Annotated in this window: 92 protein-coding genes (1 of these 92 only partly in view); 59 read left to right on the forward strand and 33 right to left on the reverse strand. The window is 41.3% G+C overall.

The features are described from left to right. Together LXL81_RS25300 and LXL81_RS25305 are read left to right on the forward strand one after the other, a co-directional pair. On the forward strand, positions 1-55 hold the 3' end of the coding sequence (locus LXL81_RS25300; protein WP_234650178.1) for a hypothetical protein. The gene continues 527 nt to the left of window position 1, outside the view; 55 of the gene's 582 nt are visible here — the last part of the coding sequence; the start codon falls outside the window, past its left edge; its stop codon occupies positions 53-55. Between the two features lie 3 nt (positions 56-58). After that, on the forward strand, positions 59-2,185 hold the full coding sequence (locus LXL81_RS25305) for a cation:proton antiporter (protein ID WP_234650180.1): 2,127 nt from the start codon (positions 59-61) through the stop codon (positions 2,183-2,185). A gap of 1 nt (position 2,186) precedes the next feature. Here the strand turns inward: LXL81_RS25305 and LXL81_RS25310 are convergent, their stop codons facing one another. Both LXL81_RS25310 and LXL81_RS25315 read right to left on the reverse strand, forming a co-directional pair. Then, positions 2,187-3,053 carry a response regulator gene (locus LXL81_RS25310; RefSeq protein ID WP_234650182.1) on the reverse strand — a complete coding sequence of 289 codons (867 nt, stop codon included), beginning with the start codon at positions 3,051-3,053 and terminating at the stop codon, positions 2,187-2,189. Positions 3,054-3,194: 141 nt separating this feature from the next. Continuing rightward, positions 3,195-3,644 carry a response regulator gene (locus LXL81_RS25315; RefSeq protein ID WP_234650183.1) on the reverse strand — a complete coding sequence of 150 codons (450 nt, stop codon included), beginning with the start codon at positions 3,642-3,644 and terminating at the stop codon, positions 3,195-3,197. 166 nt (positions 3,645-3,810) lie between these two features. On the opposite strand from LXL81_RS25315, the gene LXL81_RS25320 reads away from it, so the two are divergent. Next, positions 3,811-4,269, forward strand: a complete 459-nt coding sequence (locus tag LXL81_RS25320; RefSeq protein WP_234650186.1) for a hypothetical protein — start codon at positions 3,811-3,813, stop codon at positions 4,267-4,269. 110 nt (positions 4,270-4,379) lie between these two features. Here the strand turns inward: LXL81_RS25320 and LXL81_RS25325 are convergent, their stop codons facing one another. Then, a complete protein-coding gene (locus LXL81_RS25325) occupies positions 4,380-4,721 on the reverse strand; it encodes a nuclear transport factor 2 family protein (RefSeq protein ID WP_234650189.1) in 342 nt (113 codons plus the stop codon). Between the two features lie 124 nt (positions 4,722-4,845). Then, complete coding sequence (locus tag LXL81_RS25330) at positions 4,846-5,448, reverse strand: FMN-dependent NADH-azoreductase (RefSeq protein ID WP_234650191.1); 603 nt, start codon at positions 5,446-5,448, stop codon at positions 4,846-4,848. Between the two features lie 223 nt (positions 5,449-5,671). On the opposite strand from LXL81_RS25330, the gene LXL81_RS25335 reads away from it, so the two are divergent. Together LXL81_RS25335 and LXL81_RS25340 are read left to right on the forward strand one after the other, a co-directional pair. After that, complete coding sequence (locus LXL81_RS25335) at positions 5,672-6,046, forward strand: helix-turn-helix domain-containing protein (RefSeq protein ID WP_234650193.1); 375 nt, start codon at positions 5,672-5,674, stop codon at positions 6,044-6,046. A 210-nt stretch (positions 6,047-6,256) separates the two neighbouring features. After that, positions 6,257-6,622 (forward strand): hypothetical protein, encoded by a 366-nt coding sequence (locus LXL81_RS25340; protein WP_234650195.1) that lies wholly within the window; start codon positions 6,257-6,259, stop codon positions 6,620-6,622. A 188-nt stretch (positions 6,623-6,810) separates the two neighbouring features. Here LXL81_RS25340 and LXL81_RS25345 read toward each other — a convergent pair whose 3' ends face one another. The 8 genes from LXL81_RS25345 to LXL81_RS25380 all read right to left on the reverse strand — a co-directional run bounded on the left by LXL81_RS25345 (position 6,811) and on the right by LXL81_RS25380 (position 14,531). Further along, positions 6,811-7,725 carry an AEC family transporter gene (locus tag LXL81_RS25345; protein WP_234650197.1) on the reverse strand — a complete coding sequence of 305 codons (915 nt, stop codon included), beginning with the start codon at positions 7,723-7,725 and terminating at the stop codon, positions 6,811-6,813. Then, the gene (locus tag LXL81_RS25350; RefSeq protein ID WP_234650199.1) at positions 7,709-9,229 is read right to left on the reverse strand and encodes an FAD/NAD(P)-binding protein; all 1,521 of its coding nucleotides are present in this window, start codon (positions 9,227-9,229) and stop codon (positions 7,709-7,711) included. The genes LXL81_RS25345 and LXL81_RS25350 overlap by 17 nt, the downstream gene beginning before the upstream one ends. A 212-nt stretch (positions 9,230-9,441) precedes the next feature. Beyond that, positions 9,442-10,758, reverse strand: coding sequence for a HAMP domain-containing sensor histidine kinase (locus LXL81_RS25355; RefSeq protein ID WP_234650201.1), 1,317 nt, complete (start codon positions 10,756-10,758; stop codon positions 9,442-9,444). Next, positions 10,755-11,438, reverse strand: coding sequence for a response regulator transcription factor (locus LXL81_RS25360; protein WP_234650203.1), 684 nt, complete (start codon positions 11,436-11,438; stop codon positions 10,755-10,757). Before LXL81_RS25360 ends, LXL81_RS25355 begins: the two co-directional genes overlap by 4 nt. Before the next feature lie 34 nt (positions 11,439-11,472). Beyond that, positions 11,473-12,168: a hypothetical protein gene (locus tag LXL81_RS25365; RefSeq protein ID WP_234650206.1), complete on the reverse strand. Its 696-nt coding sequence runs from the start codon at positions 12,166-12,168 to the stop codon at positions 11,473-11,475. Next, positions 12,165-13,373 (reverse strand): MFS transporter, encoded by a 1,209-nt coding sequence (locus LXL81_RS25370; protein WP_234650208.1) that lies wholly within the window; start codon positions 13,371-13,373, stop codon positions 12,165-12,167. The genes LXL81_RS25365 and LXL81_RS25370 overlap by 4 nt, the downstream gene beginning before the upstream one ends. Further along, positions 13,370-13,744, reverse strand: a complete 375-nt coding sequence (locus LXL81_RS25375) for a DMT family protein (RefSeq protein WP_234650210.1) — start codon at positions 13,742-13,744, stop codon at positions 13,370-13,372. Before LXL81_RS25375 ends, LXL81_RS25370 begins: the two co-directional genes overlap by 4 nt. Before the next feature lie 64 nt (positions 13,745-13,808). Further along, complete coding sequence (locus LXL81_RS25380) at positions 13,809-14,531, reverse strand: hypothetical protein (protein WP_234650212.1); 723 nt, start codon at positions 14,529-14,531, stop codon at positions 13,809-13,811. A gap of 208 nt (positions 14,532-14,739) precedes the next feature. Between LXL81_RS25380 and LXL81_RS25385 the strand changes: the two genes are divergently transcribed. From LXL81_RS25385 to LXL81_RS25410, 6 genes are all read left to right on the forward strand, one after another. After that, positions 14,740-18,993, forward strand: a complete 4,254-nt coding sequence (locus LXL81_RS25385; protein ID WP_234650213.1) for a two-component regulator propeller domain-containing protein — start codon at positions 14,740-14,742, stop codon at positions 18,991-18,993. A 283-nt stretch (positions 18,994-19,276) separates the two neighbouring features. Further along, a complete protein-coding gene (locus LXL81_RS25390) occupies positions 19,277-22,420 on the forward strand; it encodes a TonB-dependent receptor (RefSeq protein WP_234650215.1) in 3,144 nt (1,047 codons plus the stop codon). 11 nt (positions 22,421-22,431) lie between these two features. Further along, the gene (locus LXL81_RS25395) at positions 22,432-24,114 is read left to right on the forward strand and encodes a RagB/SusD family nutrient uptake outer membrane protein (RefSeq protein WP_234650217.1); all 1,683 of its coding nucleotides are present in this window, start codon (positions 22,432-22,434) and stop codon (positions 24,112-24,114) included. Positions 24,115-24,180: 66 nt separating this feature from the next. Continuing rightward, positions 24,181-25,746, forward strand: coding sequence for a glycoside hydrolase (locus LXL81_RS25400; protein WP_234650220.1), 1,566 nt, complete (start codon positions 24,181-24,183; stop codon positions 25,744-25,746). A 120-nt stretch (positions 25,747-25,866) separates the two neighbouring features. Continuing rightward, on the forward strand, positions 25,867-26,949 hold the full coding sequence (locus tag LXL81_RS25405; RefSeq protein ID WP_234650221.1) for a 3-oxoacyl-ACP synthase III family protein: 1,083 nt from the start codon (positions 25,867-25,869) through the stop codon (positions 26,947-26,949). A gap of 276 nt (positions 26,950-27,225) precedes the next feature. Next, entirely contained in the window at positions 27,226-28,548 is a 1,323-nt protein-coding gene (locus LXL81_RS25410) for a sugar porter family MFS transporter (RefSeq protein ID WP_234650223.1), read from the forward strand. A 330-nt stretch (positions 28,549-28,878) separates the two neighbouring features. Here the strand turns inward: LXL81_RS25410 and LXL81_RS25415 are convergent, their stop codons facing one another. The 3 genes from LXL81_RS25415 to LXL81_RS25425 all read right to left on the reverse strand — a co-directional run bounded on the left by LXL81_RS25415 (position 28,879) and on the right by LXL81_RS25425 (position 30,583). Continuing rightward, positions 28,879-29,361: a DUF4385 domain-containing protein gene (locus LXL81_RS25415; RefSeq protein ID WP_234650225.1), complete on the reverse strand. Its 483-nt coding sequence runs from the start codon at positions 29,359-29,361 to the stop codon at positions 28,879-28,881. Between the two features lie 128 nt (positions 29,362-29,489). Beyond that, the gene (locus LXL81_RS25420) at positions 29,490-29,942 is read right to left on the reverse strand and encodes a PA2169 family four-helix-bundle protein (RefSeq protein ID WP_234650227.1); all 453 of its coding nucleotides are present in this window, start codon (positions 29,940-29,942) and stop codon (positions 29,490-29,492) included. Between the two features lie 179 nt (positions 29,943-30,121). Continuing rightward, the gene (locus LXL81_RS25425; RefSeq protein WP_234650230.1) at positions 30,122-30,583 is read right to left on the reverse strand and encodes an EamA family transporter; all 462 of its coding nucleotides are present in this window, start codon (positions 30,581-30,583) and stop codon (positions 30,122-30,124) included. Positions 30,584-30,767: 184 nt separating this feature from the next. Between LXL81_RS25425 and LXL81_RS25430 the strand changes: the two genes are divergently transcribed. Then, entirely contained in the window at positions 30,768-31,151 is a 384-nt protein-coding gene (locus LXL81_RS25430; protein ID WP_234650233.1) for a YtxH domain-containing protein, read from the forward strand. Between the two features lie 146 nt (positions 31,152-31,297). On the opposite strand, the gene LXL81_RS25435 is transcribed toward LXL81_RS25430, so the two are convergent. Next, on the reverse strand, positions 31,298-31,486 hold the full coding sequence (locus LXL81_RS25435; protein WP_234650234.1) for a hypothetical protein: 189 nt from the start codon (positions 31,484-31,486) through the stop codon (positions 31,298-31,300). 238 nt (positions 31,487-31,724) lie between these two features. Between LXL81_RS25435 and LXL81_RS25440 the strand changes: the two genes are divergently transcribed. The 5 genes from LXL81_RS25440 (at position 31,725) to LXL81_RS25460 (ending at position 40,825) form a co-directional block, all read left to right on the forward strand. Beyond that, the gene (locus tag LXL81_RS25440; protein ID WP_234650236.1) at positions 31,725-35,591 is read left to right on the forward strand and encodes a choice-of-anchor Q domain-containing protein; all 3,867 of its coding nucleotides are present in this window, start codon (positions 31,725-31,727) and stop codon (positions 35,589-35,591) included. 425 nt (positions 35,592-36,016) lie between these two features. Then, on the forward strand, positions 36,017-36,655 hold the full coding sequence (locus tag LXL81_RS25445; RefSeq protein WP_234650237.1) for a (2Fe-2S)-binding protein: 639 nt from the start codon (positions 36,017-36,019) through the stop codon (positions 36,653-36,655). Continuing rightward, entirely contained in the window at positions 36,652-37,635 is a 984-nt protein-coding gene (locus tag LXL81_RS25450; RefSeq protein WP_234650240.1) for a xanthine dehydrogenase family protein subunit M, read from the forward strand. The genes LXL81_RS25445 and LXL81_RS25450 overlap by 4 nt, the downstream gene beginning before the upstream one ends. 30 nt (positions 37,636-37,665) lie before the next feature. Continuing rightward, positions 37,666-39,909, forward strand: coding sequence for a xanthine dehydrogenase family protein molybdopterin-binding subunit (locus LXL81_RS25455; RefSeq protein ID WP_234650242.1), 2,244 nt, complete (start codon positions 37,666-37,668; stop codon positions 39,907-39,909). A 37-nt stretch (positions 39,910-39,946) separates the two neighbouring features. Further along, positions 39,947-40,825, forward strand: a complete 879-nt coding sequence (locus LXL81_RS25460) for an AraC family transcriptional regulator (RefSeq protein ID WP_234650244.1) — start codon at positions 39,947-39,949, stop codon at positions 40,823-40,825. 78 nt (positions 40,826-40,903) lie between these two features. On the opposite strand, the gene LXL81_RS29200 is transcribed toward LXL81_RS25460, so the two are convergent. The 4 genes from LXL81_RS29200 to LXL81_RS25480 all read right to left on the reverse strand — a co-directional run bounded on the left by LXL81_RS29200 (position 40,904) and on the right by LXL81_RS25480 (position 45,990). Continuing rightward, on the reverse strand, positions 40,904-42,454 hold the full coding sequence (locus tag LXL81_RS29200; protein ID WP_234650246.1) for a M43 family zinc metalloprotease: 1,551 nt from the start codon (positions 42,452-42,454) through the stop codon (positions 40,904-40,906). A gap of 6 nt (positions 42,455-42,460) precedes the next feature. Continuing rightward, entirely contained in the window at positions 42,461-43,117 is a 657-nt protein-coding gene (locus LXL81_RS25470) for an outer membrane beta-barrel protein (RefSeq protein WP_234650247.1), read from the reverse strand. Between the two features lie 304 nt (positions 43,118-43,421). Next, positions 43,422-44,465 (reverse strand): NAD(P)-dependent alcohol dehydrogenase, encoded by a 1,044-nt coding sequence (locus LXL81_RS25475; RefSeq protein ID WP_234650249.1) that lies wholly within the window; start codon positions 44,463-44,465, stop codon positions 43,422-43,424. A gap of 235 nt (positions 44,466-44,700) precedes the next feature. After that, a complete protein-coding gene (locus LXL81_RS25480) occupies positions 44,701-45,990 on the reverse strand; it encodes an esterase-like activity of phytase family protein (protein ID WP_234650250.1) in 1,290 nt (429 codons plus the stop codon). A 185-nt stretch (positions 45,991-46,175) separates the two neighbouring features. On the opposite strand from LXL81_RS25480, the gene LXL81_RS25485 reads away from it, so the two are divergent. Further along, positions 46,176-47,654 carry a hypothetical protein gene (locus LXL81_RS25485; protein ID WP_234650252.1) on the forward strand — a complete coding sequence of 493 codons (1,479 nt, stop codon included), beginning with the start codon at positions 46,176-46,178 and terminating at the stop codon, positions 47,652-47,654. A gap of 90 nt (positions 47,655-47,744) precedes the next feature. Further along, entirely contained in the window at positions 47,745-49,565 is a 1,821-nt protein-coding gene (locus tag LXL81_RS25490) for a cytochrome-c peroxidase (protein ID WP_234650253.1), read from the forward strand. A gap of 85 nt (positions 49,566-49,650) precedes the next feature. On the opposite strand, the gene LXL81_RS25495 is transcribed toward LXL81_RS25490, so the two are convergent. Then, positions 49,651-50,550 carry a metallophosphoesterase gene (locus LXL81_RS25495; RefSeq protein WP_234650255.1) on the reverse strand — a complete coding sequence of 300 codons (900 nt, stop codon included), beginning with the start codon at positions 50,548-50,550 and terminating at the stop codon, positions 49,651-49,653. Positions 50,551-50,822: 272 nt separating this feature from the next. Here LXL81_RS25495 and LXL81_RS25500 point away from each other — a divergent pair, with 272 nt between their 5' ends. The 9 genes from LXL81_RS25500 to LXL81_RS25540 all read left to right on the forward strand — a co-directional run bounded on the left by LXL81_RS25500 (position 50,823) and on the right by LXL81_RS25540 (position 60,186). Further along, positions 50,823-52,715 carry a hypothetical protein gene (locus LXL81_RS25500; protein ID WP_234650257.1) on the forward strand — a complete coding sequence of 631 codons (1,893 nt, stop codon included), beginning with the start codon at positions 50,823-50,825 and terminating at the stop codon, positions 52,713-52,715. 138 nt (positions 52,716-52,853) lie between these two features. Further along, positions 52,854-53,486: an ATP-binding cassette domain-containing protein gene (locus tag LXL81_RS25505; RefSeq protein WP_234650258.1), complete on the forward strand. Its 633-nt coding sequence runs from the start codon at positions 52,854-52,856 to the stop codon at positions 53,484-53,486. An 11-nt stretch (positions 53,487-53,497) separates the two neighbouring features. Next, positions 53,498-54,613 carry a hypothetical protein gene (locus LXL81_RS25510; RefSeq protein WP_234650260.1) on the forward strand — a complete coding sequence of 372 codons (1,116 nt, stop codon included), beginning with the start codon at positions 53,498-53,500 and terminating at the stop codon, positions 54,611-54,613. A 149-nt stretch (positions 54,614-54,762) separates the two neighbouring features. After that, positions 54,763-55,566: an SDR family oxidoreductase gene (locus tag LXL81_RS25515; protein ID WP_234650262.1), complete on the forward strand. Its 804-nt coding sequence runs from the start codon at positions 54,763-54,765 to the stop codon at positions 55,564-55,566. A gap of 21 nt (positions 55,567-55,587) precedes the next feature. Then, entirely contained in the window at positions 55,588-56,499 is a 912-nt protein-coding gene (locus LXL81_RS25520) for an AraC family transcriptional regulator (protein WP_234650265.1), read from the forward strand. Positions 56,500-56,653: 154 nt separating this feature from the next. After that, positions 56,654-57,001 carry a hypothetical protein gene (locus LXL81_RS25525; RefSeq protein WP_234650268.1) on the forward strand — a complete coding sequence of 116 codons (348 nt, stop codon included), beginning with the start codon at positions 56,654-56,656 and terminating at the stop codon, positions 56,999-57,001. A 297-nt stretch (positions 57,002-57,298) separates the two neighbouring features. Next, a complete protein-coding gene (locus LXL81_RS25530) occupies positions 57,299-58,123 on the forward strand; it encodes an MbnP family protein (protein WP_234650270.1) in 825 nt (274 codons plus the stop codon). Positions 58,124-58,169: 46 nt separating this feature from the next. Then, complete coding sequence (locus LXL81_RS25535; RefSeq protein ID WP_409013976.1) at positions 58,170-59,267, forward strand: cytochrome-c peroxidase; 1,098 nt, start codon at positions 58,170-58,172, stop codon at positions 59,265-59,267. Between the two features lie 10 nt (positions 59,268-59,277). Next, entirely contained in the window at positions 59,278-60,186 is a 909-nt protein-coding gene (locus LXL81_RS25540) for a hypothetical protein (RefSeq protein WP_234650273.1), read from the forward strand. Between the two features lie 125 nt (positions 60,187-60,311). On the opposite strand, the gene LXL81_RS25545 is transcribed toward LXL81_RS25540, so the two are convergent. After that, entirely contained in the window at positions 60,312-60,488 is a 177-nt protein-coding gene (locus LXL81_RS25545) for a hypothetical protein (protein WP_234650275.1), read from the reverse strand. On the opposite strand from LXL81_RS25545, the gene LXL81_RS25550 reads away from it, so the two are divergent. The 9 genes from LXL81_RS25550 (at position 60,487) to LXL81_RS25590 (ending at position 72,033) form a co-directional block, all read left to right on the forward strand. Further along, a complete protein-coding gene (locus LXL81_RS25550; RefSeq protein ID WP_234650277.1) occupies positions 60,487-62,352 on the forward strand; it encodes an LTA synthase family protein in 1,866 nt (621 codons plus the stop codon). The two genes, LXL81_RS25545 and LXL81_RS25550, sit on opposite strands and share 2 nt — an antisense overlap. A gap of 193 nt (positions 62,353-62,545) precedes the next feature. Beyond that, complete coding sequence (locus LXL81_RS25555; protein WP_234650279.1) at positions 62,546-62,968, forward strand: hypothetical protein; 423 nt, start codon at positions 62,546-62,548, stop codon at positions 62,966-62,968. A 478-nt stretch (positions 62,969-63,446) separates the two neighbouring features. Continuing rightward, positions 63,447-65,114 (forward strand): tetratricopeptide repeat protein, encoded by a 1,668-nt coding sequence (locus tag LXL81_RS25560; protein ID WP_234650282.1) that lies wholly within the window; start codon positions 63,447-63,449, stop codon positions 65,112-65,114. 242 nt (positions 65,115-65,356) lie between these two features. Beyond that, entirely contained in the window at positions 65,357-68,122 is a 2,766-nt protein-coding gene (locus LXL81_RS25565; RefSeq protein WP_310589612.1) for a TonB-dependent receptor domain-containing protein, read from the forward strand. Between the two features lie 38 nt (positions 68,123-68,160). Beyond that, complete coding sequence (locus LXL81_RS25570; protein ID WP_234650283.1) at positions 68,161-69,423, forward strand: right-handed parallel beta-helix repeat-containing protein; 1,263 nt, start codon at positions 68,161-68,163, stop codon at positions 69,421-69,423. Between the two features lie 131 nt (positions 69,424-69,554). Continuing rightward, a complete protein-coding gene (locus LXL81_RS25575) occupies positions 69,555-70,583 on the forward strand; it encodes a phytase (protein ID WP_234650524.1) in 1,029 nt (342 codons plus the stop codon). Positions 70,584-70,775: 192 nt separating this feature from the next. After that, entirely contained in the window at positions 70,776-71,186 is a 411-nt protein-coding gene (locus tag LXL81_RS25580; RefSeq protein ID WP_234650285.1) for a hypothetical protein, read from the forward strand. Positions 71,187-71,539: 353 nt separating this feature from the next. Continuing rightward, positions 71,540-71,758: a DUF2683 family protein gene (locus LXL81_RS25585; RefSeq protein WP_234650287.1), complete on the forward strand. Its 219-nt coding sequence runs from the start codon at positions 71,540-71,542 to the stop codon at positions 71,756-71,758. Beyond that, entirely contained in the window at positions 71,755-72,033 is a 279-nt protein-coding gene (locus tag LXL81_RS25590) for a Txe/YoeB family addiction module toxin (protein ID WP_234650289.1), read from the forward strand. Before LXL81_RS25585 ends, LXL81_RS25590 begins: the two co-directional genes overlap by 4 nt. 14 nt (positions 72,034-72,047) lie before the next feature. Here LXL81_RS25590 and LXL81_RS25595 read toward each other — a convergent pair whose 3' ends face one another. Then, complete coding sequence (locus tag LXL81_RS25595) at positions 72,048-73,799, reverse strand: ABC transporter ATP-binding protein (protein ID WP_234650292.1); 1,752 nt, start codon at positions 73,797-73,799, stop codon at positions 72,048-72,050. A 133-nt stretch (positions 73,800-73,932) separates the two neighbouring features. Between LXL81_RS25595 and LXL81_RS25600 the strand changes: the two genes are divergently transcribed. Then, positions 73,933-74,454 (forward strand): peptide-methionine (S)-S-oxide reductase, encoded by a 522-nt coding sequence (locus LXL81_RS25600; protein WP_255713924.1) that lies wholly within the window; start codon positions 73,933-73,935, stop codon positions 74,452-74,454. Between the two features lie 27 nt (positions 74,455-74,481). On the opposite strand, the gene LXL81_RS25605 is transcribed toward LXL81_RS25600, so the two are convergent. The 3 genes from LXL81_RS25605 to LXL81_RS25615 all read right to left on the reverse strand — a co-directional run bounded on the left by LXL81_RS25605 (position 74,482) and on the right by LXL81_RS25615 (position 77,518). Beyond that, positions 74,482-75,813 (reverse strand): ferric reductase-like transmembrane domain-containing protein, encoded by a 1,332-nt coding sequence (locus tag LXL81_RS25605; RefSeq protein WP_234650296.1) that lies wholly within the window; start codon positions 75,811-75,813, stop codon positions 74,482-74,484. A 22-nt stretch (positions 75,814-75,835) separates the two neighbouring features. Then, on the reverse strand, positions 75,836-76,813 hold the full coding sequence (locus LXL81_RS25610) for a zinc-binding dehydrogenase (RefSeq protein ID WP_234650297.1): 978 nt from the start codon (positions 76,811-76,813) through the stop codon (positions 75,836-75,838). A 90-nt stretch (positions 76,814-76,903) separates the two neighbouring features. After that, positions 76,904-77,518: a Crp/Fnr family transcriptional regulator gene (locus LXL81_RS25615; protein WP_234650299.1), complete on the reverse strand. Its 615-nt coding sequence runs from the start codon at positions 77,516-77,518 to the stop codon at positions 76,904-76,906. A 152-nt stretch (positions 77,519-77,670) separates the two neighbouring features. Here LXL81_RS25615 and LXL81_RS25620 point away from each other — a divergent pair, with 152 nt between their 5' ends. The 5 genes from LXL81_RS25620 to LXL81_RS25640 all read left to right on the forward strand — a co-directional run bounded on the left by LXL81_RS25620 (position 77,671) and on the right by LXL81_RS25640 (position 83,159). Next, positions 77,671-78,726: an alpha/beta fold hydrolase gene (locus LXL81_RS25620; protein WP_234650301.1), complete on the forward strand. Its 1,056-nt coding sequence runs from the start codon at positions 77,671-77,673 to the stop codon at positions 78,724-78,726. A gap of 99 nt (positions 78,727-78,825) precedes the next feature. Next, positions 78,826-79,698 carry a TIM barrel protein gene (locus LXL81_RS25625; protein WP_234650526.1) on the forward strand — a complete coding sequence of 291 codons (873 nt, stop codon included), beginning with the start codon at positions 78,826-78,828 and terminating at the stop codon, positions 79,696-79,698. Positions 79,699-80,250: 552 nt separating this feature from the next. Beyond that, entirely contained in the window at positions 80,251-81,018 is a 768-nt protein-coding gene (locus LXL81_RS25630; RefSeq protein ID WP_234650303.1) for a hypothetical protein, read from the forward strand. Positions 81,019-81,138: 120 nt separating this feature from the next. Beyond that, positions 81,139-81,780 (forward strand): hypothetical protein, encoded by a 642-nt coding sequence (locus tag LXL81_RS25635; protein ID WP_234650305.1) that lies wholly within the window; start codon positions 81,139-81,141, stop codon positions 81,778-81,780. After that, positions 81,777-83,159 (forward strand): glycosyltransferase, encoded by a 1,383-nt coding sequence (locus LXL81_RS25640; RefSeq protein WP_234650307.1) that lies wholly within the window; start codon positions 81,777-81,779, stop codon positions 83,157-83,159. The genes LXL81_RS25635 and LXL81_RS25640 overlap by 4 nt, the downstream gene beginning before the upstream one ends. 58 nt (positions 83,160-83,217) lie before the next feature. On the opposite strand, the gene LXL81_RS25645 is transcribed toward LXL81_RS25640, so the two are convergent. Together LXL81_RS25645 and LXL81_RS25650 are read right to left on the reverse strand one after the other, a co-directional pair. Beyond that, a complete protein-coding gene (locus tag LXL81_RS25645; RefSeq protein ID WP_234650309.1) occupies positions 83,218-83,640 on the reverse strand; it encodes a hypothetical protein in 423 nt (140 codons plus the stop codon). Between the two features lie 126 nt (positions 83,641-83,766). Beyond that, on the reverse strand, positions 83,767-85,641 hold the full coding sequence (locus tag LXL81_RS25650) for a tetratricopeptide repeat-containing sensor histidine kinase (RefSeq protein ID WP_234650311.1): 1,875 nt from the start codon (positions 85,639-85,641) through the stop codon (positions 83,767-83,769). A 434-nt stretch (positions 85,642-86,075) separates the two neighbouring features. Between LXL81_RS25650 and LXL81_RS25655 the strand changes: the two genes are divergently transcribed. The 3 genes from LXL81_RS25655 (at position 86,076) to LXL81_RS25665 (ending at position 88,735) form a co-directional block, all read left to right on the forward strand. After that, positions 86,076-86,483: a response regulator transcription factor gene (locus LXL81_RS25655; RefSeq protein ID WP_234650313.1), complete on the forward strand. Its 408-nt coding sequence runs from the start codon at positions 86,076-86,078 to the stop codon at positions 86,481-86,483. Positions 86,484-86,829: 346 nt separating this feature from the next. Beyond that, positions 86,830-87,291 (forward strand): IS200/IS605 family transposase, encoded by a 462-nt coding sequence (tnpA, locus tag LXL81_RS25660; RefSeq protein WP_234650315.1) that lies wholly within the window; start codon positions 86,830-86,832, stop codon positions 87,289-87,291. Positions 87,292-88,216: 925 nt separating this feature from the next. Then, complete coding sequence (locus LXL81_RS25665; RefSeq protein ID WP_234650317.1) at positions 88,217-88,735, forward strand: hypothetical protein; 519 nt, start codon at positions 88,217-88,219, stop codon at positions 88,733-88,735. A 10-nt stretch (positions 88,736-88,745) separates the two neighbouring features. Here the strand turns inward: LXL81_RS25665 and LXL81_RS25670 are convergent, their stop codons facing one another. Beyond that, positions 88,746-89,846 carry a DNA alkylation repair protein gene (locus tag LXL81_RS25670; RefSeq protein ID WP_234650319.1) on the reverse strand — a complete coding sequence of 367 codons (1,101 nt, stop codon included), beginning with the start codon at positions 89,844-89,846 and terminating at the stop codon, positions 88,746-88,748. Between the two features lie 203 nt (positions 89,847-90,049). Here LXL81_RS25670 and LXL81_RS25675 point away from each other — a divergent pair, with 203 nt between their 5' ends. The 9 genes from LXL81_RS25675 (at position 90,050) to LXL81_RS25715 (ending at position 103,682) form a co-directional block, all read left to right on the forward strand. Next, complete coding sequence (locus LXL81_RS25675) at positions 90,050-91,072, forward strand: alkaline phosphatase D family protein (protein ID WP_234650320.1); 1,023 nt, start codon at positions 90,050-90,052, stop codon at positions 91,070-91,072. Between the two features lie 289 nt (positions 91,073-91,361). Then, positions 91,362-92,621: a hypothetical protein gene (locus LXL81_RS25680; protein ID WP_234650322.1), complete on the forward strand. Its 1,260-nt coding sequence runs from the start codon at positions 91,362-91,364 to the stop codon at positions 92,619-92,621. A gap of 5 nt (positions 92,622-92,626) precedes the next feature. After that, a complete protein-coding gene (locus LXL81_RS25685) occupies positions 92,627-92,998 on the forward strand; it encodes a hypothetical protein (RefSeq protein WP_234650324.1) in 372 nt (123 codons plus the stop codon). A gap of 21 nt (positions 92,999-93,019) precedes the next feature. Continuing rightward, positions 93,020-94,516 (forward strand): hypothetical protein, encoded by a 1,497-nt coding sequence (locus LXL81_RS25690; RefSeq protein ID WP_234650326.1) that lies wholly within the window; start codon positions 93,020-93,022, stop codon positions 94,514-94,516. A gap of 10 nt (positions 94,517-94,526) precedes the next feature. Continuing rightward, positions 94,527-98,102: a hypothetical protein gene (locus LXL81_RS25695; RefSeq protein WP_234650327.1), complete on the forward strand. Its 3,576-nt coding sequence runs from the start codon at positions 94,527-94,529 to the stop codon at positions 98,100-98,102. After that, on the forward strand, positions 98,102-99,313 hold the full coding sequence (locus LXL81_RS25700) for a hypothetical protein (protein ID WP_234650330.1): 1,212 nt from the start codon (positions 98,102-98,104) through the stop codon (positions 99,311-99,313). The genes LXL81_RS25695 and LXL81_RS25700 overlap by 1 nt, the downstream gene beginning before the upstream one ends. Before the next feature lie 18 nt (positions 99,314-99,331). After that, positions 99,332-101,041 carry a hypothetical protein gene (locus LXL81_RS25705; protein WP_234650332.1) on the forward strand — a complete coding sequence of 570 codons (1,710 nt, stop codon included), beginning with the start codon at positions 99,332-99,334 and terminating at the stop codon, positions 101,039-101,041. Continuing rightward, positions 101,038-101,688 (forward strand): hypothetical protein, encoded by a 651-nt coding sequence (locus tag LXL81_RS25710; RefSeq protein ID WP_234650334.1) that lies wholly within the window; start codon positions 101,038-101,040, stop codon positions 101,686-101,688. The genes LXL81_RS25705 and LXL81_RS25710 overlap by 4 nt, the downstream gene beginning before the upstream one ends. Further along, positions 101,679-103,682 carry a hypothetical protein gene (locus LXL81_RS25715; protein ID WP_234650336.1) on the forward strand — a complete coding sequence of 668 codons (2,004 nt, stop codon included), beginning with the start codon at positions 101,679-101,681 and terminating at the stop codon, positions 103,680-103,682. The genes LXL81_RS25710 and LXL81_RS25715 overlap by 10 nt, the downstream gene beginning before the upstream one ends. A 47-nt stretch (positions 103,683-103,729) precedes the next feature. Here LXL81_RS25715 and LXL81_RS25720 read toward each other — a convergent pair whose 3' ends face one another. The 3 genes from LXL81_RS25720 to LXL81_RS25730 all read right to left on the reverse strand — a co-directional run bounded on the left by LXL81_RS25720 (position 103,730) and on the right by LXL81_RS25730 (position 107,980). After that, a complete protein-coding gene (locus LXL81_RS25720) occupies positions 103,730-104,569 on the reverse strand; it encodes a cyanophycinase (RefSeq protein WP_234650338.1) in 840 nt (279 codons plus the stop codon). 79 nt (positions 104,570-104,648) lie between these two features. Beyond that, positions 104,649-105,365, reverse strand: a complete 717-nt coding sequence (locus LXL81_RS25725; protein ID WP_234650340.1) for an outer membrane lipoprotein-sorting protein — start codon at positions 105,363-105,365, stop codon at positions 104,649-104,651. A 56-nt stretch (positions 105,366-105,421) separates the two neighbouring features. Then, the gene (locus LXL81_RS25730; protein WP_409013977.1) at positions 105,422-107,980 is read right to left on the reverse strand and encodes a TonB-dependent receptor domain-containing protein; all 2,559 of its coding nucleotides are present in this window, start codon (positions 107,978-107,980) and stop codon (positions 105,422-105,424) included. A gap of 323 nt (positions 107,981-108,303) precedes the next feature. Here LXL81_RS25730 and LXL81_RS25735 point away from each other — a divergent pair, with 323 nt between their 5' ends. The 4 genes from LXL81_RS25735 to LXL81_RS25750 are packed head-to-tail and all read left to right on the forward strand — an operon-like array spanning position 108,304 to position 114,202. Further along, entirely contained in the window at positions 108,304-109,509 is a 1,206-nt protein-coding gene (locus LXL81_RS25735; protein ID WP_234650344.1) for a cystathionine gamma-synthase family protein, read from the forward strand. Beyond that, positions 109,506-110,567 (forward strand): class A beta-lactamase, encoded by a 1,062-nt coding sequence (gene bla / locus LXL81_RS25740; protein ID WP_234650346.1) that lies wholly within the window; start codon positions 109,506-109,508, stop codon positions 110,565-110,567. The genes LXL81_RS25735 and bla overlap by 4 nt, the downstream gene beginning before the upstream one ends. 1 nt (position 110,568) lies before the next feature. Continuing rightward, positions 110,569-112,068, forward strand: coding sequence for a serine hydrolase (locus LXL81_RS25745; RefSeq protein WP_234650348.1), 1,500 nt, complete (start codon positions 110,569-110,571; stop codon positions 112,066-112,068). A 37-nt stretch (positions 112,069-112,105) separates the two neighbouring features. Continuing rightward, complete coding sequence (locus LXL81_RS25750) at positions 112,106-114,202, forward strand: prolyl oligopeptidase family serine peptidase (protein ID WP_234650350.1); 2,097 nt, start codon at positions 112,106-112,108, stop codon at positions 114,200-114,202. A gap of 121 nt (positions 114,203-114,323) precedes the next feature. Here LXL81_RS25750 and LXL81_RS25755 read toward each other — a convergent pair whose 3' ends face one another. Next, positions 114,324-115,172, reverse strand: coding sequence for a polysaccharide deacetylase family protein (locus LXL81_RS25755; protein ID WP_234650352.1), 849 nt, complete (start codon positions 115,170-115,172; stop codon positions 114,324-114,326). Positions 115,173-115,343: the final 171 nt, after the last annotated feature.

Raw genomic sequence — 115,343 nt, forward strand, 5'->3', positions numbered from 1 at the left:
CAAGGCCTGTACTGCAAAATTTTCTGTTGAACTTACCCGCGCTACCAAACGCTGATTTATGCTGCCACTTAATATTCATATCAGCACTTTACCGATTGAAGATCCGGTATTAAAGTTTCTGCTCGAACTTATCATTATTTTGAGCGCGCCTCTTTTACTCAATAAAATTAAAGTCCCTCATTTGCTTGGACTACTGATTGCCGGTGCGGTAGTAGGCCCGAACGGGCTGAATCTTCTGGCAAGAGATAGCAGCGTAGTTGTTACCGGTACAACCGGGCTGCTTTATATCATGTTTCTGGCAGGACTGGAAATTGATATGGGCGATTTTAAAAGAAATAAGTGGAAGAGCATAACCTTTACGGCTTATACATTTGCAGCACCTTTCATCCTGGGATTTATAGGAGGTTATTACATCCTGCACTTTTCGTTGCTAACCTCTGTGCTTTTTGCAAGTCTTTTTTCGTCTCATACGCTGATTGCCTATCCGATGATCAGCAAACTGGGAATATCCAAAAATCTTTCGGTAAACATCACCGTTGGCGGCACTATGCTCACCGATGTACTTTCCCTTCTTGTACTGGCAGTGGTCGTTGGTATGACGCAGGGAGAAGTCAATAGTGCTTTCTGGATACGCCTGACTTTATCTGTGCTTGCATTTGGAGCAACTGTTCTTTTTGTTTTTCCCTTGATCGGCCGTTGGTTTTTCAAAAAAGTAGATGACAAGATCTCGCAGTATATTTTTGTTTTGGTGATGATTTACATGGCATCTGTACTGGCAGAACTTGCCGGTATTGAAGCGATTATTGGCGCTTTTTTTGCAGGACTGGCTCTGAACAAGCTGATTCCGCACGCCTCTTCGATGATGAACCGTGTTGAATTTATTGGTAATGCCATTTTCATTCCATTCTTTTTGATCAGCGTTGGGATGCTTATAGACTTTAAAGTTTTTTTCAAAAGCCTTGAAACTTTGGGTGTGGCGGCGGTTATGCTGGTAGCTTCCATTGGAGGTAAATACTTGGGGGCCATTGCGACGCAGAAAACTTTCCGGCTGACCAAAGACGAAGGAAGTCTTATTTTCGGGTTAAGTTCGGCCTCTGCGGCTGCTACGCTTGCTTCGGTGATGGTCGGATACAACATCATTGTTTCAGAAACTGCCGAAGGTGAAGCGGTAAGGCTGCTGAGCGAACATGTTTTAAATGGCAGTATCCTGCTCATTTTGATATCCTGCACCATTTCTTCTTTTGTATCCATGGCAAGCGGACAGCGGATTGCAGAAAGTGAGCAGGAAGATACGGCCTCAGGGATAAACCGGGAACAGGAGAACCTATTGATTGCAGTTAATTATGAAGAAACGGTAGAAAAACTTGTCAATCTGGGGCTTTTGATCAAAGCGGCACACAACAACAACCGGCTGTTTGCACTAAATGTGATCAACAGCGAAAAAAATGAATCATCTGTAAGGAATGCAAAAAAGACACTACATATCGCTGTGGACACGGCTGCGGCAGCAGATGTGAACATTCAACCGCTAACACGCTATGATAACGATGTGGCGACCGGTATCGGTAATGTCATTAAAGAACAGGAGATTACTGATCTGTTAATTGCCTTGCAGCCTGACCAGGGCCTGACACCTTCTTTTGTTCATAACTTATACAATGGATACCTTCAGAATGATCAGGTTAATACGATCATCTATCATGCGGCTCAGCCTATTGCAACTGTAAAGCGATATATCATTTTAATACCGGCAAATGCAGAAAAGGAGGCAGGGTTTTTCAGTGCGCTTCTCAGGGTATGGAATATTGCACGGAATTCAGGTGCTCAGATGAGTTTTTATGCCGATGAAACCATTATTGATATCCTGCAAAAGGTTGTTAAAAAATCAAGTATTGAATTATCGCTTCATCCGGTCGTATCATGGCAGGATGCTGAACTGGCTGCCAAAAATATGCCGAAGAATGAGGGCCTGATTATATTGATGGCCAGGCGGGGGATGATTTCCTACTCTGCTGAAATGGGCACAACTCCCGGTTTTTTAAACCAGTATGTTACACAAAACAACTTTATTCTGATCTTCCCTTACTGTCTGACTATCGAATCAGATCAGGAGAAAAGATCAGTCAGCAATCATGATGATTTTGTTGAAATAGGGCAGCTGATCAGCAGAATTTTTTCCCGTTAGACTATTCAACATAGGTATCCCAGATGAATTCATTCAGGCTTTTAAAATAAGATAACGAATCGTTCAGATCTCTGGGTTTGGTTATATAAGCGTTGGCCTGACGCTGGTAACAGGCCTTGATATCATCCTGATGTGCGGAGTTACTGAAAATAATGATGGGAACCGTAGACAGGTTATTATCTCTTAAAAATTTTCTGATTTTTGCGAGCAGTTCCAGTCCTTGCTCTCTGTTTGGGATACACATATCCATCAGGATGAGTTGTGGTTGCCTTGCCATCTGGTGCCATTCGTTTTCAAGAAATCTTAGTGTGCTCTCACTATCCTTCATTCTTGTGATGGCGGCATAGGGCATACTTTGACGTAATGCAGCGCGCATAAGCTCCCAATGCTCGGGATGATCTTCAATGACAAGAATTGACTTTGTCCTGGCTTTTTTTAATGGCAATTCGATCAGAGAGGAAGGGTAATTATTTAAGAAACACACATTGACCGACTCGGCCATATGCGTGTAGTCAATAATTGAGACTGGCTTTTTCAGGTAGGCATTAACACCGATTTTGTATGCATTTTTTACATGCCTTGGATCAGTTGAAGTAGAAAACATGATGACTGGTATGTACTCGTTATCCGGATCAGACCTGATCCTGGCAAGCGTTTCCATACCATTCATGCGAGGCATATTGATATCAAGCATGATCAGGAAAGGCTCTGAGCTATTGGCCCTGAGTTTTAATAAATCAATTAAATCCTGGCCGTCAAGTACTTCAATAATTTCTACCTTATCAATCACATTTTCTAGTGCTTCCCGAGCCAGCATCCGGTCATCATCGTCATCATCTACAATGTAGATCGTCTTCCCGCTATTCATACCCGTCGAAGTAAAATGTGTCCATGGCCCGGAGAATTCCGGGTTTATATGCAGCAAAGATGCAATAAGACCTAATGTAAGGTAAGTCTTTTTTCTTGCAATAAAGTTAAAAGTATTCCTATTGATCCTATCGCTTGCTTCTTAATCCTGTTTTACCTGACCCGAACTTTGAAAATTGTTTGGTGCAGCGCATTTTGTCCAATATTCCATAATCACTTTTATGGTATCCAGCATATCTTCAAATGATGTTTGTTTCACAAAAAAACCTTGTGCGGAAGTACTGTAAGCATCAATAACGATCTGCTGGTTTAAGGCTGTCGAGAAGAAAAGATAGGGGATACATTTTAGTTTTAATTCTGCATCAGTGTGCAATTTATTTCTGAGCTCCATCCCGTTAAGTTTGGGAAGATTAATGTCAGAAAGTATTATAAAAGGTGATGAACTCTCCTCGTGAAGGTAATCCAGGGCTGCCACGCCATCAGGGAAATATTTTCTTTTATTTGGGTAGTTAAGTACAGTGAAAACCTCTTCTAAAAGAAATTGATCATCCTCATCATCTTCAATGATTATTATTTCTCCGTTTTTATTCATCGGTTTGTAACGTTCGGTTTCAAATTTTTTATAAAATAATCAAGCCACAACGGGGTTTGATTATGTCTCTGACCGATTAATTTATTAAACGTAATTTTTACTCCTGTAAAATCCGGTAGTTTCGATAGGACGCAGCGTTTTATTTATTTGATTAAAACCGAAGTTTATGACTTTCAATCGTGTTCAATTTGGATGGTTTGGTGTTTCGCTCATGCTTCTATTGGGGATTTTACTTCTTTTTGCTGACTACATGTTATATAAAGATGCTGCCTCAGATGACCAGATAGCGCGCAGTAGTCCTGTGGTTTGCATGAAAATTATTGACAGAATCAAAGGGATGGGAACACTTAAAAACCCTGATAAAATTGATGCGGTGTACAAGGGTAAAATCTACAAACTTTCAATCGGCAGAAAGTCTTTCCGAAGTCTTGCAGGAGTGGACAGCGTTGCTGTCTCATTTGATAAGGCAACTGACAGGGCTGTTATGCCAGCATCCGGGCGCGTCCGTCATCTGGCATTTATGTTTGTGATGATTGCAGGGGTAGGAATCATGGTGATCTGGGGAAGTATAACAGAATACATCAGGCTAATAAAATCCTCGCGCAAAAGCCATTCATATAACTGAGACCACTGATTTAGAACGTAATCTCGTGAAAAGCCAGAAATCATTTTCCGGAAAAAATCCGGAAAATGATTCTGACTGAATTTGTCTGCATTAAAATTGCTAAAATATATTTATTCAATTTCCATTGCTGTCACTTTCCCTTCCTTAATGGTGTAGGTATGAACGACATGGCTGTCGCTGAGCAGCTGACCATTTAGATCCTTTATAACCTGATGAATATCTACCGCAATCCGCCCGTCAGGTTTTATTTGAAAGGAGACTGGCATCACCTTCGGATCAATCTCACTCCACTGGCGCAGCCAATATGCCCTGACATCATCAAGCCCCTGCATATAACCTCCTTCCCATCCGTTGGGCCATTTTACATTGGTATGAAAAAGTGCAAGTACCGCATCAATATTTCTGTCATTAAAATCCTGATAGAGGCCGGTAAGGTTTTTTTCAAAGTCCATATTTACAAATCGTTAAGAATAATGAATAGATCGAACAAAACTAAACATGATCTATGTCGTTGCACGTCAGCATGTCTTGAGAATATGTAGGAACATCTTGAGAACCGCTCAACGGATGGAAATATTAATCGATGCTGATACTGTCAATTGCTTTTTTCATTGCATGTTCTTTTATCCCTGTTAGTTTTACACCCTCAGCCCGGAAGACCGAAAGATCTGTCATACCCAGCGAGCCAAGGAAATTTTTTAGATAAGGGGCAACAAAATCATTAGCCTTTCCGGGACCCTCTGAAAAAATACCTCCTGAGGACATCGCCACATAAACTTTTTTTCCTGTCACTTTCCCGACCGGGCCGTTTTCTCCATACCCAAACGTAATCCCCGCCCTTGTAATATGATCGATCCAGGCCTTTAAAGATGATGGAATCGTAAAATTGTAGAGCGGGGCGCCCACAACGATAATATCCGATTCCAATAGTTGTCTGACAAGTTCATCTGAGATACGTATGGCTTCTTTTTGCTCGGTGGTCAGCTGGTCAGCTGGGATAAAAAATGTCGGGAGCACACCAGGGCTAAGATGCGGAATTTCATTATCTGCCAGATTCAGTTCTTCAACGGTACTGCCAGGATATTTATCCTGGATTTTTTCAATAATGGCATGACCGAGTTTGATGCTGTAAGATTGGTTTCCTTGCAGACTTGAAATTAAATGAAGGATGCGTTTCATAAAAAAGTTAAATTTTAATTGGATATAATTTTAAGATTTCCGGGGTAACACACCATGTATTTACCGCGCTCTATTGAGCCTTGAAAACGATACTTTTTTGCTTCGGTTGTGCTTTTCTGCACCTAGATAATCATAGACAAATGTATGATTACCAGGTGATCAAAGGTTAGTACTTTCCCAAAGGAAAGCGGTTACTTTTGGGTAAGTGCTTATCTTTGCAGCCATGAAAAATGAAGTAAATGACACTTTCCCGGGCATCGCAGAATGCGCGGGATCTTTGAAAAATGTAATTGATGCGCTTTACGTGCTTAACGGAAAATGGAAGCTTCCTTTGATCCTGAGTCTGGTGCAGTCCTCAAAGCGATTTAACGAGATCCAGAATGAGGTCGTAGGTATATCTTCCAAGATACTGGCGAAGGAATTAAAACATTTGGAACTGAATGATTTTATTACGCGCACGGTATACCCGACTACCCCTGTTACTATTATTTATCAGGCAACTGATTACAGCCGGACTTTACAAAATGTAATGAGAGAATTAAGTGCCTGGGGTGGGCAGCACCGTGAAAAGGTTAAGCAAAGTATGCGGGTGCACTAAACCGATTACCGGCTATATTAATAAATGTTAAATTATATTTTATCTTTATTTAACTTAATTGCAAAATGATTTTAGTATTATTGAAAATCGTTGGTTGACCAGGTTTTTTATTGCTCTTTGGACAATCTAAATTAAGCTCGAACAACAGCCGGACCGCATTACTTTAAATCATTTAACTTTTTGATTTTTATAACAATTAATTTTTAAAAGATGAAAACAAAGTTCCTATCAATGATTATTGTTGCCGTTTGCATCTTTTCTGTTGCGGCGCAACGGATAACTGCCAACGACATTTTGGGTACCTGGGCATATAAGATTTCGGACGTTCCACCGGAATATGAAACAGGCTTTTTTGTCTTTGAAGAAAAAGATGGTAAAACAGTAGGATATACTGGTCAGTCGGAAAAGCAACAAATGAAAAACCTGGTTATTGATCAGGGAAAAGTGACATTTTCAACGGATTTTGACGGCGGTTCAATTAAATATACATTGAATCAAAAAGGTGATTCGCTGACTGGCGCGGTTTCAACACAGTATGGTGACTTTGCAGTGAATGCAGTAAAGGAAAAGAAATAGGGATTGGTTGTCAAAACCGGAAAATACGGTTAAAAATCTTTTTGTAGTTCTATAAAAAAAACCGTTGCGGAATTATTCCTGCAACGGTTTTTTTTGACACTAATAGCTTTACATGAAGTGGACTGAGGGAACTCTGACCGCAAAAACATAAATCATTCCGGTCATATAGTCTTGATTTAATTAATCGTTTACATAATTATCAACGCCCCGGCTGAGACTAATAAAAGCGATACCAATGCTGAAATGACAACGATAAGCGCAGGTTTCTGCTGCTCTGCATCAAGAAAAGATGCAAAGACAGTTACATTGGTGGCAACGGGAAAAAGTGAAACCAGAAAAAGCATTTTGTAATCGTCATCTTCCAGGCTATTAAACAATGTATATTCAGCAAATATTAAAATCCCGATAATTATCATGGCGGCAAATGTTCTAACACCGATCAGTTTGAGGTAATAGGGCAGTTTAATTTCTTTCAAATCTACATCAGCCAATTGAAAGCCCACGATGAGCATACCCGCGCAGGACACAGCCAGACTGATAAATTTTAATACACCTTCAATGGCTTCGGGCGTCTGCATACCTGCTGATTTTGCAATCAGTCCTGCTACAAAAACGTAGAGGAAAGGTATTTTCATCACCTGTTTAAATGCTTCTTTGGTATCAAATTTGGTTTTGGCTACCTGAAAATAACCGATCGTATCGCCATAAAGTGCTGAGCCCAGATATATACAGATCAGCGTACTGACTTTATCTTCCCCAAACAGTGCCGTTACAGTAGGAATACCAAAAAAAGCGATATTGAAAAATGAAAAAGATGCACTGAGCAGCAAAGGATCAAAGTCAGGAGCGAGGCGTTTTTGCGTAAGTTTTGCAACCGGAACCATACTCAATGCCAGAATCAATGTAAAAACAGGTAATACATAAAGTTTCTCCGCTTCGGCATCCAGCATATTGAAAAAAACCAGAATAGGCAGCAGAAATTTAATCAGCGGTGTGCTGATGTATTCTGGTTTGATATTAAACTTTCTTTTCAAAAAATATCCCGCAGGAATCAGTGCCAGAATTGGCAGTAGTTCAGCGTATAACTTAAAGAGTATTTTCACTAAGAATATTATTGATAAGGTGGTGGCTTAAATTGCCAATCGTTTTTACGTTGAACCAAACCGCATTGACATCAAGAAGCAATCCGTTGGCCAGGTGACCAAGCGCATAAAAATTTGGTACAGATTTTCCTTGCTGAATAAGCTGCATGGTTTCTGTATTAATTTTAACTCCACCGGTCTTTTCAGGTTCGATCAGCCCCGTTTTGGCCAAATGCTGCACCAGTTCGGATTTCATGTCCTTAACAGCTGATGCCGGTCCGGTTGCATTGATTAGATATTCAACCTTGTCAGATTTATCCTGATAGGAGAGTACAAATGTCTTATCTTCCTGATCATAAGCTACATCGTCAAGTTCTGAAACGACATGCAGCTGACCACTGTTAAATAATTTTTCAATACGCAGCGCATTTACCATTGGCATACAATGGCGGTTGACTGCCCAGTAATTTCCAAGCCATTTTTTAAATTTCAGCCTTGCGGCCTCATCCAGCATATTCCACATCGGAGAGCTGTCATATCTTAACGCGTAGGGGATGTTGATCAGCGCATCGCCGCCCGCCTGTGAAATGGCAATGTCTTCTTTCAAACGTTCATGCGGGGTCTTATCCAGGCGGGCTGCGTTTTTCCAGTCAATTTTTTCCCCGGTAAAGTGCTCCGCTTCTTTGATAAATAGCCGAAAGACTTCGCTAACCATTGGACTGCGTAATTTAGTGCGCTGGATTTTATGAAGGTTGCTTATGGTCAGATACTGACGTTCATAAGCCTCTGGTTTTTCCACCTGCACTTTGGGAAGTAATCCATCCAGCGAATAAAAAGTGATCTTTCCTTTATGGCCATTGTCTGCAAGGGTCATCAGCGCATCAATAGCACTGAGACTCGAACCAAGTATGGCAACAGGTTCTTCTCGCGGTACATTTTCGAGTATTTTGGAAGATGGCCAGGGTGAATCAAAGTAATTTTTATGTTCAAGAAGCTCGCCATACAGGTTGGAAACAGGTGTTCCCAAAGCCAGAACGAGGTAGTCACTGCTTATTTCATTTCCATCCGAAAGCTGTACTTTATAAGAATTATTCAACTGGGTCACGCCAACGGCACTCGCCTTGACAAGATTCAGTTGCATTCCTTCTTTTTGAGCCAGCTCAAAATAATAATCGAACTGCTCCTGAAGGTAATCGCCGTAAAGCCTACGGGTAGTAAAGGCCTCACCCTGTCCCTGGTTATCCACCACCTCAGGCGCCACACGCTTGTTATGTTCTTTCAGCCAGTCACTAAAATGTTCCGGTTCAGCATGATGAATACCCATGAGCTGAGCTTGTGTATTAAGTATATGGCCGGGTTGCCTGGTGCCAAAAGCAAGCCCTTTGCCAACCTGCTGATTTTCTTCAATAATGTGGATAGAAACGTCCTGATGGATGCCTGCAATGCGTAGCTGAAGAAATAATTCAATAAATAGGGAGATCCCGCAGGCGCCTCCACCGATGATGGTAATGTTTGTTGACTTCACGTTTTTGGAGATGAGTGTTTATTTTAGTGTAGATTATTTTAAATAATCATGCTAACACAGCCAGACTTCCGTGCTATATGCCTTGGATTTTGGCTGGACACCAAACCATTTTAAACGTGAATATTTCTGGCCCAAAAAACTTTTTGGACCTTCCGTTTTAAGGTTTACCTATTAAAGCTGACGGGATGAAATATTTTAATTGGCCATTATCTTTAAAAACTGAGCTCTGCCCTGAAATCAGGTTTGTCATAGGAAAAAGAAAACTTTGCGCCAATCATTTCAGCGAGCCTGCTGACAATCCATAGACCCAGCCCAAATCCGTCACCATAAGAATCCTGTTTGCTGAATTCGTTGGAGAGCAAGATAATATCGTCTATTTCAAATATGGACGGATTTTGAATTTGAAGTGATACAAAACCCAAAGCTTCTTTTATCTCAATACGTATGACAGATTCCGGGCGGCCATGTTTTAACGCATTTTCAAGTAAATTTAAAAGAATGGTTTTGAGATGTGACCTATCTGTGCAGATATCGAATTCTCCATTCTCAGGCGTCAGTACGATTTTAAAAGTCTGCTGTTTTAACTGCGCTTTTGCAGCCAGTCGTTCTAAAATTTCTATTGCAACTTCGGGCAGGTTAACAACCGTTTTATTGAAAACCAACACGCCTGATCTAAGCTGGCTCATTAATAAAAAATCGTTCACAACTTTATTAAGCCGCTGAACTTCTGTGATCTGATTTTCAATAACGGGTTTTACTTCGGATGGTAAGCGGTCGTTTTGAAGTATTTGTAATTCTGTCAGCATCACACTCAATGGTGTTCTGAGCTCATGTGAAGCTGAGGCGAAAAAGGCGTTCTGCTCCTGTGCCTGCTTTTGGATCCGGGTCAGCATCTTATTGAGCGAACCGGTTAATTTATGTAGTTCATCTTTTACAGAAGGCTCTTCAAGCAATATGATCTGATTTTGTAAACTGATATCGTCGGCCTTTTTTACTATGTTTTCGATGGGGCGCAAAAGAAATCCGGAAAGGAAATAGCCAATAAAAAAAGCGGGCAAAAACGAAAGTGGAAAATATAGGAACAATATGATTTTAAGCCTGTTAATATCCCGTATTAATTCTGTGGCAGGAAGCACGTAAAGTATCCTGATAATACCACCTGTTTCCGGTTTTGTTGTTAATTCTTTCCAGCGCCAAAGCAAAAGACTAGCGGCATTTTCTGATTTTTGAACCGAAACGGGCAGATTATTAAAAAGGGTATCCTGTTTGTTATTGGCCTGATAAATCAACCGGAAATATTCTCCCTGGGCCGGAAGCGGAATGGTAAGAGGATTAATATCGGTTTCCCGAAGAATGGCGTTTCCCTGTGTCTGAAGCCGGGCGTCGAAGCTTTTTTCAAACTGGCTTTTAACATTTGAATATAGTGTAATACCGGTGACCAGTAAAAAGCAAAGAAATACAAACCCAAAAATAAGCCCGAACCTGAATCTGAGACTTGAATAAAATGGGTAGGCTACATGCGTTTTCATAACGATGATTTCGTTCCGGTGAGTTTGTAGCCCACACCGATAACGGTTTCGATAAGCGAATTTTCAAAACCTTTGTCAACTTTTCTGCGCAGCTGGTACATGTATACCTCAACAATATTGCTTTCAGGATCAAAATCCATATTCCAGACATTTTCCAGAATCTGGTTTTTGCTGACCACCCGGTTTGTATTTCGCACCAGATATTCCAGCAGCGCAAATTCTTTTGCGGTCAAAAGAATTTGTTTTTCTCCACGCATTACCTGGCGCGTCATCAGGTCAACGACCAGGTCATTAACGCTGATCCTGGTACTTTCCACAGCATAAATTTTGCGTTGTAAAATACGTATTCTGGCCAAAAGTTCTTCCCACTCAAAAGGCTTTTTGATGTAGTCCACCGCACCCAGATCCAGCCCTTCCACAATCTGGGACGTGCCGCTCAGTGCGCTGACGATGATGACCGGACTTGAAATTTTGAAAGCTCTCAGGTTTTTTAAAATATCAATACCAGTCATGCCTGGAAGCATTAAATCAAGAAGTATCAGATCAAAAATTTCCGATGCGGCTTTGTTGAGTGCCTCGGTGCCGTTATTGGAAAGCTGAACCTGATAGCCGGCCTGTAAAAGGCCTTGCTGCATAAACCCGGCCAGTTTCGGTTCATCTTCAACGACTAGTATTTTCATGAATGCTGGTTTTTATGTAATTGACAAATTCAGACTAACGTATCTTGTAGGTAACACTGTCAATCTGAATAGAACTGGGTTTTACAATTTTCTGTCGTGATAATGATAGAAATCCTTCGGTCGAATCCCGCATCTGGCCCTTCACAATGATTATTTTTGCCTGGCTTATTAAAGGTAATAACGTGCGCGCCATATGCGGAGGCAGCGAAACGAGTTTTCCTTCTAGTACGAAGCTATTTTCCCGGCCATCTTCTATACTAAAATCTTTGGATGGCTTTCCTTTTATTTCAACTTCAAGCCCTTTTCTGGGCAAAGGCGCAGGAATCTGGCTTAAATCCAATAAGATTTTGGAATCTTTACTTTGTAAATATTTTAGTTCATATCGATCTTGCTTATCGTGGCCGGGAAGCTCTTTCTGGCTTACTGTTGCCTCAATTGTATGATTGATTCCGGCAGCTGCCGTTACCTGTCTTGCCGTGTGAGGAGGAAAATGCAGCCAGACTTTTTTATCATCTTTTGATAGTAATATTTTATCAATATCGCCATCGTGGTTACTTCCATATTTTAATATAACTCCGCTGATGATGAGCTGCTTTTCAGGCGAAATATGATGCTGCGGATGTTTTTTTTCTGATAATACCGTTTTTTTTGATTTGTACACAAGCCATCCTGCCGCCAATAAAATCAGCAGCAGGATAATTCCTTTTGATTTTGATATAAACTGTTTCACTCCGATTCAGGATCGTATGTTTCTTTCATGAAAAGCAGGCAGATCACGAAGGCTAATGCTGCAACAGCGCTAAGAAACAAAAAAGCATACCTGAAAGAAAACATATTGGCAATATATCCTCCGGTTACATTACTCAGTGAAGCGCCAAGTCCTATCGCAGTGATTAATATGCCATTTGCAAGATTAAAATGTCCTGATCCTTTTGTCAGATCGGCGATAATTAGAATGCTTACCACTCCGAAAATGCCTGCCGAAAGACCATCAAGTATCTGTACCGAGGTGATAAAATACGGATTTGGACTTAGTGTATAAAGCATTCCGCGCACAGGCAGGGCTGCAAAGCAGATGAGCATAAGCCATTTTCTTCCGTTTGTCGATTTTCGGCTTGACCACGCTGCGGTAGGAACCATCACCAGCTGTGCAATGACAATACAAGCAGACATATAAACCGAGGCATCTACTTTATTTGCAGAAACAATGTATTGCCCGGCAAGTGGCAGCATGGCTGCATTGGCAAAATGATACAATACACAGCAGGTGGTGAAAACCAGGAAAAGCGGATTTGATATGATGGCCGAAAGTGAGCCCGAATCCTGTGCTTCGTCCTTTGATGAACTGCCTCTGGAAAGTCTGTAATCAATTTGCTCATTATTAATGAAACGAAGAAAAAACACACTGGCAAAAGAAAGTAGAAGCGTGAAAATGAATATCCCCCTAAGCCCCAGATAATAACCGATCAGTCCTGAAATCACGGCTGAGCTCACATTGCCGCTATGGTTAAACATCTCATTGCGGCCCGTTCGCTGTTCCAGTTTTTTATAACCTACAAGTCCTAGTGTCATTGCGGCAATCGATGGCGCAATAAATGTGGCAGCGATACCAACAATAACCTGACTGACTACAACAACAGTGAAGCCGGGTTTTATCAGAATCAGAAGCGTTCCGAAACCTATCAGCAGACTGGCAATGGCGACAATTATCTTTTTATTCTTAAAACGGTCAACGAAAGCACCTGCCGGAGTCTGTACGATAACACCTGCAAAGGTTGCAATCGAGGTTACAATACCGATATCTTTCAAATTCCAATGCTGGGATGACAGCAGATAAATACCCAGAAAAGGGCCGATACCGTCGCGCACATCGGCGAGTGTGAAATTGATAAAATCAAGTCCACGAAGCGACCTGGATTTAGCACTTTGTGTCATGCTTTAAAAATAAAATAGACAGCACCGACCAACAGCACAAACCCGATCAGATGATTGGTTGTGAACTGTGTATTTTTAAAAACCGTTACTGAAAATATCATAAAAATAATCAAAGTGATCACCTCCTGAATAATTTTGAGCTGCACCAGCGAAAATGGTCCTCCCATTTCAGATGAGCCGATACGGTTGGCCGGAACCTGGAAACAATATTCAAAAAATGCCAGTCCCCAACTCAGAAGAATGATCATCCAAAGCGGTGTGGAAGCATGGTTTCCAGCCTTGCTGAAAAATTTGAGATGGCCATACCAGGCCATAGTCATGAAGGCATTTGAAAGAATCAATAGCCCGATCGTTGAAAGATATTTGCTCATAATGTTCGTGTTTTGAAAAAATAAGGCAACAATTATGCCGCCTTATTTTTAGCTGATTTGTGGATTATCGCACCAGATATTGCTGTCCATTGATCGTGATTGTGGAGCAGCGGATCACCTTATAATCTTCCAGCGCAACTTCTCCCTGCTGCTTTGTTTTCTGGCTTCCGGAATAGGCAATGGCTGTTCCTTTCGTAACCGAATTTTCAATTTGCGAAGTTACATGCGGTGGCAGCCGGAGCACTGTTTTGTTGTCGACAAAAAGTCCGTTTACTCTTCCTTCCCGGTCTTTTTGTAAGGCTGTTACTTTCCCGTTTCCTGTAATTACGGTTTCCTGAACTGGTGCAGGCAATGCAGCCGGAGGTGTATCCGTTAATGTTTTGCCTCCGGCAGTCAAATTTACCATTCTGATTTCTTTGGGGCCTAAAGGCGGGTTTTCCAAAACACCTGAAACGGTTACCTGTGAACCTGGTTTTGTTAAGGCAGAAATCTGCGTTCCCATGTGCGCCGGGAATTTAACCAGCAAACTATCAGTTCCGTTAAGTATGTAAAAACCATCAAAGGTAAAATCGTTGTTTCCCTGCAATTTGACAACCTTACCCTGAAAAGTCGTCACGGCACGGAGTCCGGTTTCACCCGGTACAGGTGCGCCATGGACCGGACGTGGCCCTGGACCCGCTGGCCCTGCCAACACTGGTCCGGCAGATGGGCCGGCAATTTGTGCAAATACGTTTGTGCTGCAAGTCAGGCCTGAGATGAACAATGCAGCTAATGCTAATTTTTTCATGATTTTTTTTGTTGAAATGATTCTTGTTTTATTTTCGAATCAAAAGTAGGAATGGGTGATAAGGCTGATATGAGCATCAGATTAATTTTTATTCATATGAAAAGCATAATTCATTTTGAACAATTCCTGACCGGCGCCCAATATGATTTTTTAAATAAAAAACCAAAATATTGCAAGAGGTTGAGGCTTGAACTTAACTTTTGTTTTGATGAAATTTTTAACTTTGAACATGGATTATAAAGAAAGAGGGAAGGATATGAATGGAAGGATTGTTAATCTTTATGTAAGAAGTATTATTTGGCTGGCTGTTTCCTGCATATTTTCAACTGCTTCTTTGGCGGCTGAAAGTGGGCGTGTATTGAGGTATTCAATGAAAGAGGGTTTGTCTTTTGGGATAGTCAACAGCATTGTGCAGGATGATAAGGGCCTTATGTGGTTTGGAACCGGCGACGGGCTCAACCGGTTCGACGGTTCATCATTTAAAGTATTCAGAAACAACCCGGACAACAAGCAAAGCTTGTCGGGTAACTACATTAAATCCGTTTTTAAGGATAAGGAAGGCACAATCTGGACTACATCCAGAAACGGGCTAAACGAGTTTGTTTCGGATAAGGGGATATTCAGACGGTATGTGCCAAAGCCCCGCCAAAATGAAGGAGGAAGTGATGTCAGCGATATTTCTCAGGCAAGCGGCGGTAATCTGTGGGTCTCGCTGAATGGAATGGGTTTTTCTCTATTCGAAAAAAAGACCAGGCGTTTCACTTATTTTAACCAGAAAACGCTGCCGGAACTTGGTACCAATTCTATATTAAATGCTTTTGAAGATTCGCATGGTCTGCTGTGGCTGGGAACCCGGGAGTCGGGGATTGAGGTCTTTAAAATCGCTGAGAAAAATAAACTCGTCAAAGCCAGACTGAATCTTCAGAATATTCCTCAGACGCGGATTCACAGCATTTATGAAGACCACCTGGGCAACATCTGGATTGCTTCCTCAAAGGGTCTTATACTCTTCAAACGCGATCAGTCCAGATTCTATGTTCTGCATTTGCCTGCCAATGTCAAGAGTGATATTTATTTATCACTGCTTGAAAATAACCACGGGCAGCTGCTGATCGGTGTTCAGGAAGCCGGGCTTTATAGTCTGGATCTGGCTCAGTTAAATAACGTTGAGCCGGAAAAATTTTCCTTTGAAAGCGTTAATGATTCGCATAATGAAGGTATTACAAGAAGATCGGTTCAGTCCATTTATATGGATAAAGACAAAAATATTTGGTTTGGGACCTATGGCGAAGGTGTATACCTGATCAGCAGCATCCCGGAAAAATTCAGAAATTTTGAAAAGAAATTGCAGGATTCGCGCGCGGAAAGCTACCTGCGTTACTATGGAATGTGCGTTGATTCCAAGGGGAACATGTGGCTGGGAACCGATGGGGACGGAATTTACAAAACCAGTAGTGCGGGTGAGGTTATCAAACATTATTCAGCTGGCTCCGGCGCTGGAAGTCTTAGTGATGGTGCCGTAATTGCAGCCTTCGCGGGCCGCGATGGGTATCTTTGGTTTGGGACCTATTCAAAAGGCCTCTTTTTATACAATCCTGCCACAGATTCTTTCAGACAATATGCCAATGTTGCCGGAGATCCTTCAAGTCTTTCAAAAAATGATGTCAGGGTGATTTTTGAAGACAAAAAGGGCAGGGTTTGGGTAGGGACGAATGGGGGAGGCCTCGGCCTTTTGAACAGAGCTACCGGGAAATTTACTCATTTTAAAACCACAAACAGTACGATCAATTCCAATGATGTGCGTGCTATTGCAGAGGATCAAAAAGGGAATCTGTGGATTGGTACCTATGGAGGCGGACTTAATTATCTGGATGTAAATACGATGATTTTTAAATCCTTTTTCAGCGATCCTGCCAGGAGCCCTTATCTGTCGAACCATATTGTTTTATCACTGTATTTTGACAAAAACGAAAGACTCTGGGTGGGATCGGATGGGAACGGCCTTTTGATTTTAAACACAAAAACCAAAAAAACTAAACACTACACAGAAAAAAACGGCCTGGCCAATGGTGTCATTTACGCAATTCTGGCTGAAAGTGATGATAAAGTCTGGTTTAGTACAAACAAGGGCATTTCACGTATTGATCTGAGTACCAACAGAATTGCTCATTATGATCAGAGTTATGGCTTGCAGGGTGGACAGTTCAATCCCAATGCTGCGCTTTATAACAAAGCCGAAAAATCTATGGTTTTTGGCGGAACCGAAGGGTGGAATCTTTTCTATCCTGAGGCCGTGAAACCATCCTCCTACAAGCCACAAGTGATGATAACAGGTTTGCAATTGTTTGGTCAGCAGGTAGAAGTAGGAGAGAGAAAAGACGGAAAGGTCATTTTGAGCCAGGGGATTGGAAACCAAAAGGAGATTGTATTGCAACCAAACCAGTCTGTTTTTTCGATACAGTATACCGCGCTGAATTATGCCTATCCGGACCGAAACAACTTCGCATATATGCTTGAAGGGCTTGATAAGGATTGGAACTACGTACAGAATGACCGCTCGGCAACCTATCGTTATCTGCCTGCCGGCGACTACATTTTCAGGGTGAAATCTACCAATCAGGATGGTGTTTGGTTTGATAATGCTGCAACGCTCAAAGTAAGCATATTACCTCCCTGGTATCGGACCTGGTGGGCTTATTTGTTATACGTAGTCATTTTTGTAACTATAATCTATTATTACCAACAGTACCGCATCCGGCAGACTGAACTAAGATATGAAGTTCAGATGGCACATTTTGAAACAAGAAAGGAAAAGGAATTAAATGAAAAGAAACTGGCCTTTTTTACCCATATCTCCCATGAATTCAGAACACCGCTTACGCTGATAATCAATCCGGTAAAAGAATTGTTAACAAAGGCCGATCAAAGAAATACTGATAATCAAAGCCTGAATATTGTTTACCGCAATGCCAAACGCTTGCTGAGTCTGGTGGATCAGCTGCTGCTTTTCAGGAAAGCTGATCTGAAAGCCGACAAACTAAAACCAGCGCAGCACAATATTGTAAAACTGGCGTTGGAAGTCTTTCATTGTTTTACCCATCAGGCCGAACAAAAAAATATAACCTATCAGTTCGAAAGTGAAAACCAGGATCTGGAAATTACAGCAGACCGTGAAAAAATCGAAATTGCTCTTTTCAATCTGGTATCTAACGCGATCAAGTACACACCAAAAAACGGCGTAGTAAATCTGCAAATTTCTGATCTTGGTGACAAAGTTCAGATTCTGGTGCGTGATTCCGGGTCAGGAATTGCAAGCGAGGCAGGCGATAGCATCTACACAGTCTTCAACCAGTTTCAGGACAGCAGATTTCCATCCAAAGGCGGTTTTGGTATCGGGCTTTATCTGACCAAAACATTTGTAGAAAGTCATTTTGGTGAAATATCCTACGAGTCGGTCTTGGGAAAGGGAACTTCATTTAAAGTATTACTTTGGAAAAAACATCCTGAACTGATCGCCGAAAATGTAGTAAACCAAATCACGGAGGGCGATTCTGTTCTGCTGGGCGAATTGTCAGAAGACGATATCCTGCTAGCTTCGTCTTCTATTTCCAAACATCAGATGGTGGTTGATGAGCTGAGTTCCGATATTAAATCCATGCTTATTGTGGAAGATGATGAAGATATCAGACAATATATCGGGCAGGCGTTTGCCAGTAAGTTCAAACTTCTTCAGGCAGATAATGCAGAAGAGGGGCTTGTGCTGGTTCGCAAACATTTGCCGGATATGATCATCAGCGATGTGATGATGAGCGGTATGAGCGGGATTGAAATGTGCAGCCAGATCAAAGCTGATATGACATTGAGCCACATCCCGGTCATTTTGTTGACAGCGAGTACCTCTCAGGAAACAAGATTGAAAGGTATTGAAGGTGGAGCAGACGATTATATCAGCAAGCCTTTTGACAAGGCCATGCTCATGGCGCGTGTGGATGCAATCCTGAAAAGCCGGAATGATCTGCAAAAGTACTTTTACAATGAAATCACCCTTCAGGCCAATGATTTTAAGATATCCGCTGAATACAAAGAATTTTTAAAAGAATGTATCCGGGTGGTCGAAAGCCATCTGACTGATACGGGTTTTTCTATAAAAGTCCTGGCTGCCGAAATAGGTATGAGCCAGTCAACCCTGTATAACCGGATCAAGTCAATTTCGGGGCAGTCGACCAACAGTTTTATTCGATTTATCAGGCTTAGAAGAGCGGCACAAATACTGATTACAACGGACATTACAATTTCAGAAGTTGCCTATCAGGTTGGGATTAACGATATCAAATATTTCCGGGAGCAATTTCACAAATTGTTTGGTATGAAACCTTCTGAATATGTGAAGAAATTTAGAAATCCGTTCCATGAAAACTTCCAGGTAAACAGAGGGGTTTTTCAAAATAAATTGGATAATTGATCGATTAAATTAAAAATATCAAGTTCTAAATGGCCGATTTTCTCCGAATCGGCCTTTTTTTGTTTAAATACCCCCTTCTTAATGTGAGAATGACCCCCGCCTGTAAAATACAAATAATCATACTTTTGATTGATCAGTTTATAAAATCAGCAGGGGTTATGTTATGATGTTATTATTCCAAGATGAGCCTGTTTTAAGGTTTTCAAAAGTTTTGAGATTATCTAAGTTTCATTTCTTAACCAGGTCTGGCAGCCAATTATCCTAATTATTCAATTATTTATCTATGAAGAAATCTTTTCAAAAAAGCGTAGTGTTTTCTGGTTTTCCGTTGCGGAACACAGGTAAAATACTAAGGCAGTTTCAGCTCTGTGCGCTGCTGCTTATGATGTCACTTTACAGTTTTGCCCAGACCAGCTTTGTTGTCAAAGGGGTGGTAACTTCTGAAAACGGCGAAGCGCTGCCTGGCGCGAGTGTGATTCTAAAAGGTACTTCCACAGGGACAACGACCGACATAGACGGGAAATTTACGCTGAATATCACAGATGGAAACAGTACGCTCGTATTTACTTACATCGGTTATATCAACCAGGAAATTGCCGTTGCAAACCGAAGCCAGATTGATGTAAAGTTGTTGAACAATGATAAAACGCTGGACGAAATTGTGGTTGTAGGGTATGGTACCCAGAAGAAAGCCACACTGACAGGCTCAGTTTCCGAGGTGAAAGGTGCGGATATTGTTAAAAGTCCGCAGCCCAATCTTTCCAATTCCCTTGCAGGCCGTTTTTCCGGATTTGTAGCCAATAACCGTGGTGGAGAGCCGGGGTATGATGGTTCGAGTTACACCATACGTGGTTTTGCCTCTACCGGAAATAATGACGTTCTGATCGTTGTGGATGGTATTCCCGGCCAGGTTGGGGGTTTGGATCGTCTTGATCCTAATGATATTGAAAGCGTTTCGATCCTGAAAGACGCTTCGGCCGCAGTGTATGGTAGCCGGGCTGCCAACGGGGTTATTCTGGTAACAACCAAAAGAGGGACCACCGGAAAGCCTCAGATATCTTACAGCTTTAATCAGGGTTTTTCTTCTCCTACCAGATTGCCGAAACTGGCTGATGCGCCAACTTATGCGACAATTTTGAATGAAATTGATTACTATAATAACCCTTCGGGCGGTATGAACCAGTTTTATACACAGGAGGAAATTGAGAAATTCAGAAACGGGTCAGATCCTTTGAAATATCCGAATACGAACTGGCAAAAAGAAACTTTGAAAAGTTTTGCGCTCCAAAATAAGCACAACCTGGCTATCAACGGAGGTACGGATAATGTTAAATATTACGTTTCGCTTGGGACTATTTACCAGGACGGTCTTTACAAAAACGGAGCTACAAAATACAAACAATACAATTTCAGGTCGAATGTTGATGCCAATATTACCAAAGATTTTCAGGTAACTCTATCGCTTTCAGGTCGTCAGGAAAACCGCGAATTTCCGGTTTCATCCGCAGGAAATACCTTCCGTTCTATCTACCGGGCATATCCGACAGTGATTGCACGTTATCCAAACGGATTTTACTCGACTGGTGTGGAAAACAGCAACCCGGTTGTTTTGGGAACAGACATGGGCGGTACGACAAGCAATCCGACTTCGGTGTTTAACGGGATTGTGCGCGCCAGTTATAACCTGCCATTTGTGAAAGGACTTTCTGTTGATGGATTTTATTCGGTTGACAAGTCGTTTAATTTTTCTAAAACTTTCAGCGTTCCTTACACGCTCTATAATTATGATCAGGCAACAGATGCTTACACTTCTGTGGTAACAGGCGGGTCTGCGGGCGCGGCTTCATTGTCGCAATCACAGCTGAATATCACCAATATTACCCAAAACATCAGAGCGAGTTTTGTTCGCCAGTTTGGTAAACATAATGTAAATGCCTTTGTAGCTTACGAACAAAACAAACGTAATGAGATTTCTTTTGGCGCTTCAAGGATTAATTTCCCGACTGTTTCAACGCCGGAACTTTCTCAGGGAGGTGCTGCGGCCACAGACAAAAATAATTCAGGAAGCAGCTTTAATTTCACGCGTAAAAGTGTAATTGGACGGATTGCTTATAATTTCAGTGAAAAATATCTTGCAGAAGTGCAGGCTCGGATGGATGGTTCTTCTGTTTTTCCAAAAGGAAATCAGTATGGTTTCTTCCCTTCTGTTTCAGCCGGTTACCGGATTTCAGAGGAAGACTGGTTTAAAAACAGCGTTTCATTTATCAACGACCTGAAATTAAGAGCATCCTACGGTTCTTTGGGAAATGACAATGTTGGGCAGTTTCAATACTATAACAACTACTCCTTTAACAATCAGTACGTAACCGGTGCCAATGTGATCACGCCGGGTATCGACCTGACTAAACTGGCTAACCCTGATATCACCTGGGAAGTTGCCAAAAAGATGGATCTTGGTATCAACGCGGTTTTCCTGAAACATTTCAATCTGGAATTTATCTATTTCCAACAAAAACGTTCGGATATTTTGGCTTCCAGAAATGCCTCGATTCCTAATACTTCGGGTATCGTAAATCCTTTTAAAACTGATTCTAATACGCCATTGGTACCAGACCAGAACATTGGAAAAGTGAACAGTTCTGGTGTTGAGGCTACCCTGGGTTATAACCATTCAGGAACATTCCGGTACAGCATTTCGGGAAATGTGACTTATGCAAAGAGTAAAATTGTTTTTATTGATGAAGCTCCCGGTGCATTGGAATATCAACGCCAGACCGGTGGGCCGCTTTATACCAATTTACTTTATAACGCAACCGGCATTTTCCGTACACAGGCAGAACTGGATGCAACACCGCATCTTCAGGGCGCTCAGCTTGGTGATTTGATTCTGGAAGATTACAACAAAGACGGTAAGATCACCGCAGATGATCAAACCAGAACACCTTATGGAAACGTTCCTCTTTTGACTTACGGAGTCGTTTTTAACGGAGGTTACAAAGCTTTTGATGCGTCCATCGTGTTTGCAGGACAGGGCATGGTGAGCCAGTATGTGCTTCCAGAGTCGGGTCAGGTTGGTAATTTTTACAGCAGCTGGGCAGATAACCGTTGGAGTCCAACCAATCAGGACGGTTCTTTTCCAAGAGTCGACACACGATCGTCTTCCTCCATTAACGGTGGACTTTACAACAATACTTTCTGGCTTCAGAATGCATCTTTCATTCGTTTGAAAAATATCGAAGTGGGTTATACATTACCAAAACCAGTGTTGTCAAAAATCAGAATTTCTTCACTAAGAGTCTATGCCAGTGCCTTTAACCTTTTCACCATCACAGGTGTGAAGGATTATGATCCGGAAGGCAATAGTAATAGCGGTCAGTTTTATCCTCAGCAAAGGATACTGAATCTTGGTTTAAATATTAAGTTTTAATTGAAATCATCATGAAGAAATTAAAAAATATCTCAATTGCCATCCTGTGCGCAGCTTTTGTCTGGATGGTCTCAGCTTGTCAGGAAAATTTCCTGGATGTAGTGCCGACAGACCGCGTTTCGGACGCGTCTATCTTATCAGATTCTGTTCTTTTTGAAGCTTATGTGATCAACAGATATCTTGGTACAAGACTTACGGACAAAGAAGCAGAAGGAACCCTGCCAGGTTTTGGACGAGGTTTTGAATATGCCATGTGGTCATCTTTGACAGATGAATCCATTTATAACAATGATGACAATACCTGGCTTATTCAACGCGGACAGATTGCTCCGGAAAATACAGGTATTGCAGGTGCATTCTGGGGGAGAAGTTACCGGAGTATCCGCGAGATCAACTACGCGCTGGCAAATGTTGACAAGGTCCCGATGAGCCAGGGCAAGAAAAACAGACTGAAAGGAGAACTTCAATTTTTAAGAGCTTTCCGTTATCACGACCTGATCCGTAATTATGGAAAAGTAGTATTGCTGGGAGATAAGGTTTATGAGCTCAGTGATGACCTGACGAGCCAGGACCTTTTTACCCGCTCTGATATCAAAGCAGGTATAGACTATGCCACGTCGCAACTTGACCAGGCTGCTGCTCTTTTACCGCTGGACAATGATAATAATGCATGGAAACTGGGCAGGGCTACAAAAGGTGCTGCGCTGGCTTTGAAGGCAAGATTGTTATTGTATGGTGCGAGTCCTCTTTATAATGCTGCTACCTGGCAGCAGGCAGCTACTGCGGCAAAAGCGGTGATGGATCTTAACAAATACAGTTTATATACTGGCGGTTACGGTAAAATATTCACCACAACAGACCATTCTGAGATTATCTTTGGTCGTCTTTATGCGGTGGGCGCACGTCATGTGTGTCTGGAAATTGCCAACGGGCCAAACAGTTATAACGCCTGGGGAGGAAATGTTCCTGTGCAAAATCTGGTGAATGATTACGAAATGATGGACGGGTCGCGGATTACAGACGCCGGGACAAGTTTTGACCCGCAGGATCCTTACAAAGGAAGGGATCCAAGGTTTTATGAAACTATCCTTTACAATGGTGCAACCTACCGAGGAAGTACGATTCAAACCTTCACGCCGGGCGGAAAGGATAGTAAAGACGGTCCGTCTAACTGGAACACTTCAAAGACAGGATATTACCTGAAAAAATTTATGAACGACAACCTGCCGATTGATAATCCATGGGATGTTGCCGGTACGCAAACCTGGATCTATTTCCGTTATGCTGAAATCTTGCTGAATTATGCAGAGGCGCAAAATGAGGCTTCCGGACCTGACGCATCAGTTTACGCGGCAATTAATTCGATCAGACAGCGGCCGGGTGTAATGATGCCTGTAATTCCTGCGGGATTATCCCAGGCGCAGATGCGCGAAAGGATCAGAAATGAACGCAGGATCGAGCTTGCTTTTGAAGAACACCGTTATTATGATGTCCGCAGATGGAAAACTGCTCCTGTAACTGAAAATGTACCAGCCTATGGAATTGAAATCGGAAAAAGCGGAAATGCTTTTACCTACACCCGAAAAGAGGCTTTAACAGGTCGCACATTTGCTGATAAGCAATACTGGCTGCCCATCCCACGCGGAGAAATTCAGGCTTCCAATAACAAACTCGAACAAAATCCAGGTTACTAATACACCAGCCATCTTTTCAAAATCAGAAAAGGTGGCTGTTTTTTTTCATCCCTGATTAAAATTCTTATGTCATTATTTTTTCAATTTCCCCCTAAACTTTTTCTATCTGCTTTCCTGATATCCATAACATCATGCTCCGGTAATGATTTGGAAGAGAAAAATGTTCCGGCAAAAGCAGTTCCGGTAACAGTTACGATCAATCCTGATAAAACCTATCAAACCATCGATCACTTCGGAGCATCTGATGCGTGGTCGTGCCAGTTTGTAGGCAACTGGCCTGATTCTAAAAAGAATGCGATTGCAGATTTATTATTCAGCCGTGACACACTTGGCAGCGGGCAGCCCAAAGGAATCGGATTGTCGCTTTGGAGATTTAACATTGGGGCTGGTACTGCCGGGCAGGGCGAGGCAAGCGGTATAAGAGATGAATGGCGCAGGGCAGAATCATTTCTGAATGCTGACGGAACCTACGACTGGAACAAACAGGCAGGGCAGATATGGTTTTTGAAAGCAGCCAAAGAACGTGGTGTAAATGAATTTCTGGCGTTTCCAAACAGTCCGCCTGTTCAATTTACCACCAACAAAAAAGGATATGCAAGCAATGGAAAACCAAACCTGACTGCTGAAAATTTTGGAAAATTTGCTGATTTCCTGGCTGAAGTGGTTCAGGGTGTCCGCGAGAAAACAGGAATTTCTTTTGATCATATCAGTCCTGTAAACGAGCCTCAGTGGGACTGGAGTGATGCGGGGCAGGAGGGAACTCCGTTTTATAACAACGAGATTGCAGGAATAACGCGTGCGCTAAGTGCATCTTTGATCAAAAAAAATCTATCAACTAAAATTGATGTGGCCGAAGCGGGACAGATTGATTATTTGTATTCTGATTTCAACAAACAAGGTCGGGGCAGTCAGATCGACGCATTTTTTAATCAGAAGTCTGCTGATTATATTGGTAATCTCCCCAATGTAACACAGGTAATTTCCGGCCACAGTTACTTCACAACGTCTCCTTACAAAAGTGCAGTTTCAAAGCGTCAGGAAATTGCCAGGGCCTTACAGAAAACGCCTGGCATAAAATACTGGATGTCTGAATATTGTATCCTTGGCGATAATGATGGCGAGATCAAGGGTGAAGGAAAAGATCCGGGGATTGATCCCGCGCTCTACATTGCCAAAGTGATACACAACGATCTGGTTAATGCCAATGCGTCTGGCTGGCACTGGTGGACTGCTATATCTGCGTATGATTACAAGGATGGTCTTATTTATATTGATAAAAATAAAACGGATGGTGATTACAAAGCTTCCAAAATGTTATGGGCATTGGGTCATTTCAGCCGTTTTATTCTGCCGGGTGCAAAGCGGCTGGAAGTTACTGTTTCATCGGGAGGTGAGGGTTTACTGATTTCTTCATACAAAAACACTGACAACAAACTGGTGACGGTGATAGTCAATCCGCAGTCAAAACCAGCTGAATTTGCATTGGATTTGAAGGGGAATAAACTTTCAGGTTTGAGGTTGTATAAAACTTCTTCCAACGCAGATCTGCAAGCCATAGGCACCATACCTTCCACAGGGATTGTGACCATGGAGGAAAAAAGTATTTTAACTATTGTTGGTGAGATGAAGTGAAATGATGAAAAACTGGATAAATAATTCTTTCTGACGAAAATATTTTATTAACCTTGCCATTGAAATCAAGGAGAATAAAAAATATTTACCCGAAACAAAAGTATTATTAAACAAAAACCAATGGAACAAGGAGTGTATTCCGTGATTGCAGGCAGTGGGAGCTACATTCCAACACGCAGGATTTTAAATGAAGATTTTCTTTCCAACGTGTTTTATGAGCGATGTGGCGAAAGGATCGCGAAAAAAAATGAAGATATCATTCGGCAGTTTAAAAATATTACCGGCATTGAGCAGCGCCGTTATGTTACCGACGAACTGATTTCATCGGATATAGCTTTTCTGGCTGCCAAAAATGCTTTCGAAACTTCCGGGATTGATCCTGAAACGATCGATTATATCATTGTGGCGCACAATTTTGGTGATATACCTGCTGATAACCGCCGCAGTGAAATGGTTCCTTCGCTTGCTTCGAAGGTTAAAAACCATCTGCAAATACAAAATCCATATACCGTTGGCTTTGATCTGATTTTTGGTTGTGCAGGTTGGTTGCAAGGTATGATTCAGGCTGATACTTACATCCGATCAGGTCTGGCCCGGCGTGTGCTGGTGATTGGTACAGAAACACTGTCTCGCGTCTGCGATCCGCACGACAGGGACGGTATGATTTATGCTGATGGCGCAGGAGCAGTCATTATGGAAGGTATTAAAAGTGAGCAGCCGGTTGGTATTATCGCGCATACTGCCAAATCTTTTACGGACGACCTGGCTTATGTGCTGCAAATGGGTGCTTCATTTAATCCGGAATATAGCGGGAATGAAACATTCCTGAAGATGAATGGCAGAAAACTTTACGAAGCTGCCTTGAAAACAGTTCCGGTCATTATCAAAGAATGTATTGATAAATCAGGCCTTTCTGCCAGCGATATTTCACAGGTACTGATCCATCAGGCCAACGAAAAGATGGATGAGGCAATACTGTCGCGTTTGTTTGCCCTTTATGGTCTGGAAGCTTCTCCAAAGGATATCATGCCCATGACCATTTCCTGGCTGGGTAACAGTTCAGTGGCAACGCTGCCAACGCTTTATGATCTGATCTCCAAAGGGAATTTTGAAAATCAGGCATTTGAAAAAGGTAGTCATGTTGTTTTCGTATCGCTTGGAGCGGGTATCAATATGAATGTGGTAGTTTACAAAATACCTTGACTGTTTTAACAGACTAACAGGCTTACCGCTACAATTAATCTAATTTTAACAAACAGGAGCAGAAACACAGAGATGCAGCTGATCACGTATCAAATGCATCTCTGTGTTTGGTATCGTCAGAGACGTTTCCGATTATTATCCAGTCAATCAATCTGAAATTTGTTGAATTGATTATAAAAAAGCTCTTCTGGATCAAAATTTAACTTTTTTGTGATATTATTTAGTTATTTGTAGTCTTATAATTGAGTAGTTTTAACAAAAAAATCAGAACTACGAATGAAAAACAGCAAAGTATTGGTTTGGTCAATCGTTGTGGCACTTGGAGGTTTTCTCTTTGGTTTTGACACAGCAGTGATTTCAGGAGCAGAAAAAGCCATCCAGATTTTATGGCAACTCACAGCCGTTGAGCATGGCTTCACCGTATCCATCGCGTTAATCGGAACAGTTATTGGCGCCATGCTTGGCGGTATTCCAGCAGACAGGCTGGGGCGGAAAAAAACTTTATTCTGGATCGCTGTATTATATCTTGTCTCATCTCTGGGTTCAGCTTTGTCCAATGACTGGTATTTATTTCTGTTGTTCAGATTTATGGGTGGTCTGGGCGTAGGAGCTTCTTCTGTGGCTGCACCTTTGTACATTTCCGAAATCTCACCTGCCAAATCGCGTGGGAAAATGGTGGGCCTGTTCCAGTTTAATGTGGTTTTCGGAATACTGATCGCTTACTTTTCAAATTATTTCATGCAGGATCTTGGAGAAAATGCCTGGCGTTGGATGCTTGGTATACAAGCCATTCCTTCCTTGATTTTCCTTTTGGCAATACTGTATGTTCCGGAAAGTCCGCGCTGGCTGGTTATGAAAAAAGGTAACCTTGACCAAGCGCGCCAAATTCTGGAACTGATCGATCCCGGAACAAGTGAAGAAACGCTTTCCGATATTTTGAAAAGTACAGCAGAGACACAAAGTCAGCCCAAAGCGCGGTTATTTTCAGCTAAATATAAATCACCTGTAGGACTGGCTGTGATGTTTGCTATTTTCAACCAGGTATCGGGTATTAACGCAATTATTTATTACAGTCCCCGTATTTTTGAAATGACAGGACTTGGAACGAAGTCTGCCTTTCTTTCCTCGGCAGGTATTGGTTTTGTCAACTTTGCATTTACGCTGTTGGCTATCAATTTTATTGACCGCTTCGGAAGAAGGACCCTGATGCTGATCGGTTCTGTGGGGCTGATTATTACTCTGAGTCTTGTAGCAAGAGCATTTTTTATTCAGGATTTTTCAGGCGTACCTGTTTTCCTTTTTGTATACATCGCCTTCTTCGCTTTTTCACAAGGTGCTGTGATCTGGGTATTTATATCAGAGATCTTCCCAAATGAAGTACGTGCAAACGGCCAGGCACTTGGTAGTTTTACCCACTGGTTCATGGCTGCAGTGGTCGCCTTCTCGTTTCCGATTATTTCTGAATTTTTAGGGGGTGGTATCACCTTTTCTTTTTTTGCGGTGATGATGGTTTTGCAGCTGATTTTCGTCTGGCGTGTAATGCCCGAAACAAAAGGTACTTCATTGGAGGGACTGGAAAAAACCATGGTTTTACACTAATTCCATTCTACAAAAATTGCAATAGCAATTGTAATTTTGGAGAAATGTTATAGGATATGTTTCCATCAGGCAAACAGCCCGGTGGAACACCCATGATTGTGGTGACTCATTTAAAAAATTTTGGCCTGACCCCGACTTTTATCAGCAGGTATGCTCATACGATCTTTGCGAAGGGCTTACAGACTATCTTAAACAAAAGGGATCATAGACCAAATTTGTCTATATCTGACACACGCATCTGATTGGTATTGTTAAAGTTAATCTGACAAATAAAAGGAAATAGCTTGCAACATTGCAGAGTCTGTTGCCTGGGCTTTGAAAAATGGCATATTAACCCAAAGACGATTTCCACTCAGTTTTCAGTTTTGCATATTTAGCATTACCCTCAGCTTCTTTCCATTTTGAAAAAAAGACGGCTGCCGCCTGTGCTTTTTCCTGTTCGCCCGTTCCCTTTTCTAAAAGCTGATAGTCGTGTTCTTTATCATATTTTTTGCCTCCTTTGTAATTGGCATACCGGCGGGCGCGTGTAAATCCCATTTGTAAATATTTACGCGCCATATCGGCTCCAACGAAATCATTCTTTTCCAGGTATGTCAGAAAAATGCGGTAAATTTTTTCACTGCTTTCCTCCGCAATTATTTTAGTTTTAAACCTCCAATATTGACCAATTTCTGATTTGTAAGGCTCACATATCAATACACCCTGCTCACCTTTTCCAACCCGGTATTGTTCAGGATGTTTTTTATAGTCGACATCGGGCTTCCAGGCATATGCCGGTTTATCAAAATTCAGGTAGGACGGGCTGTCGCTCATTGCAGTTTACAAAATCATTGATAATAAATTAGTTGTCATACCGGGCATCAATTTTCACTCAGCCACATTTTTAGGAAATAAAAAAAGCCACCTCTTTCGAGGTAGCTTTGATTCATATCCTTCCTTAATTATGCTTTTGCAGCATCTCTAAGAGCCTTAATATGATCATGCGCTGCATTGATTCCTTGCGCCTGACTGCTTATGATTTGCTGAGCGTCATAACCAAGTTCTTCGCTTAGTGCATCCTGGTAAGCTTTTTTGATTGCGTCCTCTCCGCGTTCAGCTTCTGATAAAATACTGGCACGGTCGTCACCACCAAAGATTGATTTTACGTCAATCCATGCACGGTGTAAAGTGCCGCTTACACTCGTTTCAGTTTCAAGATGTGGAGCGGATCCCACAATAGCAGACAATTCCTGCGTGTTTTTGCGGCTTTGCTGAGCATAAGATTCAAAAAGATCTTTCAAATCAATATTCTCATCCTTAATATCTGCAATTGCCTTTTCAAAACCGGCAGTACGGTCATTATTAATTTCAATCAAATCACTAATTACACTTGTTGCTTTTTCAGTCGCTGACATAATTTTTCATTTAGTTGATGTAATTATACCGATCTCTAATATCGTGCCAATGTGCGTCATCAATCAAATGAGTGCGGTAAATGGTGCATTGGGCCATGGGTATTTTTACTTTTTGTAGAGAAAAATCATAAGTGTGATGTGGTTGGGTATTATTGAAATCTATGATGATTTTCTCGCAGTTATTTGGCAGGATCAGACAATGCGATCAGAACTGCTCCGCCAATTATTAAGACTACGCCAACAATCAATTGCCAGGTAATTTTTTCTTTTAAGAATAATACAGAAAGTAGTACCGCTATAACCAGAGAGGATCTTTCGACAGTTGTGACATAGGAAGCTTTCCCCATAGATAATGCCTTAAATGAGAACAGGGTTGAAAGTGTGGTTGCCACACCGGCAAGCCCCAAAAGTACCCATGCCTTGCTATCGATTTCTTTAATTCCGGAAACTGTTCCCTGAAAGGTAACTACGCTCCATGTGATAGCAACAATGATTATAGATTGAAGGGCAAATGCCAGACTTGAATCCACATTTTTTAAACCTGCTTTTGTTAATACCGTCACCAGCGCCGCAGTTATTGCTGCCAGAATTGCCCAAATCAGCCACATATTGTTCTTTTCAAAATTAAATCGTTTCTTCATTAAGATCAATTTGACGCGGGTCTAAATAACCATACCATATAAAGATTGACAGTTACACAACCTTCCGCCTACTTTGATACATGCTTTGTCAAATCGTGACAGAAATTGCAAGCTGTTTATATCAATAAAATATGTGTGGCACGTTTTTATATGTCAATACATTAAATCACAAAACTTAAAAACTATGAGAACTGATCACCAGGATTACGAAAGAGAAGATTCAGACAATGCCGGCTTTGCAACAGGTCTTTTTATTGGTGCCGCAATAGGTGCTGTACTTGCGCTTTTATATGCTCCAAAATCAGGTGAAGAAATCCGTCAGGATTTGAAAGATTTGGCTGATGAACAGAAGGATAATTTAAAAAACCAGTGGGACCGCACCAAAGAAAAAGCTGTTGAGGTTGTCAATACTGCAAAAGAAAAAGTGGATTCAGTAGCTCAGCGCGCAAGTAATTCGGTTGATGTATATGCTGATAAAGCTGTAAACAAGGTAATCCAGGTAGCGGATGAAGCTAAATCAACGGTGGATAAATTTCGCAATGACACTGATAGTGCCAATCAGTATTAATTAGAAAATAAAATAACGATAGCTATCAATTTTTAATTAGCTATTGACAAAATAAAGGAAATGGTCAGTATGGTTATAATCAACCACGCTGACCATTTTCTTTGTAATGGTGTTTTCAATTTCTTTATAGATAAATATCCAATTCCTCAATTCAGCAGCTGGTAATACAGCAACATCAACAGTGTTGGTAACGACTTTTGTCCTTCCGCACAGGTTTTAATTGAAAGGGCATGAGCCCAGAAATGATGCAATCCTGAATAAAACCATAGACAAAGTGTAGACAATTCATCAACCAAAGGGAATTTGGTTGTGAAATCATTTTTAAAACCTAACATTCGTAGCCTGATAACGAACAATAAGTTTCTGCCCGGATTACTTAGTGGTCACATAAATAAAAATTTAAGTTTTCAAAGTTTGAGATAATCCTTGTCTCGGCCCTTCCTCACACTGATCTTAACCGTTTAATAAATAATCATCAATAATTCCGGAATCTTCGAGGTAAATGGAATTTGGTATATCCTTTGTCCATCTAACCAATCAATTTGTGTCCTTATTTTACACTCAACGATCTTTATGAAAAGAAAAATTTCTACTCACCATTATTTACTTCTTTTATTAGCGCTGCTTTCCATCCAGCAGGTGCAGGCGCAGCAAAAGGGAGAATCAGTCGTTACTACCAAAAAGCAAGAACTCGAAAATCGTTACAGGCTCGCTAAAACAAGCTTTGATAAAATTATTGAAAAAGCTTCAAAAATAGTGGTAGATAGTAAAAGTTTGAAGTTATCAAAAACCAGATTTGCAAATTCCAAATTGACCAGATCTTCCGCAATAGCCAGACACCAGAATGAAAATGGTAGTAAAACATTACATGACAGTCTGGCCAAAAACTGGTTGAAAAGAACCGTTATTGCTTCAAAAAAAAGAAACCGGGTAGCTCGGCCACATATGTCTGCGGCAAGGAAAACTGCGATCACCGACGTTCCCGGGACCTTGTTTGTAGATTATCAGGCGTCAGGATTGAATGATGGTACCAGCTGGGAAAATGCATTTGTTGAGCTGGCAGATGCTCTGTTTTATGCAAAATATAACCCGGGTGTTTTAGAGATCTGGGTCGCCAACGGTGTTTATCACCCGCTTTTTGATCATAATTATCAGGACGAGGGAGACGATTACAGTCCCCACGACAATGTCTTCATGATGCTGCCGGGTATTAAAATATATGGCGGTTTCACAGGTATTGAGGAATCTGTCACACAGCGTAATCTCAGAATATCTTCCGGTTCCGTATTTACAGGTAATGGCGGAGGCGATTTTGCGACCATTCTCAGCGGAGATATACTTGATGATGATTACACTACCGGAACACTGGATAATACCTATCATGTAGTTTTCTCCGCTGGCGACGTAAATGGTGCCAGCCTGGACGGCTTTGTAATCGCGGGGGGGATTGCAAATGGCGCAGAGTCGGTCATCGTGAATGGTGAAACGATTGCGAGGAATGTTGGCGCCGGCATTGCGGTTTTTAATTCCTCACCATCACTGAGTAATCTTCTAATAGCTGACAATTCATCGGCTTTTGGCAGTGCTGTCTATGGTTTTCAGTCTAACTTTGTTATGACTAATGCGCTGATTATTTACAACTATGCGTCAAAAGAGGGGCCGGTTTATATTGACAATTCCTCACCAATAATTACAAATGCCACCATTGCATCGAATACTGCTGCTGAAAACGGTGGTGGTATCACTTTCAAAGGAGCCAACACAGCAGCAACAGTCAGGAATACAATTGTTTATGCAAACGATGCGCCGGTTAATCCAGATATATTTTTCTCTGACGCTGACGCTGAGGCGTCCTTTGCATACAGCATCATTAAAGGAAGTAAAACGGGCGGTGTCTGGAACCCTGGTTTTGGGACAAACGTGGCTGGAAATCTGGATACGGACCCACAATTTGTAAATTTATCATATGGCTATTTTGCCTTGAAGCCAAACAGCCCAGCCATTAATAATGGTAATAATGAATATTTTCAAACGGGAGAGTCGCCGGATCTGTCAGCTTTGACAACAGATCAGAGAGGGACAGCACGCATCATCAAAGAAACGGTTGATATTGGAGCGCTGGAAAGTCTGTATGGAATCCTCACTACAAATCTTGTCCCCAATAATGCAGGAATATTATTTGTCAGACAAGGAGGTTCCGGTTCTATGACGGGTGAAAGCTGGGATAATGCCGCGGCGGAAGTTGCTGATGCACTTTTGGCTGCCAACTTAAGGCCTGAAATACTTGAAATATGGGTGGCAGGCGGCAAGTATCTGCCGCTTTACAGACCTGATAATTTAAGCAATGAGGATCCGAAAAGCCAGTATAACGCATTTTTACTGGTTGATGGGGTGAGTTTATATGGCGGTTTTGCAGGGACGGAGACATCCCGCGATCAGCGTGATTTAAGCATTTCCACGAATGCAAGTGTTTTAAGTGGAGACTTCGACGGAGACGACGATTTTAACTTCTCCGACATCAAGACCAACGGCCCTGGTGAAGAATCCGAAAACGCATATCGGGTGGTCAATATCATAGGGCTTCGCGAATATGGCGCAGCACTTGACGGATTTACCATTGAAGGTGCGCATAATCTGTACGGTGATATTAATGAAACGATACTTGTAAATGAAGCAGAAGTGCCCTCTACATTTGGGGCAGGCGTTTTTGTATTAGAGGCTGATCCTTTGATTGAAAATGTAATTATCCGAAACAATATGGGGCTTTTGGGAGGCGGATTGACCGCGGTTAATTCCGGCACAATTATCTCAAATTCGATTATATATCATAATCTGGATGTAGTAGCTGGAAGTGGAATAGTGCACTATTTATCGACTCTTCCGATGGTTATGTTCAATACAACAGTAGCGCAAAACCTGTCTCTGACGAACGGACCTGCGGTAGGTATTGCAGGGGCGAAAATTGCAATTGCCAACAGCATTATTTTCCATAACATATTGTCTGACGATTCACCAAATGGTGGTGGAATTCCTCCGGAATCCAATTTTACGGCATTGGGTGCTGTTGGTTCAATTGGGAATAGCATCATCGGAGGCAGTGGGGGTAGTATTAACTGGAAACTTGAGGTGGCCAATACGGAAACATATCTGGAAGACCTGGGTGGAAATCTGGATAAAGACCCGCTATTCCAAAACATGGACAACAGTGACTTTTCTCTTAATCAGTGCAGCCCCGCAATTGATGCCGGTAAGGAATTTTATTATCAGGAAGGTAGCCTTCCCCAGAAAGATATAGCCGGAGAAACAAGGATATTTAATGGGAAACTGGATATGGGTGCCTTGGAATTTCAGGGAATACGGCCAGCAAGCGCAACTGAACTGGCAGGAAACGGAGAGTCAGGTTCCTTTGTTTTCGAGGATATGGAGCCGCATACATTTTCTGTGAATGGCGAGGTGTGCGGATCGGACCTTTTAACGCTGATTCCGGAGGTTTTGAGTGGCACGGTAACTGCCAAAGTATGGGTGGATTCTCAGGTGAATTCCTATGGCGGTGCTTTTTATCTGCAAAGGCACTATGATATCTCTCCGGCTGACAATGCTGAAAGCGCTCTGGGGCGTGCAATTCTATATTTTACGCAGGATGAATTTGATGCATTAAATGCAAAACTGACCGCTTCTGCCTATTTACCAACTGGAAACCCAAATGGAGAGCAGGCCAGAATAGGCAATCTTCGGATATACCAGTTCCACGGACCAAGTGCAGGTGACACCGGCAGCCCGTCATCTTATGGAGATTCAAGGACAGTCATTGATCCGGATGACGATGATATCGTTTGGAATAGTGGTAAGAATCGCTGGGAAGTGGCTTTTAATGTAGATGGTTTTAGTGGTTTTTTTGGTGGAACTTTAAGCCAGAATCCGCTGCCTGTCCGTTTAGTCAGTTTTGAAGGCAAGCGCACCAGTGAGCAAGAAACAAAGCTTTATTGGAAAGTTGTCGAACAGGAGGATATTAAAACTTATCAGGTAGAATACAGTGCAAGTGGTAAGAATTTTATCAAAATAGGTCAGGTAAAAGCCAATTTACTGGCAAGTACTGATTACAGCTTCACAGACTCGCTCGTGCATGCCGGAAACCAGGCTTATTACCGTTTGAAAATTATAGAACTGGATGGAAAAATATCATATAGCAGAATAGTATCGGTGAAGTTATCGGCAGCAGAGGCAATGATCGCCTATCCGGTTCCTGCCAAAAATGATCTTTGGATAGATTGGAAAAAAACGGCTGACAGCAAGGTGCAATTTGTTGATTTAAATGGAAGTGTTTTGAAAACTGTAACCAAAACCTCAGCCTCTCAAAAAGTAGATATATCAACCCTTCCGTCAGGTGTATTCTTATTAAAAACGAATGGCAGCGAAATCATTAAAATAGTAAAAGAATAATTTATAATGTGGGGCAGATTCTCAGCGGTTTGCCCCGCATTTATTTTCTTATCTTCAAAATTTCTGCTGTCAGAATTCTCCCAAACATAACGGTTCGCTAATTCGCGCGACTAATTTAAAGTTTGATTATCATAAGTTTTGGTTTGATATTCTTTAACAAAAGCAAATACTTCCAGACTAACTTGCGGTGCAATAGGCAACTTCCGGATCGCCGGCGAAGGATGCATTGAAAATGGTATCCGCCACGATTCTTCACCCTAAGATATTATTTTTCAATGAGCTATTATGATTGGGCGGGTTTAGGCTGGTCCGATCTTTTTAGTTTTCCTTCTATCCCCAATGGTTGCATTTGCGGGTAAACATGGAATTTCCGGGTTGTACGTGTCTGGATTTTTTTTATTAAGAATTAAACTTGTGAAATCACTATGGCCAATAAATTTTCCACAGATAAACCCGAAAACGAATATGGCAGTGAGTCAAGGCGGGATTTTCTAAAAACAACATCAATCCTGACTGCCATTGCGGTTGCTCCATTGACCGTTGCCAAAGCGGCTGAATATAATCTGGGAGAAAAAATCGTTGAGGCATTTGAAACTACACCAGTCAGCCTGACTGTAAATGGGGTAAAAAAACAGCTTGCCGTAGAGCCGCGATCGACACTTCTGGATGTACTGCGCGAACAACTGGATTTAACAGGGACGAAGAAAGGCTGCGATTATGGTCAGTGCGGAGCATGTACGGTACATGTAAACGGGCAACGGGTTTTATCGTGTCTGAGCCTCGCTGTCATGCAGGAGGGGAAAGAGGTTACCACCATTGAGGGACTTGCAAAAGGAGATGAACTGCATCCGATGCAAAAGGCATTTATCAAACACGACGGTTTCCAGTGCGGTTACTGCACACCGGGCCAGATCATGTCAGGCATTGCCTGTATCAACGAAGGACATGCAGAAACGAAAGAGGATATTAAAGAATTTATGAGCGGCAACATCTGCCGCTGCGGGGCATATCCCAATATTGTAAAAGCGATTCAGGAAGTTAAAATGGGAGGGCAGAAATCATGATACAGTTTCAATTTGAACGCACTGCAACAACAAAGGCTACGTTAACTGCGCTGGCCAACAATAGCAATGCCAAAATCATAGCCGGTGGTACAAACCTGGTTGATCTGATGAAACGCAACGTGATGGCTCCCACCAGATTAATTGACATCAATACGGTTCCTCTTAAAAATATCGAATATAAAAATGGTATGACCAGAATTGGGGCGCTGGCTTTAAACAGTCAGGTAGCAGACGATAAACTCATACTTGAAAAACATCCTTTGTTATCAAAAGCACTTAATGCAGGAGCATCCGCACAGATCAGAAATATGGCAACGGTGGGTGGTAATATGATGCAACGCACACGGTGTTCCTATTTTTATGATACCGCATTACCCTGTAATAAACGCCAGCCAAACAGTGGATGCGGCGCGCTGGAAGGTGCAAACAGAATGCATGCTATTTTTGGTGCCAGTAACCAGTGCATCGCAGTTCACCCAAGTGATATGTGTGTAGCCCTCGTTGCCCTGGATGCATCGGTAATTGTGGCTGGGCCAAAAGGAGAAAGACGAATTCCATTTGGTGAATTTCACCGCTTGCCGGGAGAGCATCCGGAAAAGGATAATACGCTGCAAAATAATGAGCTGATTATCGCAGTAGAAATACCTGACAATTCTTTTAACAAAAATACCCATTACTTCAAGGTTCGCGACCGTGCTTCGTATGCTTTTGCACTGGTTTCAGTAGCAGCTGCGCTGCAAATGGAGGGCAATGTTATCAAAGAGGCCCGGCTTGCCATGGGTGGCGTGGCGCATAAGCCATGGCGGTTGACGGAAGCTGAAAAATCGCTTGCCGGCAAATCTGCCACAGAAGAAACATTCAGACAGGCTGCGGAAATTGCCATGCAGGGGGCAAAAGCATACAAACACAATGCTTTCAAACTAAAAATGGGTCCAAATGTGATTGTCGAAGCGTTAAAAAACGCAGCTGGTTTGGTATAGGCGTATTCCTGATTCCTTGAAAAAAATATTATGAACGAAGCATTTTTTGATAAAAAAGAATATTTGCCACTCGACCGTGTCGACGGCCGTCTGAAAGTAACCGGCGCAGCAAAATATTCTGCTGAATATGTCCTTCCTGACATGACTTATGGTGTGTTGGTTGGAAGCCGGATTGCAAAGGGAACTATTAAAAGTATTGATTCCAAAGCAGCGGAGCGGGCTCCAGGCGTTTTGGCAGTCATATCGCATACCAACAGAATTAAAGTCCCGGGTTACGAACCTTCTGCTGATGCTTCAACCGGAGCACCTTCGGCTAACCAGTCGCTTCGTGTTTTTTATGACAACAAAGTGTATTCTAATGACCAACCGGTTGTGATCGTTGTGGCAACGAGTCTTGAAAAAGCGCATTATGGAGCATCGCTGGTCGAAATTCAATACGATCAGGAGAAGCACAAAACAGATTTTGAGGCCAATACGGATGGTGCTGTTTTACCGGTAGCAGCGAAAAAGAATCCCAAATCCCCGACAGCGGACTATGACCGCGGACAAACCGATGCATTTCAATCGGCACCTTATAAGATTGAAGCGGAATATGTCCTGCCAACTGAAATGCATAACCCCATGGAATTGCAAGCCATAACTGCGCATTGGGAAGCAGACGACAGGCTTACGATTTATGACAAGGTGCAGGGAACAAAATCGACCCAAAAGACATTTGCGAAAGAATGGAATATACCTGAGCAAAATGTGAAGGTAATTGCCACTTTCGTTGGAGGGGCTTTTGGAAATGGCCTTCATAGCTGGCCGCATGAATCTGCCGCAATCATTGCTGCCAAACAGGTTAAAAGACCGGTGAAGCTGATGCTGACCCGCGAGCAAATGTTTACGATGGTTGGCTACCGTCCGCGTACCTGGCAAAAAGTGCAGATGGGTGCTACAAAAGATGGCAAGCTGGTGGCTATAAATCATCATTCCATCGGGCAAACGTCAAGTTATGAAGAGTTTACAGAATCAACTTTGCAGCAAACAAGGATGATGTACGCTTCGCCAAACGTGAGCACCCGGTATCGTTTGCTCCCGCTTAATGTGGCCACGCCCATCTGGATGCGTGGACCGGGAGAAGCAACCGGTGCTTTCGCGTTGGAATCTGCCATGGATGAAATGGCGCACGCGATCGAAATGGACCCGATCGATTTCCGGCTTATGAATTATACTGAGACCGATCCTGATAAAAATATTCCCTGGTCAACAAAGTTTCTGAGGGAATGTTATGAAGAAGGAAAAGAGAGAATCGGTTGGAAAAACAGAAAATTAAAACCGGGTTCTGTACGTGACGGAGAGTGGCTGGTTGGATATGGAATGGGAACCGGAACTTTCGGTGCAAACCGTAGTTCTGCGACCGTACATGCAGAGCTTGATATAAATGGAAATCTGGTGATGCACTGCGCGATCACTGATATTGGTCCGGGAACTGCAACAGCTATGGTGCAGGTTGCATCAAATACTACCGGCATTGCTCCGGAAAAAATAACTTTCCATTTGGGTAGTTCAGAATTTCCAAATGCCGGTTTACAGGGCGGGTCGTCAACTGTAAACAGTGTCGGGCCTGCTGTGCAGGCTGCTTGTAATGCCCTGAAAGAACAATTGATCACCTTGTCAGCTTCAAAAAACGGTTCTGATTTCAGTGCTGCCAAACCTGACGACGTAATGTTTGAAAAGGGTGAGATCCGGCTTTCGGGGAAGTCGTCGGGTACACTTAGCGATTTTTTCAAACAAAATAAAATACAAAAAATCGAGACCACACAGGAATCAAAACCAAGCGAAAATGGTAAAAAGTACTCCATGAATGCTTTCTCCATGCACTTTGCTATGGTTCACGTGCATCCTTATACGGGACAGGTGCGGGTCAAAAAAATCGTTTGCTGCGCAGATGCCGGGACGATCGTCAGTCCTAAAACAGCGGAGAGTCAAATGATTGGCGGAGCCACAGGTGGCATTGGTATGGCATTAACAGAAGATGCTGTGATGGATCACCGTTTCGGCCGTTATGTCACCAAAGATTTTGGTGATTACCATGTCCCGGTTCATGCAGATGTTCCCGATATCGAAGTTTATTTTGTGAACAAACCTGATTTGCTGGCTGATCCGGTAGGAAGCAAGGGTTTAGGTGAAATTGCTATTATCGGTGTTGCACCTGCCATTGCCAATGCTGTTTTTAACGCAACAGGAAAGCGGGTCCGTACATTGCCCATTACGCCGGACAAGCTAATTTAAGCAATTCTCATAGATTTGAATTTCTTAACTTTGTGAGATGGATAAAGAAAATACTGTGACTTCATTAGATTTTAATGCTGAATTGAAATTGAAAGGGTTTAATGTCTTTCAAATAGAGGGTGATAGTAATATCACCCGTTTTTATAGCCGGAAGGATTTCTTTAAAATCTGTCTGACAACAGGTAAAAGTATCATACACTACGCCGACCGTAGTTTTGAAACTGACGGGACTGTTTTGTTTTTTGGTAATCCGCATATTCCATATTCCTGGGAGACACTTTCTGCAAGTTATGTTGGCTATACCTGCCTTTTTTCAGAATCATTTTTAAAAGCTTCGGAGCGTTCAGAAAGTTTGCAGCAGTCTCCTTTGTTTAAAATCGGAGGTACGCCAATTTTAGAAATAACCGAAAAACAGCGTGAATTTCTAAACACTATTTTTCTGAAAATGGTTGAGGAGCAAGGCTCTGAGTATACGTATAAGGACGATCTGATCCGAAATTATATCAACTTAATCATTCATGAGTCACTAAAACTGCAACCCTCTGAAAACTTTGACCATAACAAAAATGCGGCATTAAGAATTACTTCCGTTTTTCTTGAACTTCTTGAAAGGCAATTTCCTATCGAAAGTGCAGATTTTCCACTTCAACTGAAGACTGCTCAGGATTATGCAAAAAGCATGAATGTTCATGTAAATTATTTAAACCGTGTCGTGAAAGGAGTTACGGGCAAACCCACAACAGCGCATATTTCTGAACGTATTTTTAATGAAGCAAAAGCACTTTTGCAACATACCGACTGGAATATCGCTGACATCGCCTATGCGCTTGGCTTTGAATATGTAACCTATTTTAACAGTTATTTTAAAAGAATAGCCGGTACAAATCCCAAAGCGGTCAGAGAATCAAAGGTTTGAAATATGTAATTACTGATTCAAATATCAGAGATACGCAAAAGTTTTTAGCTGCAATATCAATTAATCATACTTCTTTGCTTACGGCATCGAACAAATGACTGGTTTTATATACCGAAGGTTTGCAGGCCGTTTGACAAGTGTACTGATAACACTTTTTTTACCAGACGGATCATTATTGCGAGGCGTTGGCAGCCATAAACTGTAATTAATGGTATGCCTCACTCTTTTTAACTGGTCGGTTGTGAATGAATTATTATGGGAATAATAATAATCCATGATATTGGTGCAGGTGTAATGAACACCGGCGCAAGAAGTTCTCTGATATCTTTTATCAGGATCCAGATTATCAATATATAGATTACGGTTATAATATGGGGTATCTGCACAGTAATCAGGATCCGCTGTGTTACATCCGTTATAGTCGTAATTATTCCCGTTGAATACGTGGTACAAGCCCAGTACATGGCCGGCTTCATGCGCCAGAACTTCCTCGGTTCTTCCTCCCTCATGGTTGATCGACACATGATTTCCATTTAGAAAAATTCCGTATGGAAAAAATGGCGAAGTGCCCTCTTCAACTGTCAGTAACCCATCCATCGGCACGGTCACACTCGGATAATATGCCCAGGAAGAATTTGAATATTCACCGGTTATGTTTGGATAGACCCAAATGTTCAAATACCGTGTCGGATCCCAAAAAGAAGTAAATGCGTCATTAAATGCATCATTGGAAGTAAAAGAATTCTTTGCACTTACAGCCTGGTGAAGTCCCGGCGAACTAAGTTTTTTACCGTCAAGACCAATTTCAGCAGGATAAAACTCAATAAAAATATCTTCTGCGTTTGGATCTTTTTCTGCCTGGTTTATATTAAACTGATTCCGGTATGCCCGGCTCATATCTTCTGTCAGTTTACGGATCCGGTCTGCGGTGAGCACTCTTGCATTGATTTCATGAAAAATAACCGGCAAACGTACTACCGGATACGTAGGCTTGGGAAGTGCATTAATGGTGAGTTCATTACTTTGGAGCCCCAATCCTTTTACCCGGAATTTATACACACCTGAAATTTTTGTTGCAAATTTTCCGGAGCGCTGCTCTTTATCGTTCACGTAAAATTTATACGGAAAATCAGGGTTAACAACCTTTCCACCTTTCAAAACATTAACTTTGAAATTCAATGAATCCTTACCGTTGGCATAAAATAAACCGGGCGCATTTATAGTACTTAAAGAAAGTGTAAGTGATGATGGTTCCCAAACCCTGACAATCAAAGTATCGCTCACCCTTCCAGCCAGCTTTCCAACAATTGCATATTTGCCCTCTTTTTCGGGCAGGAATGACTCTCCGGAAAGTTCAACGCCGTTACTGTAAAAACTTATTACTTCCTCCGGAACATCGATCACACTTCCTCTCTGATCAAAAGCCGTGGCGTCCAGAGGGATTTCCGGATTGTCAGTACCCAGAAAAAAATCAATTTGTTTGGGCTTTTGAATGGTTAACCGTTGCAGTTTATCAAAACGGTAGTGTTCATCTGTTTCCAGAGGAACCACTTTTTCACAGCCGGATATAAAACAGGATGATAAAATCGTGCACAGGAGCAGCGCAGAATAGATAATTTTATTTTTCACGCCAGTTTAGATAAAAAAGGACACGATAAGAGAACGGTTTTTTATGTCAGATGAAGTGGATACGGAATGTAAACCTGCCTCATAACGAATCTCAAAAAGCGGCCTTTTTCGAATATTAATACCGGCAGAAACGGAATATCCATAATCATTCTCCACATTGAGATTATTCGCCGTCATCGGATCATTCTCCCAATTTTCCTGACCGGTTTTCGACCTGGATTTAATTCCTATACGGCGGGCGAAATATCCACCCAGGGCTATATACGGGTTAATCTTTTTATCTCCGGTTTTGATTACAAGCGGCAGCGCACTTAGCTGGACATAGTGTAATCTGTTTGTGCTTTGTATGGCTATGCGATCATTCTGAAATGTTTCTTTTGCGCCTTTGCTCAGGTAAGACAATTCTACCCTGGCATTGTAGTTTGCTTTTGAAAAAAAATCCATTGCAGCTCCTGCATGAAAGGCGGGCATGGATTTCTTTCCCGGAGAGGGAATCAGTAAACTGCTGCTATGGCTGAAAGAGCTTGCCAAACCGCCAAATCTGAAACCGATATAGTTTATAAAATGCTTTTTTTGATCCGTCGCAAGGCTATGGGGCTGACTATGTTGTGCGGTAAGTATTAGCGGGAAAATTAGAAAGAGGTAGGTAAAAAGTATTTTCATAGATGAAGGTGTTGGCTCCAATTGACAATCATACTTCCAAAAGTAACCCATTTATACTTAATTGTTGCATAAAAAGTAGTCGTATACGTTATTTTTTTTACTTCATTTTTAATTGGTTATGTCAAATCATAATTCGTCGCAGCTTCTTTAACCAGACGCGATCAGTAAAAGATAAATCTTGTGATCTGATTTTCTGAGAACCACATAAAAAAGCCATTAAAATTACCTTATACATGGATAATTTTAATGGCGTTTTCTATTGATGCTTTATATTGAAATCAATACAAAGTCATCGCTATAAACTTTAGAGCGTTGCAATATCGATTACAAATCTGTAACGGACATCACCTTTCTCCATACGCTCGTAGGCAGTTTGTATATCTTTGATATCAATCATTTCTATATCTGAAACGATATTGTTCTCTGCGCAGAAATCCAGCATTTCCTGAGTTTCAGCAATACCGCCGATGCCAGATCCACCAATACTTTTTCTGCCGCCAAGCAAACTGAAAGCTGCAATTTGAGCTGGTTCCGGTGGAACACCCACACAGATCAGCGTACCATCAGTTCTTAACAGGGAAAGATACATGTTGAAGTCGTGCGGAGCAGAAACCGTATCCAATATAAAGTCGTAGGTCCCTATGGCAGCTTTCACCTGAGCTTCATCCGTAGTCACAACAAAATGATGTGCACCTAATTTTTTTGCATCTTCTTCTTTTTTTGGAGAGGTACTTAGTACTGTTACCTCAGCTCCAAAAGCTACACCGAATTTTACAGCCATATGGCCAAGTCCGCCAAGACCAAGTACTGCCAGCTTATGTCCTTTGCCAACTTTCCAATGCCTTAAAGGAGAATACGTGGTTATCCCTGCACATAACAATGGTGCAACGGCAGCCAGATTAAGTTTTTCTGAAATATGTAAAACAAATTCCTCGCGAACCACGATGGTATTGGAGTAGCCACCATAAGTAGGCGTTTTGCCATCACGCTCATAACCATTGTATGTCTGGGTGTTGCCTTCCAGGCAATATTGTTCAAGATCTTTTTTACAGTTTTCACATTCCTGACAAGAATCAACCATACAACCTGTACCAGCCAGATCACCCACTTTGAATTTTTTCACATGGTCGCCCACTTTCACAACGCGGCCAACAATTTCATGACCAGGTACCATAGGGAAAATTCCAGGGAACCAGTCGTTTCTTATCTGGTGTAGATCAGAGTGGCAAACCCCGCAAAATAGTATATCAAATTGTACATCGTGTGGGCCAACTTCTCTGCGTTCAAAGTCCCAAGGTGTCAAATCTGCGGCGACGCTCTGCGCAGCATATGCTTTTGCTTCTATCATTTTATAGTTTTGTTGAATTGAAAAAATAAAGGTAGAAACTTCTTCAGTCAACGGATTGCAAGAATCAAACAATTACTTTCAGGTATCAAACATTTAATGATATGTTCTGTACTTCGTTCCGCTTTACTCAGCTGGCTTTACAATCTGCATATTAAATATGACATTGTCATAATTGAAAAACCCGTTGCCAAACTTGATTTGACAACGGGTTTTTATAAGAAATAAATTAAAAATCTTACCAGAGCGGTTGTTTCAATTTAATAAAATAGATTCTGTTTTTATCCAGTTTACCTGTTGCCGGTAGTATTTTTGAAGTGTAAGTACCAGTTCCGGTAACCCCGAAATCATCATCATTTGAAACCGCTATGGTAGTGGAATTAATAACAGCCAAACCTTCCGCCTTATCATGTGGATATAGTGAAGCAATGTCTGTCATAAGATCCGCCACCAATGTTTTTGTAACCGGGGTAATGCCGTTTGAAGCAAGTGCAGCAGCAGTTTTAAGCTGCTCAACCGTAGAACCGCCATAAAGTTTCCCTGTTGCGGAGTTCATCGGATCAGAAATATCAGTAGCGCCCGTAAGGCTGATTTTATAAATTTTCTTGATAACCGTTGATCTGTTAGCATCGGTTGCATATTCACCGTCGCGTTCCAGAACTAAAAATTCTGTGTTATTGACTGCTACAATTTCACTGTTAGCCTGAAGGTTGGCACGGTCGATTAAATAAACATATTCCTTGCTTGTTCCCGCAACAATGTCATAAGCCAGAATACGGGTAACCAGTGAACCTGAAACTGCCGCAGAAGATGGATTATACAAAGGGAATTGCATGATACCAACCAGTGTTTTTCCATCAGGTGTGATTGTCAAACCTTCCATACCGCGGTTAGGTCTTCTGCTTGCAAACACCAGCGGGATTTTGCGTCCGCCTTTACCGCTTCCAAATGGATTTATTCTTTCAATCGTTTTTCCATCTGCATCAAAATGTACCAGGTGAGGGCCATATTCATCACTGATCCAGAAGGTACCATCTTTGGCCATAGCCATCCCTTCTGAATCCAGACCGTCTGCGCTGTTCGCAAGTGTGTTACCCGCCAAATCCAATGCAAGTTCGCCACTAAATCCCTGACCAACCGGGTTTGGAAGACCGTTTATTTTGACTCCGTTTTCGTTTTTCAGTTCAATGATTTTTTCAAGCGTAAGCTGGTGACCTGATAACCTGAATTTTCCAATTTGGGGAGTGAAACCTGGTGAAGCAAACACTTTTGAATTGGCAACGGTGCCATCAATATTAGGTCCGCGGTCGGTTAGAAGAAAGAAGATATTGTGATCGTTCGGATCCTGAACAAGTGCCGAGCCAAAACCTCCGTTGTAAACATCAATGCCATTGGCATTTGTAAGGACAACAGGATTGCTGGCTTCCGCCATTTCAGGATAAGTGACAGTTTCAATGTCATGATCGGTACATCCCAGGCACAGAATAACCGTTGAAAGTGTGAAGAGTGCAGGTAAATTCAGTTTCATATTTTGCCGGTTAATTTTTTACAAAAATAAAGCAGTCTACTTTATCCTTATGTTAAGAAATGGGCTTGAAAATGAACAAGATGTGAATTTTGACAGTGTTGTAATCTTAACAAACTGATAATACAGATTTAATTTCCAGGCGGCCCGGATACGTTTACTTTGTGCGTAATTATAAACTACTCACCATGCTTACGAAAAAACTTTTACTCCCATCCACAGCCCTTTTCAGCCTTTTAGTTCTGGCAGGTTGTGAAGACCACCGTATGGCCGACAGTCCGGACATCGTCGTACAAAACCGTTCGGTAACACCGGTTCTTGCCAAATTCCTTCCCGGCGCAACTAACGGGCGCATTGGTGCTAACGCGCTTTCCATGTATTCTTTGCTAAGCAGTGATGATGTATTGGAACAATCGCCAAATTACGTTTTTGGAGGCTCGGCAGATGGTGCCGGTATTTTCCAGAATCCGGATGGAAATTACACGGTTTTGGTTAATAATGAAGACAATTTCGCGGTATCACGCATCACACTTGACAAAACATTTAAACCTGTAAAAGGAGAGTATGTATTAAATTCAGACGGAGGAACCTGGCGTTTGTGTTCAGCAACTCTGGCAACGCCTCTGGAACATGGATTTGGTCCTGTGTTTTTGACTTGCGGAGAAAGCGGACAGGAATCGCGTACACATGCACTTAAAGTGGATGCGAATGTGAACCAGTCAAGCATATCAAGAGAAGTTGCAGGTCTTGGTCGCTGGAGTGCAGAAAATGCGCTTCCTTTGCCAAAAACAGCCTATCCGGGAAAAACTATTATCATGATTGGTGATGATGATTCTGATATCAACGGAGGACAGCTGGCTATGTATCTTTCCAACACGGTTGGAGATCTTGAAAATGGCACGCTTCATATGCTGAAACGCTCAGACAACAATCAGAAAGAAATGGATATGAAACCAGGTAACGTTTATGATGTTGAATTCACTAAAATTGATAATCATAAAACGCTTACCGGTGCGCAGATCAATGCCAAAGTAAATGAGTTGAAAGGCATTAAATTTGGAAGAGTAGAAGACGTTGATTACCGTAAAGGATCAGCAGCCAACGGACGTGAAGTGATTTTCGCTGTAACCGGCCAGGATAATTCAGGAGTAAATGCTGATTATTCACGTTCGAAATACGGTCGTATCTACCGTTTGGTACTGGACGAAAAAGATCCTTCAAAAGGAAAACTGGAAGTTTTACTTGATGGTGATGACCGCTCAGGTATCGCTAAAACGTTCCAGGATCCTGATAACGTTTGCGTGACTACGAACTACGTTTACATCATGGAAGATCCAAACGGATACGGTGATGAAAAACATGACGGATATGTGTATCAGTACAACCTGAACACAAGACAACTTACTCCGATCATTGAAATTGATCACCGTCGTACGGCATCTGACGCTGCGAAATACAATGTAGGCGGTACATCTAAATTTGGTTCATGGGAATCAAGTGGTATGATTGATGTTTCTGACGTAACTGGTCGCCCGAACACATTTATGCTTGGTATCCAGGCACATACATGGAGAGGTGACAAATACAAAGGCGTTGACGGAGGTTCAATTCGCAAGAATGAAGATCAGGCAAGTCAGTTAATTCTGATTGAAGGTTTGCCACGTTAATTTCTATTGCAGATAAAAAGACGCCTGACTGTATATAACCGGTCAGGCGTCTTACGTATTTCCAATCTCACATTTCTTTCAAACCGATCTATGTTTTTTAAGTCTTTGCTGTCTGCTAGCAGCGGAAAGTGCTGGTCGTTTATTATCCCGGTTTTGGCTATCTGGCTTGTTTCATGTCAGTCTGGTTCGGAAAATGGCTCAGATCTTTCCGGTTCAAAATTGGTCAAGCAGTCTTTTATGCAGGACATAAACAGCCTCGATACTGCGGTAAGTCAATTACAGCGTGATCTGAAATCTAAACGGCCCGATGCTGTTATTCAAAAGGCTTTTCGCAGCGCAAGACTGGCTTACAAAAAAGTTGAATTTATCTCTGCCTATTACAGCCCGGAAACCACCAAAGCGCTGAACGGGCCTAACATTCCGGAGGTCGATGATGATCTGAGAGTAAACCCGCCACAGGGATTTCAGGTTTTGGAAGAACTTGTTTTCCCGGTTGTGGATTCGTCAGCTTTTTCGGAAGGACTACAAATTGCGACAGTACTTCGCTCCCAGGTAAACCGTCTGCGCAAGATTTCAGAGAGTAATGAATTAACCGACAGCCATGTTTTTGATGCCATGCGACTGGAAATTTTTCGTATCCAGACGCAGGGAATTACGGGATTTGACTCGCCGGTAGCTTTTCATTCGTTGCCGGAAGCTGCCAGTGCGCTTGAAAGTATGCGTGATCAGTTACAGATTTATGCGCTTGATAAGAAAAATAAAAATCTGGCAGATCAACTGGAAAGTGCCTTCGAAAAAGCAATTGTCAATTTAAAAAGTGGTCAAAATTTTGATGATTTTGACAGGCTGGAATTTATTAAAAACAATGCAAACGAATTGAGTTCGCTTTTGCTGGATGCGCAAAAAACGCTGAAAATTCCGGTATTCACAGAAAGCCGGTTTTTGTCAGCTTCTGCCAGGACACTGTCTGATTCGGGTGTTTTTAACAGTGATTATTTTGTCAATCTGGATGAACAGCATAGTACGCCGGGAAAAGTTGCGCTGGGGAAAATGCTTTTTTTTAATCCTGTACTTTCTGCCGGTGCGGGTCGCAGCTGCGCGAGTTGTCATCAGCCAGATAAAGCTTTTAGTGATGGTGAGACCAAAAGTTTTGCAGTTGGTTTTGACGGGAAGCGCATCAGCCGTAACGCGCCGACACTTTTAAATGCTGCTTTTCAGGCCGTGCAATTCGCTGATTCCAGGGTTACTTTTTTGGAAGATCAGGCTACGGACGTGATACAAAACAAGCAGGAAATGCATGGCTCACTTCCGCTCGCTATAAAAGCACTAAAAAAGGATCCGGAATATGCCGGGTTATTCGCTGCAAATTATAAAGACGGAGTCAGTGAAGAATCGCTGAAAAATGCAATTGCAAGTTATATCCGCTCACTCAGGATGCCTGAAACCAGGCTGGATACTTATCTTCAGGGAGAAACCAAGTCATTGACGCTTGAAGAAAAAGCAGGTTTCAATGTTTTTATGGGAAAAGGAAAATGCGCGACCTGTCATTTTTACCCCTTGTTCAACGGTACAGTTCCTCCTTCCTATCAGGAAACGGAAAGTGAAGTTTTGGGCGTTCCCTTAACAGTACAGGGTAAAGAGGTTGATACCGATGTCGGTAAATTTGTACTGACAAAACGCGAGCCACATCTGTATGCATTCAAAACACCAACGGTCAGACAGGTTTCCAAAACTGCTCCTTATATGCACAACGGGGTTTATAAAACGCTGGAACAGGTTGTAGACTTTTACGATCAGGGAGGTGGAAACGGGCTTGGTTTTAATCTTCCAAACCAGACTTTGCCATTTGATAAGCTTAATTTGAAACCCGCTGAAAAAAAGGCACTGGTTGCTTTTATGAATGTTTTGTGATCTGCTTCACATAAGAAGTGCGAGCACTAATTCTGGCTATTTCGTTATGAGTGAAAAATAATAATCTTCACTCATAACACCCTTTCTAATAATTATAATACTTTTCATCAAAACTTCCGTCGGCATAAAGATCGATCAGACCATAACCGGGAGCTGTCTGCCGGTTATTTCCATTCCACCATGCTCCGCTCACCGCTCCGTTACAAATATAATTGACGCTGTTATATTCAACTTTATCCCGTAAATGGATATGCCCGCTCAAACTCAGTTTCACGTTTGGGTGCTTATAAAACAGATTGATAATTCTGGATGTATCCGTGTGCATATCACCACCCAGCATTTCCCATTTGTTGATCACCTTATCGTCAATCATCAGCGTGGCTGTCAGGATCGGGATGTGAGATAGAATCAACACCGGTGTTTGAGCGTCCGTATTTTTCAATTCGTTTTCCAGCCAGGCAAATTGCTCTTCGCCAAGTTTTCCAATATACCAGGTATCATCAATATCCAGATGTACACTGTCAAGGACAATGAATTTCCAGCCTTTTTGCATGAAACTGTAATAGGGCCGGGATAGGCTGAGCTGGTCCATGGCGTAATGTTTGCCATAAAAAGTCTGGCTTTTGCTGTTTTCGTTCCACCATATATCGTGGTTGCCGAGGCAGTATTTTACAGGGATATCACACTCTGTTTTCATAATGCCATGGACAAGTTTCCATTGTGCGTTGATGGTGTCAATATTCTCCTTGTTCATATCAAAAACAATATCGCCGCCATTTAAAATCAAATCAACTTTTGGCGTTTGTTTCTGAACGTGATGCAGACATTTTACAAATTTATCCGGTGCTCCGAATTCATTTTTCAGGTGAACATCAGTCAGATGCGCTATTCTTAAAACAGGCTTTTTTTCTTTAACAGTTTCAGTAACCAGTCCGGGTGTCAAAAACAAATCACCAATATTTCTGAGCGCAGATCTTCTTTTCATGCTGACTTTTTTTTACAAAGTTAGAGCGTGATACTGATCTTTGAACTTCTCTATATTATCAATTTATTAAAATCCTGAATTTTTTGACAGTGGTTCTATCGGACTGACTGATTACCGTTTACTAAAACAAATGCTCCAAATGGCACGTAAGTTTTTTGCTTCTTAATTTTTTTATAATTTGTTATTGTTATCTGTAAATCAATGCTTTGAGCTTGATTTTTTCAGAATTTCATGAACAATATCAATTGTATAAAACAAGAAAAATGGCACATATGAGATTTCTTTATTGGCTAATATTCATTACAGTTGTCATCAATTTCCGCTGTTTTGCGCAGCGTAACGCTGATCAGGATATACAGGATAGTGTAATCGGCTGGTGGAATAATAACCGGTTCGACCATCTGAAACCTCAGACTGATGCCATTGGAAAAAGCAAGGAAGTGATCGTGAATGATATGGTCAGGTGGATGAAGGCAAGTTACACACCGGTGGGTGGTCTGGGGACTTCTTCCAGGTATATTGGCAGCAGAGGCTATGGTGTAAACTTTCTGGTCTGGAACGTAAGTCACGACAAGCTGTGGACAGAACCTAACGGGAACTTTAAGCCCATACCAGAAGAAAATACAAAATTTGCTATGGCGGCCAATCAATTGTTCGGCGCTTTTCCAATCAGTTTTATCAATACAGCCAATCAATTTTATTTTACTATACAGCCAGAAGGATATGCTGATAATGACCAGTTAATGGCTTGGCGAAAAGGTGCAGATCCGCGCATTCATCCTAATGCTTATAAATATATCACCTGGGTAAATGACTGGTGTACAGTCTATCTGGCACCGGATAACAAACTTCCCTGGATACCGGTAAGTAAAGGAGAATTGCTGCAAAAAGCCGAAGAAGGTTTGCTGAAAGTGCTGGCAGATAAAAGGAAACAAGTGGCCTCTCAATGGCCGGATAACAAAAAGAATCAGGATGAAGCGCTGGATTATTTTGAAAAGGGAGATCTGGCCAAATACAGAAACAAGATATCGGAATTAAAAAAACGGCATGCTAATACATTGAATGAACCAGCGCTCTTAAGTAGCATGCAAACGACGATGTATAGCTTTGAAACGGATCCGGATATTTTTAGAATCGATGATTTTGCAAAAAATCTGAATCAGGCTTTTCCGGTTTATAAACTGGATTCGGCAGCATTGGCCAGAATCAGAGATATCAAACCTTTGTGGGTAGCCGTTGCCTTTCCATATGAAAATAAGGAAAGGGGCAATCAGAAGTATGAGTTGTTCACTGCTATGTCAGAAAACATCAACTACGACTATATCTACAATTATTTTTATGAACCAGAAAAAATAAAAGGCCAGTCTTATATACCGTCTAACGCTGCTGGTTTAAAAGCTAGGCTGGATTCTTACAGAAGTAAATCTTCCGGGACGCAAAAGTTAATCACGAAAAAACAAACAAATTTGCCAGCGAACATTGCGTTGTTCGACGACTTTTCACAGGACAAAGTAGGGGAGAAACCGGCAGGCTGGTATTTTAATTCGGTTGGGAAGAAACATGTAATCGCAAAAATTGAAGGAGAAAGCGGGAATTGGTTAAAATTGGGATATAGTAATGAATTGACTTCCATAACGCTTCAGACTTTTCCTGAAAATTTCAGTCTGGAATATGACCTGGTCACTTCAGGGTTTGATGGCCGGTGGGGCGCAAACCTTACTGTCGAATTGAAAGGAAGTAAAAAAGGCAGCGATGGCGTCACTTACAGTTCAAATTTAACAACCAGTATTACAGCCGGAAACCAAAGCGCCCTGGATTCGAAACACGATTATAGAGGAGAGTTAAAAATTGATCTTTTAAACTCGCCTTCCAAAATGGATTATAATGATAAAGGTGGTTATTTCGCTGACTCCCAGCCAGTATTTACCAGTACAAAACGCAAAGTTCATGTTCAGTTGCTAAAAAAAGATACTCTGATTGCCTTGTTCCTCAATGGAAAGGAAGTGACTAATTCAATGCAGTTTAAAACCAGATATGGCAAACCTTGTGGCGATTGCAGCATTCCGGCTGGAATGGTTTATAATAGTTTTGTTATCAGAAATTTTACGCAGGAACCGGATGCTGTGGCTTGTTATATTGGAAATGTTGTGGTTTCAAAGATTTAGCATGACAGCAGGATTTAAGATAATTATCAATCCAAATTCATTTCTAGGGTAGAAAATGAAATCATTATAAAAAATGACATATAATTGTTTCTTTTATATACATTTGAGGAGAAAAGCTAATTACCTGCCACACCTCAGATGCTGAAAATTACCAATTTCAAAAAATCATATAATAAAGATATCGTTCTTCAAATTGACAACCTGACCATCGAATCAGGCATTAACTGGGTACGGGGCGCAAATGGATCCGGAAAAAGTACCTTTCTTAAATCTGCGGCTGGCATCATCGGTTTTGATGGAGATCTTTTGCTAGGTTCAGCCGTCAGTATAAAAGAACAACCTGTTTCTTACCGGAAGCTGGTCAACTTCGCAGAAGCTGAGCCGGTTTTTCCGGAATTTTTAACCGGCACGGATCTGATCCGCCTGTTTATGAAAGCGAAATCTGCACCTGTCAAACAAGCTGATTATTTTATTGAAACAATGAAAATGGAATCCTATGTGGGGGATCCGGTCGGAAGTTTTTCGAGCGGTATGCACAAAAAACTTTCCCTTTTACTGGCATTTATCGGCAATCCTCAACTTATACTACTGGATGAGCCTCTGATCACCATGGATAGTGAGTCGCTTGAAACTTTGTATGTCTGGATTACAGACTATCACCTGAAACTGGGGACAGACTTTTTGCTCTCGTCACATCAGGCTTTTGATAAATCCTTATTGCCCGGAATAAAAGCGTTAATGGTTGCTGATCACACTTTAAAATACGTATGATCTTTTCTGCCATGACCAGAATTCTGATAAGAACTTTTGCAGCAGGGTTTTATAAGGTGCATGCAGGTCTGCTGCTGACTTTATTTGTAACACTGTTCATCAATTTCTTTTTCACCAATGTTCTAAACCAGACACATCTTAATCAGGAGCAAATTCTTTTAAATAACCTGAAACTTGTCCTTACGTCGGTCAGTAATCCGGTTGCGATGGGCGTGCTTTTTTTGATCTGGCTGGGTTATACTTTAAAAAGTTGTCAATATGTGGCCGCGCAACTTTTGCTGATTCAATATCAGTTTTTGTTTTACAGCACTAACGCCATGTCTTTGCGCAAACAGTTTCAGACCTGGTTTGTTGTTCAGACTGTTATTTCAATTCCCATATTGTTGCTGGGCATTTTTGCAGTCGGCGTGGGATTTTCTTTTGACTACTATTTTATTCCTTTAATCATTCCCTTTTATCTTCTGATCCTTATTTCGGGCAGCGCAATATTCTATACAAAGTTATTGAACAACCTGAGCGAAAAAACGGCGACATCATCTATTCCTGAATTGATAAAAAACTTGCCAAAGCCACTTTACAGCCTGTTTTTTTACCAGATTGTATACAGATTCAAACTTACTTATGGAATCACAAAAGTGATTTCGACAATCCTGATTATTGGCATGTATGCTTTATTTCGTGACCATCCGGATGACATCCGAATTGCCGGTATCAGTATTCTGGCTGTCATCGCTGCTCATAGTGTTTTGATTTACGAGTCAAATGAATTTGAGCGTTCCTACCTGAGCTTTTCGCGTAATTTTCCTTTAACAAGAACAGTGTTGTATTTTCAATTTGCAGCATTATATGGACTGATGATATTGCCGGAAATCATTTTGATATTTTGTATCAATCTCCCCTCCATAGCTGCGATGGTTTCGGTCCTCGGTTTAGGTACTGCACTGTTATTCAGAACAATATTATACTGGCAAAACCAAAAAATGGGAGTGTATTTGAAAACCGTTTTCGGTTTGTTTATTTTATCTGCGCTTGCAGTAATGTTCGGTGGCTTATTATGGCTGATTGTTATTTACATGGTAGTTTCCGTCGTACTATTTAACCGTAATTATTACAAGTTGACGGAATGATTTTATTTATTTTATCAGCATGATTTTGAAAAATTAGATTAAAGCTTAACAAGTAATACCTCCGGTTTGGACACAATTAAGTCCGATCTGGAAACATCGGTCAATCATTCTTACCCGAATTTTGCATTATAAAATTTTAAAAAATGAAAATGCAAAAGACAATATTTATTACAGGCGCATCAACAGGTCTGGGAAAAGCGACGGCCAGGTTATTTCAATCAAAAGGCTGGAATGTTATCGCCACCATGCGAAATCCCGAAAATGAAACCGAATTGAGCCAGTTAGAAAACGTGACACTGCTGCCGTTGGATGTAACTGATCCGGAGCAAATAAATACCACAGCGGCCAAAGCAATTTCCCTACATAACATCGATGTGGTATTCAATAACGCCGGTTATGGATTAATGGGTGCCTTGGAAGCATTCAGTGACGATCAGATTCTGAAACAAATTAATACCAATCTTTTGGGCGTCATAAGGGTAACGCACGCCTTTATACCACATTTCAGGGAAAAGAAAGGCGGTTTATTTATCAGCACCACATCCATGGGCGGACTTTTGGGATTTCCTTTACATTCCATTTACCACGCCACAAAATTTGGCATAGAAGGCTGGTCAGAAAGTATGTCATTTGAATTAGGTGTGCATAATATTGGTATCAAAACGATCGCCCCGGGTGCCATTGCAACGGATTTTTTATACCGATCGCTTGACAGGAATTTGCATCCTGCCTATCAGGATCTGGAAGATAAGTTATTCGCCCTCACAGATGCCATGATGAATGCTGCTGTTACGGCTGAAAAAATTGCCGGAATCGTATTCGAAGCAGCAACAGATGGTAAAGACCAGATTCGTTATATTGCAGGTGATGATGCAAATGCGATGTATGCAAGAAGATTGGAAATAGGCAGCGAAGAATCCAGAAAAGAGATCCGGAAACAGATTCTGGGATAAGTTGAAAAACACATAGACTGAATGAAAACCATCAACTCCATAGCTGAATTTTATCGTCTGGTATCTTTGCCAGAACCTTTGCACCCGCTTGTCAGTATTGCGCGTGTTGGGGATATGCGTTTTTCAAACAGTACGGTCTGGGAGCATTTCTCTTTAAATTTCTATTGTGTGTCTTTAAAAAGAGATGTTTCCGGAAAAGTAAAATATGGTCATCAATACTACGATTATGACAAGGGTTTGATGACTTTTATAGCACCCAGACAGGTTCAGGCGATGGATACTCCTCATGAGGAAACACTGGGTCCGGAATCCGGGAATGGACTTGCACTGTTAATCCATCCTGATTTTTTATACAAACATCCGCTTGCGGCAACGATTAAGAATTATCAGTTTTTTTCCTATGCTGTGCATGAAGCGCTGCATCTTTCTGAAAAGGAAGAAAAAAACATCGTTGAGATTTTCGAAAAAATTGAAGCGGAGTATCAGCATATCGACCGGCACACGCAGGATATCATTCTTTCCCAGATTGATCTGTTGTTAAATTACAGCAATCGTTTTTATGAAAGACAATTCATCACCCGTAAAGCTGTAAACCATGATGTGCTGACCAGAATGGAAATACTTTTAAATGAATATTTTGACAAACAAAAAAGCCTGGAAAACGGGCTTCCCACCGTGGAATCCATAGCGGAGCAGCTCCATCTGTCGCCTCATTATCTGAGTGATCTGCTTCGCTCTCTGACCGGGCAAAGTGCCCAGCAGCACATTCAGGAAAAGTTGATCGAAAAGGCAAAGGAATATCTTTCCATAACAAATCTTTCTGTCGCCGAAATTGCCTATCAGCTTGGATTTGAATACCCGCAGTCGTTCAACAAACTGTTTAAAAAGAAAACCAATATTTCTCCGCTGGAATTCCGCCAAATGTTTAATTGATGATTATCTTTTGCTGATTCCTACTGCAAACACGATTAATTTCAGAAAAAACATACTCTGTATTGATTCATGATGTAGCTTTGCGATTGTATTACGGTGATGATTATCGGTGGAAAAATTCAGACAATGGATAGCGCTTGGTTTACTGGGCCTCATGCTTATAAAAGTGTGGGTGATTCCTTTGTTGTATCTGGATTTCCATGTTCGCCGTGATTACATTGTAGCCAATCTTTGCGTAAACCGTAACAGGCCACAGCTGCACTGCGACGGAAAATGTTATCTCGCAAAAAAACTTGCTGCGTTGGAAGAACAGGAAAAAAAGCAGGCTGAAAGAGACTACATGTCCAAGCTGCTTTTTCAACCTATGGAGCTTAAAAGTTATTCCCTGGAAATGCCGTCATGCAAGCTTCGCGAGTCAAATCTTGTGTCTTACAATTTCCTTGGGCAAGTAAAAGTTTTGAATCACTTCCCGGATATTTTTCATCCGCCCGCAATAATCTAAATTCATTTTAAGGAATTATCGTCTTTGCTAACCAGGATTTTTAATTCTGCGATGCAGGAAATCAGGTTCATGTCTTTTGTTGAAAAAGATTGCAAAACCGTTGATTTTGAACATTCCTGTAAATGAAAAACCCCATCCAGAACATTTTACTTCTGTCACACAAGTTCGGGCTTTCCCGGAAATTGTAGGACTGCCTATTTCTGCTCATACAGAAATAATAATATTTTTTTTATCTCTTTAACTGCCACAAACAATTTGTTTGCAGTGAGAATACATGAAGATTTCCCCATTAAATTTATGAAACTGAAATACATATCAACATACCTTTTGTCTTCTTTTTTAGTTGCTTCCATTGCTTTGGTTTCCTGCTCAAATGATGATGACGTAGTGATCGATCCGACAACAAAAGGAGATCTTCGGATTGAGTTCGACAATGTCGTAGGCGACCGTGACCTGGCATTGAATACAGGCAATTACCAAAACGCAGCGGGTGAGGCATTTACGGTGACAACGTTGAACTATTACGTTTCCAATATCAAACTTTTGCAGGCTGACGGCAGCAGTTATACCGTACCGAAAGATTCAAGCTACTTTTTAATACGGGAATCCAATGTAGAATCCCAGACAGTTACACTGAAAAACGTACCGGCTGGTGAATATACCGGCGTGCAATTTATTATTGGTGTCGACAGTCTGAAAAGCGTATCGGATATCTCGCAACGTACCGGAATTCTGGATATTGGAAGTGGTCCAACCAATGATGAGGCCATGTATTGGGACTGGAATCCGGGTTACATTTTCTTAAAGCTGGAAGGTATTTCGCCCGTTGCCACTTCGGCAAACAGCAAGTTCTACTATCATATAGGCGGATTTGGCGGACGTACTGCAAAAACGATCAATAATCTGAGAACAGTAAAGGTTGATTTTGCTGGAAAAAAGGCTTCGGTGACCAAAGATCTTAGTCCCGAAGTCCATCTTTTGGCTGACGTTTTAAAAATATTCAGCGGCTCAACACAGCTGAGCATTAAAGCAAATACAGGCGTAATGTTTACGGACTATTCGCAAAACATTGCCAATAATTATGTCAACATGTTCACTTTGGATCACATTCATGCGGATTAATCTTAAATACGGATTTCTACCGAGGCGAAGTGTATATGCGCTTCTGATGGTTCTGTTTGGATTGATTGTTATCGGCTGTAAATCAGAAAATGACACGCCGGATCCCGAAACAGATACTCCAAAACCTGTCAGCTGGGTGAAGCCTTCTCATTTTCCTGAGCCCGTTTATGATATGTCAAAAAATCCGTTGACCGCAGAAGGAGTGGAGCTTGGGCGCTTTTTATTTTATGACGGGATCTTGTCGCGGACCAATGATATTGGCTGTGGTACCTGTCACCAGCAGTCTGCCGCTTTCACACATCACGGCCACGACCTGAGCCATGGTGTTGATGATCAGTTGGGAACCCGGAATGCGCCTTCGGTACAGAATCTGGCTTGGAGCACCTCTTTCTTTTGGGATGGAGGTGTTCATGATCTGGATTTTTTGCCGCCATCGCCGATACAAAATAAGGTGGAAATGGGAGAGACAGTCAGCAATGTCATGGTCAAATTAAGAAATACGCCGGTCAAAGGAGCGGCATTTCCGGTTAATTATCCGAAAATGTTCAAGGCCGCTTTCGGCTCGGAAGAAATCAATACCGAGCGGATGATGAAAGCCTTATCACAGTTCATGCTTTCGATGGTTTCTGCGACTTCGCGTTACGATTATTATGTCCTGGGTGATGCAACTGCAATCACTGCGCAGGAAAAAGAAGGGCTGGTGCTCTTCAAACAAAAATGCGGCAGCTGCCATGCAAGCGAGCTTTTTACCGATTTTAGCTTTCGGAACAATGGTATTGCCCCAAATAAAATCGACGATCAGGGCCGGTACGCCATAACACTCGATGAGGCCGACCGGCTGAAATTCAAAGTGCCAAGCCTGCGAAATGTCGGACTCACGTCTCCCTATATGCACGATGGTCGTTACAAGGCATTATCAGAGGTTTTGGATCATTATGCCAATGATCAGAACAGCAGCAAAACAGATAGTATTTATGTATCGCCAACTCTGGATACTCTCTTGATTCCGGCCGGTCAAAAACGCGGCATTCGATTAACGGCGCAGGAAAAACTTTCGATCATCGCTTTTCTGAAAACTTTAAATGATCAACAGTTTATTACGGATAAAAGATTTTCTGACCCCGGAGTTGGTACTGTATTATAAAAACAGAATTATGAAAACCAGACATATTGCCCTTTATTTTCTTTTATTATGGTCGCCGGCAACCTTCGCCTGTGATGCCTGCGGCTGCTCAAACAGTGGCGCGTATTTTGGGCTGATGCCGCAGTCGAATAAGTCTTTGCTTGGTATACGTTATAACCGCATGAATTTTGTAACGCATCCGGATAGTCATGTGCTCAGGACCGAGGAAACGTTTAATGTTACGGAGGTTTACGCACGTTTTTTTCCGATCAAAAGAGTGCAGGTTATGGCATTTCTTCCATACCGTTTTGCTCAGCAGGTTACCACATCGGATACCAAAAAACAAAATGGCCTCAGCGACGCGACGGTTTTGGTCAATTACAATGTAATCAATACGTTGATGGACAAAGAAAAAGCTTCAAGTTTCAATCATACGCTGATGGTTGGAGGTGGAATTAAACTTCCGACGGGAAAATTCCGCTACGATGAAAACAACGTCACAGATGTCGCCAATGCCAATTTTCAGTCGGGAACCGGTACCACAGATTTTATATTGAATGCTTTTTACACCATCAATAAGGATCAGTGGGGACTGGCCATGAACATTTCGCGCAAATTTAATACCACAAATTCTGACCATTACCGCTTTGGCAATCAGCTTTACGGAACTGCGGATCTGTACCGTTCCTTTAAAGTAGGATCTTATTCGCTGACTCCCAACGTAGGTGTATATGCTGAAAAATCAGAGCTTGGTGTCCGGGATGGGAAAAAAGTGTTGGAAACCGGCGGAACATTACTCAGCGGAACAGTAGGGTTGACGCTTTTTGCAAACCGCTGGACTGTCGGTGTTAGTGGACAAAAACCTTTAAGCCAGAATCTTTCAACCGGTTTTGTGCAGGCGCGTTCGCGTGCACTTATTCAGGTTGGTTTCTTATTTTAATTGCGTTAATGGGAATATTTTTTCCTGGGTTTTCCTGATTGCTTAAAAAGGGAAAAACCAGGAAAAATATCAGTTTGGTGATTGTAGTAGAGCTGATGGATATCGGAGATGCAATTGATATCAGATTAATGTGAGATCGAATTCAGAAAAAATTCAGAATTGGCCGGTAAGTTTGGCGGAATCACCCAAACCAGAAAAACGTTTACTGTGCTCAGTTCAAATATATCAGCATCTCCTATTACTACTTCCGCAAGCAAATCTAAATCAGCGATTAATAATTCATTCGCGCTGGCGTTAATCATGATTTCACTCGTTGTTACCCTTTCGCTGGTAACAAGAATTGCGCTGCTTATTAAATCCGAATCCGCTGTTGATCTTACTGTTTTTAATTTGCTTGGTATTTTTGGTATTGGCCTGTTTTATGATCTGATCAATGCGCTGTATTTCGTTTTACCTCTGATGCTCTACATCTGGCTCATGCCGGCAAGATTCATGAAAAAACGCTGGCAGCGGTTCGTACTTTTTGGAATTTTTGCGTTTTTCGTTTTTGGTCTTCTTTTCAATATCGTATCAGAATGGTTTTTTTGGGACGAATTCAGTTCCCGGTTTAATTTTATTGCGGTTGACTATCTGGTATATACCAATGAGGTAATTGGAAATATCCGCCAGTCTTACCCGGTTGAAATCATTGTTATAGTGCTGCTACTGTCTACTGCTGCAATCGTTTTTCTTCTCAAACCGGCAGTTGAAAAAGCAGGCAGCCAGGCAATTGCTTTCAAATTCAGGTCACTATGGATGCTGGGTTATCTGGCGATTTTACTGGTTCTTTATTTTTTTGTTGATAATAAAACCAGACAGTTTTCAGATAATACATATGTCAATGAACTGGCTGGAAACGGGCTTTATGAGCTTTTTGCAGCTTACAGGAATAACGAGCTCGACTATGCCCAGTTTTATAAAAAGATCCCTGATAAACAGGCTTTTAAAATGATCCGCCAGCAGATAAAAACACCGGAAAGTCATTTTATCAACAATGATCCTTTCAGTATTGAAAGAAAAATTGTAAATCCGGGTGCTGAGAAAAGAATGAATGTCGTGTTGATCAGTGTCGAAAGTTTAAGCGCAGATTTTCTGGGTGTTTTTGGAAATAAGCAAAACATCACACCCAATCTGGATTCGCTGGCCAGTCACAGTCTTCTTTTTACCAAATTATATGCAACAGGAACGCGTACTGTCCGCGGCCTGGAAGCACTGTCGGTCGGGACGCCGCCAACGCCCGGTCAATCCATTGTCAGAAGGCCGAAAAACGAGGGGTTATTTTCTATGGGACGGGTTTTTAAGGAAAAAGGCTATCAGAACAAATTCATTTATGGTGGTTATGGCTACTTTGACAACATGGGTTATTTTTTTGAAAATAATGATTATCAGGTTGTTGACAGAAATAAGATTGCTAAAAAGGACATCGATTACGAAAACATCTGGGGCGTGGCTGACGAAAATCTTTTCACACTCGCTACCAAAGAAATTGAAAAAACGATCAACTCTGGTAAACCAGTTTTTGCCCATATCATGACCACCTCCAACCACCGGCCGTTCACTTATCCAAACGGAAGGATTGATATTCCATCGCACACAAGCAGGGAAGGTGCTGTAAAATATACGGATTATACGATTGGTAAATTTATTAAAGAAGCCAGGACCAAACCCTGGTTTAGAAATACATTGTTTGTCATTGTGGCCGACCATTGCGCCTCCAGTGCTGGCAAGGCAGATCTGCCCGTAAACAAATATTTGATCCCGCTTTTGATTTATTCGCCCGGAAACATTAAACCAGCCAAAATGGACAGGCTTATGAGCCAGATTGATCTGGGTCCGACTATTCTTGGTTTATTAAACTTTTCTTACACCAGTAAATTCTTCGGTTACGATATTTTCAAGCTGGAAGAAGGGAGAGAAAGAGCATTTATCAGTACTTATCAAAGTCTGGGTTTCATCCGGCGCGACAGCCTTGTCATTTTAAAACCGCAGCGTAGTGTTACTACTTTTTTACCGGATTTTAAAGATGGTACAGCAAAACCGTCTCAATCCAATGAAGCACTTACCAACGAAGCGGTTTCCTGGTATCAGACCGCCAGTTATCAGTTTAAAAACAAACTTATGAAGTGATTGAAATTGTTACTATAAATCAATGCCAGCTAAAAAATAGTAATAGTAAAAATTCTATCATCCTGGTCGTGTTTTAAACAAGCCGTTTACACATATTATCATTCTGTTAACTCCTTCATACTGATTTATACATGTTTAACTTTGCAGCGGGATTGAATTAATTCTTATCTCGTTTTAAAGTTTTACTGGTTTGATGATGAAGTGGATTAATAAAAGAGAGTGGTTTTACGTTGCGGTTACCTTGCTTCTGCTTATTGGCGGAGTAATTTATGTCGCGCTGCAACCTACATATGACGAGCATTACATCAATAAACTGGACAGTCCGAAAAGTTTCAGGCTCTTATCAGAAAAAGAAAAAAAGGATTCTATTTTGATCCGTGTTGATGGCTTATCAACGGCAAATTATGGCCTGAGACTAGATCTCTATGTTCAGGATCACGGCACTAAAAACAGCAAACGGTTTTATTCAGAGCTGATAAAAATTCCGGCCGGGGAAATTCACGCCGCTTTCAAAAGAAAAATTACAAAAGATTCTTCCGCTGCCCAAGTAACATATATACCAGGGCAAACTGAAAATGCAGCAGGGCAAATTGTTTTGAAAACCGGATTTTTTTAAGCAAAAAAATAGCGGCCAAAATATTGGCCGCCTGTAATCTGCAACAGGAACCGGGCGCTGTTAGCTGGTATGTTCCTGTGGTCGTGGACCAATCTGTACAGGTAAACCTGTTATTTGCACGGCGTTCATTCTTCTAATTCATGGAAAACGGCAGTTCCCTAAGATCTGCGGGCTGGTTGCCCAGCGTCCCATCGAGATGGTTCCAATAAAAGAATGAAAGAGACTACACCCGAAAGTTAGTATTATTTTGATTAGATTGAAACTGCTGAATCATTTTTTAACTTTAATATCGAGCTGTTTATTTTAAACAAATTAGGAACTTAACAATTAATTAAATAACATATAAAAGGTCATAAGTATTCTGAATTTGGGTTCAATGCTGATTTTAGCGCTGAGATGACTATTTGCGGTACGAAGCTTTTTAGGAAAACTAAGATCTGGTGGTAACTTGCATAGCGATTCACTCAGGGCTGTTACGATGATTACTTTGGAAATTAAAAATAAACCCGGATACTATCTTATCAATTTTTTTCTATTCTTCCTTGTATCTGCAAATACTTGCTGTGCGCAGACGCCCGAGTTTTATACGCCATTGGATTACAATGAATTAAAGACAAATACCAGTTTTTCCAGACCGGATTCAGTGCTTTTGGTCCTGAAGGAAAATTACAATAAAGCCGTAACCAGCAACAAGGAGCTTGCAGCCGCTGGCTATTTAAAGCAAATCGGCGAACTGCTATATGTTTCCGGACACTATCCGCAGGCATTGGATTATTTGCTCCGGGCAGATAAAATTTACAGAAATTATCCTGATAAGAAAGAGTTGGCGGAAAACCTGGTGCTTTTGGGTGAGCTTTATTACCGGAGCAGACAACCAGCTCAGGCGAGAAAAGAATTTAATGAGGCGCTCAGCCATTATCAACAACTCAAACTCACTTCCGGTATGGCACTTGTCTATGGCCATATCGGGTATTTATATGAAAAAAAGCAACTTTATGACAGTGCTTTCTATTTTCAAAACAAAGCGTTACTAGCCTACAAAACAATAAAAGAGGAGCAGGGAATTGCAAAGATCTATGAAAACATTGGGAGCATATATGAGGATAAGGAAAAATATGATTCTGCTTATGTCTATTTTAACAGAGCTTACCTGTTAAATACTCGTAGCGGAAATCAAACCGCTCAAATTGAGATCCTTAACAATCTGGGCGATGTGTTGCGGAAGACCGGGAAGTATCGTCAGGGCCTTGGGCTGAGTTTGCAGGCACTGAATCTGGCCTTGAAAAAAGGTGAGTATTACCAGCTTTCAAGTGCGAGTAATGATGTGGCCAAAGCCTATAATTTCTTAAATAAAAATGACAGTGCTTTTTATTATCTCTCACAAAGTCGTCAGTATCTGAACGATATCTATTCGCAGGAAAGCAACAAGCAGCTTGCTCTGCTTCAGACATTATATGAAATTGAGAAAAAGGATAATGAAATAGAAAGTCTCGTGCACGCACGTCAGACGGATCTGCTTGTCAATATATCTGCCGGGGTCGTAATTGTTTTAGTCCTTTTGCTGACAGGTTTGATCATCAGCAGACAGCGGCTTAAAATTAAAAACGAACAAAAACTGCACGCGCAAAATAGTCAGGTTTTTCAGGCTCAGGCGCAGCTCATGGAGGCAGAACTTGAAAATAAAAGGCTTTTGGAAGAAAACCTTACCCAGCAGCTGGAAATAAAAACCAAGGAACTTACCAGCTATACCTTACACGTGATCCGCAAAAATAAGCTGCTTGAAGATTTGCAATCGCAGCTGGAAGCGATGGTCAAAGAAGAAAAAAGAGATCAGAAAAAACAGATCAAACAGCTCTCGGTTCAAATCAGTGAGGGGCTCAGCGACGATCAGCATTGGGAGGAGTTCAGAGGAATTTTTGAACAGGTCCACCAGTCCTTTTTTGACAGACTTCAACAGCAATCCGATGCACTCACTTCAAATGATTTGCGGCTGATCGCGCTCATTAAAATGAACATGACCCCTTCGGATATTTCTACATTACTTGGGGTTTCTCAGGACAGTCTCCGGGTTATGCGACACCGCTTAAGAAAAAAACTGAACCTTGCGCCAGGCGATAACCTTTCTGCCTTTATTCAGACAATCTAGTCTCTTAACATTTGGGTAATAGTATGTTAACAGAAGCTTAATGGCTTTTTTGATATAGTTAATATGCTATAAATCAGCAATTTACATGATAAAATCGGTTATTGTTTCTTTCTTGTAACGCTTTAAATTCCGCTGTTTCCTTTTTGTAACGCGCCTTATTTGCATCGCTGCAATTTGTTTACCCACCTTCGTATCGTCATCGGAGGAAACAAATAAATGCTCCGGTTCTTTAACGCTTGCGAATGGAAAACATGGTTTACAGATTTTACTTTTTGATAGCAATTTTGCTGTTTTCAATTTCCGCATCTGCCGGATCTTTAAAAGGGAAGCTACTAGAAGCAGCTACCGGCCAGCCCGCACTTGGCGTAGTGGTAATGATCGAAGGAACAAACTTTCAAGATGTATCAGGACTAGATGGAAGTTTCGCGATTGAAAATATTACAGAGGGAAATTACAAGCTGGTTGTAAGACATATTTCTTATCAGACCTTAATAAAAGACATTACCATAACCCAGACTCAGAAGCTGCAACTGGATATATTTCTGGAATCTGCCAGTGATAAGATGCTTAATGAAGTCGCCGTGATCGGAAAAAGAGATAACACGACCGATCAGGCGGCCAGATCTATGGAACGCAGTGCGAGCCAGGTTATGAATATTGTCTCAGCCAAAACAATACAGATTTCGCCGGATCTTACGGTGGCAAATGTAATCCAGAGAATGTCCGGAGTTTCTATTGAAAGAAACAGCAATGGCGACGGGCAGTATGCGATATTACGTGGGATGGACAAGCGGTATAACTACACGCTCGTAAACGGTGTGAAAATTCCAAGTCCGGATAACAAATACCGGTATGCTCCTTTGGATATTTTTCCTTCGGATTTGCTGGACCGGCTTGAAGTATACAAAGCCCTGACACCATCGATGGAAGCAGATGCTATCGGTGGTGCCGTGAACCTGGTGATGAAAGATGCACCCGACCGGTTTATGTTGTCGGCCAATGTTTCCAGCGGGTATAGTGAGCTTTTCATGCAGCGTGATTTTAAAAGTTACGATTATAAAAATATTCAGTCCAAATCGCCTTATGAAAAAAACGGAAACCAGTATAACGCGACACCTTCTGATTTTTCCAAAGCACCTTTGCAATACAGCTCAAAGGCACCATCGCCAAATCTGCTGGGAAGTCTTGCTATCGGGAACCGTTATTTTGACCGGAAATTAGGTGTTCTTCTTGCAGGAAGTTATCAGAATACTTACCGTGGAAGCAATAGTTTATTTTTTGATTCTGAAACGGTTGATACGCTGAGAGGAGAAACGCTTACCAAACGAAATGAAAGACAATATTCTGAACAGCAGACCCGCTACGGTCTTCATTCCAAACTGGATTTCAGGATCAATGACCGGAACAAAATCCAGTTCTACAACGCCTTGATGAGCCTGACGAATGTCCAGGTCAGAGATGTGAAATCAACCCAGCTGACGATCGGTGGTTATGATCCGGTTCTTGGTAATGCAACGCTGGGTTATTCCCCACGCTCACGCCTGACCCGTCAGAAGATTTTCAACAGCACTTTACAGGGAAAACATCAGCTGACTGAACATTGGGGTCTGGACTGGTCCGCAGTATATTCAAAGGCGACCAATGAAGTTCCTGATAATGTAACGATTCCACTTTTGGGAATCCGGGAAAATTTTGTTGACAAGCCTACTACGGTAGAGGATGCAAGCAGAAGATGGGAGCATAATTCGGATCGTGATCTGGCCGGATATCTGAATGTCAGCTACAAACAGACCGTGGGATCAACTGATCTGGAATGGATGGCCGGAGGACTTTTCAGGGATAAAAAACGTTCGAATTTTTATAATAATTATCAGTTAAGGCCGGCCAATCTTTTTGCGGAATATGGGGTTGATTTCAACAATTATTCAGAGATAAATTTTACCATCCAGAATCCAAGAGGCTCCGTTGCTACTGCCCTTAATTATGACGCAACCGAAAAAATCAAAGCCGGATACTTTCAGTTAAAAGCAGAGTCTGCCATGCTTGAAGTTTTGGGTGGAGTTCGTGTAGAAGCAACTGATCAGGGATATTCCATGCTGTTTCCGATAGGTGAGGACAGGCCAACGGGCAGCCAGGTTTATACTGATATTTTGCCAAGCCTTCATTTGAAATACAAAACTGGTGGTAATGTCAATATGCGCGCTTCCTATTTCCGCTCGCTCAACAGACCTGGTTTCTTTGAAATTGTGCCATATCGTATTGTAAACGAAGAATATCAGGAGCGTGGAAATGCTGATTTGCAAAGAGCAATCGCTGATAACATTGATCTTCGTTATGAGCTTTTTTCCAAACCTTCCGAGCAGTTTATGGTCGGTCTTTTCTACAAACATATCAAAAACCCGATTGAGTATACTTTGCAAAAAGACGTGATCCGTGGCCAGGATATATATTACTCTCCGGGAAATTTTGGAAACGCCAATAACTACGGACTAGAACTGGATTTTATCAAGTACATCAAAATGTTTGGTGTCAAAGCAAATTATACCTACACCCATTCGCAAATCACCACGCCAAAATCCAAACGAATCCGTAATGAAAGTGGTGATCTTGAAACAATCAGCGTTGAGCAATCCAGACCGCTTTACGGGCAATCAGCGCATGTAGCAAATCTTTCTCTCTTGTTCAAAAACGCGAAAAAAGGGATTGATGCGCAATTGGCAGGAGGTTTCACCGGAGAGCGGATCAATACAGTTTCACAATTTCTGGATAATGATCTTTGGCAAAAAGGCTTTGTCCAGCTGGATGCATCTTTTGAAAAAACACTTAAAAACGGGCTGGGGATTTTCGTAAAAGCCAATAACCTTCTCAACACGCCCATGGAAGTTTTTATGAAAAATTTCAGTGCTGCAAACAAAGATGTTGCTGATCAAAACAGCCAGAAAACAACCCTGATGCGCCGCGATTATTACCAGCGGTCTTACCTGATCGGAATACGTTACAAATTCTAAAACTTTTTATAAAAATTAATTATCAATCTCGAATTCAAATGAAAAATCTATTTATTTCTTGCGCACTGGCTATGTTGGCCCTGGCATCTTGTAGTGACGACAGTGAGGATACTGCACCGGTAATTGATGTACCGGTAGTGCAGGAATCCGTTGCAGGTGAAGTTTCGGGTGTCTGGACCAAAGGCGGCACTTACAAAATCACCGGCCATATTCAAATTCCGAAAGGAAAATCGCTGACCATTCAGGAAGGTGTAACTGTGCTTTTCAGTGATTCTGTTGTGAAGCCTGAGGTTTTGGTTTTGGGGAATTTGTATAGTCTTGGTACTGCCGAAGCACCTGTAAAATTCACTGTGCCTGACAGCTGGAAAACAGCAAAAAATCTTTACGGAAATCTTTGGGGCGGTCTGGTTGCAGGTCGTGAATCAGCAGAATTTGTATTAAGTAACACAATCCTTGAATACGGTGGCGCGGTTACAACAGAAGAATCTCCATCTGTGAAAGCTGGTTTATACAAAGCATTGGCGGGTGAGCACGTTCCTGTGTTATACTATCCGAATGTGAGCGGAAAATTAGTCGTTACGGGAAGTACGATCCGTAATTTTAATGAAGATGGTTTTTACATCGAAGGTGGCCAGGTAATTATTGCAAATAATTATTTCTATACTACCGGCGTTTCGGGTGGTGATGCTATCAACATTAAATCAGGAGTTCAGGCTGATGTCGCGTTCAATGTTGTGTATAGTCCTAATACCAATGCACTTAAACTTTCCAGCACGGGTGACCGTACTCCGCAGGCTTACGTTGTAGGTTATAATAACACGATCATCAATGCAGGTTGGAGAAGACCAACAACAAAAGGCGGATCGATCTGGCTTGAAAAGGCGGTTCGTGTTGATCTTTATAACAATCTTCTTGCCAACGATCGCTACGGAATTAAAAGAGACGCAGGAAATCCTGAGGATGCTAGATCGGTCATCAGCAATACTTTTTATTATGGTTATGATCAGACTACAACAAATCAGTTTCAGCCTACAACCGAAATTGTTAAAGGCATTAATGATATTATTTCTGCCAAAGCAGGTGAGAACGATCCTAAATTTGTTAATTATCCGCTGACAACCGCCACTGCGAATGCTACTTACGATAACACCTGGGACTTTCATTTACAGGCTGGTTCGCCGGCGCTGACCAAAGGGAAAACGGACTTTACTCGTCTTTATGCCAATGGTATCGTTGTGAACGGTATTACCTATAAATCTCCTGCACCTGCTAGTTATATCGGCGCATTGGGCACTAAGTAATTTTTTAACTCCCGGAAAAGTTAAGTTTTCCGGGGGCTTTTAATGATTTATCAATTGATTCTGTGAAAAATCTGATCTGCCCGATTGCCGTGCTGACGCTGCTTCTATGCGGTTGTCAGGACAAAAAGCAAATGTCCGAGCCATCTTCCACAAAGGGAAATCTGACATCTGTTATTGAGCCTATGTTCGAATCCGACACCGTAGCTAACGATTCGGATGACCCCGCCGTCTGGATCAATCCGCAAGATCCGGCTCAAAGCCTGATACTTGGTACGGATAAGGATGAAAAAGGTGGTTTGTATGTTTTTGATCTTGAAGGAAAAATCAAAAATGATAAAGTTGTTCATGGACTTAAGCGTCCAAACAATGTTGATGTGGAGTATGGTTTGGTGCTGGGCGGGAAGTCAACTGATATCGCTGTGGTAACCGAACGTCTAACCCATAAAATCCGGATATTTTCTCTACCTGATATGGCACCCGTTGATAATGGCGGAATTGATGTTTTTGTAGGTGAAATAAAAGATGGAGAGCGTGATTTGATGGGTATTGGTCTTTATAAAAACAAGTCAGGGAAGATTTATGCGATAGTTGGTAGAAAAACCGGTCCAACGACCGGGAGTTATCTCTGGCAATATCTTTTGGAAGACAACGGAAACGGAAAAGTTAAAGCAACACTTGTCCGTAAATTTGGATCTTACAGTGGTTTGAAAGAGATAGAATCTATCGCAGTTGACGATAATCTTGGCTATGTATACTATTCTGATGAAGGAAAAGGGGTTCGTAAATATTTTGCTGATCCTGAAAAAGGTAATAAAGAATTAGCTCTTTTTGCTACGACAGGTTTTACGGAAGACCACGAAGGAATTTCAATTTATCAGCTGACAGATTCAACTGGTTATATTCTGGTTTCAGATCAGGGTGCAAACCAGTTCAGGATTTTTGACCGTCAGCCGGATTTGGATAGTACGGGGTCGCAAAGGCTGCTCAAAACAGTGAAGGTAAAGGCAAATCATAGCGATGGTTCTGAAATGGTTTCCATTCCTTTAAACCAAAATTTCAAAAACGGACTATTTGTGGCGATGAGTGATAACAAAACGTTTCACCTGTACCGTTGGGAGGATATTGCTGGAAAGGAGCTGTTAAAAATTAAGACCAAATAATAAAATCCATTTTTCTTAAAAGTGCAAAACGGATAACATAACGGTATTGAACCGGATGTTATCCGTTTTTGCGTTATGGAATGTTAATTCGTGTGAAGATAATTTAATATTACCCGGGCTTTTGTAACCCTTATTTATTTACTTAATTGCAGCTTATTCAGTTTTCAATTCCCTCTTAAAATTTCAAATTTTATGTTTCAAAAAATCCGAACAGTATCAGTTGCATTATTTTTTTCAACATTATTTATTTTATCATCCTGCACAGACCACAACATTGCGCCAGGTCCGTTAGCTTTGACCACACTAAAATCTTTTGGAACATCAGGCTACCAGATCCAGGTCGATGAAGTGGGAGACAAGCCTGTTACTGAATATGGTATCGTATACACGGCTTATCCTCGTGGCCTTGGCGACCATAATATACAACCGACTATTGCGGATAATAAAATCATATTTACTTCGCCGATTGCTCCGGGTGTAAATACATTCACAGGAACAATTCGTGATTCCGGGGCAACTTTTTATTACTATCGCGCTTATGCCATTGTCGACGGTAGCCCGGTGTATGGTACTTACCTGGCTTATACTGTTCAGGCTCCTTAATTTGCTATTATATAAGCTGATGTGTTTCGGCACGGACAAAAGGTTTCTTATCAAATAGTCTGTTTTGATAAAATTTTTTTGAAGTCGGAATCAGAGACAAAAATGAAAAAGTCAGAAGAAGTCTACACGGCAACTTCTGGCTTTTTCGTTTTAGTGAACAGAAGGTGTGGCAGGTTAAACCAACCGATTCAACCTGAAGGTTTGCTTGCCGCCGGATAAGTCTTGTCTTTTGCGTATTGAATTTGTTCATTTACATTTTATGCGAGAATAAAATAATTATATTTATAAATGTTCGGTACCGTGTAGTTTTACACTGGTCATCTTATTTTACAGTCACCAAGTATAATCTGAGTATGGAAACATTAGTGATAACTACAAAAGGAGGCAAGTTGAAAGCATTAAAGGCTTTTCTTGTTGCGCTTGAAATCCCATTTCAGGATGAGAGTCTAAATTCACATGGACAGGAGGAGTTCGTGGCAAATATCCAGGCGGCGGAAGAAGATATAAAAGCAGGTAGGATTATGACGGTAAAAGGGAAGAAAGAACTTCATTCCATGTTGGATAGTTTATGAGTTACGATCTTCAATTTACGGATCAGTCTTTAAAAGATATTCAGCGAATTAAGCAGTCGGGAAATAAGCCCTTATATAAAAAACTGGTTGCTTTATTGGATGAGCTTGTTGATCATCCGGAAACTGGTACCGGCAAGCCTGAATTATTGAGATACTATGCATTACCAACTTGGTCCAGAAGAATATCTCAGGAACATAGATTAATATATCGAATACATGAATCAACCGTAAGCGTCATAATTTTATCGACCTGGGGTCATTATGACGACAAATAGGTGTCCTTAAACCATCATCTCTCAAACCGTCTCTCTCCAATCTGCTGTCTCCACATTGCATAATACAATCCCTTTTTATCAAGCAGATCCTGGTGAGAACCTGTCTCGACAATTTTTCCTTTTTCCAGCACATAAATAACATCGGCGTGAAGAATTGTAGAAAGCCTGTGCGCAATTAGAATTGTCATTTGCTGTCGGTCAGTTGAAATATCACGGATGGTCTGGGTAATATCCTGTTCTGTCAGCGAGTCTAGTGCTGATGTTGCTTCGTCGAAAATAAGCAGTCGCGGTTTTCTTAAAAGTGCCCTGGCTATCGAAATACGCTGTTTTTCTCCGCCCGAAAGTTTCATTCCATTTTCACCCAAGATTGTTTGCACTCCGTTTGACGCCTTTGCTATCAGCGCAGTCGCTGACGCTTTTTCCAAGGCCGTGGCAATGTCTGCATCCGTGGCGGAAGGGTTGGCGTAAAGAAGATTTTCCCGGATGGTGCCTGCAAATAATTGCGTATCCTGGGTTACAAACCCGATCTGTCTTCTCAATGGATTGTATCGAATGGTTGAAGAATCGTCATCATTGAAATAGATATGTCCTTCGACAGGTAAATACAGTCCGATCAAAAGTTTTACCAAAGTGGATTTTCCGGAACCGGACGGGCCGACAAAAGCAATTGTCTGGCCTGATTTTACGCTAAACGAAATATCGTCAATGGCATTATATCCTGCGGATTGGTGACGGAATATGACATGATCAAATTTTAAACTTGTCAACGGACCAACTTCCACAGCATTTTCAGGCCGTTGTTCAATAGGTTTATTCATCAGCTGATCAAAAATCTTCACCGAAGCGTCAACCTCTCTGTATTGAAGTATCAAGTTACCAAGATCCTGCAAAGGACTGAATATGGCGGTTGAAATAAACTGCATGGCGATCAGCTCACCTGTGGTGAGTATCTTTCTGAAAATCAGCCATAACAAAATAAAAAGAATGGATTGTTTGAGAAGATTCAGCGTCACACCTTGCAGAAACGTCAGCATACCGACTTTGCGGGCTTTAAACATTTCAAGCTGAAAAATTTCCAGCGTTTGTTTGTTCAGTCTCCGGATTTCAGAAAAGGTCAGCCCAAGACTTTTAACAAGTTCAATATTGCGCAGACTTTCGGTAATAATCCCGGCCTGCGCGTTGGTTTGTTTGTTGATATTTCGTTGGATACTTTTTATTTTCTTGGATAACAAGCCTGTCAATGAGCCAAGCACGAGCACGCCGATCAGGAAAACAGGAATCAGCATCCAGTTTTTGTTGATGCTATACCAAAGCAAAAAACCAATGGAAATCAGCGAAGAAAAAAGAATATTGATAAACGAATTGGTAAAACGTTCAGTATCCGTTTTTACTTTTTGCAAAACGGACAAAGTCGTGCCGCTTCTGTTTTCTTCAAATTCCTGAAAGGAGAGACGAAGCGTTTGTTTCAGTCCGTCATTGAAGATGTTCATACCAAAATGCGCAACCGCTTTTCTAGTCAGATATTCCTGATATGACTTGGAGAGTTTTGCAACAATCGCAATACCAACCGCTATTCCCAGCCAGTATAAAACGCTGTTTATAAGTTCTTTTTCAGAAAGATTTTTGGGATTTCCTGCATAATTATCTACGATTTTGCCAAAGATCAGAGGATCTAAAAGTGTAAGCAGCTGAGCAAAACCTGCCAGTAAAAGTGAAAGAATTATAAGTCGCTTTTGTGGCCGAAGGTATTTCCAGAGAGTTTTCATATGATATTTGAATGTACTTTTCGTGTACAATTCCTATGCCGTAAGGTAACATATGTCCTGATAATTTCTCCGCGCCGAACCTATTTCAGTTATAATTTAGTTTTGTTATTAACTTTCAGGGATTTGGAAAAGTATGGATGAAAACAATAAAATTGGATTTGGCGGGAGTTGCCACTGGTGCACGGAAGCTATTTTTCAATCATTAAAGGGAGTGTCAAATGTAGAACAGGGATGGATCGCTTCCGAAAGGGAAAATTCAAACTTTTCTGAGGCTATTATTGTGCATTTCAATGACAGCGTTATTTCTTTGGAAACGCTTATTGCGGTTCATCTGCATACCCACAGCTGTACCTCACAGCATAATATGCGATCTAAATACCGGTCTGCGATTTATGTTTTTACGCCTGAGCAAATTGTACTTTCCATGGGCGCAATCAGCTTATTGCAAAGCGAATTTGATAACCCGATCATCACTACGGTTGAAACATTTTACGATTTCAGGCTCAATCAGGAAACGTATCTGGAATACTTTTATAAAAATCCCCGGAAACCCTTTTGTAAAAATATTATTACGCCCAAGCTCCGGATATTATTAAAACAATTCAGCGGCGTGGTTGATCACAATAAACTGACTGAAGAATCTTTGAAGGGTTGATACCCTTCGAAATGTAGTCTTTTCGGGTTATCGCATCGAAAAATTATCATAATAAAAGTTACGCCTATCAAAGTCATAAGCATCAAGTCCTTTAAGAAGACAATGTGCGAAATCTTCTGGCCCGCAAAACCAGATACTCACAAGCTCGAAACTACCAACGGCTTCATGAAGCATCTGCGCTGTCAGGTATTCCCTTTTGTTTGAATTTAAATGATAAAAGCTGACACCACTTCGCTGACATAAATCTTCGATTGATTCCGGAAAAATTTGTTGTCTTTCTGTTCGTGTCGAATACCATAAGTCGATAAGCTCCGAAGTTTCCTTTTGATTAGCAAGTTGTTCCAGTTTTGAAATAAACGGTGTTATACCAATACCTCCGGCAATCCAGATTTGTCTTTTTAATGGCGAATTGAAAACAAATTCACCATAGGGCCCTTCAATTTGAACATTCTGCCCTATCTGTATATGCCGAGTCAAATTATCTGTAAAATCACCCAGCGATTTGATAACAAAGCGAACAGCATCCGGATCATCGCCGCAAGACGCAATAGTGAACGGGTGCGGCTCGCGGTCATGTTCAAAGCGAAGAAAGGCATATTGACCTGTCTTATGAAAAAATGGTTTTTGAGTTGTGGAAAGTCTTATATCAAGAACGCCATCCTGCGGTTTTTCAATTTTGGTTACAACGGTTTCGGTTTTCCGCGCCGCACCAATTTGCTGAAAAAGTGCAATAAAGGCCGCGGCAGTACCGATCGTAACCAAGCAAAGTAATAAATATCCTGCTGGCGTGGTTAACCAGTGTTCTTTGAGTTGGGCAGTAGCTCCGTGATATGCTGCTAAAAGAAATACTACCGGAAATATTTTATGTGTTTTACGGAAAATATGGTAAGGGATTTTTTTAAATAAGGCAATAATCACCAAAATGATCACGACGTAAAATATCCATTCGACCAAAAAAACACCGCTTTGGAAAAGACCGATTTCCAGATCTGAAAAACTGCTTCCGTCCGTTAATTCTCCGGGATCGGTAATGATTCCGGATTCGACCAGCAAATGCGGCACTTTTTCGCCCAGCCAGTGAAAAATCATAAGCAGGGTTGAGCAGATACCGGTCCACTTATGTATGATATAAGCTTTGTCCAGGCCGTGCATCCGGTGATTTAGCCAGGGATTACGCAAGGAAATGACCATAGACAAAACCATAAGTGAAAACGCGGACAAGCCAGTCAAAAAAACAAATTGTTCTCTTAATTCCCATCCATCCGGATGTGCCATCAGGTTGCCGGGACCAGGAGAAAGGGCGTAGATTATCCCGGTGATCACCAGTGTACCGGTGATCCACTTGGTTGTGGGTTGCATACTTGTGAGGATTAAAAGTGCATTAATTCATTTCAATCACCAGCCTTTTGCCATCTGGAATTGAAGCATCATAAATAGATTCAATTTGCTGAAATGGAACATTTACCGTTTCAATAACAAGCTTTCCGTCCACTGCAAGCTGAAACATTTCGGGCAAAACTTCTGTAAAAAATTTTCCAATTTCCGTTCGGGTAAGGCTGCCAAGGCCAGAGCCTGTAAGATGCAGGTCAATGCTTCTTAGAGTTGATGAAGATAATTTAAGATTCTCTCCTGCAATACTGCCCACGGAAACAAATCTTGTTTTAGGCGTAAACATTCCTTTTGCTTCCAGCGCGCGTAATACAAGCTCGGCAGAAGACCCCCACAGGTAATCAATGATCACGTCAAATGGCGTCTGACTGTGAATGGATTGAAGACTGGCTACAACCTCTTCATCAGACTGTTGAAGGGATATTACTTCGTCGGCGCCCATTTTGAGCAATGCTTTCAAGGATTCAGGATTCCGGCCAGTGGCAATGATTTTTTTTGCTCCGTAATGCCGCGCAATCTGCACGGCCAATCTTCCGGTAAAACCAGTGGCGCCATTGATTAATACCGTTTCTCCGGGTTGCAGGGCAGCTTTGAATTTTAGTCCCATCGCAGCTCCGATCACGCCGTTCGGGAGCGCAGCAGCAGTGGCAAAATCCAGATTATCTGGAATAATTACCATTCTGTCCTTCTCAATGACGGCCATTTCTGCGACCATTCCGTTCATACTAATAGCATAAACACGGGTTCCATCGGGCAAAATTCCAACACCGTCACTTCCGATTATCCGGGCTTTGGGTACATTTTCTGTGTCGGCGGAATAGTGACTGCCACTGGCTATACTTCTGTCAACATTTTTGATTGCCGCCGCCCTGACATACAGTAACAGATCGTCCGGTTTGCTTACTGTCGGTTCAGGCCATTCTGTATATCTAAGTATTCCATCTTGCGGATTCATGATTGCTGCTTTCATCTTTTGTTTCGTTTAATTGTTTGATGAAACAAAAGTAGCATGACGTGATTCCGTCAAACGATAACATTTGTTACCAAATTCAGGCTTCTGTTATTTTCCGCGGGCCATTTTATTTTTAATCCGGCTCAAATGTACCCGGCTGATTCCCAGGTAGGAAGCGATGTAATGTTGCGGAACGCGCTGAATAATGTATGGCTGATTATGAAGCAGGTTCTCATATCGTTCCTGTGGTGTGTCGCGGACAAAAGAAAGAAAATGCTGCATGTAATGCAGGGTACGTTCAAATAGAATATTTAAAATTTGATTACGCATCGACGGAATTTCGCTGACCTCATCTAATAAATTATCAACGTCCTTTTTGTCAATCCACCACAATGTACATGGTTCGGTCGTTTCCAATGTAAACAGGCTGGGCGTGCCTTTTTTAAAACTTTCGATAGACGAAACGGTACTATTTTCAAAAAAGAATTGAAAGGTAACTTCCTCGCCTTTGTTATCAAACCAAACCCGGATACAACCTTTTTCGATCAGATAAGCTTTGCGGGAAATCTCGCCTTCCCGCAAAAGAATGGTTTTCGCCGGAACTTGTACACGATGAAATCGACTGGTATATTCCTCCCATTTTTCAGATGACACAGGGAAATTATCTCTGAATTTTTCAAGAATTTCTGAGAGTTTGACAACGTCATTATGTTTGGCGGACATAGGATTGTTTTATTTTAGACTTCTAATATCAAAAGTTACCCGAACAATTCCATTTTATTGGCGAGGCATATTGGAAGTTTATGAAAACGGTGATATTTGTCATACCACATGATCAAATTATGTAAATTCGGTCTCAACCCCTGATCATTTTTATGAAGTTTATTTTTACCATCATTTTTATTTATCCTTTCCTTTTATCTGCCCAGATCTCAAATGTAACCAGAACTGATATCCCAAAACAGTTTCAGGAAGCGAGAACAAAGTTTGCAGCTTTTGAAAAAACGCACGGTCATTTTATAGAAACGAAGAATGTGAGGATGCATTATTTGTCCTGGGGCAAGCCATTGGGTACGCCACTTATCTGGATACACGGTAGTTTAAGCAACGCGTACGAAATTTTGCCATTTGCGGATAAGCTGGTTAAGGCGGGGTATTATGTTATCGCGATAGATTATTACGGTCACGGCCAGACCAGTATCCCGGATCATGAAGTATCACTTTACCATGTGGCTGATGATGTTAAATTTTTGATGGATCATTTAAAAATTTCGAAGGCTGTCGTTGGTGGCTGGTCACGTGGTGGTTTTATCAGCACTGCCTTTTATGATGCTTATCCGGAAAATGTATTGGGATTAATTTTGGAAGATGGCGGGTCGGTTTCGACCAATACCCATTATCATAAAATGGATTCTACAATGCTCATCAAAAGAGTTAAAGAAATTGCTGCCCAAATTTTTGAAGATATTTCATATGAAACAGCTTTTGACGCATATTCTGCTTTTTATGACAAAAGCCAAAACGATGATCAGTTTGAATTACTGACCTGGATCAGACAAGATAATACCGGGAAATGGGTTTTTGGCCCTGGATTATGGAAGTTGTTTAATATGAGTTCAGCGGAGCAAACGCTGGATAATATCTTACGCCCAACGCGTGCTCCGCTTTTTGCAGAATCTATGTCTGTTCTGGAACCTAAAATTATCTTTCGCAATCTGAAAATTTCTGTGTTGATACTTGACCCGATAGGTAAGGACGATTTATTTCCTTTTGAAAAAGAAAATGATGCATTGAAAAAGCAACATCCAGCTTTGATAACCCACGAAATTTTTGAAGAAACGGGTCATAATATCCATTACCAACGTCCGGAAAAATTTACCGAAAAGATTATAGCCTTTCTCCAAACCATAAAATTACCTACCCAAAAATAGATTTGACTATAAAAGAATTAAGATTGTATTGAATTTATAGAGTAGCGACCGGGCCGGATCTGCCTTTTATCTTTCAATCTGCCATATCTAAAACTTACCATTATGTTTATTGATAGAAAAACATTTCTGAAAGAAGTTTCTTTATTAGCCGGGGCGTCCATGATATCAGCTGACGTGCTGGCAAACTTTGGTCTGCCGGTTAAAAATGAAATTAAACTGGGATTTGTCACTTATCTGTGGGGTAAGGATTGGGATATTGCCACGATTATTAAAAATTGTACGGCTGCCGACATTCACGGAGCAGAATTGCGGGTTGAGCACGCCCATAAAGTGATGCCGGACCTGAATGCCGGACAAAGAGCAGAAGTGAAAAAACAGTTTTCGGACAGTCCGGTAAAAATAATTGGACTCGGTACTAACCAGCAATACGATTATCCTGATCAAAATCAGCTGAAAGCGTCTATTGAGCGGACAAAGGAATTTATTCGTTTAAGTGCAGATGTGGGTGGATCGGGCGTAAAAGTAAAACCTAACGGACTGCATAAGGAAGTTTCGGTTGAAAAAACACTGGCGCAGATCGGAGCGTCACTGCATGAACTTGCCCGGTATGCGGCAGATCTCGGTCAGCAATTAAGGCTGGAAGTGCATGGTGAGGAAACACAGGAGCTCCCCAATATCAGGAAGATTATGGAATATGCGGATCATAAGAATGCGAAAACTTGCTGGAATTGCAATCCTCAGGATTTAAATGGAAAAGGTTTTCAGTACAATTTTGATCTGGTAAAACAATATTTCGGTGATACCTGTCATGTGAGGGAACTGGATAGGACTGACTATCCTTATAAAGATCTTCTCGCAAATCTTACTAAAATGAATTATAATGGTTGGGTTCTTTTGGAATGTCACACCAATCCCGACGATAAATTGAATTCGATGATCGAACAACGGAAAGTTTTTGATCGTATGATTTAAATTCGGGAGGTATACTTTTAATAACTGCCTGGATTATAAATTGTTGTGTACTTTTCTCACCAGAAAAGATAAAGGCCTGTAAATTACCGTTTAGTTATCCCAAGTAAATACCGGTTAATAAAAAACACATATTTAAAAATCTTTGGCCCGGAGAAATGTATTCATGTATTTTCACGAAGCCTTTTTCTATACATAGAATACATTTTAAATGACAATCCGACAATAAGCTGTCTCACATTACATCTCTGAATACGACGTTTATCACTGACGATTGAAAGTTATAAATGCTTTAATTATATTCTCTCTTGATTACGCAAATTTAAAGAGCTGTTTTCTCTGCGATTTTAAATTTAAACGATGCTCGTATAAAGGTGATGGTATATTAAAATTTTCTGATTTGAAAGTCGAAACGATTCTCTCTACATTCGTTTCTTATAAGTCAACAACCTGAAAAGTCATAATATTTGCCCTGCGATTTTAAAAATCGCTTGCATCGGTATGGCTTTTTATAGTTATGTGCAGACTCCCGACAGATCATGAAATATCTCATCTATGCGTGAAAACTACCAGCACCGGATTAAAATGCTTTTCTTACTATTTCTGCCTGTTTTGGGTAGTCTGGTTTGGTTTTTTATTAAAGTCTTTCAATTTCAAAGTAATCAGGAAGAATTTACAGATGGCATGCTGGCTTTGCAGCTGAGCAGAGGGTGGCTCGAAGAGCGACCCGTACTTTATGATAACTTTTACGGACATCATGCCAGACAGCACAACTATTACTTTATTCTGCTCACAGGTTTCTTGACCAGATTCACAGGGATTTACGGATTGTTTCTTACCTATTTAGGCCTTTTTGGAGTGCTTTTCTGGCAGTGGTTTGGTGGTTTCAGTAAGTTTGGCCGCCCATTCTGGACATCAAACTGGTTGGCTGTTATCTTTTTTGTTTTTGGCCCGATGGGCTATTTCATTTATCTTGATTATTTTGGCTGGCATCCTGAGCACTATTTTCTTTCGTTGATGGCGCTTCTTGCGCTAAGTCTTGCCAAACGGCAATATGCCCTGGCCATTGTCTGGCTACTGCTTACTTTTCTGGTAAAAGAGACTTCCAATATTCTCATTTGTAGTTTGTTACTGTTTTGTTCAGTGGTGGATCTCATTCTTGCCGATTCGTCTAAGCCCTGGATAAATTATTTTATCAACAAACGAAATGTAATTATTACCACGGTCTGTCTGGTATTATTTGGCCTGAGCATGTGGTGGCTCTCTCATTTGAACGGGCCGCAGCCCAGCAGGTTGGGAGTAGCGCTAACGCGTATCGGATAAAGTGCAACGCCGGCCAAATTAGCTCTGTACTTTTTTTTATATGTGGCGATTGGTGCTATAACTTTTGTTATCGGATTACTTCCATTTAGTATCTGGCTCAAATCATCACCACGAAAAGGAGTGATACTTACGATACTTGCCGCTGGTTACAGTCTGTTATTTGTTGTTTATCTTTTTGAAACGTTATATTACTTTCCTACCATTTATCTGAGCGTTTCTTATCCGCCCAGGATTGGTGGATTGTGGGCTTTTCTTTTGAGTTCTTACATATTTTTAAGCTACCGGTTTGCCCGGGCAGGTATAATACCTTCTGTACACTCATTGAGCCTGATCCTTACAGGCCTTACTCTTCAGTTTATTTTTGGCTCCTTCATTGTTTCACATCATTTTAGTATCGATTCAGATTACCGCAGTGTCGGAATTGCAGCAAACGGTTTTATAAAAACCGGACTAGGACTAATGCCTTATCCGGCTGGTACAGCTCATGAGCTTTATACGCTTGCAAAAAAGCTTCCCGAAGGTTCCGACGTGATGGTTCCCAACCAATATATTTCCTATTTCCAAAACGTTTATCCCGGCTCATGGAATTTTGAGGAGAAGACTGAAAGGCTTCTTCGCCGGCCTCTGCTCTATGTTTATGAAAAAAACAAGATCGGTAAAGTGAGCTATTACCGCTTTCCCCGTAAAGGATATAATGTCATTCCTAATCAACAACTACTAATTCTGGCAGATTCAAAATGGTACAACCAACATTTCAAATGAGTGGAGAGCAACGGGAAACCTGGATCCGCAAAAATGCTTATTACTACAAATGTCTGATTACCTATCTTAGATTTATAATCCCGGAAGGGTCTTCCGTACTGGAAATTGGCTGCGGCACGGGCTTTCTTTTGGAGCAGTTGAAGCCCTCACGCGGTGTAGGTATAGACATGTCACTTCAGATGCTCACTTATGCAAAGGAAAAACGGAGCGGATATGCCTATCATCTGATGGATGCTGAGGATATTTCTCTGGATGAAACTTTCGATTATGTATTGATCAGTGACACGGTCGGCAGCTTTAATGATGTTCAAAATGTATTTGAACAGGTCCAGAAAGTCTGTAATCCGCAAACCCGTCTGGTTATTACTTCAACCAACTTTATCTGGCGGCCTGTGTTGAACCTGGCTGAAAATCTTGGCTTGAAAATGCCCCAGAAAAGACAGAACTGGCTGGATATAGGAGACATTACTAACCTTTTGGAACTGGCAGGATTTGACGTGATAGACAATTACAAAAAGACAATTTTTCCAAAATACATTCCCTTTATTTCAACATTTCTGAATAAATATGTTGGTAATCTGCCTTTATTCAATGCGCTGGGATTGATCACTTGTTTGGTGGCCAGAAGCCAGAATGAAATGTCCAGGCCCGTTGATGCATTAAGCGTCAGTGTTGTAATTCCTGCCCGGAATGAAAAAGGCAACATCGAAGCGCTTATCCGCAGAACTCCGCAGATGGGAAAACACACTGAAATTATTTTTGTGGAAGGAAATTCTACTGACGATACCTGGGCCGAAATCCAGCGGCTTGGAACCTATTACAAGGAATTTTACGACATCAAATGGATTCAGCAGGATGGTAAGGGGAAAGGTGACGCTGTCAGAAATGGATATAGTATAGCAACGGGTGATGTATTGATGATTCTGGATGCAGATATGACAGTTGAACCGGAAGAGTTGCCCAAATTTTTTAACGCAATCGCCTCCGGGAAAGGAGAGTATATCAATGGGACCCGCCTTGTATACCCGATGGAAGATCAGGCTATGCGGTTTTTAAATTTACTTGGAAATAAATTTTTCAGCATGGCTTTTTCCTGGCTACTCGGACAAAGCCTCAAAGATACTCTTTGCGGGACAAAAGTAATGAGCCGTGAAAATTATCTGAAACTCGCCGCAAATCGTGCTTACTTTGGCGAATTTGATCCGTTTGGTGATTTTGATCTGATTTTTGGTTCTGCCAAACTTAATCTTAAATTTATTGAAGTCCCGATCCGTTACAAAGCCCGTACCTATGGAGAAACCAATATATCAAGATTTAAACACGGCTGGCTGCTACTAAAAATGACCTTTTTTGCATTGAATAAAATCAAATTTGTTTAAGCGATTTCAAAGTTATTACATGATAATGCAGGTATAGCTGTTTTTATCATATTGATCACTATTTTCTTTCAAGTATAACCTCCTCCGTTTCCAGAATCGTTTTGCCTTTTTTGATTTTTCCTTCTGTTTTTGCAAGTTTCAAAAGCTTTCCATCATATCTGACAAGATAGGGGATTTTGGTTTTTTTGATTTTCCCGATGTAGAGATTTTTTCCTTTCATACTTACCGGAAGTTTTTCGCTGTGTTTACCAAATTCCTGGCTAATGGTAACCGTACTGTTTTGCGAAAATTCAAAGAATTTTTCGTCAGGTTTGTATACTTCTTGGTTTTGCCCGATGACCTGTCCATCCGATTTTTTAATCTCTATTTTTGACAATACCTTCCATGTCCCAATCAATGTTGAATAACCAATACTTGCAGTAGTCTGAGAAAAAGCAACAAGGCTCTGTGCGATAAGTATTAAAGTGAATAGTAATCTCATATTTTTTTAACTGTAAAGAAACTTTGAATGGACAGAACGGTATGATTTGAAAATCGCAAGTGGTTAAGTGGTAAGTATAAAAAGTATTCCAACCAGATCCCGGAATTTATCTTTTCAGACCTGATTTCAGGAATTTACCGAATTGTCATTCGGCAAAAACACGTTAAAAACAGATCCTTTTCCTTCTTCACTTTCAAACCAGATTTTGCCGCGGTGCGCTTCCACAATTTGTTTGGAAATGTATAATCCCAGCCCGAAAGGCTGCTCTCCCGCAGTTCCCTCACGTTTGGATGATGTAAAAGGATCAAAAAGTTTCTCCGCATAACTTTTTGGAATGCCGAGCCCACGGTCTTTTACAGAAATTGTAACGCCTTCTTTCGATCTGGAAGTACTGATCTGGATTGTCTCACCCTCCGGACTGAATTTAATTGCATTGACGATGAGATTATTTAATACCCGCAGCAATTTATCACGATCGGCTGTAACCGTGGCAGGTTTTGTATCATGCAAAACCAGTTTCTGATTTTTATCACCGGCTCTGAAATTCAGAAGTGTTAAAGCCTGCCGTAAAAAAGCTGAAAGATCGATTTTTTCTTTCTTTAATTCTGCTTCATTAAAACTAAAATCAGTCTTTAACAGATCGCTGATCAAACGGAGACAGCTATTGCTGGATTCCTGAATCAATTCTACAAATTCCTGCCTTTCTTCCGAACTGAGCGATTCGTCCCGGAGAAGTGTTGACAATGAGCTGACTGCACCAATCGGATTGCGGAGATCGTGCGCCACCATTTTTATAAGTTTTGCATAGTTGTGATTACTAACCTCCAACGCCGCTGAGGTAGATTTCAACTGCTGATATTGCAGGGTTAAAATACTGTTTGTTTTGGAGCTCAGTTTCCAGTTTCTCCACAGGAAAACAATACTCAGCAGCGTGAGTATACAAACGGCGATGGCAAGCCACAGCTTTCTGGCATCATATTCGGCTTTTAAATGTGCAGATATCAATTCCTGATCCTTGACTGCATATTCAATATAATCTATCCCCGAAATTCTGTCGATTTCTATTTGTCGCTCAAAAAGCCGGAGTAGTTTCTGACTGTAAATAAATGCGGTGCGGTCGTCGTGTTTGTCTAAATAAATCTCGTATAATTTCTTGTTGACATCCTTTGCATACATACGGTAATTTTTCTCCTCTGCAATTGCAAGTGCCTTTTTGTAATAATCAATACCTTTTTCCTGATCCCTAACTAAATAATGGTCGCCGAGATCCATCAGGATATCCATACTCAAATAATAAAGCTGCCTGTCCAGCGTCTGTCCAAGCGTTTTTTCCAGCAATTCAATACCTTGTTTTGGCTTGTTGCCGGCGATCAAATCATTAGCTCTTAGCTGCTGCACAGCCAGTTTCAAACGGACGTCATGATATTTATCAGAAATTCTGTCCGCCTTTTCAATGAGTCCGGCTTTCATTTTATCCGTAAATTTTCCCGGATAGCTCAGGATATAATTATAGATAACCAATGCCGTTATCGAGTCATGAGAAATCTGGTTTCCCAGACGTAATGCCTTATCAAAGTTGGTAACAGACTTTTCTCCCTTGCCACTGACAAAATAAACAGTTGCAATATTCATTAGCGTCTGGACGATGTTGGAAGAATCTTTTTGCGCAGTATATTGATTATAGGCGTCGTTATAATAGCGAAGCGCAAGCTGAATATTGCCCTTGATGTCATACACAATGCCCAGGTTATTGGTTGCATCCGCAAGTCCTTTCGGATATTGATGACGATACGACATTTCCCTTGCCTCCAATGCGTAAAACAAAGTACTATCAGCATTCTGCTCATAAAACAGCAATGATATTCTGTTGAGCTGATCGATGTATTGCGTACTGTCCTTTATGGATGGTAGATCTTTTTGAAACTTACGGATTTTTTCAACCTGAGCACTTGCCGGAAAAGGTATAAAAGTGAATAAAATAAAAATGGCAATAACTTTCATTAAGGGTTATAATAGGGTTACAATGCAAAGTAGTAGAATTGATAATATGAAATAAACGCTGTAAAACGAAAAAACGATTCATTTCTACGAAATGTAAATGATATAATACCGGACAATGGAGGAAAGTTTTAGAGAAATAGTTTATCAACTATTGTAAGTAACCGTATTAAAATTTAACCGACATGATTAATCAATAAACATTCATTCGGTTTTTGACTTACAAATAACTGTTGTTCAGGTTATTATTTGTCAAATAAATTCTATTTTTATACCCTAAAATTTCCTATGAAGTCCAATTTTAAGAATAATTATAGTATAAATTCTATATCTAAAAATGATCTAACAGCCCTGTCAATTCGTAGGCATAGTACTCTTAAAAGTTTTAACAAATATTTTGAAGCTAAACTGGTATCTGAAAATTATCTCACTCTTATATGGAATACTCGTTAAAACCATCCGTTGCCATAGTTGATGACAGTAATGTGGTCCGGACATTTACCGCTTTTCTGCTGGCCAATCATGATATAGAGGTCGTGTTTGATGCGGAAAATGGGCAGGAATGTATTGACAAGATGCGCCAGGCAAAGCAGCTTCCCAATATCATCATTCTGGATATTGAAATGCCCGTGATGGATGGTTTTCAAGCCGCAGAAATTTTAAGGACGAACTGGCCCGATGTAAAAATCATAGCATTTTCAAACAAAAATGACCCGTCGTCAATGGAAAAAATCATGGCAGCCGGCGCAGTAGCCTTTGTGACTAAGGAGTGCGATATTACAGAAAAGCTCATTGAGGAAATTAACAGGATTTGGGGACAGAGGGAAGTTAAGTTTGTGGAGTAGTTTTTGAATTGGTTTTCTTGGTTTGGCAGTAGCACACTTCCTGATTAGAATTTGGATGAGGTTGTTTATTGAGAGCAGACTGTTTTTGGAAGTTGGGAAATAAATGGGGTAAATGGACTTCTACGGAATAGGCTGGTTGGATCATATGGCTTCTCTACCCAAAGTGCCGTTAGTACGGCTACGCGCCCCGGGCTGACGTAGTAGCAACGGAATTCATTCCGTTGGAAATGATGATTTGATAATCATTAAAAAAAATGCCTTAAGTACGACTTCATAGCATAGTGACCCAATTAATTTCTGATTGTCCTAACAGAAAGTTAGATAACAGAATTTAATTCCAATCATCATGGCAAACACCTATCATCAAATGTACGTCCAGACCGTTTTCGCAGTCAAATATCGCGAGGCCTTAATTCAGCCAAAATGGAAGGCTGAACTTTTTACAATTATTGGGAATATTATTACAGAGACAGGTTGCAAATCGATTATCATAAACGGAGTAGAAGATCACGTGCATTGTTTCTTTGCATTAAAGCCAACCGCTTCGGTTTCAAATGTCATGCAGAATGCCAAAGCCAAATCTTCCAAATGGATCAATGAAAGGAGATTGTTGCCACATCGTTTTGAGTGGCAGGAGGGTTATGGTGCTTTTACATACAGCCAGTCACAGATCGACGCAGTTTACAAATACGTCCAAAATCAGGAAGAGCATCACAAAAAGCAGGCGTTCCGGGAAGAATATATTGCTATGCTTGTGAAATTTGGCGTTGATTTTGATGAACGATATGTTTTTGGGGATTTGGAATGAAGCGCCGTAACGGACGCGTTGCCTCAGTTGCCCAGGGTTAAAACCCTGCGCTACAATGTCGGTCGGGCCTAAGGCCCTTTTACGTAGAAATGCCGTAGGCATGGCTGAGCGGCCCGGACCGACATTTTAGCAACGGAATTTATTCAGTTGGTTTGGGGAAATGAACAAGCCGAAATCAAAAATGCCGTGGGCATGGCAGAAATTGTAGCAATGGAATTTTATTCCGTTGGTTTAGGAAAATGAACAAGCCGAAATCTAAAATGCCGTAGGCATGGCAGACATTGTAGCAACGGAATTTTATTCCGTTGGTTTGGGGAAATGAACAAGCCGAAATCAAAAATGCCGTAGGCATGGCAGACATTGTAGCAACGGAATTTATTCCGTTGGTTTGAGAATGACCAAAAATTACTCTCCGAACGTGATATCTGTACAAAATTCATTTCTCCTGCGATTAAGCAGGCTGGCTGGAATAAATTAACCCAATACCTTGAAGAAGTATTTTTTACAGACGGGAAGATATATGTTAAAGGTAGATTAACTGCACGTGGTTTACAACTTTTGACGGATCACTTGCGTCACTCACTTTTCAAACAAAGCATCCGGCCACGCTGCAAAGATCAAAGTAAATCTTATCCAGGAAAAATAATTTGCGGAACGTGCCGGCGTTCCGCTTACTGTGGTCCGGAAAATAGAGCAGGCGAAAGAAAATCTGAATCTTTAAAAGGTAAATCAGGTTTTAGCGATGTTTGAGCATAAATTGGCACCAATTAGCATCAAGGAGTCGACTTAATCAAAAATGATTACAGCAATGAAAGCATTCCTCCAAATCCTTATCATTGCAATTCTAACCCTCCACCTCCAACCCCAAACCCCCACCCAAAAAATCTACCACCAAACCTTCTCAGACCCCACCAATTTCACCATTATGAGTGAAATGGAAAACATCCAGCCAGAGCACATTTATTTATTGGATAAAACAAGAGGCTGGCCGTCGGATATATTTTGGTCAGAGTATAATAAAAGATTGAAAACCGCGGAGGAACGGGGTGAAGTGCATGAAAGTTATGATCCCGATTATCTATACCGGGATCCATTAATTTCCAGATTATTTCCCATGAAAGAGCGGGTTGCTTTGCGGAAAAGAGCCGGAGCAATGGAGTCGAAGAAAATCAGTTTGAAAGGTAAAAATTACTCGACCGTAAGTTCAGGTAAGAATATTAAGCGGTTTTATGTCATGACTTCCGAGCCAGTTTTTACTACGAACGGGAATTATGCTTTTATTTATTTCCAGATATACGATAATGACAATAGTGAGACTTTCGTTTATCCGGATGATGGCCCTCCCTATGATTCAACGCTCTTCGGGATGGTTACCATTATCTTCAAAAAACAACCTGATCAATCCTGGAAAAAGATCAAGCTGATTAATCAGCTGCTTTTATAATTTTTTCTAATCAAGTTGTAATCATAAAATCAAGATCCGCCTTTTCTTCCCCATTCACAATAATCGAAAGCTGATGCAGGCCAGGATAGAAAGTCCGCGTGGTAATCAGTTTAAATGATTGTTTTCTTGAAATGTTGATTGTAACACCGGCTTCATATTCTTTTTCACTGATCTTAAACACCTTTCTGGCCAGGTGCCCTTTGGACTTCATATAATAAATTCCATATTCAAGCCTTACCATTCTTTTACTGTCGTTTTCGTTTGTAATAGAAAATGAAAATTCCAGACTATCTCCGATTTTGACTTCCGGCGTCGCTATTTTCAGGTTTGAAACGTTCAGGTTTTTTCCATCCAGACCATAAATTTCCAGAATTTCTGAGTGTCCCTGTTTCAGCAAAGTCCGGCTGCCGTGTTTGATGATCGCATCGGTTTCTTTGCTGCCGCCCCTCCATTTTTTCGCGATAGAAAGTAAAACATCCGGATGATCTTTGGCGATATCATTGAGGTTATTGGCTACACTTCGTCTTACAAATTCAGAAGGGTCATTTTTCAGATTTTCCAGAAGTGGCAGGAGTGGAGTTGGGTCTTTCTTCAATGCCGGAATCGCCATCGCCCAGGGTAACCTTGGCCGGCTGCCTTCGCTTGAAAATCTGCGCACTTTATGATTTTCATGTTTTGACCAAAGTACCATTTGGTCAATCATTTTATCACCATACTTTAAGATAAACGGTCTGACAGCAAACTCACAGCTGATAAACTGGGTGATAAATTCCAGTGCCTTCACAGAAGTTTTAAAATCATCCAGTCCATATACCTCCACATAATCAGCCAGGAAAATATAAGCAAGGCTGTCCTCGCCTGTATTATTTTGACGCAATTTGCTGATGATCTTTTCAATTAACTTTATTGCCGCAGGATAATCGTAGGGAAGAAATTCATGAAAAACCCGGGTCGTATGTTTCATCCGCTCTTTCCATTCCATCGTTTTGAATGCATCGGAAAAAATTTGTCTGATAAATTCCTTTTTGTCAAAATCCGGAACGGTTTGTTCCATCACATCAGCAAAACGATCATAAAAAGCAGGGGAATATATATCTTTAATCAGGCTCATGGAAGGTATGGTTTGTTGATTGTGCCACCAAAGTTAAGGTTTAGATTTTAGAAGTGTGACAGGGAAAAATTAATCATCATAACGTTAAAGCGGAAAGTTTCGGGTTATCGGATAAGGCGGTCAGGACCTAATATGAACAAATCGTGAAGTCAATTAAAGAGCGATAAGATTTTTTACTTTTGCGCCTCTAACAAATTCACCTCATGAAAAAAATTATTACTTCCTGTCTTTTTGCGTACCTGGCAATGGCCGGTTGCCAGACTTCGAAAGTTACAAAAACTACATCCGCCAATTCAGAAGCAGTTACAACCATTGCCTTCGGTTCATGCAGCGATCAGAAACGTCCGCAGCCGCTTTGGGATGATATCGTGGCCCAAAAACCGGATGTCTGGATCTGGCTGGGCGATAATATTTACGGCGACTCGGAAAGTATGGATACGCTGAAAGCAAAATATGACAAGCAAAAATCAAATCCCGTTTATCAGCAGCTACGCAGTCAGACCAAAATAATCGGCGTGTGGGACGACCATGATTTTGGTGTAAATGACGGCGGCAAGGAATACCCGAAACGTAAAGAAAGTCAGCAGCTTATGCTGGATTTTATGGATGTGCCGGCAAATAGCCCGTTGCGTACGCAGGAAGGCGGGTATTCTTCAAATACATATGGTCCGAAAGGGCAGCGCGTAAAGGTGATTTTGCTCGATGGACGTTATTTCCGTGATCCGTTGATGAAAAAAGACAAGGATAATATTCCTAATCCATCGGGCGATATGTTGGGCGAGGCGCAGTGGGCCTGGCTGGAAAAACAGTTGACTAATTCGGATGCAGATGTGCATATAATCGGCTGCGGTGTTCAGTTCATTGTTGATGAACATCCATATGAAAAGTGGGCGAATTTCCCGGTTGCCCGGAAACGATTTTTAGATCTGCTTGGCAAAACCAAACCAAAAGGAGCGATGCTGATCAGCGGCGACAGACATATCGCTGAAATTTCAAAAGTGAAGGTTCCCGGATTGAATTATGATCTTTACGACATCACAAGCAGCGGACTAACCCACGTTTCAAAACCGCATGAGGAACCAAATAAATACCGCGTAGGTGAAATGATAGCAAAATTGAACTACGGCCTGATCACAATCGACTGGAAAGCAAAACCGCTGAAAGCTGAGGTGAAGATTAATGGTGATAATTCGGAAACTTATTTGGTTCAGGAGGTTAAGTTTTAAAGGTATTATAGTGCATTTTAGTGGTTAAGGTATTCTTCTGCCAACTAACCTCAAAGTTATAATCGTCACAATCCCATATTCCTATGGTTTTTGTGACGATTTTTTTATTGATGTTTTTGAAGACTGGCCCTGTTATAATAATCAACACATCTGTTCGTACTAATTCAGGAATTTGTCGCGTTTTGCCCGTTTATCCGCTTTGAATGCATTCAAACGAATAAATGTAGGACGCAACCAACAAATATCTTTATATTGGTGACCAATTAGCCTCAATACAATATTATAATCGATGAAGAAATATTTTTATTTGCTTGCTTTGTTATTCCTTGCTGTCAGCTGCTCGAAAAAAGAGCACAAGGAAGAAAAAGAACCTGTTAAGGAGGTTGGCAAGATTAACTTTTTTATGGAAACCTCAGCCAGTATGGCTGGTTATTTCAGCGGCTCTACGCAATTTGTAAAAGACATTCCAAATCTTCTTGTTGATATCGAAGGAAAGGAATCTTTTGGAAAAGGACCTCTGAAAATTTACTACGTTGCTGATTCACTAACGCCATATAAAGGCTCCACAAAAGATTTTATACGGGAGATTTCTACAACAAAAGTTGCAGGTGAGAAAAGCTCGGAGATGCACAAAATCCTGGAAATGATCGCCAGTAAGACTGATTCCAATGATATTTCGCTTTTTGTATCCGACTGTATTTTGTCCTATCCGGATAATGTGATTAAAACGAATTCCGAAATCAATAAACAAAAAGCACCGGGAGAACTGAAAGCGTTGGTAAAATCTACTTTTTTGAAATTGAAAAGAGATAACATTTCGGCTTCCTTGTACGGGTTCAATTCTGCGTTTTATGGTAATTATTACACGTACCAGAATACGAAATTGAAGCTTGATGGGCAGGAAAGACCGTATTATTTATGGGTGATCGGCAACAAAGAACTGGTCAGCAAATTCAACAAAAATCTGGCTGATCTGAATAATTTCAAACCTGTGCTGGATCTCAACTTTGGATTGTTTGACAAAACCATTGAAGATTTCGAAACTTTCTATACCTATGAAAGAGTGGGAAACTGGAAAGCTGAGGATAAGAGCATTTCTGATCTGGAAGCAATCAAAAAGAAACCTTCCACATTTGCTATTGCCGTAGATTTGTCTGCGCTGCCAAATTCGATCAGTGCACCGGATTATTTGACCCAACACCTGAAAACTTCATCTGAAAATCTGGAATTTAAGATCAAAAATATTCTATTGACCAAGGATCTTGACAAGTCCGTTTTAAAGCCAAGAGAGAAGGAATTTCTGGAAAATAATACGCACGTGATCGTCATAGAAGTTTCTGATATCTACAAAGACAAAGGAAATATCGACCTGAAACTTCCGTTGGTTTATGACAATGGATATAAGGCAATGTCTATCATGGACGACAGAAATCTGGATTCTATTCCCGGAAAAACCTTCGCATTCGAGCACCTGATCGATGGCGTTCGCGAGGCTTATGAAAACTCAAATGATAACTTTATTCACATTTCAATACCTGTTAAAAAATAGCTTCCATGTTTGAATTTCTTTATGAGCTGCTTTGCGGACAAAATCCGGATCCCATTTTTGCGTCAGATATTTACCCTTTTGTCGGCCTGTTTACGCTGGTTTTCGCATTTGCGTTTGCCGTTGTGTTCTACATCGTGCTGGGCAGAGCGAGGCCGGTATGGGATAAAACCGTGCATTGGGTCATCACAATGATCATTTTACTGATCATTGCCTTTGGCCTGGCCTATAATCATGCGCAGACAGTTACAGAGGAGGAAGAGAATTCTTTCTTCTACACTTTTGCAATGGTCAACACGCTCTATGCGTTTATTTATTACATACTTTTTTCAATCCTTTTGAAAAGGTTCTCAATTTTCGCCAAACGCACTCCGTTTTAACCCGTCGATTTAGCACAAATTATGCCTACAAGAAATACGTTTGTTTTTGGAATTGGAGGAACAGGGGCGAGGATTGTTCGATCGCTGACAATGCTGCTTGCCGCAGGTACAAAACTTAATGATACCAATAAAATTATTCCCATCATCATCGATGTGGATGCTGATAATGCCGATACAAGCCGGGCACTGGCAGCACTCAAAACTTACAAATACATCCGTTCTCACGGTTACAGCAATACCGAAGAAATTCGAGATGGTTTCTTCAATGCGAACCTGAATACGCTGAGTTCTATTACCAATGAAAACGATTATTCAGAAGGTCTGGATGATTCTTTTCAGCTTCAATTTGAAAATCTTGAAAAGTCGTTCATCGAATATCTTGATCCGAGAGGCGAGCTGGTAGGTGATATCAATATGGATCTGCTGGAAGCACTATATGACAATTCCGGCCACGACGATCCGAATACTGAACTCAATCTGAAACTTAATCAGGGTTTTAAAGGAAATCCAAACATTGGTTCTGTTGTTTTTAATAACCTGGCGAATACCAAAGAATTCAAGTTTGTATTAAAAAGCATTGGTGAAAATGACCGGATTTTTATTGTCAGTTCCATTTTTGGCGGAACCGGTTCTTCCGGCTTTCCGCAGCTGGTGAAACTGCTGCAACAGGAAGAAAAACTGCGTGGCAATAAATACGGTGCGCTCACGGTGATGCCTTATTTCAACGTGACGGACGATAGCAAAAGTGCGATCAACTCGGATATGTTTAATTCCAAAACAGAGGCTGCACTTTCTTATTATCTGAAATATCTGAACGGAAAAATTAACTGTTTCTACCAGTTGTGGGACCGGCCGTTGAAACAATATGAAAACAAACAGGGTGGTATTGAACAGAAAAACAGCGCACATTTGATAGAATTAATTGGCGCGACTGCGATTATCGACTTCGTGAATAAACCGGATGGAAATTTTGCATCCAAAGGTCAAACGCAGTATTTTGATTTTGGTATTAAAAAAGAAGATCAGGTTATTGATATCAGGCATTTTTATCCAAATACGGCAAAAACAGTGATGGAGCCGCTTACGCTGCTGACTTACGCTATGAAAATTTATCTGGAAACATTGCCTGAGTTCCGTAATGAGGCGTTTTACAAGGAATTAAATCTCGCTGATAAATATTCAAACAATGAATTTTATCAGAATCTTACCGCATTCTTTTCAGTACATTATAAAAACTGGCTGGTAGAAATGTCTGGTAACGAGCGGACTTTTCAGCCTTTCAACCTGACGCAGGATTTGAATGCGTTGGTGCGGGAAAAACCGATTGAAGTAAAAAAAGTTTTAGGGATCGTAACCAAGCCGGGCATTTCAGAAGCATTTTTGAAAACCGAACTTGGGAAACTGGAAGACGAACTGAAGAAAAGTATACCGGATCAGGATAAACGTTTCTTCAAATTGCTCAACCGTATTGCTATGGAGTGCTACAAAAAACTGGAAGCACTTCCATCCATGATCTAATCTTACAGCCATGTCTTCATACATTTTTAGAAAATATCCGGGTTATAACCCCAATGAAATACAGGATTGGAGTCAAAGCACGGGCATCGATCCCGCGAGTTTTGATCCTGAAAATATAGCTTTTGGCAGGGGAGCGTCCAAAGCAGGAACGTCGATTCCGTCACCAATGGCGAGGCTCGAACTTTTTGATACGGCCTTTCAAATCGTCGCTTCGGACCGTGGGAATCTGGATGGGAACACCATTTATCATCAACTGGTATCGGATTGTCTGGATGTTTTTCAACTTTTGTTTAATTCCAAAAATTCTGAAATCGGGTCTGGTAAAAAGATCTGGTTCAAGGAATGGAAAGTTCAGGAAAACATCGGCAGACTGAAAGAAAAGGGTAAAGATCATCCGCATACTTTGCTGGCCAAATCGCTGGATCAGATTTTTAACGACAGAGACAACAGCAGATTTTCAGAAATGGATAGTCTGTTTCTGATCTTTTATGAAAACAAATTATTAGGCGGAACTTCCCCGTTATCCTTGTTTTTTACAACGCCAAACTGGGCGCGGTATATCAAAAACAATGATATTAAATCCGTTCCGCAGAGCTCCGACGGGAAGGTATTTTTCAGCAACGATTACCGTCCGCTGTTTAAAAGAGACCATGAGTTCATCGAATATATTTACAAACTTTCGCTTCAATTTAAACCTGCATTTGCGAAAGCAGACGGCTTTCGAAAGTATCTCAACAAAACGGTAGACCGCTATTTTCCGGATTTCAGACATCAGTTTCCGGATTACCAGCAAGCTGGAACAAGTCTGATGGATAATGAATACAGCAAAATAAAAACGAATGTTGATGGGAAATTTCTGACTGTCAACGGACTTTTCTTTTTCCATCAGAAGGAAGAAAAAGAAAAGGAAAAAATCAAGTCGGTCAGTGATTTTATTATACGGGCTACCGAGACAAAATACCGGGATCAATACAATGACAAAAATGAGCAGCAAATTGTAGAGCCGCCGTTGGTGCTGGTGGATGGGATGAATATTCCGGGTGACTATATGGAGAAAAATATTCCATGGAATTCATCAACCCGAATTAAAGATTTTTATCATCGCGGTGTGCCTTTGTTCGAAAGAAAATTGCCTCAGGGAAATGCATTGACGACTGTTACTTACCCATTTCTTACCATCGATGATTTCCTGGAAGATGCATTGGTAGAAATGCCGTATAACATCAACAGAGGAAAGTTTTATACTGGCTTTGGCGGAGATTTCAAATATCTATTGCCGTTAAAAAAGGAGTATTTCAACTTTTTCAACCTTGCGGATTTAAAGTATAACCTGTCTACCGAGGTTAATGACGGGCAGGTTACCGTGAATCTTAAAATACCGGTAAAAAACCGCAGAGGTGTATCCGAAATCGTGTTTTCAAGAAAATATGAAAAAGGTAAATCCATTGTGGAGTACCGTTCAGATTTAGGGATTTTTCCTTTTTATCAGATCAACGATCCGGATCCAAGATTAAAAGATCTGAACGATTATACCATTCTGCTGGCGGAACGGAATGAGCGAATGACTCTGAAAGCATTGGAATTTTATTCATTTAAAAATTTCGCTTCTGATACCACAAACCTGATCACAAGCGTTGAGGAGCGTTCAAACTGGGCGGATATTAATGCTGGAAATTCTGGCTCAACTTCCAGATTTTACAAAATAAAGGAAGCTTTTGACTATATCCAGTTGGCTTACACGGATCCAAACGGCATCGATTCCAGCGGGTTGATCATCCCGAATTTTGAAACAAAAACTTTCAATAAAGACAATCTGACCAAGGCATTTACTTTTGCCATAGATTTCGGAACATCGAATACGCATATTGCCTACATGCAAAATGGCGAAGCTTTGCCAAAACCATTTGATATTGGTGAGCTGGATCAGCAGATGGTTTTGCTGAATGCTCCGGGAAAAAATGAGTCTGGGGGAAATAAATTCGATGTTTACGGCAGCGCAACCTGGATGGATTTGACGTTAAGAAGAGAATTTTTGCCGCCACTTTTAGGACCAGGTCAAAACATTTCCTATCCTTTCAAAACGGCAACCTGCGAGATTGTTTCCTTCAACAACATCCAGAATAAATCCCTGTTCAGCCACATCAATATTGGCTATTATATTGATCAGGAAGAGGTTCAGGCAAGCAATATCAATTACACAACCAACCTGAAATGGTTGTTAGAAAATAATAATAACGATTCAAACAAGAGCCGCGTCAGTGCATTTTTGAAACAGCTTTTGCTCCAAATCAGGGCAAAAATTATTCTGAATTACGGTAATCCTGCTGACCTGAAAGTGGTATGGTCTGTTCCGTTGAGTATGGAACGGGGGATCAAATCAGAATTGCGAAAAGTATTGGACGGCGCTTTTAAGGATGTGTTTAAAAATTCTGGCGCCAAATTACTGGATCCAATCCCGGAATCCGTGGCGCCCTATTTCTTCCTGACAAAATCTGATACGGATATTCAGGATACAGCCAATGTGGTAAACGTAGATATTGGTGGCGGAACGACGGACGTGATGATGTTTATGGAATCATCCGGTAACCGGGCTGATAAATATCTGACCACTTCATTTCGTTTTGCCGGAAGTGACATCTGGGGAAATGGCTATCGTAATAAATTGAAAGACAATGGTTTTATCAGAAATTACCTGAGTTATCAGAAGAAAAATTACATCAGTCCGAATGAGATAAAATATTTCAATAAAGTAAAGGATGATACCAATCTCAGCGCGGACGATCTGGTGAGTTTACTGTTCCGTTATGATGATTTCAAATTCAGTGACTCCATTACGATCGGAAATCCGGATCTGCTGATTATTCCTTATCTGCATTACAGCGCCATTATTTTCCATTTGGTACAACTAATTGAGATCAAGGATTATCCGTTGCCAAGGTATTTGTCATTTACCGGAAAAGGTAGCCAGTATATCAAATTGCTTTGTGGCGGAGATGAGCGGGATCTGGAAGATTTTACGCGTTTGCTCATCAATGCGTACACAACCAAAACGCTGCAATCCGGATTCAAAATTCACCTGAATACGAATCCAAAGGAGATTACTGCGAATGGTTCGATTCTGTATGCGCTGGCGTCGGAGGATGAGAAGGAAAAATATAGAAAAAATATGGATTTCATTCATCCGGGTTTTGATCCTAAAACGAATTCGGAACTTGAATTGAAGCTTTCTGCCGGCTCCGGCAAATTTAGTATTTCCGAGACTTTTGAAATTGATAGTCCGCTGAATGTGGCTGTGCTGAATAATCTGAATTCGTTTTTGGAGAAAACACTGAGCAATACCGAAATCACAAGGTTCCTGAAAGACTTCAAAATCAACGGACTTAAAGAGTCCTTGAGACTTTTGCAGTGGAACAATAATATTTTCAACGGTGAAGGTTTGATCTACGACAGTTACCGTAAAGTTTTGCAGGATTTACACAAACAGGAAGGTGAAAATGAAATCTCAGAATCACTGTTTTTCTTTGCTTTGAAAGACGCCTTATATCGCCTTTCAAAAAGTATTACGGAAATTAAACCAGTAGTTTAATGAAGAAGTGGGTGATTTTGGTTGTGCTTTTGATTTGTCAGATTTCTGTTAAGGCTCAGGGCAATGCAGACAAGCAGATTTCGGAAGCAAAATTTCAGATCGTAAAAGAAACGGTCGAGTTTCTGGCTTCGGACAAAGAAACTTTCAAGGATGTAAAAGAAAAACAGTGCACGAATTGCAAAGGATATAAAGATCTTTTGCAATTCGTAGAAAAAAATAAGATCAAAAAAGCGGATGGCTTGATTGCTGAATGGAAGAAAATTAAAATTGATACAAGTTTTGACGGATGGAAAAACAGCATTCAAAAATTCAAAAATCAGGTAGTTGGCGATATAACTTCAGGAGCGAAAAGTAAGCGGAAGAATTTTCAGAATTATAGTGCATACGTGGGCCGTCTGGAATCAACTATTGAAAAAGTATCTATTGCTGAACCGATTGAAGATGTGCCGGATATTCAAAAAATAGAGGAAGAGCCAGGCCCTGTTGTTGAATCAAAAGTAACAGAACCAGAAAAAGTTATGTCAGAAAAATCATCAGAATCAGCAAGTTTTTTTGCGTTTTTACCAGACCTTTCGAAGGATATGTCATACACTATTATTCTGCTTTTGATAGCCGGAATTCTGTTTTTACTGTGGGTACTCCGAAACAAAAATCAGGTTATTGAAAGAAACGAAAAAACTTTGAACGACCATCTGCACAGGAGCGGAAGTACAGAATTTCAGTCCAAAAATTTAAGTAATGAGCTGAAATCTGTTAAACAAAAATTAAAAGAGGCGGAGGCGGAAATTGCGATTCTTCAGGATAATGTAAGAGCTGAAATGGAGAGGAATGAGCGAATTTCTGTCGTGCCGGAAGTTGAAAAGCCCGTAGAGCAAGTGCCGGTTTTGCCGTTAGAATCTTCTATAAAATATGCCCGGTACGCCGATCTGGGAGATGGATTTTCGGTTCAGGAATTGCTGAACGGAGAAGATAGCGAGACCATATTTGAGATCAATTTAATAACCCCAGCTACGGCCACTTTTAAAATATCCGGTAATCAGAACGCCCAGCGTTATGCACTTTCAAACTCACCTTATTTTCTAGGGAGGACTAGTCAGTATGATACTTTTCCATCCGGTAACAGTTTGATAAATACGGATATACCGGGTGAATTAAAACTACAAGGTAACAAATGGCTGATCGTTAAGCCGATCCAGATTAGTTTTAGTTAACAGAAATATTCAACGAAAATGGCGTTATTAGAAAGCCTGAGACAGCAATTACGGGACCTGCTTATTTTAAATCATGGCGATATTAAAATAACAGAATATCCCAATCTGGTGTCAGACGGTAGGGAACTTGATCTTACTCTGGGACAATTAAATCAACTTATTCAGCAGATTTATTCAGAAATTGACTGGCGGCCATATGAGATAATCAATGCAAAACTTGAACTTGTTTTTCGCAAAGGTATCCTCACTACGGATCAGTTTGAAGAGATCGTATTCCTCGTTAGGGATAGCGTTAACAGAAACATTGTTGAGCAATATATTATTTCCGAATTAGGTAAGCGAAATTTTAAACCACGTGAAGTCAACCATGCTGATCCGTTATCGATCCAAAATAAATGGATGACGGATTCCATCTGGCTGGAATATAAAGAAAGTCTGATTGAGGTAGAATGGCTTGGAGAGAAGGCAAATACGCTGGGCAAACTCGGTGATATCACATTCAACAATAAGGACGATGCAAAGTATTTTCTGAGGAATGGGAATTATCTGCCAGGTCTGGTAACTGCGCTAACAAAAAGTGCATCAAAAGCGGATGAATTTGCAAGAATAATTGAAGAGGAATTTGATTCGGAAAAACGTTATTTACGCATTCTCTATAAATTAAATCCCAATTTACCGTTCCGTTTCGAGGACGAACTATATACTGATGTTTCCGTTTTATTGCAAAAAGCATGTGAAACTTCTAGGGGTTACGAAGCATTACTGGAAACGTATAGAAAAGGAATTCTTCAGATATGGATTCAGGAATCTGATCCGACAATAGCCGTAAATCTTTCAAATCAGTATGATCTTAACAGCTTTCTGAGATTTCTATATAAAACTGATCCGAGGCTTCCTTTTTTTATTGAAAATCAAAGATTTGCGACACCGGAGGCTTTGGCGGATTATGCCAAAAAAGATTTTTCGATCTGGCCGGCAGTTGCTGAATCTATGGCCGCTAAGAACATTCAGGAATGGTTTATTGGTCTTGGAAAAGAAGATTGGAATGATCAGATATCCGATAGTTATGCTTTTATTCTACATACCAAATATTATACGGAGCCGGAAATCAGGCTTGGTATGGTCCAGGCGTTGTTTCACATTATTAACCTGCTTTCGGACAAACCGAGACTTCAGATCGATCAGCAGAGAGTTCAGCTTTTGTCCATCAATGGTGGCGTTACGGTGAACCATCGCATTCATATCAATCTGAAAAATGAAGGATATGTGAAGGCAAAATTGTACTTCAAATTTTTAAAAGAAGGGATTTCGCTGAGCAAGGATATTCTGGAATTCAATAATCTGGAAGGAAAGGTGATTGAAAATATTGACATCATTATTGATACTGTTTTACTGCAAAAAGAGGAGCTTTATCATCTTGAATTGGTAGTTTCCTCAGTTTACGAAGACATTGTCATACCGGTTGAAATAAAAGTTGTTTTCCCTAAAAAAGCCTACATCACAAAACTTGCCCTTTACGGTTTTCTGACGGCCTGTTATTTTGGTGCTTTCAGGTTTCTGCTCGGCATTTTTACAGATTATAAGGGCTGGCTGGTTCACAATCCGGAGATTGGAAATCCTGACGACATCATAGGTGCTTCTCCGTTGCTGTCCTTTTTTCTGTTTGTCCTGTTTATTTTAGGGGGGATAATTTCTTTCAGTCTGGTTAAAAAATATGAGAAGATATGAAAGACGGAAAATCTGTATTTGTGGTATTGGTGCTGATCGTATTTGTGGTTTATGTGATGCGTAATTTCCTTGGGCGGGTGAGCGCTTTTTTCTTCGTTCCGATAGACAATTTACTATTCATATCCCATAGCATTCCACCGGTTCTGATGTGGATGATTTTCGGGTTGATGATTGGAGTTATCTATGGTTCTTTCGTATCGATTAAGAAATTTAAGCTTGATTATAAGTTACTTATGTATCCTGGTTTAGCGTTGCTGATTGCAGTGAGTTTGATTTTACTTGCTTCATTTGTTGTGAAAAAAATGGGCGTAGATAACGATTCAGACGGTAAGGAAGTCGATAGCGAGTATCACGGGTATCATAAGTTTTTAAATGATGCAAAAAGTGCTGAATTGAATGAAAAGTTAGAGAAGGGAATTCAGGCTGTGGAGCATGAAGAATACGAAACCGCGAAAGATCTTTTTGTAGAAGCTGCGTCAATTGGAAAAGGAGATTCTCGGCTGGATAGTCTGGCTAGAATTTACACCACAACAGGAAACAGCAAATGCAAACTTTATAGGCGCGATTCTCAATTAAAATACATACCAAACTACTACTATAAATACGCAGCTGCTCTCACAAACCAACCTCCCCAAATATGCAAATAAAGCTCTACTCCCTCTTCATTTTATCGTTTATTTTCCTCTCCATCACAAGCAAAGCACAAGAATTATTTCCAAAAAAGGAATTGTATCACGTCTGGATTCTGGCAGAGCAAAAGCTGGATGCCGGGCAGTTTGATGATGCGCTCCGTTTGTATAATACGCATAAGGAAAATCTCAGTTTCGCGATGAAAATTCGCCAGACAGGTCGTATAAAAGAAATTTCTTCCGAAGCCGAAAGGCTGCGAAAAAGAGGAAATTACGCCGAAGCCGTCGATAAATACAAAGAATACCGAAAACTTAAAGATGTCCCGACGCTTGGTATATTTGAAAAAAAAATAGAAGAATGCCTCACTCAGATCAACAAAGGTAAACTGACTGAATTAACCGTACAGCAACGGGTGATCACAGGTTTTGAATGGGCACATCGCGGCCGGGAAAAACTGAGCTTACTGGATACAATAGGAGCAAAGCGCGATTTTAATAACGCCAGGATCTTAGGTGGTAACCGGAATAATATTCTTCGTGAACAGTATATTGAAGGAAACAGGATAACTGAGGCGTTAGCAAATTGGGGACAAGCGAAACTCAAATTTGATAAAGTAAATCACACCAAAGTAGAAGAACTTGCTTTTCTGACCACTTACCGTGACATCAGGAATGTGGATATTCCGGAAGTTGAGTTAGAAATAAAAGCATTAAGAGCCGAAATGGATGGACAGAATTCCTTGGGAAGAATTGCCAAGGTCTGTGATACGGATCTGCTGCTGAGTTATGTAAATAATCATAAGGAAAATCTGCCGGTATCGTCCGCATTAATAGCCAGACTAAACGAATTCAAAAGCACACAAAAGAAAATTAATCTGCTGAAGGCCAATAAGGATAATGCTGCAACGGTCAATAGCGCCTATGAAAGTTTACTGACCTGGACAGAAGATTTTCCGGAAGAAATCCGTGATGATATTAAGTTTTGTATTGATAGTGAGTACAAGTCTTATAAAGCAACCATTCCGGAAAAAGCAAGCTTGCCCAGTACGAGTTGCTCAGGATTAGCTGATTATTTAAATGGAATTGTTTTAATAAGAAGAGAATTGTCCAACTGCAACAGTGCTAACGCACAGGTGCTTTGGAAAAAGAATGTTGCCTACATTAAAGAATGCAGGGATTCAAGGTCGATTTTATCATCCAATAAAAGTCTGAAAGATTCGGTTTTTAGTATGGTTAAAAACGATAGTCTTTTGGCGGTTTATAGGGTGAAGATTCAAAATTCTGTTCAGGCTGGAAACTGCTCGGAGACGACCGAAATTTATAAACAAATGAAATCCCTGCGCGTGTGCAATCAGGATGTGCTGGATGAAGAGATCGAAACCGGCCTGGCAGAAGCAAAAAATTGTCAGAATAAATCCTGGTGGCGACCGGAGCTTACCGGAAGTTTTGCAAGGAATCTGCCCAAATATTCAATTGCAGGTGTAGCTCGGAAAATGGGAAATGGCTGGTCAAGTTCTGCGGGTGCCCAATTTACTTTCATTGATCATAAAAATCCAGTCGATTTTACTATCGGCGTTGAGTATTTCAATACCAATTATTATTCCGAGCAGTCCGCCGGATCGGTTATGGAAAATTTCACTTTGAGTGGCGCAAATGCATTGGTTGCCATTAAGCTGCACAAACCAAACACGAATCCGGACAAGATCAGACCTTACTTGAAAATTGGTACAGAAATGCTTATTCCAACTTCTTATGAATATGAAAGCTTTTCAGTATTTCAAAAAGTAAGTGGGACTGAGCAGTTAAAGAAAACGATGTTATCTGTTACAGGAGCCTTTGGACTGGAAATTCAGAAAAAACATTTTGGTGCTTTTGCAGAGGTATTTGGGAATTACGGTTTAGGAAATAGTATTTACAATTCCAGTTTATCCCATGTGGTCACGGCTCAAAATCAAAAAGTAGAAGCCAGAATCGTCAAGTTTGGTTTAAGATTTGGTATTCGACTTTGGTGATTTTTATGTAAAATGAAATTGATCCGTCAATATCTGACGGGTTGATTTTATAATGAAAAATTATCACCCGCAGTAAAAATACTAAACTGCAAATCCTTCATTTTAATCAATCCCCGATCTGTTACTTTTAATTCAACCGGCCGTTTCATAACAATGACCTGACTTTCCCCAACCACCTTCACCTTATTTCCTGTCACGATGATGGCGGTCGCTTCGTCGATGCCGATACAGGTCAGATCCGGATATTTTGCGATAGCAGATAACAACCGGTTGTAGCGACTTCTGACCACAAAATGCTGGTCGATAATTGCGTTAGTCAGCAGACCAAGTCCTGGTTTTATATCCAGGTTTTTATCCCGAAGTTTTCTGAATGTGGATTTCAAGGTTGTATCGCCAACCAGTTCATTTCCGGTGATCATTAATTCACTCATCACAGCCGCACCTGCACTGCTTCCGGCAATGGTGGCTCCTTTCTGGTAGGCTTTGTGAATGGCATTGTAAATGGGCGTATTTAAAACGATTTTCATAAATCGCTCCTGATCTCCGCCGCTTATGAAAATTAATTTTGCATTTTCAAGCGAATCAAGCCACTTTTTGTTATTGACATCTGATGATTTAAAATTCAGATTTGCCAGAGTGTTTTTGCATACCAGTTTTAAATCCTGATTGAAATAATAATAGGAGGTATTGGGATTGGCGCCGGACATAGGCAGCAATACGACATAGTCAGCAGGCTTTAAACGGGAAGTGGCGACCATCTCCTGCATTAATGATGCAGGCCGGTCGCCACCTCCTATGATAAACAAATTTCCCTTTGCCACTTGCGCATTAACTGCGCCGGGAAAGAATGTTAGTGCTGTAAATAACGCCGCTACAAATTGTTTCATGCCTCAATATAGCAGAAAACGGAATTATTTAGCTTATCTTTTTATGGAACTAACAAAAAGTGCCGGACAAAAATGATATCTATTTGGTTGGTTTTTTGAAAATTGACTCATCAACTTTTCCGTTTACGATCACCTTGTTGGTAACAAAAGTCATCGTTCCCATTTGCGGGTTAGCGATATCCATGGCGTTTGGAAACTTCACACCATCCACTTCTTTGTAATCAGAGAAATCGATTTCACCATCCTGACCATTCATGTTTGCTTTCACTTTTGTCAAAAGGTAAGTATTGGCATCCAGGTATTCATCCATTGCCTGGCCGTCTTTTGTAGTTAGTTTAAGGTGATAAACGTCTTTTTTGTCAACCTTTTCTTTTCCAATCAATTCAACCTTATTTCCTTTTTCTTTATAATTTACCAAACCACCAAACGGATCCAGCTGTCCAACTTGCTGTTTTACCTGATCCGCCGGCATATCTTCGGGTTCGCCAGTTCCTCCCATCATTGTAGGACGTATCATCCAGCCTGTCGTTCCGTCTACAACCTGAACCATCGAATTTCCCATAACAGTAGATTCACTGCGCATTGATTTTCCAACAACAATTGTCGTTTTACTTGGAATTTCCATGCCCTGCACTGAAAGTGAACGCTCGGTAACTACGTTGTTCACAGCCTTAATTTTATCCAGTCCGCCAATGGCTGCAACATGTTTGTCAACAATTTCGTCTACCGTCTGACCGAAGGAGTTTGCTGACATCAAAGCAGCAACAACCGCTACAAAAAGTTTGTTTGTTTTCATTGTGAAGTTGATTTAAGTATAGATTAGTTTGTTCTTCCGGTTCCAAAGTTATAAGATTATTTCGGTGTACCACCGCCAGGTGTGCCGCCTCCGGATTGCGTCTGTCCGCCGCCTTCACTTTTCACATCGTCGTTATTAACCGACTTCGCTTTTCTTTTCGGTGTATCCATTGTCATCTTTCCTATTTTATAACTGAACGTCAGACGGATACCGCGGTTGTAAAGATGGACATCATTAACCTGGTTGAATAATTCAGAGTTAAGTTCGGTATGAATCGTGTAACGTTTGGCCAGGAAATTTTCCGCAGCTATACCGACACTTCCTTTTTTGTTCTTGAAATCCTTTTTCACACCGACCGTGTAAAATCCAAATCCTCCTTGTTTTCCCTGTAATTGTATCGTATTACCCTGCATAAAACCAAAAGCCTGCGCGCCCCAGCCATTTTTGAAAGTAGCCTGTGAGAAAATACCGCCACTGATGTTCATACCGGAGTTGGTTATTTCCTTCGACAATCCGTCTCTGCCGGATGTCTGTCCTGTCAAAGTGGAATAAAATGCGTTGGTGAAAAGTCCTACGTTGATCTTGGTTGTCGCTGCAAGATTCGCAAAAAGGTTAACACCATAGGCATGTTGCTTTCCAACATTTTGATAAGTAGTTACCACCGCTCCTGAAATAGAATCTGACGGCTGACGAACCTGGGAAATCGCATTGTTGGTAATTCTTCCAAAAAAGGTTGCATTCACGAAAGTTTTCTTGATGTTTTTACTTACGCCAACTTCAAAGTTATTGGTAAGTTCAGGACGTAACTTCGGGTTTCCTATTGTAATATTCTGCGGATTGGAAGCATTGTAGTTAGGGTTCAATTGCTGCAATCCCGGACGCTGGATACGGCGGTTGTAGCCCAGTTTCAGTGTTGCGCCCTTAACTGTTTTCGAAGCATTCACACTTGGAACCAGCACACCATAATTTCCCACACCCAACGAGCCGCCATCTTTTGTACTTGCGTCAATAAATGTATGTTCGTAACGAAGACCTCCTTTAAAAGTGTAACGTTTTTTAGTTGTATAAGTATAGGAAGAATATCCTGCTGCAATGTTCTGGTGGTATAATAAGTCACCCTCAGGTTGGCTTGCATCGGTTTGGTATTCACCTGTTGGCGACGCAAGCAGATAACTGTAACCGCTCGTTACTTTTCTGAAAATACCTTTTCCACCAAATTCAAGCAACTGGTTTTTCTTGATAGGTGTCTGGTAATCAGTCTGCAAAGTAAATTCCTCGTTGATGCTTTTGTTCAGGTTGCGCTGGCGTGTGGCTATTTCGTTGTTATTATTTAATATATCAGCATCAAAATTATTCGTCAGATCATTTCGGCTGTAAAGCGTAGAAACACTCCATTCCTGCTGAGGTTTGAAAGTATGCAGATAATCAATATTCGCATCCACCGTTCCGGAAAGATTTTTGGTATCCACATTTCTGCCGGACGTTGATGTTTGTTTACTGTTTTCATACAGTTTAGTGATCAGATCCTGCTGGCTCAGCATATTTCTGACACCATAACGCACACCGGCCGTGATACTCTGGTTTTTAGCCAGGTCATAATCAAATCCTAAATTATACTGGCCAAAAAGTCCTTTACTTGATCCTGTGCCTGTTTGGCTTGTTAAGGTAGTCACGTCATTTACAATACTGGTCTGTTCCAGTGAAGTAGTCGTTTTTGTATTATAGTTTCCGCGGCCGAATCCCCCAAGGCTGAAACCGGCTTTTCCTTTACGGTAACTCCCGTTCAGCGAAAGCATCGATCCCCGGTTACCAACACCCGAATCCAGATTGAGGCTCAATCCCTGCAAGCTGTTCTTTTTGGTGATGATATTGATGATACCACCCGAGCCTTCCGCATCATACTTCGACGATGGGCTCGTGATCACTTCAACCGTTTTTATCTGGTCAGCAGGAATTTGTTTCAAAGCATCCGCGACACTGCTCGCAATGATCGTACTCGGTTTGTTGTTGATAAGAACCCTGATGTTCTGGCTTCCGCGGAGCGAAACGTTCCCGTCAAGGTCAACGGTCAAAAGAGGCACTTTACGTAATATGTCAGTTGCGTCACCGCCTTTGGCTGCAATGTCTTTTTCGGCATTGTAAACAAGTCTGTCAACTTTTTCTTCAATCAGCGCAGATTGTCCGGTTACTGTAACCTCTTCAAGCGTTTTTGTGTTTGAAGCAAGTTTTATAGTCCCAAGATCAAGTTCCTGGCCCTTACCGAGTTTGATATTGTCGATGGTCTTGTTTCCGTAACCAATGAAGGAAATCAGAATTTTAAAATCTCCATTAATGATTTTGGTCAAAGAAAATTTACCTTTTTCATCCGCAACAGTTCCGTCAATGGCCTGTCCGGTTGCTTTATTGTAGAGCGCGATGCTGGCAAATTCAACACCTTTGGAAGAAGTGGAATCGAGGATCGTTCCACTGATTTTAGCAGTTCCTTTTGGCGTCTGGTCGCCGGCTGTGCCTGGTAATGCTTTTGGCGTTGCTGCGCCGCCAGTTGGAAACTGGGCAAATGCAGGTGAAATAAAAACAGCCAGAATAATAATGAGAGTCAGGAAATATTTCTTCATGTTCATGAGATTGGTATTTAACGTGACAAAGGTGCGAGAGAAACCGGTCAGGTGGAAGAAAAATGTGACCAACGCCACAATTAATCGGATGGATAACACATTTTCAGAGATGGGCGATTTTTTGCTTTTTAGCACTTTTGACGGGAAAACTTTAAGATAACATACTATTTGTAACCTCACTTTGCTTTTGGAAAAGTTCCTTACTAAATTACAATTGATTGAATATAGGGCTTTGTCCAGAATTTTAATTGCATTTCTTTGATATTTGTAGTATAAAGTTAAATTGAAAAATAAAGAATTACAACGCTTAATTTTTGTATTGAATGAATCAATCTGATTCCCGAAAAGGGACAAATTCTGTATGGGGCGGAGAAACGGAACACTTTCCGAACGGTGCCGTTACCTCTCCGATTTACAATAGTGTAGCTTTTGCATACGATGACCTTGACGAGTGGCATGCCGTAGCAACCGGAAAAGCCGAAGGGCATATTTATAGCCGGAACACTAACCCGACAGTCCATGTGCTGGAAGAAAAAATCCGCATCCTGGAAAGTGCCGAGGCCGCAACTTCCTTCGCCACGGGTATGGGCGCAATCAGCAATACTTTGTTTTCTTTGCTGGGGCCAGGAAAAAGAGTGGTTTCTTTAAAAGATACCTATGGAGGCGCAAGCCGCCTTTTTCTGGATTTTCTCCCGGCTTATGGAATCAATGTAACGCTTTGTGAGACCATTGATCACGAAGAGATTGAATCGGAAATAGCAAAAGGCTGTGATCTGGTTTATCTGGAAACACCTACAAACCCAACACTAAAAGTGGTTGACCTGAAAAGATTGTCGGCGGCTGCGCATAAAGTCGGGGCTGTTGTGGTTGTGGATAACACTTTTGCCACACCAATCAATCAAAACCCGCTTTTGCTGGGAGCTGATCTGGTGCTACACAGCGCTACCAAATTTCTTTGCGGACATTCGGATGCCATGGGCGGAGTTTTGTGCGGAAAGGCTGAGCTGGTAAAAAAAGTTTTTTCTTTCAGAGAAATAAACGGTGCAAGTTTACAGGCAGATCCGGCCTATATGATCGCACGCGGGATGAAAACGCTGGAATTAAGAATTGAGCGTCAAAATGCATCAGCGTTAAAAATTGCAAGATATTTGAAAGCACATGATGCGGTAGAAGAAGTTTTCTATCCGGGATTGGAAACCCATCCGGGACATGAAATTGCCAAAGAACAAATGTCTGGATTTGGCGGGGTGATGAGTTTTGCACTGAAAGGAAATTATGATACCGTGAAGGCATTTTTACCAAAACTAAAACTGGTACATCTTGCCGCCAGCCTTGGTTCTGTGAGCACGCTGGCCGGCCCTCCGAGAACGACAAGCCATGTGGAATTAACGGAAGAACAGCGTGCGCTGCTCGGTATTCCTGAAAGTCTGATTCGCTATTCTGTTGGAATTGAAAATGTTGAAGATCTTATCAATGATTTAGAACAGGCACTCGCTGCCATCAAAACCGAAGAATTGGCTGTATTATGATCCGAAAAAGTTTAATCCAAACCCTTAAAATTTCTGTCATCTGCACCTTGCTCGCCCAACCTATGGAAGGCATGGCGCAGGCGGTACAATCTGTTCCAGCAATATCAAACGTCGTAAATCCGAGACTGGACCGTGAGCTTGAACGAATTGCCAAACTTGCCAAAGGTAAAGTCGGCGTGTCTGCGGTACATCTCGAAACCGGAAAACATATCAGTCTGAATCTTAAAGAATTATTTCCTATGGCCAGCACTATCAAGGTGGCCATTGCTGTTCAGCTTTTTACCAAAATTGAAAAAGGAGAGCTTTCATTGATGACGATGGTTGATCTTCAGCCTTCTGATTATCATCCCGGCAGCGGAACGCTGGATGTACTTTTTGCCAAGCCGGGTGTACAGCTTTCTGTCCAGAATCTGCTGGAACTGATGATGGTGATCAGTGATAATTCTGCAACAGATATTTTACTTCGGCTGGTTGGTGGCACAAAAGCCGTCCAGGAAAGAATGAACGCGCTCGGTATAAAAGGCATGTCCGTGGATCGGACTATTATCCAACTGATTGCGGACGAAGAAGGAATTACATTACCACCAGAGGATCAGTGGACGCTAGGTTTTTACGACAAATTATGGAAAAATACTACCCGGGAATCCAGGGATGCAGCGGAGTTAAGGCTGCAAAAAGATCCGCGTGATACTTCTTCTCCGGAAGCCATGGTGAATTTGCTGACGCAGATTTATACGGGCAAGGCGTTGAAACCAGAAAGTCGCGACCTTCTACTTGCTGTCATGGAAAGATGCAGGGGAGGTGCTGCCCGTCTGAAAGGTTATCTGCCAGCCGGAACTGTGATTGCTCACAAAACCGGGTCGCTCAATGCAAGTGCTACGGATGACGTAGGTATTATCACCTTGCCGGATGGGGCGGGTCATATCGCCATTGCCATTTTTGTTGCCGAATCCGGTGCTGAACTTCCGGAAAGGGAGCAGACAATCGCTCACATTTCCCGTAGTATTTATGATTATTTTTTGTTCAATTCTCCGGTTTTAACAACATCATCACGTTAGTATGAAACATTTGCTGTTATGCATGTTGATGTTTTTTGCAGGTTTTTGCTTCGCCCAGAAAAAAACAGTAACACCGGCACAAATAAAAGAATTTGACAAATACGTGGAGATGGTCAGGAAGCAATGGGAAGTGCCCGGGCTGTCAATAACAGTCGTAAAAGATAATCAGGTAATTTTCAAAAAGGGATATGGCGTAAGGGAGCTTGGGAAACCTGAGCTTGTTGACACCCAAACATTATTTGCCTGCGCTTCCACCACTAAAGCAATGACAGTCGCGATCATGGGTATGCTCGTGGATGAGGGAAAAGTGAAATGGGATGATCCTGCGACAAAATATTTGCCTGAGCTTCAGATGTACGATCCCTATGTGACGAAGGCAATCACGGTGCGTGATCTGCTCACGCATAATACGGGCATTCCTGGCACCGACTTTTTTACGGGGGCCATGAACATTCCTGTCAACGAAATGCTGAAAAGAATGGCGCTTGTGAAACCTATTTATCCGTTTCGCGGTGGTTTTGAATATCAGAATATTATGTATTCGGCGGCAGGTCGGATTATTGAAAGACTGTCTGGGAAACTTTGGTCGGAGGTAATGCAGGAAAGGATCTTTGACAAACTTGGCATGACGCAAACCGCACCAAAGCGGAAATTGATCAAATCGGAAAATGTAACCAAACCGCACTTTAAAGTCAACGATACAATACAGGTGATCGAATATGGAGCGGATAGTGAAATCGGTTCTGCCGGTGCCGTCTGGTCTTCTGCGGATGATATGAGCAAATGGATTATTTGTATGCTGGACAGCAGCAAGTATGCCGGTGGCCGATTATTAAAACCGGAAACCTGGACTGAAATATTTAAACCGCAAAGCTTTTTTCCGGAAGATGAGTATCCGACAATGCGTTTGATAAAACCCAACTGGCGAACGTACGGTTTAGGCTGGTATCAACATGATTACAAAGGCAAAAAAGTCAATTTTCATACGGGTAGTCTTTCTGGATTAACGGCCATAACCGCACAATTGCCTGATGAAAAACTGGGTGTTTATATCTTTGGAAATTATGACCACGCAGAAGTCCGTCATGTTTTGATGTATAAAACACTCGACTGGTTTGCTTTGGGTGAAACGCGTGACTGGAATGCGGAATTTAAAACCCTGTACACAGATATTGCTGAAAAAGGGAAGAAAAGAAAACAGGATTTTGAAGCCAGACGCGTTCAGAATACTTCACCGTCCTTGGCTTTGGAGAAGTATACTGGGAAGTATACGAGCCCGTTATACGGTGAAGCGAATGTGGCTGTTGATGGAAATAAAATGTCGGTCAATATTAACGATGTCTTAAAAGGAACATTATCTCATTTTCATTATGATACTTTCACTGCAACTTTTGATAAGGCCTGGTATGGAAAGGTTATGGCACAATTCACCTTAAATACCAGTGGAAAAGCAGATGTGCTGATAGTGGATGGAATGGAATTTCAAAAAAGCGATCTGTAAGTTGTCAACCCTTAAACCCTTAGTTAAAAACGATATGATGAAAAAATCACTCCTTTTATTATTTCTGGTCATTTTAAGCAAATCGCTCTCCATGGCGCAGGCTTTTAAAATGGAAGATATTATCAGTTATCCGCTGGCTTCGGATTTAACATCCTGTGCTTCCGGATCCAAAATTGCCTGGACGTATAACGACCAGGGGAAAAGAAATATTTATGTTGCCGAAGGGCCGGAATTTAAGCCTAAAAAGCTCACAGCTTTTGATGAAGACAATGGTCAGCAGCTGTCAAGTATTTCCATTTCACCAGATGGTAAATGGGTTGTTTTTGTGAAAGGTGGCGAACACAGCGGCAACCATGACAACAGCCTTACGGTAAATCCGTCGTCTTCGGTTACAATGCCAAAAGTTGAAATTCTCAGTATTCCCTTTAAAGGCGGCGATGCGAAAGTACTAGCGGAAGGTGACTATCCTGTAATCTCTCCAAAAAGCGACAGACTTGCTTTTGTCAAAGGTGGGCAAATCTGGCAGGTTAGCCAGGATGGTTCACCTGCAGCGAAGATTTTGTTTGAAAGTAAAGGGACAAACGGCGCAGTGCAATGGTCGCCGGATGGTTCCGGGATGGCCTTTGTCTCCTCCCGTGGCGATCATTCATTTATCGGTATTTTTGCTGATACCGATAAAACAATACGCTGGATCGCTCCTTCTTTCGCCAAAGATGACTCGCCAAAATGGTCGCCGGACGGTAAGAAAATTACTTTTGTCAGAAGACCGGCAAGTGGTGGCTTACCGGATTCCATTTTGCCAAGAAAGCATAATCCATGGAATATTTTTGTAGGTGATATAGCAACATCTGCGGCACAAAAAATCTGGTCGGCTCCTAAAACTTTGAGCGGATCGTATCCCACTACGGATGGAGGTGCTAATTTGATGTGGTCTTCTGCCGGCAGAATTACCTTCAGTTCTTATCAGGATGGATGGCCACATTTATATTCAATTAAACCGGAAGGTGGTGAAACTTTGCTATTGACGCCGGGCAATTTTATGTGTGAGTATATTGAAATGAGCCATGATGGAAAATGGCTGGTTTTTGCGGCAAACACAGGTCCGGATGTTCTGGATCTTGACCGGAGACACATTGTAAGAGTTCCCGTGGATATGGCAAAAATGGAAGTTTTGACACCAGGAAATGGCATCGAGGCATTTCCGGTTATGACAGGTGATGGTACTAATATTGCTTTTATAGGTTCGTCCGCGATACTTCCGCCACAGCTTGCAGTGATGCCTTTTGGTATAAACCAATCCATAAAAATCCTGGATAAATCTTTGCTCCCGGCCAATTTTCCAACCGGGAAACTGGTTGTTCCTAAGCAGGTAAAATTCAAGGCGTCGGATGGAACGTTGGTCTACGGACAATTATTCGAACCGGCTGGCGGAGTAGAAAAATCTAAAAAACCTGCTATTGTATTTGTACACGGCGGGCCGCCGAGGCAGATGTTACTAGGCTGGCATTATGGTGATTATTACGCCAATACCTATGCGATTAACCAATATCTGGCCAGTCAGGGTTTTATTGTTCTGGCTGTAAATTACAGATTAGGGATTGGTTATGGCTATGAATTTCATAAGCCGGCCAACGCAGGAAGTAATGGCGGAGCTGAATATCTGGATGTGAAAGCGGCCGGAGACTGGCTGGCTGCGCGAGCTGACGTGGACAGGAAAAAAATCGGGATTTATGGTGGTTCCTACGGCGGATATCTTACTGCGATGGCATTGGGGAAAGATTCAAAATTGTTTGCCGCTGGTGTAGACGTGCATGGCGTGCATGACTGGGCATTTGTGAATGAAGGTAGTAAAACGGCTCCCGACGCTGCACTTGCAGCCAAAGTGGTCTACAAATCTTCGCCCATTGCCTATGTCAATACCTGGACATCGCCGGTTTTGTTTATTCATGGTGATGACGACCGCAATGTTTATTTTTCCCAAAGCGTAGATTTAGCCAGAAGACTGGAACAAAGAAATATTCCATTTGAACAACTGATCATCCCCGATGACACGCACCATTGGATGAAGTTTTCAAATCAGGTCAAAGTAGATGAAGCGATCGCTGAATTTCTGATCAGGAAATTGATGAAGTGAGCAGAAATAGAGTGCGGAAATCTTTTATAACCCGTCGGACGGCTTTTTTCTGCCGTACGACGGGTTATAAAAAATTGTTTTAAAAGAAAATAAATCAACAGACCGAACAACTTTTCATTCATCACTTTCCAGCCAAATCCTTGTAAGAAATCAGCTGAATACCTTTCTCTTTAATTGCAGCCTTCACCTTTTCACTCGTAAAAAGATCCGTAACACCTTGCCTGTCTTCCGCAACATTTTCATAGCCGATGTGTGAAACGGCTTTTAATTCAGCATCATCAAGTCCCGGATGATCAACAAAAATGTAGGTTTTGCCGGATTCCAGTTTATTCAGCATGGATATGAAACTCTTAACCTTTTCCTCAGACGTTTTGCGCGGACCGTCATAGCTAACATATTTATCTATTTTTGGCTCCGGATCGACTGGTATTTTGTATTCCTTCGCCAGCTTTCTGGTTAATGCCTTTACTTCTTCGGTAATACCAGCGCAGCCCATATGTGAGGACAAATGACTGATCCGCGGTAATTTTTTCAAGGCCATTTCAATCTGTGCACGAAATTCTTTTTCTATATCAGCAAGCTGCCAGTTGTTTTCAATAACCGAACGTTTCGGGTAATTTTTATTGGGATAAATCATCGGGTGAAAATATCCGTCCTCGTCTTTCAAACTGGCACAGTCTGTCAGTGGACGCCATTTTACATTATCCCATTCGCTTGTAATGGCCAAATGAACGCCTACATCAGCGGCAGGATTTTCTTTCAGCATTTTAACAGCTTCCGGAAACCAGGGAGAAGGAACAATGATCTCAATCGAAGTTTGAAAACCTTCTTTGTAACATTTCAGTAAGGCGATATTTCCGGAGTGGGAATAGCCCATGTCGTCACCTCTGACAACAAGTCTGGCACCTTTTTGTGCGTAGGAAGTAATTGCAAAAAGAAAAATTGACAAGAGAGAAAATATTTTTTTCATAATGAATGAGCCCGAGTGAGTTACAGATAAAAATATGCTTTTCAATTATTCTATAAAGTAAAAACCATTCAAAATCTATGCTCTTTTCCCGAAACTAATATAAACCTGATGATCAATAAAAAGCAGGTAGCTTCCCGGATAAGGAAACTACCTGCTTTTACGGATCTGGAA

It is taken from the genome of Dyadobacter sp. CY356 (assembly GCF_021440195.1).
Taxonomy (GTDB): Bacteria; Bacteroidota; Bacteroidia; order Cytophagales; family Spirosomataceae; genus Dyadobacter.

Bases quoted from the DNA above. Each gene is read 5' to 3' on its own strand.
- LXL81_RS25305 (WP_234650180.1), top strand. From the start codon at position 59: ATGCTGCCACTTAATATTCATATCAGCACTTTACCGATTGAAGATCCG.
- LXL81_RS25310 (WP_234650182.1), bottom strand. From the start codon at position 3,053: ATGAATAGCGGGAAGACGATCTACATTGTAGATGATGACGATGATGAC.
- LXL81_RS25315 (WP_234650183.1), bottom strand. From the start codon at position 3,644: ATGAATAAAAACGGAGAAATAATAATCATTGAAGATGATGAGGATGAT.
- LXL81_RS25320 (WP_234650186.1), top strand. From the start codon at position 3,811: ATGACTTTCAATCGTGTTCAATTTGGATGGTTTGGTGTTTCGCTCATG.
- LXL81_RS25325 (WP_234650189.1), bottom strand. From the start codon at position 4,721: ATGGACTTTGAAAAAAACCTTACCGGCCTCTATCAGGATTTTAATGAC.
- LXL81_RS25330 (WP_234650191.1), bottom strand. From the start codon at position 5,448: ATGAAACGCATCCTTCATTTAATTTCAAGTCTGCAAGGAAACCAATCT.
- LXL81_RS25335 (WP_234650193.1), top strand. From the start codon at position 5,672: ATGAAAAATGAAGTAAATGACACTTTCCCGGGCATCGCAGAATGCGCG.
- LXL81_RS25340 (WP_234650195.1), top strand. From the start codon at position 6,257: ATGAAAACAAAGTTCCTATCAATGATTATTGTTGCCGTTTGCATCTTT.
- LXL81_RS25355 (WP_234650201.1), bottom strand. From the start codon at position 10,758: ATGAAAACGCATGTAGCCTACCCATTTTATTCAAGTCTCAGATTCAGG.
- LXL81_RS25360 (WP_234650203.1), bottom strand. From the start codon at position 11,438: ATGAAAATACTAGTCGTTGAAGATGAACCGAAACTGGCCGGGTTTATG.
- LXL81_RS25370 (WP_234650208.1), bottom strand. From the start codon at position 13,373: ATGACACAAAGTGCTAAATCCAGGTCGCTTCGTGGACTTGATTTTATC.
- LXL81_RS25375 (WP_234650210.1), bottom strand. From the start codon at position 13,744: ATGAGCAAATATCTTTCAACGATCGGGCTATTGATTCTTTCAAATGCC.
- LXL81_RS25380 (WP_234650212.1), bottom strand. From the start codon at position 14,531: ATGAAAAAATTAGCATTAGCTGCATTGTTCATCTCAGGCCTGACTTGC.
- LXL81_RS25385 (WP_234650213.1), top strand. From the start codon at position 14,740: ATGAAATTTTTAACTTTGAACATGGATTATAAAGAAAGAGGGAAGGAT.
- LXL81_RS25390 (WP_234650215.1), top strand. From the start codon at position 19,277: ATGAAGAAATCTTTTCAAAAAAGCGTAGTGTTTTCTGGTTTTCCGTTG.
- LXL81_RS25395 (WP_234650217.1), top strand. From the start codon at position 22,432: ATGAAGAAATTAAAAAATATCTCAATTGCCATCCTGTGCGCAGCTTTT.
- LXL81_RS25400 (WP_234650220.1), top strand. From the start codon at position 24,181: ATGTCATTATTTTTTCAATTTCCCCCTAAACTTTTTCTATCTGCTTTC.
- LXL81_RS25405 (WP_234650221.1), top strand. From the start codon at position 25,867: ATGGAACAAGGAGTGTATTCCGTGATTGCAGGCAGTGGGAGCTACATT.
- LXL81_RS25410 (WP_234650223.1), top strand. From the start codon at position 27,226: ATGAAAAACAGCAAAGTATTGGTTTGGTCAATCGTTGTGGCACTTGGA.
- LXL81_RS25415 (WP_234650225.1), bottom strand. From the start codon at position 29,361: ATGAGCGACAGCCCGTCCTACCTGAATTTTGATAAACCGGCATATGCC.
- LXL81_RS25420 (WP_234650227.1), bottom strand. From the start codon at position 29,942: ATGTCAGCGACTGAAAAAGCAACAAGTGTAATTAGTGATTTGATTGAA.
- LXL81_RS25425 (WP_234650230.1), bottom strand. From the start codon at position 30,583: ATGAAGAAACGATTTAATTTTGAAAAGAACAATATGTGGCTGATTTGG.
- LXL81_RS25430 (WP_234650233.1), top strand. From the start codon at position 30,768: ATGAGAACTGATCACCAGGATTACGAAAGAGAAGATTCAGACAATGCC.
- LXL81_RS25435 (WP_234650234.1), bottom strand. From the start codon at position 31,486: ATGTTAGGTTTTAAAAATGATTTCACAACCAAATTCCCTTTGGTTGAT.
- LXL81_RS25440 (WP_234650236.1), top strand. From the start codon at position 31,725: ATGAAAAGAAAAATTTCTACTCACCATTATTTACTTCTTTTATTAGCG.
- LXL81_RS25445 (WP_234650237.1), top strand. From the start codon at position 36,017: ATGGCCAATAAATTTTCCACAGATAAACCCGAAAACGAATATGGCAGT.
- LXL81_RS25450 (WP_234650240.1), top strand. From the start codon at position 36,652: ATGATACAGTTTCAATTTGAACGCACTGCAACAACAAAGGCTACGTTA.
- LXL81_RS25455 (WP_234650242.1), top strand. From the start codon at position 37,666: ATGAACGAAGCATTTTTTGATAAAAAAGAATATTTGCCACTCGACCGT.
- LXL81_RS25460 (WP_234650244.1), top strand. From the start codon at position 39,947: ATGGATAAAGAAAATACTGTGACTTCATTAGATTTTAATGCTGAATTG.
- LXL81_RS25470 (WP_234650247.1), bottom strand. From the start codon at position 43,117: ATGAAAATACTTTTTACCTACCTCTTTCTAATTTTCCCGCTAATACTT.
- LXL81_RS25475 (WP_234650249.1), bottom strand. From the start codon at position 44,465: ATGATAGAAGCAAAAGCATATGCTGCGCAGAGCGTCGCCGCAGATTTG.
- LXL81_RS25480 (WP_234650250.1), bottom strand. From the start codon at position 45,990: ATGAAACTGAATTTACCTGCACTCTTCACACTTTCAACGGTTATTCTG.
- LXL81_RS25485 (WP_234650252.1), top strand. From the start codon at position 46,176: ATGCTTACGAAAAAACTTTTACTCCCATCCACAGCCCTTTTCAGCCTT.
- LXL81_RS25490 (WP_234650253.1), top strand. From the start codon at position 47,745: ATGTTTTTTAAGTCTTTGCTGTCTGCTAGCAGCGGAAAGTGCTGGTCG.
- LXL81_RS25495 (WP_234650255.1), bottom strand. From the start codon at position 50,550: ATGAAAAGAAGATCTGCGCTCAGAAATATTGGTGATTTGTTTTTGACA.
- LXL81_RS25500 (WP_234650257.1), top strand. From the start codon at position 50,823: ATGAGATTTCTTTATTGGCTAATATTCATTACAGTTGTCATCAATTTC.
- LXL81_RS25505 (WP_234650258.1), top strand. From the start codon at position 52,854: ATGCTGAAAATTACCAATTTCAAAAAATCATATAATAAAGATATCGTT.
- LXL81_RS25510 (WP_234650260.1), top strand. From the start codon at position 53,498: ATGACCAGAATTCTGATAAGAACTTTTGCAGCAGGGTTTTATAAGGTG.
- LXL81_RS25515 (WP_234650262.1), top strand. From the start codon at position 54,763: ATGCAAAAGACAATATTTATTACAGGCGCATCAACAGGTCTGGGAAAA.
- LXL81_RS25520 (WP_234650265.1), top strand. From the start codon at position 55,588: ATGAAAACCATCAACTCCATAGCTGAATTTTATCGTCTGGTATCTTTG.
- LXL81_RS25525 (WP_234650268.1), top strand. From the start codon at position 56,654: ATGCTTATAAAAGTGTGGGTGATTCCTTTGTTGTATCTGGATTTCCAT.
- LXL81_RS25530 (WP_234650270.1), top strand. From the start codon at position 57,299: ATGAAACTGAAATACATATCAACATACCTTTTGTCTTCTTTTTTAGTT.
- LXL81_RS25535 (WP_409013976.1), top strand. From the start codon at position 58,170: ATGGTTCTGTTTGGATTGATTGTTATCGGCTGTAAATCAGAAAATGAC.
- LXL81_RS25540 (WP_234650273.1), top strand. From the start codon at position 59,278: ATGAAAACCAGACATATTGCCCTTTATTTTCTTTTATTATGGTCGCCG.
- LXL81_RS25550 (WP_234650277.1), top strand. From the start codon at position 60,487: ATGATTTCACTCGTTGTTACCCTTTCGCTGGTAACAAGAATTGCGCTG.
- LXL81_RS25545 (WP_234650275.1), bottom strand. From the start codon at position 60,488: ATGATTAACGCCAGCGCGAATGAATTATTAATCGCTGATTTAGATTTG.
- LXL81_RS25555 (WP_234650279.1), top strand. From the start codon at position 62,546: ATGATGAAGTGGATTAATAAAAGAGAGTGGTTTTACGTTGCGGTTACC.
- LXL81_RS25560 (WP_234650282.1), top strand. From the start codon at position 63,447: ATGATTACTTTGGAAATTAAAAATAAACCCGGATACTATCTTATCAAT.
- LXL81_RS25565 (WP_310589612.1), top strand. From the start codon at position 65,357: ATGGAAAACATGGTTTACAGATTTTACTTTTTGATAGCAATTTTGCTG.
- LXL81_RS25570 (WP_234650283.1), top strand. From the start codon at position 68,161: ATGAAAAATCTATTTATTTCTTGCGCACTGGCTATGTTGGCCCTGGCA.
- LXL81_RS25575 (WP_234650524.1), top strand. From the start codon at position 69,555: ATGTCCGAGCCATCTTCCACAAAGGGAAATCTGACATCTGTTATTGAG.
- LXL81_RS25580 (WP_234650285.1), top strand. From the start codon at position 70,776: ATGTTTCAAAAAATCCGAACAGTATCAGTTGCATTATTTTTTTCAACA.
- LXL81_RS25585 (WP_234650287.1), top strand. From the start codon at position 71,540: ATGGAAACATTAGTGATAACTACAAAAGGAGGCAAGTTGAAAGCATTA.
- LXL81_RS25590 (WP_234650289.1), top strand. From the start codon at position 71,755: ATGAGTTACGATCTTCAATTTACGGATCAGTCTTTAAAAGATATTCAG.
- LXL81_RS25595 (WP_234650292.1), bottom strand. From the start codon at position 73,799: ATGAAAACTCTCTGGAAATACCTTCGGCCACAAAAGCGACTTATAATT.
- LXL81_RS25600 (WP_255713924.1), top strand. From the start codon at position 73,933: ATGGATGAAAACAATAAAATTGGATTTGGCGGGAGTTGCCACTGGTGC.
- LXL81_RS25605 (WP_234650296.1), bottom strand. From the start codon at position 75,813: ATGCAACCCACAACCAAGTGGATCACCGGTACACTGGTGATCACCGGG.
- LXL81_RS25610 (WP_234650297.1), bottom strand. From the start codon at position 76,813: ATGAAAGCAGCAATCATGAATCCGCAAGATGGAATACTTAGATATACA.
- LXL81_RS25615 (WP_234650299.1), bottom strand. From the start codon at position 77,518: ATGTCCGCCAAACATAATGACGTTGTCAAACTCTCAGAAATTCTTGAA.
- LXL81_RS25620 (WP_234650301.1), top strand. From the start codon at position 77,671: ATGAAGTTTATTTTTACCATCATTTTTATTTATCCTTTCCTTTTATCT.
- LXL81_RS25630 (WP_234650303.1), top strand. From the start codon at position 80,251: ATGCGTGAAAACTACCAGCACCGGATTAAAATGCTTTTCTTACTATTT.
- LXL81_RS25640 (WP_234650307.1), top strand. From the start codon at position 81,777: ATGAGTGGAGAGCAACGGGAAACCTGGATCCGCAAAAATGCTTATTAC.
- LXL81_RS25645 (WP_234650309.1), bottom strand. From the start codon at position 83,640: ATGAGATTACTATTCACTTTAATACTTATCGCACAGAGCCTTGTTGCT.
- LXL81_RS25650 (WP_234650311.1), bottom strand. From the start codon at position 85,641: ATGAAAGTTATTGCCATTTTTATTTTATTCACTTTTATACCTTTTCCG.
- LXL81_RS25655 (WP_234650313.1), top strand. From the start codon at position 86,076: ATGGAATACTCGTTAAAACCATCCGTTGCCATAGTTGATGACAGTAAT.
- tnpA (WP_234650315.1), top strand. From the start codon at position 86,830: ATGGCAAACACCTATCATCAAATGTACGTCCAGACCGTTTTCGCAGTC.
- LXL81_RS25665 (WP_234650317.1), top strand. From the start codon at position 88,217: ATGAGTGAAATGGAAAACATCCAGCCAGAGCACATTTATTTATTGGAT.
- LXL81_RS25670 (WP_234650319.1), bottom strand. From the start codon at position 89,846: ATGAGCCTGATTAAAGATATATATTCCCCTGCTTTTTATGATCGTTTT.
- LXL81_RS25675 (WP_234650320.1), top strand. From the start codon at position 90,050: ATGAAAAAAATTATTACTTCCTGTCTTTTTGCGTACCTGGCAATGGCC.
- LXL81_RS25680 (WP_234650322.1), top strand. From the start codon at position 91,362: ATGAAGAAATATTTTTATTTGCTTGCTTTGTTATTCCTTGCTGTCAGC.
- LXL81_RS25685 (WP_234650324.1), top strand. From the start codon at position 92,627: ATGTTTGAATTTCTTTATGAGCTGCTTTGCGGACAAAATCCGGATCCC.
- LXL81_RS25690 (WP_234650326.1), top strand. From the start codon at position 93,020: ATGCCTACAAGAAATACGTTTGTTTTTGGAATTGGAGGAACAGGGGCG.
- LXL81_RS25695 (WP_234650327.1), top strand. From the start codon at position 94,527: ATGTCTTCATACATTTTTAGAAAATATCCGGGTTATAACCCCAATGAA.
- LXL81_RS25700 (WP_234650330.1), top strand. From the start codon at position 98,102: ATGAAGAAGTGGGTGATTTTGGTTGTGCTTTTGATTTGTCAGATTTCT.
- LXL81_RS25705 (WP_234650332.1), top strand. From the start codon at position 99,332: ATGGCGTTATTAGAAAGCCTGAGACAGCAATTACGGGACCTGCTTATT.
- LXL81_RS25710 (WP_234650334.1), top strand. From the start codon at position 101,038: ATGAAAGACGGAAAATCTGTATTTGTGGTATTGGTGCTGATCGTATTT.
- LXL81_RS25715 (WP_234650336.1), top strand. From the start codon at position 101,679: ATGCAAATAAAGCTCTACTCCCTCTTCATTTTATCGTTTATTTTCCTC.
- LXL81_RS25720 (WP_234650338.1), bottom strand. From the start codon at position 104,569: ATGAAACAATTTGTAGCGGCGTTATTTACAGCACTAACATTCTTTCCC.
- LXL81_RS25725 (WP_234650340.1), bottom strand. From the start codon at position 105,365: ATGAAAACAAACAAACTTTTTGTAGCGGTTGTTGCTGCTTTGATGTCA.
- LXL81_RS25730 (WP_409013977.1), bottom strand. From the start codon at position 107,980: ATGAAGAAATATTTCCTGACTCTCATTATTATTCTGGCTGTTTTTATT.
- LXL81_RS25735 (WP_234650344.1), top strand. From the start codon at position 108,304: ATGAATCAATCTGATTCCCGAAAAGGGACAAATTCTGTATGGGGCGGA.
- bla (WP_234650346.1), top strand. From the start codon at position 109,506: ATGATCCGAAAAAGTTTAATCCAAACCCTTAAAATTTCTGTCATCTGC.
- LXL81_RS25745 (WP_234650348.1), top strand. From the start codon at position 110,569: ATGAAACATTTGCTGTTATGCATGTTGATGTTTTTTGCAGGTTTTTGC.
- LXL81_RS25750 (WP_234650350.1), top strand. From the start codon at position 112,106: ATGAAAAAATCACTCCTTTTATTATTTCTGGTCATTTTAAGCAAATCG.
- LXL81_RS25755 (WP_234650352.1), bottom strand. From the start codon at position 115,172: ATGAAAAAAATATTTTCTCTCTTGTCAATTTTTCTTTTTGCAATTACT.